Annotated in this window: 107 protein-coding genes, 4 tRNA genes and 1 pseudogene (2 of these 112 cut by a window edge); 58 read left to right on the forward strand and 54 right to left on the reverse strand. The window is 62.6% G+C overall.

Translation table 11 applies throughout. From position 1 onward, the window contains the following. Positions 1–610 carry the start of a phosphopyruvate hydratase gene (gene eno, locus DMO26_RS07205; RefSeq protein ID WP_117191343.1) on the reverse strand. Its footprint begins 665 nt before the window's first position, so the window shows 610 of its 1,275 coding nt (coding positions 1–610); it begins with the start codon at positions 608–610; its stop codon lies off the left edge, out of view. Positions 611–930: 320 nt separating this feature from the next. Here eno and DMO26_RS07210 point away from each other — a divergent pair, with 320 nt between their 5' ends. Beyond that, positions 931–2,769 carry a methyl-accepting chemotaxis protein gene (locus DMO26_RS07210; protein ID WP_117191504.1) on the forward strand — a complete coding sequence of 613 codons (1,839 nt, stop codon included), beginning with the start codon at positions 931–933 and terminating at the stop codon, positions 2,767–2,769. Between the two features lie 6 nt (positions 2,770–2,775). Here DMO26_RS07210 and kdsA read toward each other — a convergent pair whose 3' ends face one another. After that, positions 2,776–3,624 (reverse strand): 3-deoxy-8-phosphooctulonate synthase, encoded by an 849-nt coding sequence (kdsA, locus tag DMO26_RS07215; protein ID WP_117191344.1) that lies wholly within the window; start codon positions 3,622–3,624, stop codon positions 2,776–2,778. Between the two features lie 4 nt (positions 3,625–3,628). Then, positions 3,629–4,501, reverse strand: a complete 873-nt coding sequence (locus tag DMO26_RS07220; RefSeq protein WP_117191345.1) for a VOC family protein — start codon at positions 4,499–4,501, stop codon at positions 3,629–3,631. A 199-nt stretch (positions 4,502–4,700) separates the two neighbouring features. Between DMO26_RS07220 and lexA the strand changes: the two genes are divergently transcribed. Beyond that, positions 4,701–5,423, forward strand: coding sequence for a transcriptional repressor LexA (gene lexA, locus DMO26_RS07225; RefSeq protein ID WP_117191505.1), 723 nt, complete (start codon positions 4,701–4,703; stop codon positions 5,421–5,423). On the opposite strand, the gene DMO26_RS07230 is transcribed toward lexA, so the two are convergent. Beyond that, a complete protein-coding gene (locus DMO26_RS07230; protein ID WP_117191346.1) occupies positions 5,404–5,613 on the reverse strand; it encodes a hypothetical protein in 210 nt (69 codons plus the stop codon). The genes lexA and DMO26_RS07230 overlap by 20 nt on opposite strands. Continuing rightward, positions 5,613–7,898: a ComEC/Rec2 family competence protein gene (locus tag DMO26_RS07235; RefSeq protein ID WP_404947024.1), complete on the reverse strand. Its 2,286-nt coding sequence runs from the start codon at positions 7,896–7,898 to the stop codon at positions 5,613–5,615. Before DMO26_RS07235 ends, DMO26_RS07230 begins: the two co-directional genes overlap by 1 nt. Before the next feature lie 407 nt (positions 7,899–8,305). On the opposite strand from DMO26_RS07235, the gene gltA reads away from it, so the two are divergent. Next, on the forward strand, positions 8,306–9,595 hold the full coding sequence (gltA, locus tag DMO26_RS07240; protein ID WP_117191347.1) for a citrate synthase: 1,290 nt from the start codon (positions 8,306–8,308) through the stop codon (positions 9,593–9,595). Positions 9,596–9,703: 108 nt separating this feature from the next. After that, positions 9,704–10,279 (forward strand): class I SAM-dependent methyltransferase, encoded by a 576-nt coding sequence (locus tag DMO26_RS07245; protein WP_162894753.1) that lies wholly within the window; start codon positions 9,704–9,706, stop codon positions 10,277–10,279. Between the two features lie 15 nt (positions 10,280–10,294). Here DMO26_RS07245 and lpxB read toward each other — a convergent pair whose 3' ends face one another. The 18 genes from lpxB to DMO26_RS07335 form a co-directional block, all read right to left on the reverse strand. Beyond that, positions 10,295–11,467, reverse strand: a complete 1,173-nt coding sequence (lpxB, locus tag DMO26_RS07250) for a lipid-A-disaccharide synthase (RefSeq protein WP_117191349.1) — start codon at positions 11,465–11,467, stop codon at positions 10,295–10,297. Positions 11,468–11,475: 8 nt separating this feature from the next. Continuing rightward, positions 11,476–12,357, reverse strand: a complete 882-nt coding sequence (locus DMO26_RS07255; protein WP_117191350.1) for an LpxI family protein — start codon at positions 12,355–12,357, stop codon at positions 11,476–11,478. A 6-nt stretch (positions 12,358–12,363) separates the two neighbouring features. Beyond that, on the reverse strand, positions 12,364–13,179 hold the full coding sequence (gene lpxA / locus DMO26_RS07260) for an acyl-ACP--UDP-N-acetylglucosamine O-acyltransferase (protein WP_117191351.1): 816 nt from the start codon (positions 13,177–13,179) through the stop codon (positions 12,364–12,366). Continuing rightward, entirely contained in the window at positions 13,176–13,640 is a 465-nt protein-coding gene (gene fabZ, locus DMO26_RS07265; protein ID WP_117191352.1) for a 3-hydroxyacyl-ACP dehydratase FabZ, read from the reverse strand. The genes lpxA and fabZ overlap by 4 nt, the downstream gene beginning before the upstream one ends. After that, positions 13,633–14,697 carry a UDP-3-O-(3-hydroxymyristoyl)glucosamine N-acyltransferase gene (gene lpxD, locus DMO26_RS07270; RefSeq protein WP_117191353.1) on the reverse strand — a complete coding sequence of 355 codons (1,065 nt, stop codon included), beginning with the start codon at positions 14,695–14,697 and terminating at the stop codon, positions 13,633–13,635. The genes fabZ and lpxD overlap by 8 nt, the downstream gene beginning before the upstream one ends. 47 nt (positions 14,698–14,744) lie before the next feature. Then, positions 14,745–17,108, reverse strand: a complete 2,364-nt coding sequence (gene bamA, locus DMO26_RS07275; RefSeq protein ID WP_117191354.1) for an outer membrane protein assembly factor BamA — start codon at positions 17,106–17,108, stop codon at positions 14,745–14,747. Between the two features lie 197 nt (positions 17,109–17,305). Then, complete coding sequence (gene rseP / locus DMO26_RS07280) at positions 17,306–18,427, reverse strand: RIP metalloprotease RseP (protein WP_117191355.1); 1,122 nt, start codon at positions 18,425–18,427, stop codon at positions 17,306–17,308. 41 nt (positions 18,428–18,468) lie between these two features. Then, positions 18,469–19,302: a phosphatidate cytidylyltransferase gene (locus DMO26_RS07285; RefSeq protein WP_117191356.1), complete on the reverse strand. Its 834-nt coding sequence runs from the start codon at positions 19,300–19,302 to the stop codon at positions 18,469–18,471. After that, on the reverse strand, positions 19,302–20,045 hold the full coding sequence (locus DMO26_RS07290) for an isoprenyl transferase (RefSeq protein WP_117191357.1): 744 nt from the start codon (positions 20,043–20,045) through the stop codon (positions 19,302–19,304). The genes DMO26_RS07285 and DMO26_RS07290 overlap by 1 nt, the downstream gene beginning before the upstream one ends. A gap of 57 nt (positions 20,046–20,102) precedes the next feature. Then, a complete protein-coding gene (gene frr / locus DMO26_RS07295) occupies positions 20,103–20,660 on the reverse strand; it encodes a ribosome recycling factor (RefSeq protein ID WP_117191358.1) in 558 nt (185 codons plus the stop codon). Positions 20,661–20,706: 46 nt separating this feature from the next. Further along, a complete protein-coding gene (pyrH, locus tag DMO26_RS07300) occupies positions 20,707–21,429 on the reverse strand; it encodes a UMP kinase (RefSeq protein WP_117191359.1) in 723 nt (240 codons plus the stop codon). Between the two features lie 139 nt (positions 21,430–21,568). Next, on the reverse strand, positions 21,569–22,495 hold the full coding sequence (tsf, locus tag DMO26_RS07305) for a translation elongation factor Ts (protein ID WP_117191360.1): 927 nt from the start codon (positions 22,493–22,495) through the stop codon (positions 21,569–21,571). A 258-nt stretch (positions 22,496–22,753) separates the two neighbouring features. Then, positions 22,754–23,521 (reverse strand): 30S ribosomal protein S2, encoded by a 768-nt coding sequence (rpsB, locus tag DMO26_RS07310; protein WP_117191361.1) that lies wholly within the window; start codon positions 23,519–23,521, stop codon positions 22,754–22,756. Between the two features lie 195 nt (positions 23,522–23,716). After that, positions 23,717–24,823, reverse strand: coding sequence for a substrate-binding domain-containing protein (locus DMO26_RS07315; protein ID WP_117191362.1), 1,107 nt, complete (start codon positions 24,821–24,823; stop codon positions 23,717–23,719). After that, complete coding sequence (locus DMO26_RS07320; protein ID WP_117191363.1) at positions 24,823–25,440, reverse strand: 5-bromo-4-chloroindolyl phosphate hydrolysis family protein; 618 nt, start codon at positions 25,438–25,440, stop codon at positions 24,823–24,825. Before DMO26_RS07320 ends, DMO26_RS07315 begins: the two co-directional genes overlap by 1 nt. A gap of 17 nt (positions 25,441–25,457) precedes the next feature. Further along, positions 25,458–27,026: a vWA domain-containing protein gene (locus DMO26_RS07325; RefSeq protein WP_117191364.1), complete on the reverse strand. Its 1,569-nt coding sequence runs from the start codon at positions 27,024–27,026 to the stop codon at positions 25,458–25,460. Between the two features lie 7 nt (positions 27,027–27,033). Then, positions 27,034–28,113 carry a toxic anion resistance protein gene (locus DMO26_RS07330; RefSeq protein ID WP_117191365.1) on the reverse strand — a complete coding sequence of 360 codons (1,080 nt, stop codon included), beginning with the start codon at positions 28,111–28,113 and terminating at the stop codon, positions 27,034–27,036. Between the two features lie 417 nt (positions 28,114–28,530). Then, complete coding sequence (locus tag DMO26_RS07335; RefSeq protein WP_117191366.1) at positions 28,531–29,379, reverse strand: cell envelope integrity EipB family protein; 849 nt, start codon at positions 29,377–29,379, stop codon at positions 28,531–28,533. A 108-nt stretch (positions 29,380–29,487) separates the two neighbouring features. Between DMO26_RS07335 and DMO26_RS07340 the strand changes: the two genes are divergently transcribed. The 4 genes from DMO26_RS07340 to DMO26_RS07355 are packed head-to-tail and all read left to right on the forward strand — an operon-like array spanning position 29,488 to position 32,365. Beyond that, positions 29,488–29,958: a RidA family protein gene (locus DMO26_RS07340; RefSeq protein ID WP_117191367.1), complete on the forward strand. Its 471-nt coding sequence runs from the start codon at positions 29,488–29,490 to the stop codon at positions 29,956–29,958. Further along, positions 29,955–30,686 carry a glycerophosphodiester phosphodiesterase gene (locus DMO26_RS07345; protein WP_162894754.1) on the forward strand — a complete coding sequence of 244 codons (732 nt, stop codon included), beginning with the start codon at positions 29,955–29,957 and terminating at the stop codon, positions 30,684–30,686. Before DMO26_RS07340 ends, DMO26_RS07345 begins: the two co-directional genes overlap by 4 nt. A 10-nt stretch (positions 30,687–30,696) precedes the next feature. After that, positions 30,697–31,890 carry a GNAT family N-acetyltransferase gene (locus DMO26_RS07350; protein WP_117191368.1) on the forward strand — a complete coding sequence of 398 codons (1,194 nt, stop codon included), beginning with the start codon at positions 30,697–30,699 and terminating at the stop codon, positions 31,888–31,890. Between the two features lie 43 nt (positions 31,891–31,933). Next, entirely contained in the window at positions 31,934–32,365 is a 432-nt protein-coding gene (locus tag DMO26_RS07355) for an HIT family protein (RefSeq protein WP_117191369.1), read from the forward strand. Positions 32,366–32,391: 26 nt separating this feature from the next. Here the strand turns inward: DMO26_RS07355 and DMO26_RS07360 are convergent, their stop codons facing one another. The 8 genes from DMO26_RS07360 to DMO26_RS07395 form a co-directional block, all read right to left on the reverse strand. Then, on the reverse strand, positions 32,392–32,730 hold the full coding sequence (locus tag DMO26_RS07360; protein WP_117191370.1) for an AzlD domain-containing protein: 339 nt from the start codon (positions 32,728–32,730) through the stop codon (positions 32,392–32,394). Next, a complete protein-coding gene (locus DMO26_RS07365) occupies positions 32,727–33,488 on the reverse strand; it encodes an AzlC family ABC transporter permease (protein ID WP_117191371.1) in 762 nt (253 codons plus the stop codon). Before DMO26_RS07365 ends, DMO26_RS07360 begins: the two co-directional genes overlap by 4 nt. Before the next feature lie 87 nt (positions 33,489–33,575). Next, positions 33,576–36,110 carry an ATP-dependent Clp protease ATP-binding subunit ClpA gene (gene clpA, locus DMO26_RS07370; RefSeq protein ID WP_117191372.1) on the reverse strand — a complete coding sequence of 845 codons (2,535 nt, stop codon included), beginning with the start codon at positions 36,108–36,110 and terminating at the stop codon, positions 33,576–33,578. A 10-nt stretch (positions 36,111–36,120) separates the two neighbouring features. Beyond that, on the reverse strand, positions 36,121–36,474 hold the full coding sequence (gene clpS / locus DMO26_RS07375) for an ATP-dependent Clp protease adapter ClpS (protein ID WP_117191507.1): 354 nt from the start codon (positions 36,472–36,474) through the stop codon (positions 36,121–36,123). A gap of 305 nt (positions 36,475–36,779) precedes the next feature. Beyond that, positions 36,780–37,130, reverse strand: coding sequence for a phasin family protein (locus DMO26_RS07380; RefSeq protein WP_117191373.1), 351 nt, complete (start codon positions 37,128–37,130; stop codon positions 36,780–36,782). A 289-nt stretch (positions 37,131–37,419) separates the two neighbouring features. Further along, complete coding sequence (locus DMO26_RS07385; protein ID WP_117191374.1) at positions 37,420–37,623, reverse strand: DUF3126 family protein; 204 nt, start codon at positions 37,621–37,623, stop codon at positions 37,420–37,422. Positions 37,624–37,737: 114 nt separating this feature from the next. After that, positions 37,738–38,562 (reverse strand): serine O-acetyltransferase, encoded by an 825-nt coding sequence (gene cysE / locus DMO26_RS07390; RefSeq protein ID WP_117191375.1) that lies wholly within the window; start codon positions 38,560–38,562, stop codon positions 37,738–37,740. Between the two features lie 126 nt (positions 38,563–38,688). After that, the gene (locus DMO26_RS07395) at positions 38,689–39,474 is read right to left on the reverse strand and encodes an alpha/beta fold hydrolase (protein WP_117191376.1); all 786 of its coding nucleotides are present in this window, start codon (positions 39,472–39,474) and stop codon (positions 38,689–38,691) included. 264 nt (positions 39,475–39,738) lie between these two features. Between DMO26_RS07395 and DMO26_RS07400 the strand changes: the two genes are divergently transcribed. Together DMO26_RS07400 and DMO26_RS07405 are read left to right on the forward strand one after the other, a co-directional pair. Then, complete coding sequence (locus DMO26_RS07400; RefSeq protein ID WP_117191377.1) at positions 39,739–39,984, forward strand: zinc-finger domain-containing protein; 246 nt, start codon at positions 39,739–39,741, stop codon at positions 39,982–39,984. Between the two features lie 22 nt (positions 39,985–40,006). Then, positions 40,007–41,170 (forward strand): FAD-dependent monooxygenase, encoded by a 1,164-nt coding sequence (locus DMO26_RS07405; protein WP_117191378.1) that lies wholly within the window; start codon positions 40,007–40,009, stop codon positions 41,168–41,170. Here DMO26_RS07405 and DMO26_RS07410 read toward each other — a convergent pair whose 3' ends face one another. After that, on the reverse strand, positions 41,171–42,361 hold the full coding sequence (locus DMO26_RS07410; RefSeq protein WP_117191379.1) for a cystathionine beta-lyase: 1,191 nt from the start codon (positions 42,359–42,361) through the stop codon (positions 41,171–41,173). 365 nt (positions 42,362–42,726) lie between these two features. Between DMO26_RS07410 and DMO26_RS07415 the strand changes: the two genes are divergently transcribed. From DMO26_RS07415 to DMO26_RS07430, 4 genes are all read left to right on the forward strand, one after another. Further along, the gene (locus DMO26_RS07415) at positions 42,727–43,752 is read left to right on the forward strand and encodes an amino acid ABC transporter substrate-binding protein (protein ID WP_117191380.1); all 1,026 of its coding nucleotides are present in this window, start codon (positions 42,727–42,729) and stop codon (positions 43,750–43,752) included. Positions 43,753–43,861: 109 nt separating this feature from the next. Next, positions 43,862–45,058 (forward strand): amino acid ABC transporter permease, encoded by a 1,197-nt coding sequence (locus DMO26_RS07420; protein WP_117191381.1) that lies wholly within the window; start codon positions 43,862–43,864, stop codon positions 45,056–45,058. Between the two features lie 4 nt (positions 45,059–45,062). Next, positions 45,063–46,220: an amino acid ABC transporter permease gene (locus tag DMO26_RS07425; RefSeq protein ID WP_117191382.1), complete on the forward strand. Its 1,158-nt coding sequence runs from the start codon at positions 45,063–45,065 to the stop codon at positions 46,218–46,220. 30 nt (positions 46,221–46,250) lie between these two features. Next, a complete protein-coding gene (locus tag DMO26_RS07430; RefSeq protein ID WP_117191383.1) occupies positions 46,251–47,024 on the forward strand; it encodes an amino acid ABC transporter ATP-binding protein in 774 nt (257 codons plus the stop codon). Positions 47,025–47,087: 63 nt separating this feature from the next. On the opposite strand, the gene DMO26_RS07435 is transcribed toward DMO26_RS07430, so the two are convergent. Next, complete coding sequence (locus DMO26_RS07435; protein WP_117191384.1) at positions 47,088–47,741, reverse strand: hypothetical protein; 654 nt, start codon at positions 47,739–47,741, stop codon at positions 47,088–47,090. A 458-nt stretch (positions 47,742–48,199) separates the two neighbouring features. Here DMO26_RS07435 and DMO26_RS07440 point away from each other — a divergent pair, with 458 nt between their 5' ends. Together DMO26_RS07440 and DMO26_RS35040 are read left to right on the forward strand one after the other, a co-directional pair. Then, complete coding sequence (locus DMO26_RS07440) at positions 48,200–48,424, forward strand: hypothetical protein (RefSeq protein ID WP_117191385.1); 225 nt, start codon at positions 48,200–48,202, stop codon at positions 48,422–48,424. 282 nt (positions 48,425–48,706) lie between these two features. Further along, a complete protein-coding gene (locus tag DMO26_RS35040; protein ID WP_117191386.1) occupies positions 48,707–49,015 on the forward strand; it encodes a GCG_CRPN prefix-to-repeats domain-containing protein in 309 nt (102 codons plus the stop codon). 534 nt (positions 49,016–49,549) lie between these two features. On the opposite strand, the gene DMO26_RS07450 is transcribed toward DMO26_RS35040, so the two are convergent. The 5 genes from DMO26_RS07450 to DMO26_RS07470 form a co-directional block, all read right to left on the reverse strand. Continuing rightward, positions 49,550–49,626: transfer RNA gene (locus DMO26_RS07450), tRNA-Arg, on the reverse strand. Positions 49,627–49,683: 57 nt separating this feature from the next. Then, a complete protein-coding gene (locus tag DMO26_RS07455; RefSeq protein WP_117191387.1) occupies positions 49,684–49,989 on the reverse strand; it encodes an ETC complex I subunit in 306 nt (101 codons plus the stop codon). Positions 49,990–50,040: 51 nt separating this feature from the next. Beyond that, positions 50,041–50,117, reverse strand: a tRNA-Pro gene (locus tag DMO26_RS07460). A gap of 90 nt (positions 50,118–50,207) precedes the next feature. Continuing rightward, positions 50,208–50,687: a DUF192 domain-containing protein gene (locus DMO26_RS07465; protein WP_117191388.1), complete on the reverse strand. Its 480-nt coding sequence runs from the start codon at positions 50,685–50,687 to the stop codon at positions 50,208–50,210. Next, positions 50,687–51,265, reverse strand: coding sequence for a cold-shock protein (locus tag DMO26_RS07470; protein ID WP_117191389.1), 579 nt, complete (start codon positions 51,263–51,265; stop codon positions 50,687–50,689). Before DMO26_RS07470 ends, DMO26_RS07465 begins: the two co-directional genes overlap by 1 nt. Positions 51,266–51,485: 220 nt before the next feature. On the opposite strand from DMO26_RS07470, the gene DMO26_RS07475 reads away from it, so the two are divergent. From DMO26_RS07475 to DMO26_RS07490, 4 genes are all read left to right on the forward strand, one after another. Next, the gene (locus DMO26_RS07475) at positions 51,486–51,926 is read left to right on the forward strand and encodes a VOC family protein (RefSeq protein WP_117191390.1); all 441 of its coding nucleotides are present in this window, start codon (positions 51,486–51,488) and stop codon (positions 51,924–51,926) included. 267 nt (positions 51,927–52,193) lie between these two features. Continuing rightward, a complete protein-coding gene (locus DMO26_RS07480) occupies positions 52,194–52,742 on the forward strand; it encodes a hypothetical protein (RefSeq protein ID WP_162894755.1) in 549 nt (182 codons plus the stop codon). A gap of 124 nt (positions 52,743–52,866) precedes the next feature. Then, positions 52,867–52,941 (forward strand) — tRNA-Glu (locus DMO26_RS07485). 160 nt (positions 52,942–53,101) lie between these two features. Continuing rightward, positions 53,102–53,176, forward strand: a tRNA-Glu gene (locus tag DMO26_RS07490). A gap of 34 nt (positions 53,177–53,210) precedes the next feature. Here the strand turns inward: DMO26_RS07490 and recJ are convergent. From recJ to DMO26_RS07515, 5 genes are all read right to left on the reverse strand, one after another. After that, complete coding sequence (recJ, locus tag DMO26_RS07495; RefSeq protein WP_117191392.1) at positions 53,211–55,043, reverse strand: single-stranded-DNA-specific exonuclease RecJ; 1,833 nt, start codon at positions 55,041–55,043, stop codon at positions 53,211–53,213. 99 nt (positions 55,044–55,142) lie between these two features. Further along, positions 55,143–55,361 carry a hypothetical protein gene (locus tag DMO26_RS07500; RefSeq protein WP_117191393.1) on the reverse strand — a complete coding sequence of 73 codons (219 nt, stop codon included), beginning with the start codon at positions 55,359–55,361 and terminating at the stop codon, positions 55,143–55,145. A gap of 170 nt (positions 55,362–55,531) precedes the next feature. Further along, positions 55,532–56,851, reverse strand: a complete 1,320-nt coding sequence (locus tag DMO26_RS07505) for a homoserine dehydrogenase (protein ID WP_117191394.1) — start codon at positions 56,849–56,851, stop codon at positions 55,532–55,534. A gap of 66 nt (positions 56,852–56,917) precedes the next feature. Next, positions 56,918–58,135, reverse strand: coding sequence for an LL-diaminopimelate aminotransferase (locus DMO26_RS07510; protein ID WP_117191395.1), 1,218 nt, complete (start codon positions 58,133–58,135; stop codon positions 56,918–56,920). Positions 58,136–58,277: 142 nt separating this feature from the next. Next, positions 58,278–58,682, reverse strand: coding sequence for a hypothetical protein (locus DMO26_RS07515; RefSeq protein WP_162894756.1), 405 nt, complete (start codon positions 58,680–58,682; stop codon positions 58,278–58,280). A 122-nt stretch (positions 58,683–58,804) separates the two neighbouring features. Here DMO26_RS07515 and DMO26_RS07520 point away from each other — a divergent pair, with 122 nt between their 5' ends. From DMO26_RS07520 to DMO26_RS07555, 8 genes and pseudogenes are all read left to right on the forward strand, one after another. Continuing rightward, positions 58,805–60,652, forward strand: a complete 1,848-nt coding sequence (locus tag DMO26_RS07520; protein ID WP_226951215.1) for a PHA/PHB synthase family protein — start codon at positions 58,805–58,807, stop codon at positions 60,650–60,652. A 13-nt stretch (positions 60,653–60,665) separates the two neighbouring features. After that, entirely contained in the window at positions 60,666–61,370 is a 705-nt protein-coding gene (gene sfsA / locus DMO26_RS07525; protein WP_117191397.1) for a DNA/RNA nuclease SfsA, read from the forward strand. Positions 61,371–61,589: 219 nt separating this feature from the next. After that, a complete protein-coding gene (gene map / locus DMO26_RS07530; RefSeq protein ID WP_117191398.1) occupies positions 61,590–62,426 on the forward strand; it encodes a type I methionyl aminopeptidase in 837 nt (278 codons plus the stop codon). Between the two features lies 1 nt (position 62,427). Continuing rightward, a pseudogene (locus DMO26_RS07535) lies at positions 62,428–63,123 on the forward strand (JAB domain-containing protein); the annotation flags it as partial. 174 nt (positions 63,124–63,297) lie between these two features. Next, positions 63,298–64,539 (forward strand): tyrosine-type recombinase/integrase, encoded by a 1,242-nt coding sequence (locus tag DMO26_RS07540; RefSeq protein WP_117191400.1) that lies wholly within the window; start codon positions 63,298–63,300, stop codon positions 64,537–64,539. After that, on the forward strand, positions 64,536–65,873 hold the full coding sequence (locus DMO26_RS07545) for a PDDEXK nuclease domain-containing protein (protein ID WP_162894757.1): 1,338 nt from the start codon (positions 64,536–64,538) through the stop codon (positions 65,871–65,873). The genes DMO26_RS07540 and DMO26_RS07545 overlap by 4 nt, the downstream gene beginning before the upstream one ends. 328 nt (positions 65,874–66,201) lie before the next feature. Continuing rightward, positions 66,202–67,328, forward strand: a protein-coding gene (locus DMO26_RS07550) for an IS3 family transposase (protein ID WP_226951216.1) whose coding sequence is annotated in 2 segments (ribosomal slippage) — positions 66,202–66,460 and positions 66,460–67,328 — 1,128 coding nt in all. Because the reading frame shifts where the segments join, the coding sequence is not laid out codon by codon here. Continuing rightward, positions 67,261–68,343 carry a hypothetical protein gene (locus tag DMO26_RS07555; protein WP_226951217.1) on the forward strand — a complete coding sequence of 361 codons (1,083 nt, stop codon included), beginning with the start codon at positions 67,261–67,263 and terminating at the stop codon, positions 68,341–68,343. The genes DMO26_RS07550 and DMO26_RS07555 overlap by 68 nt, the downstream gene beginning before the upstream one ends. Before the next feature lie 112 nt (positions 68,344–68,455). On the opposite strand, the gene DMO26_RS07560 is transcribed toward DMO26_RS07555, so the two are convergent. The 3 genes from DMO26_RS07560 to DMO26_RS07570 form a co-directional block, all read right to left on the reverse strand. Then, positions 68,456–70,945 carry an AAA family ATPase gene (locus DMO26_RS07560; RefSeq protein WP_117191403.1) on the reverse strand — a complete coding sequence of 830 codons (2,490 nt, stop codon included), beginning with the start codon at positions 70,943–70,945 and terminating at the stop codon, positions 68,456–68,458. Next, the gene (locus DMO26_RS07565; RefSeq protein ID WP_117191404.1) at positions 70,942–71,166 is read right to left on the reverse strand and encodes a hypothetical protein; all 225 of its coding nucleotides are present in this window, start codon (positions 71,164–71,166) and stop codon (positions 70,942–70,944) included. Before DMO26_RS07565 ends, DMO26_RS07560 begins: the two co-directional genes overlap by 4 nt. Before the next feature lie 84 nt (positions 71,167–71,250). Beyond that, positions 71,251–72,030, reverse strand: a complete 780-nt coding sequence (locus tag DMO26_RS07570) for a helix-turn-helix domain-containing protein (RefSeq protein ID WP_117191405.1) — start codon at positions 72,028–72,030, stop codon at positions 71,251–71,253. A 184-nt stretch (positions 72,031–72,214) separates the two neighbouring features. Between DMO26_RS07570 and DMO26_RS33590 the strand changes: the two genes are divergently transcribed. From DMO26_RS33590 to DMO26_RS07600, 6 genes are all read left to right on the forward strand, one after another. Further along, entirely contained in the window at positions 72,215–72,769 is a 555-nt protein-coding gene (locus DMO26_RS33590) for a hypothetical protein (protein WP_162894758.1), read from the forward strand. An 18-nt stretch (positions 72,770–72,787) separates the two neighbouring features. Next, a complete protein-coding gene (locus DMO26_RS07580; protein ID WP_117191406.1) occupies positions 72,788–73,564 on the forward strand; it encodes a Hachiman antiphage defense system protein HamA in 777 nt (258 codons plus the stop codon). Next, entirely contained in the window at positions 73,548–77,087 is a 3,540-nt protein-coding gene (locus DMO26_RS07585) for a DEAD/DEAH box helicase (protein ID WP_117191407.1), read from the forward strand. Before DMO26_RS07580 ends, DMO26_RS07585 begins: the two co-directional genes overlap by 17 nt. Before the next feature lie 117 nt (positions 77,088–77,204). Beyond that, positions 77,205–77,957: an ImuA family protein gene (locus DMO26_RS07590; RefSeq protein ID WP_117191408.1), complete on the forward strand. Its 753-nt coding sequence runs from the start codon at positions 77,205–77,207 to the stop codon at positions 77,955–77,957. Beyond that, complete coding sequence (locus DMO26_RS07595) at positions 77,872–79,395, forward strand: DUF6504 family protein (protein ID WP_117191409.1); 1,524 nt, start codon at positions 77,872–77,874, stop codon at positions 79,393–79,395. Before DMO26_RS07590 ends, DMO26_RS07595 begins: the two co-directional genes overlap by 86 nt. Beyond that, positions 79,392–82,661 carry an error-prone DNA polymerase gene (locus DMO26_RS07600; protein ID WP_117191410.1) on the forward strand — a complete coding sequence of 1,090 codons (3,270 nt, stop codon included), beginning with the start codon at positions 79,392–79,394 and terminating at the stop codon, positions 82,659–82,661. Before DMO26_RS07595 ends, DMO26_RS07600 begins: the two co-directional genes overlap by 4 nt. A gap of 39 nt (positions 82,662–82,700) precedes the next feature. Here the strand turns inward: DMO26_RS07600 and DMO26_RS07605 are convergent, their stop codons facing one another. The 5 genes from DMO26_RS07605 to DMO26_RS07625 all read right to left on the reverse strand — a co-directional run bounded on the left by DMO26_RS07605 (position 82,701) and on the right by DMO26_RS07625 (position 86,371). Further along, entirely contained in the window at positions 82,701–83,678 is a 978-nt protein-coding gene (locus DMO26_RS07605) for a DUF2971 domain-containing protein (RefSeq protein ID WP_117191411.1), read from the reverse strand. Beyond that, positions 83,675–84,550, reverse strand: coding sequence for a competence protein CoiA (locus DMO26_RS07610; RefSeq protein WP_117191412.1), 876 nt, complete (start codon positions 84,548–84,550; stop codon positions 83,675–83,677). Before DMO26_RS07610 ends, DMO26_RS07605 begins: the two co-directional genes overlap by 4 nt. Before the next feature lie 140 nt (positions 84,551–84,690). Next, positions 84,691–85,050 carry a hypothetical protein gene (locus DMO26_RS07615; RefSeq protein ID WP_117191509.1) on the reverse strand — a complete coding sequence of 120 codons (360 nt, stop codon included), beginning with the start codon at positions 85,048–85,050 and terminating at the stop codon, positions 84,691–84,693. Between the two features lie 52 nt (positions 85,051–85,102). Beyond that, a complete protein-coding gene (locus DMO26_RS07620; protein ID WP_117191413.1) occupies positions 85,103–85,747 on the reverse strand; it encodes a hypothetical protein in 645 nt (214 codons plus the stop codon). Between the two features lie 33 nt (positions 85,748–85,780). After that, complete coding sequence (locus DMO26_RS07625) at positions 85,781–86,371, reverse strand: SOS response-associated peptidase (protein ID WP_117191414.1); 591 nt, start codon at positions 86,369–86,371, stop codon at positions 85,781–85,783. A gap of 56 nt (positions 86,372–86,427) precedes the next feature. Here DMO26_RS07625 and DMO26_RS07630 point away from each other — a divergent pair, with 56 nt between their 5' ends. Further along, the gene (locus tag DMO26_RS07630) at positions 86,428–86,931 is read left to right on the forward strand and encodes an SOS response-associated peptidase family protein (protein ID WP_205421186.1); all 504 of its coding nucleotides are present in this window, start codon (positions 86,428–86,430) and stop codon (positions 86,929–86,931) included. Between the two features lie 193 nt (positions 86,932–87,124). Here the strand turns inward: DMO26_RS07630 and DMO26_RS07635 are convergent, their stop codons facing one another. Beyond that, positions 87,125–88,024, reverse strand: a complete 900-nt coding sequence (locus DMO26_RS07635) for an AraC family transcriptional regulator (protein ID WP_117191416.1) — start codon at positions 88,022–88,024, stop codon at positions 87,125–87,127. 95 nt (positions 88,025–88,119) lie between these two features. Between DMO26_RS07635 and DMO26_RS07640 the strand changes: the two genes are divergently transcribed. From DMO26_RS07640 to DMO26_RS07650, 3 genes are all read left to right on the forward strand, one after another. Further along, positions 88,120–88,869 carry an SDR family oxidoreductase gene (locus DMO26_RS07640; RefSeq protein ID WP_117191417.1) on the forward strand — a complete coding sequence of 250 codons (750 nt, stop codon included), beginning with the start codon at positions 88,120–88,122 and terminating at the stop codon, positions 88,867–88,869. 255 nt (positions 88,870–89,124) lie between these two features. Further along, positions 89,125–90,318: a DUF932 domain-containing protein gene (locus DMO26_RS07645; RefSeq protein WP_117191418.1), complete on the forward strand. Its 1,194-nt coding sequence runs from the start codon at positions 89,125–89,127 to the stop codon at positions 90,316–90,318. Between the two features lie 176 nt (positions 90,319–90,494). Next, the gene (locus tag DMO26_RS07650; RefSeq protein ID WP_117191419.1) at positions 90,495–92,624 is read left to right on the forward strand and encodes a ParB/RepB/Spo0J family partition protein; all 2,130 of its coding nucleotides are present in this window, start codon (positions 90,495–90,497) and stop codon (positions 92,622–92,624) included. Positions 92,625–92,663: 39 nt separating this feature from the next. On the opposite strand, the gene DMO26_RS07655 is transcribed toward DMO26_RS07650, so the two are convergent. After that, positions 92,664–93,002, reverse strand: coding sequence for a hypothetical protein (locus tag DMO26_RS07655; protein WP_117191420.1), 339 nt, complete (start codon positions 93,000–93,002; stop codon positions 92,664–92,666). Between the two features lie 322 nt (positions 93,003–93,324). Here DMO26_RS07655 and DMO26_RS07660 point away from each other — a divergent pair, with 322 nt between their 5' ends. From DMO26_RS07660 to DMO26_RS07670, 3 genes are all read left to right on the forward strand, one after another. Then, entirely contained in the window at positions 93,325–97,638 is a 4,314-nt protein-coding gene (locus DMO26_RS07660; protein WP_117191421.1) for a strawberry notch family protein, read from the forward strand. Beyond that, positions 97,638–98,672, forward strand: a complete 1,035-nt coding sequence (locus DMO26_RS07665) for a DUF7146 domain-containing protein (RefSeq protein ID WP_117191422.1) — start codon at positions 97,638–97,640, stop codon at positions 98,670–98,672. The genes DMO26_RS07660 and DMO26_RS07665 overlap by 1 nt, the downstream gene beginning before the upstream one ends. 298 nt (positions 98,673–98,970) lie before the next feature. Further along, complete coding sequence (locus tag DMO26_RS07670) at positions 98,971–99,894, forward strand: DUF2493 domain-containing protein (RefSeq protein WP_117191510.1); 924 nt, start codon at positions 98,971–98,973, stop codon at positions 99,892–99,894. Between the two features lie 7 nt (positions 99,895–99,901). On the opposite strand, the gene DMO26_RS07675 is transcribed toward DMO26_RS07670, so the two are convergent. Further along, on the reverse strand, positions 99,902–100,744 hold the full coding sequence (locus DMO26_RS07675) for a hypothetical protein (protein ID WP_162894759.1): 843 nt from the start codon (positions 100,742–100,744) through the stop codon (positions 99,902–99,904). Positions 100,745–100,947: 203 nt separating this feature from the next. Between DMO26_RS07675 and DMO26_RS33595 the strand changes: the two genes are divergently transcribed. From DMO26_RS33595 to DMO26_RS07760, 17 genes are all read left to right on the forward strand, one after another. After that, positions 100,948–101,112 carry a hypothetical protein gene (locus DMO26_RS33595; protein ID WP_162894760.1) on the forward strand — a complete coding sequence of 55 codons (165 nt, stop codon included), beginning with the start codon at positions 100,948–100,950 and terminating at the stop codon, positions 101,110–101,112. A gap of 141 nt (positions 101,113–101,253) precedes the next feature. Further along, complete coding sequence (locus tag DMO26_RS07680; RefSeq protein WP_117191424.1) at positions 101,254–101,697, forward strand: hypothetical protein; 444 nt, start codon at positions 101,254–101,256, stop codon at positions 101,695–101,697. Between the two features lie 564 nt (positions 101,698–102,261). Beyond that, the gene (locus tag DMO26_RS07690) at positions 102,262–102,588 is read left to right on the forward strand and encodes a DUF736 domain-containing protein (protein WP_117191425.1); all 327 of its coding nucleotides are present in this window, start codon (positions 102,262–102,264) and stop codon (positions 102,586–102,588) included. Between the two features lie 185 nt (positions 102,589–102,773). Beyond that, complete coding sequence (locus DMO26_RS07695; protein WP_117191426.1) at positions 102,774–103,031, forward strand: helix-turn-helix domain-containing protein; 258 nt, start codon at positions 102,774–102,776, stop codon at positions 103,029–103,031. 92 nt (positions 103,032–103,123) lie between these two features. After that, positions 103,124–103,387, forward strand: coding sequence for a DNA -binding domain-containing protein (locus DMO26_RS07700; protein WP_085737040.1), 264 nt, complete (start codon positions 103,124–103,126; stop codon positions 103,385–103,387). Between the two features lie 130 nt (positions 103,388–103,517). After that, positions 103,518–103,829 carry a transcriptional regulator domain-containing protein gene (locus DMO26_RS34340; RefSeq protein WP_226951218.1) on the forward strand — a complete coding sequence of 104 codons (312 nt, stop codon included), beginning with the start codon at positions 103,518–103,520 and terminating at the stop codon, positions 103,827–103,829. A gap of 118 nt (positions 103,830–103,947) precedes the next feature. Continuing rightward, entirely contained in the window at positions 103,948–104,271 is a 324-nt protein-coding gene (locus DMO26_RS07710) for a DUF2285 domain-containing protein (RefSeq protein ID WP_226951227.1), read from the forward strand. A 133-nt stretch (positions 104,272–104,404) separates the two neighbouring features. After that, positions 104,405–104,686, forward strand: a complete 282-nt coding sequence (locus DMO26_RS07715) for a helix-turn-helix transcriptional regulator (protein ID WP_117191427.1) — start codon at positions 104,405–104,407, stop codon at positions 104,684–104,686. Positions 104,687–104,697: 11 nt separating this feature from the next. Next, positions 104,698–105,582 (forward strand): replication initiator protein A, encoded by an 885-nt coding sequence (locus DMO26_RS07720; protein WP_117191428.1) that lies wholly within the window; start codon positions 104,698–104,700, stop codon positions 105,580–105,582. 208 nt (positions 105,583–105,790) lie between these two features. Further along, entirely contained in the window at positions 105,791–106,429 is a 639-nt protein-coding gene (parA, locus tag DMO26_RS07725) for a ParA family partition ATPase (protein ID WP_117191429.1), read from the forward strand. Next, entirely contained in the window at positions 106,426–106,677 is a 252-nt protein-coding gene (locus DMO26_RS07730; RefSeq protein WP_117191430.1) for a ribbon-helix-helix protein, read from the forward strand. Before parA ends, DMO26_RS07730 begins: the two co-directional genes overlap by 4 nt. Then, entirely contained in the window at positions 106,677–107,198 is a 522-nt protein-coding gene (locus tag DMO26_RS07735) for a DUF2840 domain-containing protein (RefSeq protein ID WP_117191431.1), read from the forward strand. Before DMO26_RS07730 ends, DMO26_RS07735 begins: the two co-directional genes overlap by 1 nt. Continuing rightward, entirely contained in the window at positions 107,195–107,740 is a 546-nt protein-coding gene (locus tag DMO26_RS07740; protein WP_117191432.1) for a S26 family signal peptidase, read from the forward strand. The genes DMO26_RS07735 and DMO26_RS07740 overlap by 4 nt, the downstream gene beginning before the upstream one ends. A 46-nt stretch (positions 107,741–107,786) precedes the next feature. Continuing rightward, a complete protein-coding gene (locus DMO26_RS07745; protein ID WP_117191433.1) occupies positions 107,787–108,134 on the forward strand; it encodes a DUF736 domain-containing protein in 348 nt (115 codons plus the stop codon). A gap of 3 nt (positions 108,135–108,137) precedes the next feature. Next, complete coding sequence (locus DMO26_RS07750; protein ID WP_117191434.1) at positions 108,138–108,899, forward strand: lytic transglycosylase domain-containing protein; 762 nt, start codon at positions 108,138–108,140, stop codon at positions 108,897–108,899. 244 nt (positions 108,900–109,143) lie between these two features. Then, the gene (locus DMO26_RS07755) at positions 109,144–110,880 is read left to right on the forward strand and encodes a relaxase/mobilization nuclease domain-containing protein (RefSeq protein WP_117191435.1); all 1,737 of its coding nucleotides are present in this window, start codon (positions 109,144–109,146) and stop codon (positions 110,878–110,880) included. A gap of 28 nt (positions 110,881–110,908) precedes the next feature. After that, a protein-coding gene (locus DMO26_RS07760) for a conjugal transfer protein TraG (RefSeq protein ID WP_117191436.1) crosses the window boundary here: on the forward strand, positions 110,909–112,598 show its 5' portion. It continues 305 nt past the right edge of the window; 1,690 of the gene's 1,995 nt are visible here — the first part of the coding sequence; it begins with the start codon at positions 110,909–110,911; its stop codon lies off the right edge, out of view.

Raw genomic sequence — 112,598 nt, forward strand, 5'->3', positions numbered from 1 at the left:
CGTCGCCGACATTGGTGTTGTGACCGCCGGCATGCAGCTCCTTCTTCAGCGTATGGAAAATCTCGGAGCCCATGCGGACCGCATCCCGCAGCGTTTCGGCACCGACCGGCAGGATCATGAACTCCTGGAAGTCGATCGGGTTGTCGGCATGCGCCCCGCCGTTGATGATGTTCATCATCGGAACCGGCAGGAGATGGGCGCCGGCGCCGCCGACATAACGGTAGAGCGGCAGGCCGGCCGATTCGGCAGCGGCCTTGGCGACGGCGAGCGAAACGCCGAGGATGGCGTTGGCGCCGAGGCGCGACTTGTTCGGCGTGCCGTCGAGCGCGATCATGGTCTTGTCGATATGGATCTGGCTTTCGGCATCGAAACCGCCGATCGCGTCGAAGATTTCCGTGTTGACGGCCTCGACGGCCTTCTCGACTCCCTTGCCGAGGTAACGCTTGCCGCCGTCGCGCAATTCGACAGCTTCATGGGCGCCGGTCGAGGCACCCGACGGAACGGCCGCACGGCCCATCGAACCGTCTTCCAGATAGACATCCACCTCAACGGTCGGGTTGCCGCGGCTGTCGAGAATTTCACGGGCGATGATATCGGTGATGGCGGTCATGATGCTTCCTGACTCGATGGTGGGAAAGGTTCGAAACCTGTCATAATCGAAGGCGGGCAAATTACAATGCTGCGACCGCCGATGGGCACGCCCATGGCTAGCGGCGAATTATGTCACCGCTTTGAAGGCGCGCCGCTTTCCGCACCCGCTCTGACGCACCGATCCCCGTATCATGACAGACGATCCGGTTTTATCGCGTGGTTAACCATTCGTGTCTTACAATCGTTAAATCGACGGGAGGCGACAGGCGGTTCGCGGCCATGCATGATGCCGTCTCCGTCACACCCGGCTTTGCCGGGCATTCTTGGGACGGGGAAATCATGAAACTGAACATCGCGCGCAGCCTTGCCATCTTCGCGGCCGTCGTCACGGCCGGCATGATCGTCTCCATCGGCATCCAGAACCACGCCTTCAACCGGCTGCGGGTCAACGGCGAAATGTACCGGCAGATCATCTACGGCAAGGACCTAGTCGCCGACATCCTGCCGCCACCGCTCTATCTGGTCGAAAGCTACATGCTGGCGCTCGAAGCGGTGCAGCGTCCCTCCGTCGCCAAACCCAATCTGGAGCGCATCGCCACCGTGCTGAAGCCCGCCTACGAGGACCGGCGGAAATTCTGGCAGGAAAGCGAGCTCAGCGCCGACCTCCGGCAAAAGCTCTTGAACGACGTGCTCGTGAAGGGCGACACGTTCTGGAAGACGATGAACGACGAGCTTTCGCCCGCAATCCTCTCCGGCGACAGGACGGCAATGGCAACCGCCTTCGAAAAGCTCGCGACGCAGTTCCACGTCCACGAGGCGGCGGTCAACCAGCTGGTGGAAATGGCGAATGCCTTCCTCGCCCAGGCGGAGAAGGACGCGGCCGAGCAGACGGACGTGCTTTCCGCCCTGACGCTCGTCGCGGCCGCCGCATCGCTCGCCCTGCTTCTCGGCGGCCTTTATGTCTTCCGCCGCCGTGCCATCATGCCGCTTTCGACCATGCGCGACTACATGACGGTGCTCGCCGACGGCGACTATTCGAAAGAAGTGCCGTTCAGCCATCGCGGCGACGAAATCGGCGAAATGGCGCGTGCGGTCACCGTGTTCCGCGAGTCCGCCCGGGAACGCAATGCAATCCGGGACCGACAGGACGCCGAACGGTTGGCGCAGGCAGAGCGGGATCGGGCGCTCGCGGCCGCCCGGGCCAGCGAAGAGGCCGCCCGCGAACGGGTGATCGGCCATTTGCGGAACGGCCTTGCGAAACTATCGCAGGGCGACCTGACGATCGATATCCGCGAACCTTTCGACGCGGCCTATGAGGAACTGCGCGCGGAATTCAATTCCAGCGTCCAGACACTCTACGGTGCGATGCGGGAAATCTTCGGGGCGACCGAGATGGTCCGCGGCGGTTCCGATTCAATCGCTTCCAGCACCGACGATCTCGCCCAGCGCACCGAGCACCAGGCCGCCTCGCTGGAACAGGCCGCCTCGGCGCTCGACGAGATCACCGCGACGATGCGCAACTCCTCCCAGCGCGCCTCCGAGGCCAACAGCATGATGACGAGCGCCCGGGAAAGCGCCGCCCATTCGGCCGGCATCGTGCGGGAGGCGGTGATGGCGATGGAAAAGATCGAGGCGTCGTCCTCGCAGATCGGCAAGATCCTCAACGGGATCGACGACATCGCTTTCCAGACCAACCTTCTCGCATTGAACGCCGGTGTCGAGGCAGCCCGCGCCGGCGAGGCCGGCAAGGGTTTTGCGGTCGTCGCACACGAGGTGCGCGAGCTTGCCGGACGCTCCGCCAAGCTGGCGCAGGAAATCCGGGTTCTGATCGACACGTCCGCCGCGCAGGTGGCGACCGGCGTCTCCCTCGTCAACCGCACCGGCGATGCACTCGGCGACATCAACGATCAGGTCGCGCGGGTCACCGATCTGATCGGTTCGATCATGCGCGCGTCGTCCGAGCAGGCGACCGCGCTCAACGAAGTCAACACGGCGATCAACCGCATGGACACGGTGACCCAACAGAATGCCGCGATGGTGGAAGAAACGAGCGCCGCCTGCCATGAGCTCGGCGAGGAAGCCATCAAGCTCAACCGCCTTCTGTCCCGCTTCCGGCTGGCCGAGCGGGAAAATGCAACTCACCGACCGGAGATGCCTCCGCTGAAGCGCGCGAGCTGACGAGGCTCAGGGCGCCTTGGCGACCGCGTCGAGGGCGAGCAGCTTTTCGAGCAGCCGCGGCATGTCCTTCAGGTAGACCATGTTCGGACCATCACAGGGTGCGTTGTCGGGATCCTGGTGGGTCTCGATGAACACGCCCGCTACGCCGACCGCAACGGCTGCACGCGCCAGCGTTTCGACGAACTGGCGCTCTCCGCCCGATGTCGTGCCCTGGCCACCCGGCTGCTGCACCGAATGGGTCGCATCGAAAATGACCGGAGCGCCCATGGATGCCATGATCGGCAGAGAACGCATGTCGGAGATGAGCGTATTGTAACCGAAGGAGGCACCGCGCTCGCAGAGCAGAACGTTCGGATTGCCGCTCTCGGTCAGCTTGCCGAGAACGTTCTTCATATCCCACGGCGCCAGGAACTGGCCCTTCTTCACATTGATGACGCGGCCGGTCTTGGCGGCAGCAACGAGCAGGTCCGTCTGACGGGACAGAAAAGCCGGGATCTGCAGCACGTCGACGACCTTGGCGACTTCCGCGCACTGCTCTTCCGTGTGGATGTCGGTCAGCACCGGGATGCCGAGTTCCTTCTTCAGGTCTGCAAAGACTTCCAGTCCCTTTTCGAGACCCATGCCGCGCTTGCTCGACAGCGACGAGCGGTTCGCCTTGTCGAAGGAGGTCTTGTAGACGAGACCGATGCCGAGCCTGCTGCAAAGTTCCTTGAGGGTGCCGGCAACCATGAAGGCATGGTCGCGGCTCTCCATCTCGCATGCGCCGGCGATCAGCGACAGCCTTGCATCCTGTGCAAAAAGAACCTTGCCGTCTCCTTCACCGACCAAGACGCGCGGATTGGCGGAAACTTCCATGAAACTATTCCTCGAAGCCGAACATGACACCTTGGCCGGGCGCCGCCGAGACGAGAACGCGGCCCTCCCGGCGGATGAATGCGACGTCATTAGCAGCAAGGACAATCTCTGTCACGGCAAGATCGGTCGTCTTGAAGACGATCGCCCGGCCGCGCAGCCCCTCGCCGGCTGCCGCAGGTGCAAGCGCGAACTCGCTTTCCAGATCCCCGTCCTGCATCACCCGGATGCGGGCATTGGCCGCGGCAAGCTTCAGCATCGCCGGCTCGACTTCGGCCTTGGCGAGCAGGACATGTTCCACGAAGGGTGCGAATTCCGACGGCGTGGACGCCGACAGGACGATCTCGCTCAGGCCCGTCACCATGTTGGCATGACGTTCGAGTTCGCCGCGGTCGGCCGGCAGCGGATTGACGCGCTGGACGGAGAAAAGAAAGAAGTCCGGCGCGCGATCGTCGCCGGCAAACGCAAGCTTGAAACTCGCCTCGGTCTCGGACCCATCCGGCATCGTGACACCGCGGGAAAACTCCAGCACCTCGCCGGCAGACAAGCCTCGCAGCCTGAACCGCGCGTGATCGGCGGCGGCGTCCGACGTCGCGACCGCAAGCGCGGAAAAACCCTGCCGGTTGCGTGCCTTGCGAAAAGCGAGATCGCGGGCCGTGAAGACGTTGCCCCGCTTTGCCGCCGCCGTGGCGTGGCGCCGGTTGGCGACCGCAAGCGGCTCCAGATAGGTGCCGTCCGAGAAGAACACGCAAGCATTGGCCGTGCCAAAAGGATGAAAGGCGTCCGGCGCAACAGTAAAACCAAGCTCCGTGAGCCGCGAACGCGCAGCGGCAAGTTCCGCCACCGGCAGCACGAGATGATCGATCAGTCTTGCGTTCACGCGGTATGCCCCCAGGATGGAATCGCAAAGCTACATTGGCAGCAGGCTGGCGCCGCGCAAGTGGTATGACACGAGATATCTGGCACGCATCTATGAAGAAAAAATCATCATACTTCACGAAAATTTAGGGACTTGCGGAACACATATGGAACATATAGTGTCCGTTCTGGATTTGTTTCCGACTCTCAGGGTGCCAACGATGCTCACGCGCAAACAACAGGAATTGCTTCTGTTCATTCACGAACGCATGAAGGAATCCGGCGTCCCGCCTTCCTTCGACGAAATGAAGGACGCGCTGGACCTCGCGTCCAAATCCGGCATCCACCGCCTGATTACCGCGCTCGAGGAACGCGGCTTCATCCGCCGCCTGCCGAACCGGGCGCGCGCGCTCGAAGTCATCAAGCTGCCGGAAGCCTATTCGCCGAGCATTCAGCCGCGCCGCGGCTTTTCGCCCAGCGTCATCGAGGGCAGCCTCGGCAAGCCGCAGCCGGTCGCGGCACCCGCCCCCGCAAAACCTGCCAACGACGACACTTCGAATGCCACGACCGTTCCGGTGATGGGCCGCATCGCGGCCGGCGTGCCGATCTCGGCAATCCAGAACAATACCCACGACATCGCGGTGCCCGCCGACATGCTGGGCTCCGGCGAACATTATGCGCTGGAGGTCAAGGGTGATTCGATGATCGATGCCGGTATTCTCGACGGCGACACCGTGATCATCCGCAACGGCAACACGGCCAATCCGGGTGATATCATCGTGGCGCTGGTGGACGACGAAGAAGCCACGCTGAAGCGCTTCCGCCGCCGTGGCGCCTCAATCGCGCTCGAAGCCGCCAACCCGGCGTACGAGACCCGTATCTTTCCGCCCGATCGGGTCAAGGTCCAGGGCAAGCTCGTCGGCCTCATCCGCCGCTACCACTGACGATCTGCCGGAGCGGCTGAGGCAAGGTCGAATCGAAGGCCTGACTTCTCCAGTCGTAGTGGCGATGCCTGTTCCAGGGGCGCTCCCGCCCGATCAAGGCGGCTTCGATCCGCCAGCGTCGGGGATCAGTCGCGCCGCCGAGGGAAATTTCCAGCGCACCGGTCTTGCGGAGCGTGTCGCCGTTGATCATCAGCGCGCCGGAGCGGCAGCGGTCGAAACGGGCGCGTGGCGCGACCACGATATGAGCGGCGTCGCAAGCGGCGCCGGCGTAGCGGCTGTCCTCGATGGCGGCGACGACGAGGCCTTCCACGGTTTTTGCGGCACACCAGGCACGCGCAACGCAGATGAAGCGGCCTGCGGGCGCCTGCTTGATGCCGCTCGCGCCGTTTCCGTCTCCTGCTTGGTCAGGTCGCGGCGTTCTTCGGCTCTTCGGTCCGGAGGTTTTCCATCGGAGGCCTTTCGTTCGAGCGGTTTGGTGTCCGGAGGGATGGAGGTCTTCAGGTCGGCGACAATGGAACCGGCCGATCGCGTGACGGGCGCGACGTCTCCGGCCGGCGACAATTCGCGGGAAGGCGGCGGGCGTGGAGAAGACGACAATTCCGGCCTTGCGGGATCACCGATCAGAAGCGCGCGTTTCCACTGGTCGTAGATGAAGTCGGGCGGGCGGGTGCGGTTCGTGGCAATGCCCTCCCCTTCGGCCAGAGCCACCATCGTCCCGTCTTCGGAGATCAACAGGTCCGGCAACGGCATCAACCGCTCCTGCCAGGAGAGTGCGACGGCCAATGCAAGCAGCGGAATGCCGCACAACCGAAGCGGGGTCCTGAGCAGCGTCAGCAGCAAAAAACCCAGCGTGGCGACGGCCAGGAACCAGGAATGCTGGCGGCCGACGCCGACATCGCCGCCCCAGGCAGCCACGTGTTCGGCAATTACGATCACCGCCTCCAGCCCAAGCCCCATGAGCTTCAGGAACGGCCCGTCGAGGCCGAAGGGCATCAGCAGCATGCCGATCAGTCCGGCCGGCATGATGACGAAGGATATCACCGGCATGGCGGCAAGGTTGGCTGCTAGGCCATAAGTGGCGATGCGGTGGAAATGTTCGACCGAGAAGACCGCGGTGGATATCCCGCCGATCAGCGAGGTCACGAAGATGCCGGCGGCGAAATTCCAGGACGCCAGAACAGGTGCCACCAACGGGTGACGGAACGGCAGAGGCTCGGGATCGCGACCTTCGGCCCGGTGTTTCCAAAGCGCATAGCCGGCCACGAGAGCGGCCGTGGCGGCAAAGGACATCTGGAAGCTCGGGCCGAGGATCTGCGAGGGCGAAATGGCGATGATGATCAAAGCAGACAATGCCACATTGCGCAGGCTGATCGACGGCCGGTCGAAGAGAACGGCGACGAGCATCACCGCCATCATGATATAGGCGCGCTGAGCCGAAACGCCGAAACCGGAGATCAGATAATAGGCGGTCGCCATCGCCAGAGCGCCAAGAGCGGCAATCTTCTTGACCGGATAGGCCTGGGCAAAACCGGTGAAGAGCGAAAGCAGAGTGCGGACGCCGACGAAGAAGATGCCCGCGGCAAGCGCCATGTTGAGACCGGAGATCGCGACGATATGCGCAAGCCCCGAAAGCCGCAGAGCCTCGGTCGTCTCCATGGAGATCGCCCGGCGCTCGTCGGTCACGATCGCTGCGGCAAAGGCGCCCGCATCGCCCGGCACCGTCTCGCGGATTCGGGTGGCGATCGCGCTGCGCAGATCGAAGATCCACCGTTCGAAGCCGGCCGCCCACGACGATGCCGCGGCTTCGCCAGCCTCTTTTTTAGGCACCCCATAGAAGAAGCCGACTGCCCCGATGCCATCGAAATAGGAAGAGAAGGCGAAATCGTTAAGCCGGGGCAGCGCCGGTCCCGAAGGGGGCGACAGGCGCACGCGGCCGCGGATCGTCTCGCCGGTCTCCAGCGGCTGGTGCCGCGCTCGGGCCAGAAGCGACACGCGCCCGGGCTCACGCCGGACCTTCGGCTCCGCCGTGCCCGTAACCGTGACGACGTAACGCCAGCGCCCCGCCGCATCGATCTCCCGCCGTTCGACGATGCCGGTCAGCTCGGTCGTGACCGGAGAATCGATGAGGACCGTGCCGTGCCGCCAGGTCTCCAACTCCGCCAGCATCATTCCGGCCAGGAAAAGCGCCAGTGCGAAAAGGAGGGAACGGCCCGTTCCGGAGCGATTGCGGGCGACCGCCGCCAGCGCCCCCGAGACAGCAAATGCGACGAAGAGCGGCCAGAAGGCCGGGCTCCCGGCCAGGAGAAACCAGAAAGCCGCTCCCGCTCCGATGATGACCGGCACAAAAAGGAAGCCGTGGCCGTGGGCAACTTCCCGCTCCAGCATGCCCGGCACGGTGCGCCACAGGCGGCGGAGCGCGGCGTGCGCGGGACGGCGCTCGGTGTGGACCGGCGGGCGTTCGTGAAGAACCGACACATCCGGATGTTCCCTCCGCTGCAGCGAGTCGGTCCCGTCTTCGTCAGGCGGCCGGCGATGCGCCCCTGATATCAGGCTCCCTGCCTTGCGGAGCTTGAAAAACGCTGTTTCCTCCGCCATGAAATGCCCAACCCGCCCCGCCGCCAAACGCTCGACGCCACAACCTGCGCGCTTCCCGGGCGGCCGTCAACCGCCCGGCAAAACTCAGCAATCCTAAGGGCCTGAGGCGGGTTGCAACACCAAGTTGGAGACCCCGGCACAAGCCTCTGCCCAATAATTTTTCGCGCTGCACAAAATGCCGTCAGGACAGCTTGGCATCAGCTTTCGGATCATATAGCAAAGCTGTGGACGCTTAATTCTTGTGGCGCTTTTAGGGCGCCATGCCGCCAAAAGGTTGGAGGATCAGCATGACGGATAAAAGCGCAAATCTGGTAATCGGTGACAAAAAAGTCGATCTGCCGATCAAGTCGGGCTCCATCGGCCCCGACGTGGTCGACATCGGCGCCCTCTACAAACATACCGGCACCTTCACCTACGACCCGGGCTTCACCTCGACGGCGTCTTGCGAATCCAAGATCACCTATATCGACGGCGACGAAGGCATTCTTCTGCATCGCGGCTATCCGATCGAACAGCTTGCCGAGCAGGGCGACTTTCTGGAAACCTGCTACCTGCTTCTCTACGGAGAATTGCCGACCGCTGCCCAGAAGAAGGATTTCGACTATCGCGTGACCCACCACACGATGGTGCATGAGCAGATGAGCCGTTTCTTCACCGGCTTCCGCCGCGACGCCCATCCGATGGCCGTCATGTGCGGCTGCGTCGGCGCGCTTTCGGCCTTCTATCACGACTCGACCGACATCACCGATCCGCACCAGCGCATGGTCGCTTCGCTGCGCATGATCGCCAAGATGCCGACGCTTGCGGCGATGGCCTACAAATACCATATCGGCCAGCCCTTCGTTTACCCGCAGAACAACCTGGACTATGCGTCGAACTTCCTGCGCATGTGCTTTGCCGTTCCGTGCGAAGACTATGTGGTCAACCCGGTTCTGTCGCGCGCCATGGACCGCATCTTCATCCTGCATGCCGACCACGAGCAGAACGCCTCGACCTCGACTGTCCGCCTCGCCGGTTCCTCGGGCGCCAACCCGTTCGCCTGCATCGCGGCCGGCATTGCCTGCCTCTGGGGCCCGGCTCACGGCGGCGCCAACGAAGCGGCGCTCAACATGCTGATGGAAATCGGCACGGTCGACAAAATCCCGGAATACATCGCCCGCGCCAAGGACAAGAACGACCCGTTCCGTCTGATGGGCTTCGGTCACCGCGTCTACAAGAACTACGATCCGCGCGCCAAGATCATGCAGAAGACCACGCATGAAGTTCTCGGCGAACTCGGCCACAAGGACGATCCGCTGCTGCAGGTCGCCATGGAACTGGAGCGCATCGCGCTGACCGATGAATATTTCATCGAAAAGAAGCTCTATCCGAACATCGACTTCTATTCGGGCATCACGCTGAAGGCGATGGGCTTCCCCACCACCATGTTCACCGTGCTCTTCGCTCTCGCCCGCACCGTGGGCTGGATCGCCCAATGGGCCGAAATGATCGAAGATCCGCAGCAACGCATTGGCCGCCCGCGCCAGCTCTATACCGGCGAACCGCAGCGCGACTACGTGCCGATTTCCAAGCGCTGATTACAGCCAGCGGATTTCAGTCCGTTTAACTGCCGAATGAACACCCGCAACTCGATTGCGGGTGTTTTGCATTGTGCTCTATCCTGCCGCCAACGGGAGGAGCGTGGAATGACGGACTGGAAAGCCTACCAGCAACGCACGGCCGATGGCAGGCCTCGCGAGACGCTGGAGCGGGCGCTGAAGCTGTTTGAAAAACCGGGCTTGGCCATCGATCTCGGATGCGGGGCCGGCCGCGATACACGGGCACTTCTTCAAAGCGGTTTCCACGTCACGGCGCTTGACGGCGAGACTTCAGCCCTAGTCAAGCTGCGGCAGCAACTGCCCGAAGAAGCACGTGAACGATTGACCATCGTCCGCGACACGTTCGAGACCATGAATCTTGCAAAAGCGGACCTCATCAATGCCAGCTATTGCCTGCCCTTCGTCGATCCTGCGAGGGCCGAGGTGGTCTGGAAAAACATCGAGAACGCGCTGCCGCGGGGCGGCGTGTTTTCCGGGCAGTTCTTCGGTGTCAACGACGACTGGGCGACAAGCGGGCTCTGGATCCTGGCAAGGGCCAAGCTGGAGGAGATGCTGTCGACATGGGAGGTGGTCTGGTGCAGGGAGGAAGACACTCAGGGCATGACGGCGATGGGCGCCGAAAAGCACTGGCACGTATACCATGTCGTCTGCCGCCGTCCCTGAAGGCGAACGTTCCGGTCAGCGGGATTTCTTCTCATCCAGAAGCCGGAGAACGATCCCCGCGGCCGCTTCGCCGGGCGGCACCGGAACCTGCAGCCTCTGCCAGGTCAGATCGAAGCCTTCCATTATCGCGCGCCGTTGCGTGGTGTCGGACGACAATCTTTCCGCCCAGCGGCAGAGGCTGCCAGGCCGCACCACCTCATTGACGTATTCCGGCACCACGGCGTAATCGGCGATGAGGTTGGGAAGCGCGCCCGACCACGTCTTGATGCGTTTGGCCAGCATGGTGATCAGCCAGTCGGTCTTGTAGGCGGAAACGACCGGGATGCCCGCAAGGCCAAGTTCGAGGATCACCGTGCCGGATGCGGCGATCGCGGCATCCGCTTCCGCAAAGGCCGCCCATTTCTCTTGCGTGTCCGCGGTGATTTCGGGCTGGATCGGAAGTGCCGCTGCAAGTTCACGGACCATGGCCTCCCGGCGGGGCACCGTCGGCAGCAGGAAACGGGTGGGACCGTTGCGAGACGCGAATTCACGGGCCGCCTCGCCGAAGACCGGCAGAAGCGCCTTGATCTCGGCAGAGCGCGAGCCGGGCAGGAGCAGGATGGTTTTCTGCTCGTCCTTCGCCTTTACCGGCCGCTCGGCCCGAATGGCCCTGACCTTCAGCAAGGATGGGTCGTCGGTCAGGCGGTGGCCGACGAAGGTGGTCTCGGGGCCGCCCAGGCGCCTCATGGCCTCCGGCTCGAAGGGCAGCACCGCCAGCACATGGTCGATATAACCGAGCATGGCCTTGGCGCGATATTCCTTCCAGGCCCAGACGCTCGGGCAGACGTAATCGACAATCGATAGATCGGGCAGTGCGGCACGCACTTTCCTGGCGACGCGATGGGTGAAATCGGGGCTGTCGATGATGACCAGCACGTCCGGCTTCGCCGCGACGATCGCCGCGGCGGTCTGGTTGATCCGCCGGATCAAGTTCGGCAGGCGCGCGAGCACCTGGGTCAGCCCCATGATCGAAAGCTCCGAAAAGTCGAAGAGCGACTTCAGGCCCTGTGCTTCGAGAGATTCGCCGCCGACGCCGACGAGTTCGACCGGGCCATCGTGGGCCTCCTTCAGGGCCGCAATCAGATCGCCGCCCAGGAGGTCACCGGAAACTTCGCCGGCGATGACGCCGACCTTCAGGGTCTTGACCATCACAATCCTCACAATCCTCCCGGGGACAGGCCCGGATCGATGCCGCAGACGAACAGGCCGGCGGCGTCGGCCACGGCGATCATCCTTGCCTCTTCCAGCACCAGCGCACGTCCGGCTTCTATCGCAATACCGGCAAGTCCCGCCTTGATGGCGTTCTCCACCGTCGAGGGGCCGATGGTCGGCAGATCGGCGCGCATATCCTGCTGCGGTTTGCAGAGCTTGACCAGCACGCCCTTGCGGCGGGCCGAAATGCGGCCTTCGGCGCGCAGAGCAGCTACGCGCTCCAGCATCCGGTCAGTCCCCTCCACGCCTTCAAGGGCCACGACGCGACCGCCGACGCTGACGGCTCCCTGGCCGATATCCAACTCGCCGAGACGACGGGCAGCCTCGACCGCCTTCTCGATATCGCGGCGATCGTCCTGCGACGGCTGATGAGCGCCAAGCGGCCCGGTTCTCGCCAGAAGCCCCGCCACGATCTCGTGGGCGCCGAGCACCTTGCAACCCATTCCCTCGATGAGCTTGATCACCATCTGCAGGACGGAATCGTCGCCGCCGGAAAGAAGCGTGCGGACAACCGAGGGAATTTTCAGGATGGTGCGGAAGGTCGGATGGATGTCGCGCCAATCGGGGCGGCGGGCGACGCCGCCGGAGAGGATGACACGGGTCACGCCCTTTTCGCGAAACAGGCGCTCGATGGCGGCAAGATCGCCGACCCCGACGGAGACCATCTCGAAGTCTTCAAAGCTTTGATCGGCCTCGTTCGCGAGCGCGACGACGAGAGGCATTTCGCCGGTTTCCCGTGCAGCTCTCGCGACATGCAGCGGCAGAAAGCCCTTCCCGGCGATGATCGCCAGCCGGCCCTTCGGCGCAAGGCTCGGGAGGCCGGCCATGACGGCTCAGCCCTTGCCGCGGAACGGCGAGGAAATGGCGCGATCGCTGTCGGCGGCGATGAAGTCGAGGATCTCGATCACTTCCCTGCAATCCGTATACTCATCGCGAATGGCCGCCGCATTGGCGCGGATGTTACCCTCGCCCTCGAAAATCTGCTTGAAGGCGCGGCGCACCACATGGATCGTCGAACGTTCGATGCCGGCGCGCGTCATGCCGACGACGTTCAGTCCGCCGAGAATGCCGGGATTGCCGTTCAGCATGCCATAGGGAATGACGTCGTAATTGACGGCCGTCAGCCCCCCGATGAAGGCCTGCCGGCCGATGCGCGTGAACTGGTGCACGGCGCAACCGCCACCCAGAATGGCGCGATCGGCGACATACACGTGACCCGCCAGCATGACATTGTTGGACATGATGATGTCGTTGCCGAGCTGGCAGTCATGCGCGACATGTGAATTGGCGAGGAAAAGGCAATTGTTGCCCACCACCGTCCTGCCGCCGCCGCCGACCGTGCCGCAATTCATCGTGACGCCTTCGCGCATGACGCAATTATCGCCGACCGTCAGGCTGGAATTTTCACCCGCCTCGTGAAGGCTCTGGGAAACGCCACCGATCACCGCCATCGGAAAAATCCTGCCGTTGCGGCCGATCTCCGTATTGCCGGTAACAACAGCGTGCGAAATCAGCTCGACGCCATCCTTCAGCACAACGCGCGGCCCCACATGCGAGAACGGCCCAACGACAACATTCTCGCCGATCACGGCGCCGTCCTCCACCACCGCCAATGGGTGGATGCGCGCACTGGCCGCGATTTTGCTCATTCTTCGCCCTTACGCATCATCGCGCCGATATCGGCTTCGGCCACGAGAACGCCATCGACCTTGGCATCACAGTGAAACTTCCAGATATTGCCGCGCTGCTTTTGCTTGACGACGTGATATTCGACGCGATCACCCGGCACGACCGGCTTGCGGAAGCGGGCATTGTCGATCGTCATGAAATAGACGAGATAACCGCCCTCGCCTTCCTTGCGGGCACAGATGGCGCCGGCCGTCTGGGCCATACCTTCCACCAGCAGCACACCGGGCATGATCGGCCGTTCCGGAAAATGGCCGGTGAAATGCGGCTCGCTGGCAGTCACATTCTTGATGCCGATCGCGGAATTGTCGCCGTCAATCTCGATGATCTTGTCGACCAGCAAAAACGGATAGCGATGCGGCAGCAGCTTCATGATTTCCTGAATGTCGGCCGCACCGAGCACCGGCTTGGTCTCATCAGTCATTTTTCTTCTCTCCTCTGCGCTTTTCACGCTCGTCGGAATGCGCCATCTTTTCCGCCATTTCCCGCAGAAAATCCTTCATCGGACGAGCCGGTATGCCGCCATAAACCACGCCGGGGGGAACGCTCCCGACAACTCCGCTGAACGCGGCAAGCTGTGCACCATCGCCGATCGAGATATGCCCGTTGATCGCCGCGGCTCCACCAATCAATACGCCATTGCCCACTGTCGTGGAACCGGCAATGCCGACGCCTGCCGCAATGCCGCAATGCCGGCCTATGCGGACGTTATGGGCGATCTGCACCTGATTGTCGATCTTCGTTCCTTCGCCGATGACCGTATCGTCCATCGCACCCCGGTCGATCGTCGTGTTGGCGCCGATCTCGACATTGTCCTGGATGATGACGCGTCCGACTTGCACGATCTTCAGCATGCCTCTCGGGCCTGGCGCAAATCCGAAACCGTCCTGCCCGACGCGCGCGCCATTATGGATGATCACGCCATTGCCGATCAGCGCCGCAACGATGCTGGCACCGGCGGCGATGGCGCAGTCGCGGCCAATCTTGACGTCAGCGCCGATGACGCTGCCCGCGCCGATGCGGGTGCCGCTGCCGATCTCCGCCCGCGCGCCGATCACCGCCATGGGTTCGACCTCGACGCCGGGCTCGAGCCGCGCCGTCGGATCCACGAAAGCGGCTGGGGAAATTCCCGTCGCGGACGTTACCGGAGACGGACGCATGGCGAGCGGATGCAGAAGCGCACCAGCCAAAGCAAAGGCCGCATGCGGCGCCTTCGTCAGCAGAACGGGAATATGATCCGGGATCATGCTGCTGACCGCGGGCTCGCAGATGATCGCCGATGCGCGGCAGGTTGCCAGCTCATGCCGGCTCTTGCGGGACAGGATATAGCAGACCTGCCCTTCGACCGCCCGCGAAACGGGTGCCACCGACCGGATCATCCGTCCGCCGGCGCTCTCGTCCAACAGCTCTGCCCCAAGATGGGCGGCCAACTCACGCAGGCTCACGCCACCATGGGGCGGAAAGAATTCATTGTGGTTCATAGGCCAAGCTCCAGAACAGATTTCCGCCCGGCCAGCGGGCGGAATGATCAGAACTGGTTCGCCATGCTGAACCGGAATTCCTGGGTTTCGTCGAAGTCTTCCTTCACGACCGGATGAGCGTAGTCGAAGCGGATGTTGCCGAACGGCGAGGCCCACATGATGCCTGCGCCGACCGAGGCACGCCACGACATGCCCGTGCCCTGAACCGCACTGGTGCCGGTATTGACGTCGTTGCCGTAAAGCGTACCGGCATCGGCGAAGAAAGCCGCACGCAGGCCGAAGTCTTCCGGGAAGGCCGGCATCGGCATGGAGACTTCAGCCGAGGCGGTGAAATATGTCGTGCCGCCGAGCGAATCCCCGTGAGCAACTGTCCTCGGGCCGATACCATTGTTTTCGAAGCCGCGAATCTGGCGGCCGCCGATGGTGAACTGATCGAAGACATGCAGGTTGTCGCCCGTCGAGACGACATGGCCGGCACCGACAGCAACCGAACCGACCAAATCCGCTTCCGTCGAAAGGAGATGGAAATAACGGGCGCGGCCGGAGATCTTGTAATAGTCCGAGTCGCCGCCAAGGCCGGCATATTCATGCGTGATCGTCGCATAGATGCCTTCGCGCGGCAGCGTCTGGCTGTCGAGCGTATTGTAGGTAAGCGTCTGCGAGATCGACGACTGGACGAACTTGCCCTCGTTGACCATCGAGACATATGGATAGGAGAGGTTGTCGTCGGCCGTGAACGGCAAGCCGTCGGTACCGTAGGCACCATCGTTCTCGTATTTGATTTCCTTGTAGGTATAGCGGAACGTCGTCGCCAGATCCTCGGTGATCGGCGCGGTTACGCGCAGAGTGACGCCCTGCTCCTCGTAGTCATAATAGGAATTCGAAGAGGTCGTGCTCTTGAAGAGGTCGAAACCGGCCGCAAGGCGATAACCCAGGAAATACGGTTCGGTGAACGACAGGTTGTAGCTGCGCGCCTCTTCGAGACCGCCGCCGACCGCCACACGGATGAACTGGCCGCGGCCGAGGAAGTTCTTCTCTTCGATCGAGGCTTCGAGCAGGAAGCCATCGCCGCCTGCGGAGTAACCGGCGCCGATACCGAACGAGCCGGTCGACTGGTCCTCCACATCGACGATCACCACGACGCGGTCAGGAGCGCTGCCCTGTGCGGTCGAAATGTTGACGGTGGTGAAATAACCGAGAGCTTCCAGGCGGCGCTTGGCGCGCGAGATCATTTCCTGGTTGAAGGCATCGCCTTCGCTAAAGTCGAATTCGCGGCGGATGACGTAGTCGCGCGTGCGGGTGTTGCCGCGTACCTCGATGCGCTCGACATAAGCGCGCTCGCCCTGATCGACGAGATAGGAAACGCCGATCGTGTGATTGCCCATGTTGCGGTCGCCGCGCGGGGTCACGCGCGCAAACGGATAACCGGCTGCCGCGACACGCTTGGAAATCGCTTCCATCGACCTCTGGATTTCGCGGGCATTGTAGGTGTTGCCCTGGCGGGTCTCCACGAGGCCCTTCAAGTCGTCGCCGCTGATGCCCTCCACGGTGGATTCGACCGCGATCGGACCATATTCGTAGTGCTGACCTTCCTCGACGGTGAAGGTGATATTGTACTTGTTGGCCGCCTCATCAAGCACGGCATTCGAGGAAATCACCCGGAAGTCCGGATAGCCGTGGTTGTAGTAGAACTGACGCAGCGCATCCTCGTCGGCACGCAGCTTGTCCTCGCTGTAGACGTCCTTGCGGGTCAGGAAGGAGAGCGGGCCGGATTCCTTGGTGATGATGACCGACTTCAGGCGACCGTCGCCATAGGCCTGATTGCCGACGAAATCGATATCGGCAATCTTCGTGCGATCCCCTTCATTGACGACGAAGGCGAGATTGACGCGACCCTGGCCGACAGGCGCCGTCTGGGTGGTGATCTCGACATCGGCGCGGCCGATCGCGCGATAGGCTTCGCGCAGGCGCTCGATATCGGCATTGATCATCGTCTGGCTGTAGGGGCCGAGCGGCTGGGTCTGCACAACGGCAGCCAGCTTCTCGTCGGTGATCTTGCGGTTGCCGTTGAACACGACCTGGTTGACGAGCTGGTTCTCGCTCACCGTCACGACCAGAGTGCTGCCGGAAACAGCGATCTTCACATCGGAGAAATAGCCCGTCGCATAGAGCTTGCGGACGGATTCATCGATATCGGTGTTGGAAAAGCTGACACCCGGGCGGATGGTCAGATTGGAACGAACAGCTTCCTCGCCTGCCCGCTGAGCGCCGCGAACCTGAACATTCCGGATCACTGCCGCCTCGGCAGACGGTGCGGAAGCAAGCACCAGAACACCTGCGCCCGAAGCAACAACACTAGCAGACAGCGCAACCGCCGACACTGCGTTCAAAAACTTTGAACCAGCCTTCATTTCAATTCTTACCTTTTCCCGTTGTCCCTCGGCGGGCGGAACCCGACTCCGGCCACGTGTGTGGTTTTACCTTCTTTTGCCCTACAAGCAAGCTATTGCGTTAATTTCTATTTACTTCCTTCATAGCCGTGGCCCAACGGCCACGCAACTGTTGGAAACATGGTGAATAAACGGTTTCTTTTGCGATTTGAAGGGGATCAGCCGATCAGATTGCTGATATCGTTGAAGGTGGCGAAAACCATCAGGCTCAGAACCATCGCAAGCCCGATCCGAAAGGCGATTTCCTGCGCGCCGGCGCCGAGCGGACGGCCGCGCACCGCCTCGATGGCATAAAAGACAAGATGACCGCCGTCCAATACCGGCACAGGCATGAGGTTCAAAAGCCCGATCGAGACCGACAGAACGGCGGCGAGCTGGACGACCGCGGCAAAGCCGAGCGTCGCCATCTGGCCCGAAGCCTGGGCCACCCGCACCGGCCCGCCGAGCTGGTCGGCCTTCATGCGGCCGGTGACCAGATTTCCGATATAGCGGAACGTCCCGGTGACGATATGGCCGGTCTCAACGACACCTTCGCCGATCGCCTGCAGCGGCGTGAAGGTCTCGACGCGGAAATTGCCGCGCTGCTCGTTGGTGACGATGCCGATCAGGCCGAGTTCGACCTTGTTGCCGAACTGGTCGGTGATTTCGGACCGCTTCGGAACCATCGGCAGGTCGATATCCTTGCCGTCACGTTCGACCGTGACGATGATCTGCGTCTCGGGCCGGATGCTGACGTAACGGCGCACGTCATCGAACGTGCGGATGCGCGAGCCATCAAGCGCCACCAACCGGTCGCCGGGCTGGACGCCTGCTGCCAGGGCGGCGCTATTGGGCTGCACTTCGGCAACGACCGGATCGGCCACCACCTTGCCGTAGACGGTGAAAAGGACTGCGAAGATCGCGATCGCGAGAAGGAAGTTGGCGATCGGCCCGGCGGCAACGGTGGCCGCCCTTTTCCACAGCTTTGCACCCGCCAGCGTCTGCGCCTTCTCTTCCTCGCTCATGCCCTGGAGGCCGCTTGCATCCGGCAGGCTCGCCACGTCGTCGTCACCGTAAAACTTGACGTAGCCGCCGAGCGGGATGGCGGACAGCTTCCAGCGCGTGCCGTGGCTGTCGGTGACGCCGACAAGTTCGGGACCGAAGCCCACCGAAAAGGCGGTGACGCGGATGCCGCACCAGCGGCCGACGAGATAGTGGCCCATCTCGTGCACGAAGACGAGCAGCGACAGGACCAAGATGAAGGGGATGATATAGCCGGTAAGGAAGCTGAAGATGGCCATCAAGGTTTCCGTTTCAACATGACATCGGCCGCAAGCAAACCTCAGAACCCGAAAAGGAAGCCTGCTACCGTCGTATCGAGATGGCCAGTCGCGGCCGCATGCACAAGCGTCAGTAGAAACGCTGCGAAACAGGCGAAAACGAGGCCGTCGACCCGATCCATGACGCCGCCATGGCCGGGAATGAGGTGGCTCGAATCCTTCACGCCGAAGCGGCGCTTGATAAAGGATTCGAAAAGGTCACCGATCTGGCTCGCCACGGACAAAAGGAATGCGATCGCCACGGTCCAGAAAGACAGGCGCGAAAAGACCCCGAGCGTCAGCGCGGAACTCGCGACCACGCCCGCGACCGTGCCACCGATCGCGCCGGACCACGTCTTGCCGGGAGAGATCCTCGGAGCGAGTTTTGGCCCCTTGAGCGCCCGGCCGACGAAATAGGCGAGGATATCGGTCGCCCAGACTACTGCGAAGATGAAGAGAGTAGCCACCAGGCCGGCCTGATCCTCGCCGCGGATCGCCGGAAGCGAGATCGCGCTCAGGCCCGCATAGAAAATGCCTCCCGGCAGCCATCCGTTCGCCTTTCGAAGCAGCATCAGGAGAACGGCGGTGATCGTCGATCCCCCGAGGATCGGCACGGCAAAGCTGCCGTCACCAAGCACGATATCGGCTGCGATCAACGCGACGACCAGCCAGCCGAAGGCGTTCGTGCGAAAGTTCCGCTCGGCCAGGCGGGTGATCGTCGACCATTCGTAATAGATCAGCAGGCCCATCAGGGCGGCGACGAGACGGAACCAGAAACCGCCGTACCACGTCGCGGCCAGCACGACGATCGCCAGTACGATGGCGGAGAGGATGCGGCGCTTCAGCTCCCCGCTCATCAACCGCCCACCGCGGCCGTCTTGCTCGACAGGCCGCCGAAACGCCGGTCGCGTGAGGCAAAGACCCGCAGTGCGTCGTGGAAGAGTTTTCGGTCGAAGTCCGGCCAATATTCCGGAAGGAAGACCAGTTCCGAATAAGCCGCCTGCCAGAGCAGGAAGTTGGAAAGCCGCTCCTCGCCGCTGGTGCGGATGATCAGTTCCGGATCGGGAATGCCGGCGGTGTCCAGGCTGCGGCTGATCCGGTCGATATCGATATCCGAAGCCTTGAGCACGCCTGCCTCGACCTCGCGGGCGAGTTTCGCCACGGCGCGGGCGATCTCGTTCCTTGCACCGTAGTTGAAGGCGATCACCAGAGTGAGCGCGGTGTTGAACCGCGTCGTCTCCTCCGCCTCCACGAGCAGCGGCAGGATGTCGCCGCGCAGGTTCTCACGCTCGCCGATGACCCGGATACGCACGTTCTCCCGATGCAGTTCCGCCAGGTCGCGACGGATGAATCGACGAAGCAGGCCGAGAAGATCGCTGACCTCGCTTTCCGGCCGGCTCCAGTTTTCAGAAGAAAACGCGAAAAGCGTCAGGTATTTGACACCGGCTTCGCCGGCGGCCCGCACCGTTTCCCGAACCGCCTCGACCCCCTTGCTGTGACCGACCGTGCGCGGCAGCCCACGCTTGTTGGCCCAGCGGCCGTTGCCATCCATGATGATGGCAACGTGTTGAGGAATGATCGGAAGTTCCGGATTCGCCATATTTTATGCGGTTCCTTTGGCGGCTAAGATCTGGCCGAAGCAGGTGTTCTTTTTACTTTAGACCTGCATGATTTCCTTTTCTTTGTCCGCAAGCAAGCGGTCGACTTCGGAAATCGTATCGTCCGTCATCTTCTGCACCTTTTCCGATTGCGCGCGGCTGTCGTCCTGACCGATTACGCCGTCCTTTTCGGCCTTTTTCAGGCCGTCCATGCCGTCGCGGCGCACATGGCGGACCGCCACCTTGGCTTTTTCGGCATAATCATGGGCAACCTTGACCAGCGACTTGCGACGCTCCTCGTTGAGTTCGGGCAGCGGAATGCGAAGGTTCTGGCCATCGACAATCGGATTGAGGCCGAGATGTGATTCGCGGATGGCGGTATCGACGGCCCGTACCATCGACTTGTCCCAGACCGAAACCGACAACATGCGCGGCTCCGGCACAGAGATGTTGGCGACCTGATTGAGGGGCACGCGCGAGCCATAGGCTTCGACCATCACCGGATCGAGAACGTTGGCCGAGGCGCGGCCGGTGCGCAGCGAGGCGATGTCGCTCTTGAAGGCGCCGATGGCGCCGTCCATGCGGCGCTTGATGTCGTTGAGATCGATTCCACTCATCCGTCTACTCCCGTATTGTTGGTGCGGCCGGCCAACAGGCCGCGCCTCAGTTGTCGGCTACGATGGTCTTGAGACCGCCGCCGGTCAAGATTTGTGCGAAGCCACCCTTCTCATGGATGGAGAAAACGATGATCGGGATCGCATTCTCGCGGGCAAGCGCGACCGCCGCCACGTCCATGACGGCAAGTCCCTTATCGAGGACTTCGCTATGCGTCAGCGTGTCGAAACGGGTGGCCTTCGGATCCTTCTTGGGGTCGGCGGAATAGATACCGTCCACCTGGGTTCCCTTGAAGATCGCTTCCGCACCGATTTCGGCGGCGCGCAGGGCCGCGGCCGAATCGGTGGTGAAAAATGGATTGCCGGTGCCGCCCGCAAAGATCACCACCCTGCCCTGCGCCAGGTGATGCAGCGCCTGGCGCTGCGAAAAGCTCTCGCAGATTTCCGGCATGGAGATCGCCGAAAGGACGACCGTGTCGATGTTCAATTTGCGCAGCGAGGTCGCCAGCGCCAGCGCGTTGATGACGGTGCCGAGCATGCCCATGTGGTCGCCGGTCACGCGGTCACCACCCTTCGAAGCGACGGCGACGCCGCGGAAGATGTTGCCGCCGCCGACCACCACGCCGACATCGACGCCCATGGCGCGCGCCTCGGCAATGTCCGAGGCGATCCGGTCGGCGACCGCGACGTCAATGCCGAACCCCTGGCCCCCCATCAGTGCCTCGCCGGAGGCCTTGAGCAAGACGCGCTTGTAGATTGGCTTGGGCGACATGGGAACTCCTTGAGATCGAAACTGCATTCTGATGGGCAAACGGGTTGCCGATACACGAAGGGCACCGGCTTGTCACCCGGTGCCCCGCTGCTTTTTAATCGCTTTAGATAATGAATATCCGCACTGAACCCGCGAAGGATCAGCCCTTGGCAACCGCTGCGACTTCTGCCGCGAAATCGGTTTCTTCCTTCTCGACGCCGTCGCCGAGCAGAAGGCGCGCCATGCCGGTGACTTCGATCGAGGCGCCGGCGAGCTTTTCGGCATCCTTGACGGCCTGACCGACGGTCAGCTCCGGATTGACGACGAAAGCCTGCGACAGAAGGGCGACTTCTTCGAAGAACTTGCGCATGCGGCCGTCGACCATCTTCTCGATGATGTTGTCCGGCTTGCCGGAAGCGCGGGACTGCTCGATGAAGACATTGCGCTCACGCTCGGCGACGGCCGGATCGACTTCCTCGGCGCGGATGGCGAGCGGGTTGGTGGCAGCGATGTGCATGGCGACCTGACGGCCGATCGAGGAGAGGACTTCCTTGTCGCCGACCGACTTCAGGGCAACCAGGACGCCGAGCTTGCCGATGCCGTCGCCGGCGGCGTTGTGGACATAGGTCGCAACCACGCCGTGCTCGACCTGGAGCATGGCTGCACGACGCAGCGTCATGTTCTCGCCGATCGTGGCGATGGCATCCTTGATCGTGTCCGCGACCGGCTTGCCGGATGCGGGATAGGTCGCCGCAGCGATCGCCTCGACGGTGCCGTCGGTCGAAAGCGCGACGTTCGCGACACCGCGGACGAGGTCCTGGAAAGCATCGTTACGGGCGACGAAATCCGTTTCCGAATTGATTTCGACAACGACGGCCTTGTGGCCGGCGGCGGCGATGCCGATCAGGCCTTCGGCTGCGGTGCGGCCGGACTTCTTGTCGGCCTTGGCGATGCCCTTGGCGCGCAGCCAGTCGATCGCTGCTTCGATGTCGCCATTGGTTTCGGCGAGCGCCTTCTTGCAGTCCATCATGCCTGCGCCGGACTTTTCGCGCAGTTCCTTAACCAGTGCAGCGGTGATTTCAGCCATTTTCGTGCCTCTTATCGGTTCATTTGGCGTGTCGCCGGAAAAACATCGGCAGACTCAAGGTTTTGGGGACGAATGTACCCGGAAGTATGACAGCGTGATGAAGGACATCACGACGGCGACTGCCTCGACGACGGAGCAAAGCTTGCTTTTACGTCCGGCGGAGACGATCGCCTGAAACGACGAAGGCCAGGGATATTGGTATCTCTGGCCTCTGTCGCATTTCAAAGCGGAGCGGCCAAGCCGCCCTTACAGGCAGCCTCAGGCTTCTGCTTCGCCTTCGAGGGCCGGCTCGATCGGGGCTTCGGCGGAAGCGCCGAGGTCGCGGCCCGAAGCGCCCTGCTGGCGGGCGATGCCGTCGATGGCGGCGCGGGCGATCAGGTCGGTGTAGAGAGCGATGGCGCGCGAGGCGTCGTCGTTGCCCGGGATCGGGTAGTCGATCAGGTCCGGATCGCAGTTCGAGTCGATGATCGCGACGACCGGGATGCCCAGGCGCTTGGCTTCGTCGATGGCGATCTTTTCCTTGTTGGTGTCGATGATGAACATCAGGTCCGGGGTGCCGCCCATGTCGCGGATACCGCCGAGGGCCTTTTCAAGCTTCTCGCGTTCGCGCTCGAGGTTCAGGCGCTCCTTCTTGGAGTAGCCGGACTGTTCCGAACCGAGGATCTCGTCGAGCTTGCGCAGGCGCTGGATCGAGTTCGAAATGGTCTTCCAGTTGGTCATCATGCCGCCGAGCCAGCGGGAGTTGACGTAATACTGGGCCGAACGCTTCGCCGAATCGGCGATCAGTTCGGAAGCCTGGCGCTTGGTGCCGACGAAGAGTACGCGGCCGCCGCGGGCGACGGTGTCGGACACGACCTGCAGGGCGCGCGACAGCATCGGAACGGTCTGAGCCAGGTCGATGATGTGGATGTTGTTACGATCGCCGAAGATGTACGGCTTCATCTTCGGGTTCCAGCGATGAGTCTGGTGGCCGAAGTGAACACCAGCTTCCAGAAGCTGGCGCATGCTGAAATCAGGCAATGCCATGCCTTTTTCTCCTTTTCCGGTTGAACCTCCGCAAGGCGAACAGCGATCCCTTCGGGACCGCCACCGGGCGGAACGATCCGGATTTCTCCCGGACAATCCCATGCCTTACGTGTGGAATGCGGGTGCCCATACATGCGATTTGCCGCAAAAGCAAGACCGATGCGGACCCAAGACCGAAAAGGCATCAAAAATCCCTCATCTCGCCAGGAGGCCGAGCAGCGGCAGCATCACGCCGGCATCCGGCATCGGCAGGACGGCATCAATATCGGGCGGCAGCATGCCGGCAAGCGACCCGTCGAGATTGCCGGTCGGCGTGCCGAGCGGCCCGCGGAAGCCGTGCTTTTCCCAGGCAAGCTGCTGCAAGGCGGAGGTCGTGAGCGCATCCATCAGGCGCTGCGACTGCTCGTCGATGACGATCAGCGGGTGCGAGGAATAGACTGTCGGGCGCGGATAGAGCATCACAGGCTTTGCGCCCGAACCGGACATGATGCGCTCCCAGCGAGCGCGGTCGGCGAGGATCCATTCGACGAGCTGGTTCTCGTAACCGACGATCATCGGTTCGCCGCCGATGCCGCCGGCGAGATACTGTTCGAACAGTTTTCCCGAGGACGGCGATTTGAAGCCCATGTTGCGGAAGATCGATTGCGTCTTGGGACCGAATTCGGCAAGCGCTTCCGGCGTCGCCAGGTTGCCGCTCAGCAGGCTCAATGCGAGGCCGGCGAACATGAAGCCGGAATTCGAACGGTTCGGATCGGTCGAGACGATGCGCGAGCGGCCATAGAGCATGTTGACGCCGAGCTTTGACCAGTCGGTGCCGGCAAGGATCGCATCCAGCAGCGCCTTCAGGTCGAGCTGGTGGTGGCCGGCGGCCGTTTTCGTCACGAGCCCTGCCTGCATCAGGCCGTCCGCCACCGGCTGCCAGGAATAGACGACGATCGGCGTGTTCAGGACGACGCGGTCGTCGCGGATCTTGATACCGTTCTGGCGAGCGATGTCGACCATGATCGACGAGGATGGCCACAGGAATTGCGGCTTCTGGGAAAGCAGCGCCTGCTCGCGCACCATTTCCACCGAGCCGGCCACCCGGCTCTGGATCGTCAGGCCGCGGCTGCCGAGCGCCCGCACCACATCCGGATCGGCCAGGAAGGATTCCTTCTCGCCGCCGATGAAGCCGAAGAGGTTCAAGCGGTTGCCGAGCAGTCCCTGCAATTCCGGCCGGTCTTTCACCACCAGATAACCGCCGGTGCCGACGGCGCCGGTCGCCAGCAAGCCCACTCCAAAGGCGCGTCTGGAAATCGCCATCAGCGTTCAAGGTCCTCTTTGAGCGATGCCTGGATGAGGCGCAGGTCGGTATTGAGACTGTCGAGCTGTTCCTCGATCAGGCTGTCGGCGTAATGGACGAAGGCGTCCTCGAGCTTCGCCAGCACGTCGCCCACGTCCTGCAACTGCTTGCTATCGGGCGCGCGCTTGGCCTCGACCATCGCAAACCCTTCGGCGACCTCTGCGGCGCGCGGCAGATAATAGCTCAGGAAACGGCGCACCGCACCGGCATTTTCCGGGTTCGCCTCGACCTTGGCAAAAACGTCGGCGGCAATCTCGGCAAGATGCCGCACACGCCTGGCGGTGTCCTTGTCGGAAATGCGTTCGGAGGCGGCCTCCAGCCGCTCGGCGGCGGGCACGGCATTCGCCATGAGCTCGCGGACGAATTCGAGACGGCCGCGGCCGATCGCCTTTCCGTCGATCCCCTCGAACATGCGGCGCGGCGCGAGCAGGAAGACGAGGCCGGCGAACACGAAGACGCCGATGCCGAAGGCGATCAGGATCGGCATCATCATCACGAAAGTCAGGACGGGAATCACCACCGCGGCGGCCAACCCCGCCACGATCCAGTTCCAGTCATTGCCGAACCATTTGCGCATTCAGTTACAACCGCGCCTCAATTGTAGCCACGGACGGTGCGAAAGGCCGCTGCAAGATCGGCCCCTCCGTCGAAAACGCGGGCGGACGTGGCCTTGGCGAGCCCATCCAGCTGCGTCTTGTCGGCATCGCCGAAAGTGATTCCGAAGATCGGCACGCGCGGCTTGGCCGCGTTCCAGCGATTGAGGAAAAACAGGCTGTTATCATCCGACCGGCCGTCGGTCATGATGACGATCGCCGGCAGATAGTTCGCAACATCGGGCATACGCGCAATCTGCTGCATGGCGAGATCGGCGCATGCATACATGTTGGTTCCGCCACCGGGCTGCTCGTTGAGAACGGCATTCAGCAGGCCTTCCTGCTCCAGCGGATCGCCGCTCGCCTCCATCGGCCGGCGGGGCGCGCTGTTGAACGGGATGACGACGATACGGTCGGCCGGCGACCATTGGACGAGCACGCGGCTCGCCTCGGCCGGCGTCAGCAGAAAGCGCATGGCATTCTTCAGCTGCGTCACACCATCACCCGACATCGAGCCAGAAAAATCGAGGCAAAGCGCGGTCAGCGACGGTTTGCGCAGCGCCGCCTGGTAAAGCGTCAGCGCCTCGCGAATGACCTGCGGCTCCGGCATGCGGATCGCCGTGACCAGTTTCCCGGGATCGAAGTTCCAGAGCGGTTCGGGCGGCGCCGAAACATCGGCGAGCGGAATGCGGCGGCCGGTCGCGGCGATGCGCTTCTGGATATCCGGCGTGCGCAGATAAACGAGCAGATCGTTGAAGAAGGTCTGGACCTCCGCTCCCCGGCCATGATCGACGAAGCCGAGCGGTGAATCGGCAACGGCGACGCCATCGGCCGGATAGATCGCATAAAGCGGCTCCTGCTGAATGCCGGCGAGCTTGTCGTTGGTCTCCTTCAGCACCGCCTCGTAATTCCACATCGCGTCGTAGAGCGTGCCGCGCCTGGCCGAATCCACGTAGAGATCGGCGAGCCATCCGGAGGAGCCGGAGGATCGCTCGACGCCCGACAGCAGCGCCTTCACCGTCTTCTGGACATTCGCGTCCCCGAGGTCGCCGGGTTCGATGACCGGCTTGTTGCCGAGCGCGCTCGACAGCATGGCAAGATAGGCACTGGCGCCGGAATTCGACTGCGTCGCCGAAGTCATCAGGAATTTCAGCGAGCCGGACTGCACCGCCGCCAGGATATCCTTCATGAACACCTGCTTGCCGATCCAGCCGAGTGCTTCCGCCTTCGACTTGCGGACACCGAGAACGACCGGCGTCTGGGCGATCGAGGTGAGCCCCTTCACGCGACGGCGGGTGTCGAACATGTCGACCCACACGCTGGAGGCCGGCCAGACGGCGTCCTCACCGACGCCGGCCTCGCTTTGCAGCGCCAGGCCGATATCCAGCGTTCCCTCATATTTGAAGATGCAGGTGGCGTTCTTCTGCTTGCAGAATTCCTCGACGATCGGCTGAATGACGGTGTTCTCAGAGCCGGAAACGATCGAAAAATCCGGCCCCTTGCCGAAATTGCAGCCGGCAAGGGAAACGAGCGCCAGGAGGCCGAACGCGAAGGCGGCGGTTCTTTTCATCGGCGCATCAGGCCTCTGTCATCGCCTTCTTGAGGTCGGTCGTCAGCTGCTCCATGCGCTTTTCGGCGTCGGCGCGCTTCTGGCGTCCCTCCTCCTGAACCCGGAGCACGCCGCTGATCGTATCGATCAGATCGCGGTTTGCCTGTTCCAGGGTATCGATGTCAACGATGCCGCGCTGCGACTGCTCCTCGATGGCGATCGCCTGGTCCTTCATCATCGCGGATGCCTGGCGGATCATCTCGTTGGTCGCGTCGGTGACGGTCTTCTGGAGTTCGAGCGCCGATTTCTGGCGATTGAGGCCGAGCAGGATGACCATCTTCTGCTTCCAGGCCGGCACGGTCAGCGCCGAGGTGGCCTGCAGGTTCTCGATCAGCGTCTCGTCGCCCGACTGGACGATGCGGATCTGCGGCAATTGCTGAATGCCGAGCTGGCGGGCCTGCTGCAGATAGAAGATGCGTTTTTCCAGCCGATCGAGCGCCTGCAAATTATCCTGATAGGTCTGCGCCTCGATGAGCCCCCCGCCGGCATTTGTCGCGGCCGCCTCGGCGGCTGTCTTCAGCTTCGGCAGTTCAGTGGCGCGGAAGTTTTCGGCGAATGCCTTGCCGGCCTGCACATAGGCGTCGAGCTTGACGATCGACTGCTTGGTCTCGTCATGGAGGTCGTCGAGCAGCGCGATGTCGCGGCGGAGCGTGTCCTTGTGACGGTCGAGCTCGAGGCCGATGCGGTCGATCTGGCCCGCGACGTCCTCGAACTCTTCCTTGAAGCGGGTCAGCCGCGCCTCGGCCGACTGGAACATACGGGTGAAGAAGCCGCCTTCCTTGATCGAGGCCGGATCGAGGTTCTTGGATTTCAGGATGATGTCGTTGAGCAGCCGGCCGACCTCGCCCATGTCCTTGTTGCGGACTTCGCGGAGGATGCGGTCGGCATAATCGGTGACCGACTGCTGCGCGCGGTCCCCGAAGACGGCGACGGAGGAGCGGTCGCTCAGGTCGATATTGTCGGAGATGCGGGCGATTTCCGCCGGATCGGCGGAAACAACGGGAAGATTGGCATTGGAAGTGGTGGCAACTACGTCGGTGTCCGCCATGGTGTCATCCCTGCAGCGCTCTGTTTCACCGTCGGCCCTGTTAAACAAGACCGATGCGGCGGGAATGATCAGGGAGCCGTGTGGGTGACGGCCAGCCTGGCGGCTATTCTTCGCGGCCCCCGCAATGCCCGACGCGGCCACACACTAAGGAATTGGGCATGACAGTTTCATGACAAGAAGGCGCAGATTCGGACCGTGCGATCTTTGGCGGGACGTCGTCCCTCAAGCCGGATCATCTGCCGCCATAAGGATCAGCAGAAGACGACGGAAATTCGCAGCACCGCGAAGCTGAAAAGCTGCGAGCTGAAGACCAGCACGAAGGTCTCTTACCGCTTTACCTTCCATTGATACGCCCCGACGCAAAATCGGCAGCGGCAATCTCCCACCCTTCTTTGCCGGCTCTTATTTTGCCGGCACTTACTTTGCCGGAACTGGGCACGGATCCTGCTGCTGTTTCAGCATTTCCAGTTTCACCAAGTTGCCGGAGAGCACGAAGTCGCCGTAATCCATGGTGAGATCCCGGGTGATGCCGTTCTCGTAGAGTTTAAACGACATGTTGTAGACCGGCGTCGGATCGCCGACCGCGCTCTCGTTGAAATAGGCGATGGTCACCGGCCAGAACGGCGTCTTCGAGAATTCTCCAGCCTTTTCGGCATCCGCGTCGTCCTTGCCCGGATCCTGCTGCTTGCCGATCACGGTGGTGGTCAAGAGCGCCTGATCGCCGTTCTCCGAACCGTCGAAGACGCGCGCCTCGAAAAAATGCTTGCCCTGCTTGGCGTTCTCGATGACGTCGAGCATATGGCCGGTCGGGAAATCGCTCGCCGGCAGGTCGAGTTCGCGGCCGTCCGGCTGGGCGATCTCGACCTTGATGCCGTTCTCCGCCATCGCCGCATCGCCGCTCAGCTGCTTGTCGAGCTGCTCGTCGGTGAAGGATTTGGTCTCGAAATGGAACTGGCGGGCGGAGAGATCCTCGTAGGTGATGGTCTGCTGGTCGCTGAGACGTGTCTCCTCGCCCGTGTCGATCTTGGTCACCAGTCGGAAACTGGTGGAAAAGCCGGTGCAGGCCGAGCCGGTGAATTCATAGACCATGCGGCCGACCATGCCCTCGATGCCGGACCGCTCCGATGCGTCCTTGAGCTTCAGGTCGTAAATGGCGCGGTGCGGCAGGAGCGCTCTCGCTCCGCTTTCGGTGTTCGCGTCGGCAGAGGTGGCGGCCGTGAGGCCCAGACCGCCGGCGAGGATCGCCCCGAGGCTCTTGCGCAACATTCACATTCTCCTGTTGGACTCAGTCCGGGTGTTATAAGAACGCCATCTGACCAAGCTAAGGCCTTGATGCCGGATTTTTGAAGAATTTACAACAAACGGGAGTCGAAAATGACCGAAGCCATCGATGGCCGCCTGAAGGAACTGGGAATCACGCTCCCCGTCGCCGCCGCGCCTGCAGCCAATTACCTGCCCTATGTGATCACCGGAAACCTGCTCTTCATCTCCGGCCAGTTGCCGAACGAGAACGGCAAGGTGGCGGTGACCGGTCTTGTCGGCGCCGACGTGGACGTCGCCACGGCAAGCCGTGCTGCCGAGCTCTGCGCCGTCAACATCCTCGCCCAGGCGAAAGCCGCTTTGGGCGGTGACCTCGGCAGGATCAAGCGGATGGTCAAGCTTTCGAGCTTCGTCGCTTCCGCTCCGGGCTTCGCCGAGCAGCATATCGTCACCAACGGCGCGTCGAACCTGATCGCTAACATTCTGGGCGAAGCCGGCAAGCACGCCCGCGCCGCCGTGGGCGTAGCGGCGCTGCCGCTCAACGCCGCCGTGGAAATCGAAGCCGTCATCGAGATCGAAGCATGACCGGCGCATCCTGGATCAAGGACTTTCCGGTTGCCCATCGCGGCTATCACGACATGAACCATCAGGTCTGGGAAAACACGCTCTCGGCCTTCTCCCGCGCGGCCGAAGCGGGATTTGCGATCGAATGCGACGTGCAGCTTGCCGCCGACAGCGTGCCGGTCGTCTTCCACGACCATGACCTTGAACGGCTCTGCGGCATCAAGGGCGACATCCGCGAGAAGACCTCCGCCGAACTCGGCCTGCTCGCAATCGGTGGCACGAAGGACAAGGTGCCGACCTTGAAGCAGATGCTCGACCTCGTCGCCGGCAAGGTGCCGCTCGTCATCGAGATCAAAGGCCGCAAGGGCGAAGGCGAGGACGACGGTTTTGCGGAAGCGGTGCTCGAAGTGCTCGAAGGTTATCAGGGCAAGGTGGCGCTGATGAGCTTCGACCACCACATCCTTCGCGACCTGAAAAGGGCCGGTGCGCCCTATCCGCTTGGCCTCACCGCGATGGGCGACAAGCCGGAGGAATTCTTCCGGCACGACGAAGCCATGCAGCTTGGCCTCGACTTCATCTCCTATCATTGGCCGCACCTGCCGAACACGTTCATCACCGCCCAGAGACAGGCCGGAATTCCGGTTATCACCTGGACCGTGAGGGATGCAAACGGGCGCGAACATACCTATAAATATGCCGAACAGATGACCTTCGAAGGTTTTGACCCGCGGGAGTCTCCCGCCGCATAAGTCCGAGAGTATGGCCGGCAATCTCACCATCCGTATCGAAAATTCGTTCTGCGCGATCAGCCGCGAAAGCTGGTCGCGCCTTTCCGGCGCCTCGAAATCCTCCTCCGGGACGCCCTACAATCCCTTCCTGTCGCACGCCTTTCTTTCGGCGCTGGAAGAATCCGGCTCCGCCACCGCCAAGAGCGGCTGGCACGGGCACCATCTCCTGCTGGAAAACGACGAAGGCGCGCTGATCGGCGCGGTACCCGGCTATCTGAAGAGCCACAGCCAGGGCGAATATGTCTTCGACCATGGCTGGGCCGACGCCTTCGAGCGTGCCGGAGGACGCTATTATCCGAAGCTGCAGTGCTCGGTGCCGTTCACGCCGGCGACCGGACCCCGGCTGCTCGTTTCCTCCGGTTACGACAAGGATTCGACGGAGCTGACACTTGCCGCCGGTCTCCAGGAAGTGACACGCCAGCTCGGCATCTCCTCCGCGCATGTGACCTTCGTGGCGGAAGACCAGCTCTCAGCCTTCGAGGAGGCGGATTACCTGCACCGCACCGACAAGCAGTTCCATTTCTTCAACGAGGGATACGAGAACCACGACGCGTTTCTGGAAACCCTCGCCTCCCGCAAGCGCAAGGCGCTGAAGAAGGAGCGGCGCGCGGCGGTCGAACACGGCATCACCATTGACTGGCTGACCGGCAAGGACCTGACGGAAGACATGTGGGACCAGTTCTTCGCGTTCTACATGGATACCGGCGGCCGCAAGTGGGGCCGGCCATATCTGACGCGGACATTCTATTCGCTGATCGGCGAGCGCATGCCGGACGACATCCTGCTGGTCATGGCCAAACGCAACGGCAAATACATCGCCGGCGCGATCAACTTCATCGGCGGCGACGCGCTCTATGGCCGGCATTGGGGCTGCATCGAAGACCATCCCTTCCTTCATTTCGAGGTCTGCTATCACCAGGCGATCGATTTCGCCTTGGCCAGGGGGCTGAAACGGGTCGAGGCGGGTGCGCAGGGCGAACACAAGCTGGCGCGCGGTTATCTGCCTGTCACCACCCATTCGATGCACTATATCGCCCATCCGGGACTTCGCCGCGCCGTCGCCGGCTATCTTGAGCGGGAGCGGCAGGAGGTCGAATACATGAACGAATACCTGTCCGAGCACAGCCCGTTCCGCAAGGGCGAGCGGCAGCAGGAACAGGATTAGAGCGCCCCGTTTTCTATACGATCAGAACAAGGAGAGGACATCCATGAGCGGCCAGGCCTACGACAGCAACAATATCTTCGGCAAAATCCTGCGCGGCGAGATCCCCTGCCACCGGGTTTACGAGGATGCCGATACGCTCGCCTTCATGGATGTCATGCCGCAGTCGCCCGGCCATCTTCTGGTCATTCCGAAAGCGCCGTCGCGCAATATCCTCGACGCCGATCCGACAGTGCTTTCAAAGCTGATGCCGGTCGTGCAGAAGCTCGCCAAGGCCGCCAGGGAGGCCTTCGAGGCGGACGGCATCACGGTCATCCAGTTCAACGAGCCGGCCTCCGGCCAGACAGTCTATCACCTGCATTTCCATGTGATTCCGCGTTACGAGGGCCTGGCCCTGAAGCCGCATTCCGGCCAGATGGAAGACCACGGCGTGCTTGCCGCCAATGCGGAAAAAATCATCGGCGAACTGGGAGCATAATCTCCCTATCCCTGCGCAATCACCGGCTAGAACCCGACCCACCACAAGCCGGCGACGAGGATCGCCATCGGAACGGCGACGCCGACCGCAACCTTGCGGCCAGCGGCCAGGAAGACCGCGAAACCGATACCGGCCGCAGCCAGACGCAGCCACAGCGGTGAGCCGGAAAGCGTCCCGGTCGGGAAGACGATCAGCTTTGCGGTGACGGCCATGACAAGCGCGGTCGCCACCGCCCTCACCCAATAGAGCGCCTCGGAATCCTCGTTCAGCCGGTTGCCGGCGACGACGCCGAGCCAGCGCCAGACATCGGTCGCGAGGAAACCGGCGACGGCGATGAAAATGAATGTCCGCCATTCCTCCATCATCGCGCAGCTCCAGCACCCGCGGGCTTTCTCTTCCGGCGGATACGATCGATCAGGTAGGCGATCGAACCGCCGCCGATGCCCGCGTAAAGCACGTCGAATTCCGGGGTAAGCAGCGTCAGTGAGGGGCCGAGCACCACGCCGGCCACGAAGGCGAACTTGACGACCGGCTGATGGGCGCTCGCCCAGATCGAGGCAATGAAATAGACCGGCGTCATGAAGAAGAGCACGCCGGCCACGAAGGGCGGAAAGGTCGCAGCAAGCCCATAGAAGAGCGCCACGACCAGGGTTCCGGTAAGCGTCAGCGTCACGCCGAACCCGGCGAAATAGATCGCCCGGTATTCGCGCGGTACGTTGCGCAGCGTGGTGATCGCAAACACCCAGGACGTGATGGCGATGAAATGCGACAGGATGAGCAGGAGCCAGATCGGTGTCCGCTTGGTGCGCATTTCGGGGATGACCGAAGCGACCATCGGCGTCATTCGGATCGAGGACAGCGTCACGGCAAGAAAGCAGGCGGCGATATTGGCCCCACCTGCCATGGTGCCGATGAGGATCACCTGCGCCGGCAGCGCCCAGACCGCCAGCGACATGAAGACGGCTTCCGCCCGCGTCAGCCCGGACTCCAGTGCGAAGGCGCTGAATCCGACGATCGACGTAAGCAGGATGAGCGCCGGCAGCGACAGGAGATTGCGCATGCCCGTAAAGAGCCAGAACAAGGCCCCATGGCCACCATGGCGGTCGTCACTGTCTGGAGACATTTCTATTCCGGCGGGTGAACAATAGAGGGTCATAAAAACGACGATGCCGGGACAGGCCCGGCATCGCAGGTATGGGTTAGCAAAATTCTATTTGGTCTTCGGCACGCGCGGCACCGTCCCGCCTTTGCGCGGGGCCGCTTTCGCAGGCGCTTCCTCGGCGACGACATCCGCGTCGACCATGGCGCGCGCCTTGGCAGGGCCGCTGCCGTCCTTGTCCTTCAGCGCCGGCTTCTTCGGCGTCTTCGCCTTGGAAACCTTGGCTTCGGCCTCTTCCGCCGCCTCTTCCACCTCGGCCTCCGGCTTCGGTTTCACGGGCGTCGCTTCCGGGATCGATTCGAGGATCAGCTTGTCCTTGCCGTCCTCGCCCTTGCCGACGGTGACGCTGACCACGCCGCCCTTGCGCAGCTTGCCGAACAGGATCTCGTTCGCCAGCGGCTTCTTGATATGCTCCTGGATGACGCGTGAGAGCGGGCGGGCGCCCATCTTCTCGTCGTAACCCTTTTCCGCCAGCCAGGCGATCGCATCCTGGTGCAGGTCGAAGGTGACGTTGCGTTCCGAAAGCTGCGTCTCGAGCTGCATGACGAATTTCTGCACGACCTGATGGATGACTTCCGTCGGCAGTGCGGCGAACGGAATGATCGCATCCAGACGATTGCGGAATTCCGGCGTGAACAGGCGGTTGATCGCCTCTTCATCCTCGCCGGTGCGCTTCGACGAACCGAAGCCGATGGCGGCCTTGGCCATTTCCGATGCGCCCGCATTGGTCGTCATGATCAGGATGACGTTGCGGAAGTCGATCTTCTTGCCGTTGTGGTCGGTCAGCGAACCATGGTCCATGACCTGCAGCAGGATATTGTAGATATCCGGATGCGCCTTCTCGATCTCGTCGAGCAGGACCACGCTGTGCGGATGCTGGTCGACGCTGTCGGTCAGGAGACCGCCCTGGTCGAAACCGACATAGCCGGGAGGGGCGCCGAGCAGCCGCGAGACCGTATGACGTTCCATGTATTCCGACATGTCGAAGCGCAACATCTCGACGCCGAGCGAGGCGGCAAGCTGCTTGGCGACCTCTGTCTTGCCGACGCCGGTCGGACCGGAGAAGACATAGGAGCCGATCGGCTTGTTCGGTTCGCGAAGGCCGGCGCGGGCCAGCTTGATCGCGGTCGACAGGGCCTCGATCGCCGCATCCTGGCCGTAGACGACCGAACGCAGTTCCTTTTCCAGGTTGGCGAGAACCATCTCGTCGTCCTTGGAAACGGTCTTGGCCGGGATCCGCGCCATGGTGGCGATCGTCGCCTCGATCTCCTTCTCGGTAATCAGCTTGCGGCGCTTGGAGGCCGGCAGCAGCATCTGGGCCGCACCGGTCTCGTCGATCACGTCGATCGCCTTGTCCGGCAGCTTGCGGTCGGAGATGTAGCGGGCCGAAAGTTCGACGGCCGACTTGATCGCCTCGTTGGTGTAGCGAAGCTTGTGATAGTCCTCGAAATAGGGTTTCAGGCCCTTCATGATCTCGATCGCATCCTCGATCGACGGTTCGTTGACGTCGATCTTCTGGAAGCGGCGGACGAGCGCCCGGTCCTTTTCGAAGAACTGGCGATATTCCTTGTAGGTGGTCGAGCCGATGCAGCGGATCGCGCCCGAGGAAAGGGCCGGCTTCAGCAGGTTCGAGGCATCCATCGCGCCGCCGGACGTGGCGCCGGCGCCGATCACGGTATGGATCTCGTCGATGAAGAGAACCGCACCCGGATATTCTTCCAGTTCCTTGACGACCTGCTTCAGGCGCTCCTCGAAGTCACCACGATAGCGCGTGCCGGCCAGCAGCGTGCCCATGTCGAGCGAGAAGATGGTGGCGTCGGCGAGAGCCTCCGGCACCTTGCCTTCGATGATCCGCTTGGCCAGCCCCTCGGCGATTGCCGTCTTGCCGACGCCCGGATCACCCACATAGAGCGGGTTGTTCTTGGACCGGCGGCACAGGACCTGGATCGTGCGGTTGACCTCGGCGTTGCGGCCGATCAGCGGGTCGATGCGGCCGTCGCGGGCCTTTTCGTTCAGGTTGACGCAATAGGCCTTCAGCGCATCCTGCGGCTTCTTGGCGGATGCTTCGTCCTGATCGCGCGAGGACGGCTTGGCGTCGGCGTCGCTTTCCTCGACACCGCGCGGGGTGCGGGTCTGGGTGGAACCGGGACGCTTGCCGATGCCGTGCGAGATGTAGTTGACCGCGTCGTAGCGGGTCATTTCCTGCTCCTGCAGGAAGAAGGCCGCGTGGCTTTCCCGTTCCGCAAAGATTGCGACGAGAACGTTGGCGCCGGTCACCTCCTCGCGGCCCGAGGACTGAACGTGGATGACGGCGCGCTGAATGACGCGCTGGAAGCCGGAGGTCGGCTTCGAATCCTCGTCGTAACCGGTGACGAGGTTGGCAAGCTCGTTGTCGACATAGTCGGTGACGGTCTTGCGAAGGGTTTCCAAATTGACGTTACAAGCGCCCATGACCGCCGCTGCATCCGCGTCGTCGATCAACGCCAATAGCAGGTGTTCGAGCGTGGCATATTCGTGATGCCGCTCGTTCGCGAAAGTCAGTGCCTGATGCAGCGCCTTTTCTAAGCTAGGCGAAAATGTTGGCACGTCGGGTTCCTCACTTCTTTTCCATGACACATTGCAGCGGATGCTGGTGCTGACGGGCGAAGTCCATGACCTGGGACACCTTGGTTTCCGCTACTTCATAGGTATATATTCCGCATTCCCCCACGCCGTGATTGTGGACGTGGAGCATGATACGCGTGGCCGCTTCCCTGTCCTTCTGAAAGAAACGCTCCAGAATATGGATGACGAACTCCATCGGCGTATAATCGTCATTCAGCAGGAGTACGCGATAAAGATTGGGCTTCTTGGTCTTAGGTTTCGTGCGGGTGATGACCGAGGTGCCGCGATTTGCGTTTTCTCCATCACCGCCCTTTTCATTTTGCATCAAGATCGGCCGTGCGATCATCTTCATTCATTCCCCAGTCATCCGGCGGCCGCCCAGTCATTTGACGCCTTGGGTTATCCATGACCCGATGGCCGATCGGCCGGACTTCAGTCTTCCTAACTTAGTTCATTGGACACGGATTTTAAGCCCCCTTTGCGGCCACGCAATCACTATTCCGCTAGAGACATCGCCGAACTCTAAGAAAATCACGGTTTTCCGCCTTGGCCTGAATCAAAAACGCCGAGTCCGAATCAAAAAGGCCGGCAGCGCTCCGCACCGCCGGCCTTCGCGATTGAAGGCGCCGTTGAAATCGGTCGTCGCCGCGCTTACGCGGCGTTCGGCACCACGACGGCCGTCGACTTTGCGACAGGCGCTTCGTAAGGCTTGTAGGCGGTCTTGGCGAGATCCGCATACATGTCGCTCATCTTCGTCGCTTCCGCGACGAAAGCCTCGTAGGAGGACTTGATATAGTTGGTCTGTAGCTCGTAGGCCGCCTCGATGCTGCGGACGCCCGACAGCGCCTCCATGAAGGAACTCATGTCCTGGAAGGACTTCTTGGAATAGTCGCTCGCCTCGGTGGCGATCGCCTGAAAACCCTTGGCCATCTCGGAATAGCTCTTCAGCATCCCGTCCATGGCTTCCTTGCTCTTCTTGCTGGCTTCATCGAAATTGAACATCGCATGGTCCCTTTGTTCTATTCGGATGCGCTCATAAAAAGGGGCCGTGCAGCAAAAGTCAAGGATGATTTGTGCGGCGCAAAATCACCTTTGGTTGCATCCGAACCTATGCAGATGCATAGACGGATTCAGGCTTTTGATTTTGCGGGAATATGCGTTCCCGCCTTCACAACCAAAGCGAAAAATCAGGCCTGCCGCAAAATCTGCGCTCTTTGTCGCACGGGCCGGAATCGAAAAGCGGGCGCGCGGCCCGCTTCCGGATCGATCAGAGATAGGTCGAGGAGATCGATCAGAGATCGACGTCCAGGATCGCCATCGAGAAATTGTAGGAGCGGTCGCCGTCCTCGTCATCGACATAGATGACGCCCAGAAACTCGTCGCCGAGATAAACTTCGGCCGAGTCGTTCTTGCGGGGACGCGCCTTGACGACCGCCTGCGGGTTCAGCACACGTTTGAAGTAGGCGTCCAGCTTCTTGATTTCGTCCGGTTTCACGATTCTCTCCGTCAGCGGTTCAAGTGCCGGCGCTTTTGACACGGGACAAAGGCGAAAGTAAAGCCGCCAAAACGCGCCCTCCCCGACCTTTCCCGGGACAAAGGAGGGGGAAGCTCAGATATCGGCTCCGAGAATCTGGTCCATCAGGCGCGAGGGTTCCGAACACCCTGCTTCTCCCACCACTCTGGCCGGCACGCCCGCCACGGTGGATTTCGGCGGGACCGGCTTCAGCACCACGGACCCTGCTGCGACGCGGGAGCACGAGCCCACCTCGATATTGCCGAGGATCTTGGCGCCGGCGCCGATCAGCACGCCATTGGCGATCTTGGGATGGCGGTCGGCACCTTCCTTGCCGGTGCCGCCGAGCGTGACACCGTGCAGGATCGAAACGTTGTCGCCGATCACGGCCGTCTCGCCGACCACCAGGCCGGTCGCATGGTCGAGGAAGATGCCCTTGCCGATGCGAGCGGCGGGGTTGATATCCGTCTGAAAGACGCTCGATGCGCGGCTCTGGAGGTAGAGCGCGAAATCGCGGCGGCCGCGGTTGAATAGCCAATGGGCCAGACGATGGGTCTGGATGGCATGGAATCCTTTGAAATAAAGCACCGGCTCAAGGAAACGCAGGCAGGCGGGGTCGCGATCGTAGACGGCCTGGATGTCGACACGCAGGATGGTTCCCCATTCCGGCCAGTCGGCGAGCATTTCCACGAAGGTCTGGCGCAGCAGCACCGCCTGGAGGTCGGGATGGTCGAGCCGTTCGCAGATTCGATGGATGACGCATGCTTCGAGCGACTGGTGGTTCAGCACCGTGGAATAGAGAAACGCAGCGAGCAGCGGGTCCTGCTCGGCAGCCGCGCGCGCCTCCTGGCGCAGCGTATCCCAGATGGGATCGACCGTCGCGACCTGCTCCTTGGGGCGGATTTCAGTTCTTGCGGCCATCGCCGTCTCCTCGTTTGCCGTCAGGCAGACTATATAGAATAAGTTTACATCAACACCAATGGCGACAAAATCGCATTCCGTTGATGATAAGGATCAGAGAACCTCCGCCCTTGCGTCCGAGTTGCATCAGGACGCCGACAGTTCTGCGTAGAAGTCGAGCACGGCTTTCTTGAAAACGCGGTCACCGACGGCAAGCATATGATCGCGGCCGGGAATGTCGAGCGCTCGGGCATTCGGCATCAGCGACGCGAGTTCCCGGGCGGAGCCGGCAATATCGTCCGTCGTGCCGACGCCGATCAGCGTCGGTGCGTCGATGCGCCCCATGTCGGCGCGCGAGACCAGATCGCGCGAACCGCGGATGCAGGCGGCAAGCGCCTGCCTGTTGCTTTTCGTCTGCTCGGCGAAGGCTCTGAACATTTTTCCGCGCGTGTGGCTTACGGCGTCCAGCGAGGGCGCGAGCAGTGCGTCCGCGATCGGGTCCCAGTCGCCGACACCGTCCGTCATACCGATGCCGAGCCCGCCGAGCACCAGCGAGCGCACCCGATGCGGATGGGCGAGCGCCGCAAACACCGAAATCCGTGCCCCCATCGAATAACCGAAGAGATGTGCTTCGGGAATCCTCAGATGATCGAGAAGCGCCACCGAATCCTCGGCCATCACCCAGGGGCGGTAGGCTTCCGGATCGAGCGGCTTGTCGCTGCTGCCATGGCCGCGATTGTCCATGGCGATGACCCGGTAACCAGCGTCGCCGAGAGTCTTCAGCCAGCCCGGATGCACCCAGTTGACGAGCGCGCTCGAGGCAAAACCGTGGATCAGCAGCACCGGATCTCCCGAAGGATCGCCTTCGTCGAAATAGGCAAGATCAAGGCTCTCATGATGGAATGTGGAAAAAGCGGGCGCATTGAGGTTCATTGCAGGATATCCGGTCGGCAGTCGATTTCAGCCGGACAATAGTGGAACGCCGGAGCGGATTGAACCCCGCCGGCCAGGGAAAAGCAACTCGACGGATACCACCGGGAATATTGGCGGCGTCACGGCCGTGGCCGTCGGCGCCCGGTCGGGCGAAGGTTGCCCGATTTCATCCCGACAAAGCGGTTTTTGCACTACACAATCACCATCCGGAACGGTAATGTCCGCCGCAAATCAGACGTGCGTATTGCAATATCGGAGATCACCATGGCCGGGCATAGCATTCCCCACTTCCAGAACGACGGCGGGCATCGCTTGATCCAGGTCGGCGTGAAGGAATTCATGTGCACCGGGGCTTCCGTGCCGTTCGATCATCCGCATATCTTCATCGACATGGGCGACGACAACGAGAAGGTCTGCTCCTATTGTTCGACCCTTTATCGCTACAATCCGTCGCTAAAAGCCGAACAGACCGATCCGCCCGGCTGCGTCTTCCACATCAAGGCAGCATAGTCACCGCTGATCGGCCGCCGCCATGTCCATCGAGAGAGCAGCAATTATCGGCGCCGGCATGGCCGGGCTGACGGCTGCCCTTGCCTTCGCCCGGTATGGCATCGCCTCGGACATTTTCGAGGAAGCCGCCGAACTCGTCGAGGTCGGCGCCGGGCTGCAGATCTCGCCTAATGCTTCGCGCATTCTCGGCACGCTCGGCGTGCTGCCGGCGCTGGAAGCGGTCTGGACCGAGCCGGAACAGATCGCGCTCGTCTCCGGTACGTCGCTCCGGCCGATCGCCCATGTGCCGGCCGGGCGTTTCGCACGGGAGCGCTGGGAAGCGCCCTATGGCGTGCTGCACCGCTCCGCCCTTCAGAAGGCATTGCTGGCGGCCGTTTTGCAAAATCCGCTCTGCCGCCTTCATCTCGACACGCCGATCCGCGGCAAAGCCCATGACGTTCTTTCCGGATCGATGGGGCAGACATACCCGCTGATCGTCGGAGCGGACGGCGTCTGGTCCAATCTGCGGTCCAGCGTGCCGCATGCGCCGGAACCCGACTTTTCCCGCAACGTCGCGTGGCGTTTCATCATTCCAAGCGCCGAAGCACCGTCCTGGTTGTCGAACCATCAGGTCACCGCCTTTCTCGGGCCATCGACCCATCTTGTAGCTTATCCTTTGAAAAAGCTGGATGCGGTCAATATCGTCGCCATCGCGTCCGGCATCAGTCCCGGCGAAACCTGGGATGCCAAGGCCACCGAAGCGCAGCGGCGGATGCTGGCAGAGCAGTTCCATCGCTGGGACCGGCGCATCGTCGACCTGCTGCAGAAGGCGGAACGGCCGAATTTCTGGCCGTTGCACGAGGTGACCGCCGGGCGGTGGCAAAACGGCCGGGACACGGTGCTGATCGGCGATGCCGCGCATGCCATGATGCCGTTTGCGGCGCAGGGAGCGGCGATGGCCATCGAGGACGCCTTCGTGCTGGCAAACCGTGTCGCAGGTCCCCTGCCCCTTGCCGAGTCGCTCGCCGCCTTCGAAAGCGAGCGGACAGCAAGGATCGCCCGGGTGCGCGCCCGCGGCCTCTTCAACCGCTTTGTCTACCATGCCCGCGGGCCGATCAAACTCGGCCGCAACATCGTTTTGTCGCTCAGGCCGCCGCAATCGCTCGCGGCGGACCTCGACTGGCTCTACGGCTTTAAGGCCGAGTGATCAGATCGCGGCTGCGGCCGCAAAACCGATCTCCAGATCCTTCTTGAGATCGGCAACGTCCTCGAGGCCGATCTGCAGGCGGATGACCGGACCTTCGGGCGGCGCCGTGCGGATGGTGCGGTCCGACAGGTTGACCGGCACCGCGAGGCTTTCGTAACCGCCCCAGGAATAACCGAGGCCGAAGAACGACAGCGCATCCAGGAAGGCATGGGCCTTGGCCCTCGCCTTCTCGGCATCAGCCTTCAGCACGAAGGAAAAGACGCCGCTCGAACCCTTGAAATCCCGCTTCCAGATCGCGTGGCCCGGGAAACTCGGCAGGGCCGGATGCAGGACGCGGACGACGTCGTCGCGACTTTCCAGCCATTGGGCGATGTCGAGCGCGCTCTTCCGGTGATGTTCGAGGCGCACGCCCATGGTCCGGAGCCCGCGCAGGATCTGGTAGGAATCGTCCGGCGCGCCGCAAATGCCGAGCGTGATACGGGCCTCCTCCAGCTTCGGCCAGTGCCTGGCATTGGCATGTACCGACCCCATGATGATGTCCGAATGACCGGATGGATATTTGGTCGTCGCATGGATCGACACATCGACGCCAAAATCGAGAGGCCGGAAGAAGAGCGGCGTCGCCCAGGTATTGTCCATGGTGACGACGATATCGTGCTTGTGGGCCGCGTCCGAGATGGCGCGGATATCCTGCATTTCCATCGTGTTGGAGCCTGGCGCCTCCGTGTGGATCAGCCGCGTGTTGGGCTTGATCAGCGCTTCGATGCCGGCACCGATTTCCGGATCGTAATATTCCACCTCGACGCCCAGCCGCTTCAGCATCGTATTGCAGAAATTGCGGCACGGCGAATAGACAGAATCAACGATCAGCGCGTGGTCCCCAGCCGACAGATAGGCAAGGAAAGGAACGGAGATCGCCGCCAGTCCGGAAGGCACGAGGATGGTGCCTGCCGAGCCTTCCAGTTCGTCGAAGGCGGCGCAGAGTGCGTCGGTCGTCGGCGTTGCACGGGTCCCGTAGGTATATTTCTGCGCCCGCTTCTCCATCGTGGCGGAGTCGGGAAAAAGCACAGTGGACGCATGCACGACCGGCGGATTGACAAAACCGTGATAGCCCGAGGGGTCGTGGCCCATATGGGCAAGGCGCGTGTTCGGGCCGGCGCCGGTGAACAGGGCATCATTCGTCTTTTTCATATCGGGAAAAGCTTTCTCTGTCGGTGGAGAGCGAAGTTTTGCCGCTGGAACATGTTCCGGTCAACCCCGCAGCACGGCTGCTGCGCGAACACATCAGGAAGCCTGCTATATAGCGGAAAACGCTGCCCTTTTGATCAAGCGGCGCCCAAACTTTGAGTATTTGCCCCTTTCTTGGGCCAAGTTAACGAATTTACCTCATTTCCGACGCAATTCGAAAACGCGACACTTGACCCTGCGTTGTTTTGCGAATGAGATAGCAGCCACCCGCACCGGGAGGGTTGGCGGGGGACCGGCCGTATTCGAAGAAAACAGGGGGCGGCGCGGTGTCACCAGATCACACAAAACCAAGAGATAAGGTTGGGAAAATGAAAAAGACGCTTCTGTCAGCCGCGATTGGCGCAGCGGTCCTGGGCTTTGCCTCGGCAGCTTCTGCCGCGACGCTCGATGATGTGAAGGCGAAGGGTTTCGTCCAGTGCGGCGTCAACACCGGTCTCGCAGGCTTTGCGCAGCCGGACTCCGCCGGCAACTGGAAGGGCTTCGACGTCGACTACTGCAAGGCCGTCGCCGCTGCCGTCTTCGGCGACGCAACCAAGGTAAAATACACGCCGACCACCGCCCAGAGCCGTTTCACGGCACTGCAGTCCGGCGAAATCGACCTGCTCGCCCGTAACACGACCTGGACGGTCAACCGCGACACCGCGCTCGGCTTCAACTTCCGTTACGTCAACTACTATGACGGCCAGGGCTTCATGGTGCCGAAGAGCCTCAACGTGAAGTCGGCTCTCGAACTCTCCGGCGCCGCCGTCTGCGTCCAGTCGGGCACCACCACCGAACTCAACCTCGCCGACTACTTCAAGGCCAACAAGCTGGAATACAAGCCGGTCGTCTTCGAAAAGCTCGAAGAAGTGAACGCCGCCTACCAGGCCGGCCGTTGCGACGTCTACACGACCGACCAGTCCGGCCTCTATTCGCTGCGCCTGTCGCTCTCCAACCCGAACGACCACGTGATCCTGCCGGAAATCATCTCCAAGGAGCCGCTCGCTCCGGCGGTGCGCCAGGGCGACGACAAGTGGTTCGACATCGTCACCTGGGCCGGTTATGCACTGGTTCAGGCCGAAGAGTTCGGCATCACCCAGGCCAATGTCGACGACATCAAGAAGAGCTCCACCAACCCGGACGTCCGCCGCTTCCTCGGCGTCGAGAAGGATACCAAGATCGGTACCGATCTCGGCCTCACCAACGACTGGGCCTACAACATCATCAAGGGCGTCGGTAACTACGGCGAAGTCTTCGAACGCAACATCGGCGCCAACACGCCCCTCAAGATCCAGCGCGGCCTGAACGCTCTCTGGACCAAGGGCGGCCTGCAGTACGCTCCGCCGGTCCGCTAAGCTCCGGGCCTGACGACACCCGGCAAGGCGGTATAGACCGCCTTGCCGGCCTTAAAAAATAAGAAGATCAAAAACAAAAAAGGCCTAAAGGCCAACGGGGAAAGGCAGCATGACAGATCACGCCATACGTGTGTCATCTCACCGGGGGGAGCCTAGGGTTTCTCCGATATACGACCCGAAGGTGCGCAGCATCTTCTTCCAGATCCTGACAGCCGTGGTCGTGGTCCTGGTCACCTGGTCGATCAGCCACAATGTCTCGGTCAACCTCGCGCGGGCCAACATCGCCTCCGGCTACAGTTTCCTGGCCGGCCGTTCGGGCTTCGACATCGGCTTTGCGATGATCTCGTATTCGAGTGATTCGACCTACGGCGACGCCCTGCTCGTCGGTCTGATCAACACGATCCTGATCGCCGTCACCGGCATCATCACCGCGACGATCATCGGCTTCATCATCGGCATCGGCCGCCTTTCCAAGAACTGGCTGATCGCCAAGCTGTGCACGGTGTATGTCGAGGTGTTCCGCAACATCCCGCCGCTGCTCGTCATCTTCTTCTGGTATTCTGGCGTCCTTTCCTCCCTGCCGCAGGTGCGCGACTCGCTGAAGCTGCCTTTCAGCATGTTCCTCAACAACCGCGGCCTGGCATTCCCGAAGCCGGTGTGGGGAGACGGCGCATCTCTGATCTCGGTCGCTTTCCTCGTCGGCATCATAGCGACCCTTGCGATTGCCATGTGGGCGAAGCAGCGTCAGATGCGGACCGGCAAGCAGTTCCACACGATCTGGGTCGGCATCGGCCTGATCCTCGGCCTGCCGCTCCTGACCTTCCTGGCGCTCGGCGCGCCGCTTTCCTTCGACTATCCGATTGCCGGGCGCTTCAATCTTTCCGGCGGCTCGGTGATCGCTCCGGAATTCGTAGCGCTTTATCTGGCGCTTTCCTTCTATACCGCCGCCTTCATCGCGGAAATCATCCGCGCCGGCATCCGCGGCGTTCCCAAGGGGCAATCGGAGGCCTCCTTCGCGCTCGGCCTACAGCCTTCGACGACCACGCGCCTGGTCGTCATCCCGCAGGCAATGCGCATCATCATCCCGCCGCTGACGAGCCAGTATCTGAACCTGACCAAGAACTCCTCGCTCGGCGTCGCGATCGGCTTTCCTGAACTGGTCTCGACCGGCGGCACGACGATGAACCAGACGGGCCAGGCGGTCGAAGTCATCTCGATCTGGCTCGTCGTCTACCTGACGATCAGCATCGCGACATCACTGTTCATGAACTGGTTCAACGCCAAGATGGCACTGGTGGAGAGGTAAGATCATGGTCGATGCAAACGCCTCCTACGTGCGTCGCGAAATGCTGCCGGCTCAGCCGGCGCCGATTGCCACCGGCAACATCGCGGGCTGGATCAGGGTCAACCTGCTCGCCACGCCAAAAGACGTCGTCCTGACCATCCTCGCGCTGGCCGTGTTGGCCGCCGTCGTTCCGTCCGCCCTGAACTGGCTGTTCATCCAGGCCAGTTGGCTCGGCAGCGACCGTTCCGTCTGCGCCACCGTCGTACAAGGCGGCATTCAGCCGGATGGCTGGAAAGGCGCCTGCTGGGCGTTCGTCAAGGATCGTTTCGTACAGTTCCTGTTCGGACGTTATCCGATCGACGAACGCTGGCGGCCGATCCTCGTGACGATCATGTTCATTGTCTTGCTGACCCCGCTCCTCATCCCGAAGATGCCACGCAAGGGCCTGAACGCGGTTCTGCTGTTCATCGTCTTCCCGATCGTCGCCTTCTTCCTGCTGCACGGCAACGCATTCGGCCTCGATCGGGTGGAAACGCCGCTTTGGGGCGGCCTGATGGTCACCCTCATCCTGTCCTTCGTCGGGATTGCAGTGTCGTTTCCGCTCGGAACACTGCTGGCCCTCGGCCGGCGATCGAAAATGCCGGTGATCAAGACGCTCTGCGTCACCTTTATCGAAGTGATCCGCGGCGTGCCGCTCATCACCGTGCTCTTCATGGCGAACGTCATGCTGCCGCTCTTCCTGCCGACCGGCTGGACGATCGACAATTTTCTGCGAGCGCTTGTCGCCGTGGCGCTCTTTGCCTCGGCCTATATGGCGGAAGTCATCCGCGGCGGCCTGCAGGCGATCCCCAAGGGCCAGTCAGAAGGGGCCGATTCGCTCGGCCTCGGCTACTGGCAGAAGATGCGGCTGATCATCCTGCCTCAGGCGATCAAGCTGGTCATCCCCGGCATCGTCAACACGTTCATCGGGCTCTTCAAGGACACCTCGCTCGTGTCGATCATCGGCATGTTCGATCTCCTGAACATCATCCGCCTGAACTTCACGGACACAGCCTGGATCACCCCGGTAACGCCGATCACAGGCCTGATCTTCGCAGGTTTCATCTACTGGCTGTTCTGCTTCAGCATGTCGCGCTATTCCGCTTTCATGGAACGGCATCTCGACACTGCCCACAAGCGCTGACCGCTAAAACAGAATTACAAGGGGAAAAACATGGCTGAAGCCCAACCCAAGAAAATGACGGTCTCCGCAACGGACGTCGCCGTCGAGATCATCGGCATGAACAAGTGGTACGGCGATTTCCACGTGCTGCGCGACATCAACCTCAAGGTCATGCGCGGCGAGCGCATCGTCATCGCCGGCCCGTCCGGTTCCGGCAAGTCGACGATGATCCGCTGCATCAACCGCCTGGAAGAGCACCAGGCCGGTCATATCATCGTCGACGGCATCGAACTCACCAACGATCTGAAGAAGATCGACGAAGTGCGCCGAGAAGTCGGCATGGTGTTCCAACACTTCAACCTCTTCCCGCATCTGACGATCCTGGAGAACTGCACGCTGGCGCCGATCTGGGTGCGCAAGATGCCGAAGAAGGAAGCGGAAGAGATCGCGATGCACTACCTGAAGCGCGTCAAGATCCCGGAACAGGCCCATAAATATCCCGGGCAGCTCTCCGGCGGCCAGCAGCAGCGCGTGGCGATCGCCCGTTCGCTCTGCATGAAGCCGAAAATCATGCTGTTCGACGAACCGACATCGGCGCTCGACCCGGAAATGGTCAAGGAAGTGCTCGACACGATGGTGAGCCTTGCCGAGGAAGGCATGACCATGCTCTGCGTCACCCACGAAATGGGCTTTGCCCGCCAGGTCGCCAACCGCGTCATCTTCATGGACCAGGGCCAGATCGTCGAGCAGAACTCGCCGGCCGAATTCTTCGACAACCCGCAGCACGAGCGCACCAGGTTGTTCCTCAGCCAGATCCTCCACTGAGGGCATCCGGACCCGCATGATAGTCCAAGGGCGCTTCGGCGCCCTTTTTCGTTACCGTTCGGTTTACCAGGTAAAGGAATAGCGGGCCTTGACACTGGTGACCGGGTCGTCGGCATCCGAATAGCGGTCGAGTGAGCCGGTGACCGTCATATGATCGCCGACCCTCTGTTCGACGCCCATGCCTGCGCCGACCGTCTTGAAGCCGTCGCTACCCGAAACGCGGCCGATCAGCGTCGTGCCGCTCCCGGGATGGGAAAGGCGCACCGACTGGCTGGCGTCCATTCCGGCCCATCCGCCCGTCGCGCCGTCGTAATGCATCGCGTAGCTGCTGCGCTTCTCGATGTCGATCGTCGGCGTGGCGATCTCTTTTTCGTAATAGTTCATGGTGATGGAGGCACCCCGGCCTTCATCGAGACCGACGCCGATACCGCGCTTGATTTCGGATGCCGGCGTCTTGATCTTCTGCGCTATAAAATTGCTCCAGAAGCTGACCGGCATGTCCACCGGCGCACCGCTCTGCGTCGTGTTGACACCCATGGAGATGCCGGCTTCCGTCTCGATCCGGTTCGGCAGTTTCAAGCCGAGCTTGACGGAATAGCTGGTATCGGAATTTTTGGAGGGCTTCCAGATCAGCGGCCCGTCGTCCGCATGGCATGGCACGGCAATCAATACTGCTGCGCAGCCAAGCGCCGCGCGAGCGAAAAATATCCTGCTCATATGTATCCCCGTTTCGAAGGCGCAGAGCAATGCACTGCGCCGGGCAGTCAATCGTGGACCGTCCGAACAACAAGCGATTTCAATGTGTGGAGACGCTCAGCTCAGACCAGAGTTCGTGCGCCAACGTTGCCTTCCCTTGCATGCTGCACCGGAACCGACGCTTTCAATCATACGAAACAATGCGGCCATTCGGAATCCGCAATGCGGCGGGAATGGGATTTTGCGCAGCGTTCCAAAAAATCATCGGCACGCGGTTGCCAGCCGGCAACAGTTACTATCGATTCAGGGGCAACCGAACCTCCTCTCACCCTCAAGGTAGCGCCTCGACTGCTGCATTCACCTGGGGCCTGAGCCACATAGCCTGATAAAAAATAACTGGATGCAATTTTTGATAGAGATCAAGGCATACCGATGCAATTGGCGTACTGATTGCGTAAGAAAACAGGAGATGCGGCAAGATGCACAAACAAGTTTTTGAAAAGACGCACGGGGAAGGCGCTTTCAGGGTCGCCGTTCGGCGCCCGGGCAGAGGCCGCGAGATCATCACCTATCAGGTTCGCCGCGATATTGCCGGCAGGCAGGTCTGGTCGACGGTACCTTCCAACTGGAGCGCGATGCGCGAACTGATCGAAGAACTTTTCCAAGCGGAACTGTCGCTGCCGCGCAGCGGATTTGTAGCCTGACGCTTGAAAAGGCACACGCGCCGCAAAACGATGGCAAGACATCAGGCGCGAGACAGCGGACGCCTCCATTCGGGTACCGATATCGGAAGGCTCCCTTCGGGACACGGATCAGACTGCTGATCTGCCATTCGGCCAGATGTGTTGATCCTTGAACTGCCGGGGCTCTGGCTGCGGAGCGTTGAACGGCACGATCTATCCTTGCTGTCGCCCAGATGAACATCGGCTTCACGATCGGTTCACACTCAAGGGCGCGAAATACCTCCAAACATCAGGAGGCAAATCATGCGGAAACTGATCATCGCTGTGACGCTCATCGCGAGCTCGTTCACCGGAGCAGCCAATGCACTTCCCCTTCGAAATATTAATCCACCAACCTCGTCACCGGTTGTGACCGTCGATTGGGCATGCGGTCGCGGGTACCATCTGAGCCCGCGCGGTTATTGCCGACCGAATCGATGGGCACCACCCCCGCGCCGCCACTATGGCTGGGACCGGCCGCATCGCCGTTGGCATGACGACCGCCCCAGATACTGGCGCGACTATGATCGGCGGGAACGCTGGGAACGCAACCGCGGTGGAAACTGGCGGTAAAAATCAGCCTTTGGCTACGTCTTTGTGCCTGAGGCGCGGGTTTGGAACTGCGACCGGTCTACCGATCAGCCCCATCATCGATCTTAGACAGTCGCGTGGGATAGCTTGTCTGATGCCATGATGAGGTTGAGGCGGATGGTTGCGGACGCTCATTGTGGCTGGCAGCGATCTCCGGGCAGAGTGACCATAAAGCAAACGGTCACCGCTAGCTCCTTTGATCTAAGCCGAATTGATACTCGCTTATCAGGCGAGCTGATGTATATTGCAATCGTAAGTCAACAGCTTGCCTGAGAGCTCGGAGCGGGAAAAACGATCCGGGCTCTCCTCTTTCAAGCCGGGATGTCTCTTGTACGGCGGGGCTTGCGCCTTGGCGGACCGGCGCGAGCCTGCAAATAAGTTTCGGCGTAGCGATGTATCGAAAGGCCGCTTAAAGTCGGCTATTTTTCAAGTTGGTCTGCTGGGCGCGGAAACAAATTCCGAAAACCTCGTTTTCGACCGCATTCGCCAGATTCGATGTCGACTTTTCAAAAAAACTGGCGACCCCTGCAGGACTCGAACCTGCGACCTGCTGCTTAGAAGGCAGCTGCTCTATCCAGTTGAGCTAAGGGGCCGGTCTCGGCCGCAGCGCCCGGAAGGATCCGGGCCAGCAAAAAATCCATGAGTCTTGATCAGTGAGTCCAGGGCTGTGTCCGGTTGAAGCGGAAATTGTCCGTGTAGGACACGATCTGGCGGGCAGCTTCCTTGGGCTCCACCACTCGATATTCGAGACCTTCCCGCTTGGCGTACGCTTCCGCCTGCTCCCGCGTCTCGAACGTCAACCGAAGCTGCTGCTTCATGTCGCCTGAGGACGTGTAGCCAAGAATCGGATCGATGCGGCGCGGCTGTTCCTGGTCGAATTCCAGCACCCAGAGATGGGTCTTGGCCTTGCCGGACTGCATGGCGGTCTTTGCGGGACGATAAATCTTGGCAGGCATTCCTGAAACGCTCCATAGGCCTGGCCCGAAACCTAGCCTCACCTGAAAGCGTGGTCGGAGTGGAGAGATTCGAACTCCCGACCCTCTGGTCCCAAACCAGATGCGCTACCAGACTGCGCTACACTCCGTTCCTACGTTGGTTGCGAGATACACGGTTCCCTTGGGGGCCGCAACTCCAAAATAAAACAATGTTTACCCGGCGTAAAAGATGCTGGGGATCACCACTGATTGCCGATGCGCTTGGAGATGACCTTGTCGCCTACCCTGATGCCGAGCGCCCTCGCCCGGCCGGCATTGATCTCCAGCACGAATTTCACCAACCCCTGCGAATCGATAATGTCGCGCGAATAAGGCACGGCATTCTCTCGGATGTGAGAAATCGTGCCATCGCCCTGGATGAACAGCATGTCGAGCGGCAGGATGGTGTTTTCCATCCACATGGATACCCGGCGCGGTTGGCCGAAATCGAAGAGCATGCCGTGATCCGGCGCCATTTCCTTGCGGTACATCAGTCCATGCTCGCGCTGCGCGTCGGTCATCGCGAGTTCGATGGAGAATTTGTAGGTCTGCCCGGCAGCCGTCTTGATGGAAAGCTCGTCGCGCGGAAAGGTCATCTCCTGCGCAATCGCGCCAACCGCGAAAAGCAGAAAAAGCGCCGCGAGGGCGCTTTTGACAAATGCAGACGGGGAGATAGACATCAGTGCGACCGGCTCACGGGATTGGGATTGTCGGGATGGATTTCCGCCGCCATCAGCCCCTTGTCACCCGGCCCGAACCGAACCAGCACAACCTGGCCGGGTCTAAGCTCGGTGAGACCGAAGCGCCGCAGCGTCTCCATATGCACGAAAATGTCTTCGGTGCCCTCGCCGCGCGTCAGGAAGCCGAAGCCCTTGGTGCGGTTGAACCACTTCACCAGCGCCCGTTCCAGGCCGCTGGTGGCGGTCACTTGTACGTGAGTGCGCACCGGCGGCAGCTGCGAGGGATGCACCGCGGTCGACTGATCCATGGAGAGAATGCGGAACGCCTGGTAGCCGCGATCCCGCTTCTGGATCATCGCCACGATGCGCGTACCTTCCAAAATGGTCTGATATCCATCGCGTCTGAGGCAGGTCACATGCAGGAGCACATCCTGCATTCCATTGTCCGGAACGATGAAACCGAACCCTTTCGCCACATCGAACCATTTGACGACGCCGGTGATTTCGATCAGCTCAACCGGCTCTCCCGAGAGCTCCTCGAAGCTGGCAACGCCTTTCGATGACATCCTGTCTGCCATATCCTATCGGCCCCTCGATTACGCGTTACGACGTGACGGATTTTAACTGATTCTTAGAGGATAGATTAACATCCCGGTAAGCGTCCAGCGCAAGCCCCTGTCTTGGCTTTATCCACCTTCATCTCTATCTAGGGTGGCTTGCTCCAGGCTGGCGTCTGCGCCATATCCGTTCAGGCCGGCCCTGGATGATCGGCTGGGCTTATCGGAGGAAGACACCATAATGCGTTATCTTCATACCATGGTCCGGGTGAAAGACCTGGATGCTTCGCTTCATTTCTATACAACCGTTTTCGGCCTCAAGGAAATCCGCCGCATCGAAAACGAGAAGGGCCGCTTCACGCTGGTCTTTCTCGCGGCCCGTGACGACCTCGACATGGCGAGCGATGTTCTCGCCCCCTGCCTCGAGCTCACCTACAACTGGGACACGGAAGACTACACAGGCGGCCGCAATTTTGGCCACCTCGCCTATGAAGTCGACAATATCTACGACTTCTGCCAGCACCTATCGGACAACGGCATCATCATCAACCGCCCGCCGCGCGAAGGCCGCATGGCCTTCGTACGCTCGCCGGACGGCATTTCGATCGAGTTGCTGCAGAAGGGCGAGAACCTGCCCGTCGCCGAACCCTGGGCTTCCGCACCGAATATCGGCGCCTGGTAAGACGGATTGCCGCGGCGGTTTCCTTCAAGCCGCCGCGGCTGCCGCCTGTCAGCGGATCGGCCGTTTAGAGCGCCTCCTTGAAGCCTCTCCGGGCTCCGGACGGGTCTGCAGCGTTTTCAGCCGACCGGAGCCCGGCGCGAGACTTGCGCCAGGCTTTCTCCGCCCCCTTGCCGCCACATTCGACGGCTTGTCCCTGACCTGCTTCCGCCGGATGCTCAAGCCGATGATTCGACGCATGACGCGCGAAACGAGCTGACGGGGCACACCTTGCCGAAAACACCTTCCCTTTCCTCAAACGTCTGCATGACGCTGGCGCTCGTCCTGTTTTCCGCCATGACGCTCGGCGGCTGCACCACGACGAAAAAGACGGCCGACGCGACGACACCCGCGCCGCGAACCATGGTCCCGGAAAGCATCAAGGGAAGTACCCTTGCCAAAGGCGGGGCTACCGCCTCCAACCGCCGCATCGATCCCGCCGCGGCAAAGGGGGCGCAGCAGCAGGTGGCCGCACCCGCGATGGCGGTCGCCGGGCCGAGTGCCGAAAACGCCTTCCCGCCCGCCCCCGAAACGCCGCCGCAGACCTCCATCGCCGGGCTTGCAACGCAGCCGACCGGCGTGCGCGCCGGGACGGGCACGATCTTCTCTTCCGCGCCGCCTGCCCCTCCGGTCGCCGATCCTTCCGCGAGGGGTCCCGTTCCGGCCAACCTGCCGCGGCGGAATTTCAACGCGATGACCGCCAGCGTCTACAGCGCGGCGCAGCCGGCTCCTCCCGCCGCCTGCGGCACCGACGCCCAAGGCAACGCGGTAAGCTGCTGATTCGGCGAGATTTTTCCAGGCGGACCAGCAGGCGGACCGGCTGTCATTTTTTTGCAAAAAAGATGACTTTGACGCTTGCGGGAAAGAAATCACCTCTCTATAAGGGCGCCACCACGAAGCGCACGCGCCCTTCGTCTATCGGTTAGGACACCAGATTTTCATTCTGGGAAGAGGGGTTCGACTCCCCTAGGGCGTGCCACTTCTCTCTTTTCCCAAGCACATGTTTTCATTCGATTATCAACAGCCAGCCGGTGCTTTGGCATGAGCGATTTTTTTCCGTTGTTTATCTGCGAAAAACTGAATTTTGCGCTTGCGAGGCAAAAGCCTCCTGACTATAAGGGCGCCACCACGAAGCGCAGGCGCCCTTCGTCTATCGGTTAGGACACCAGATTTTCATTCTGGGAAGAGGGGTTCGACTCCCCTAGGGCGTGCCACTTCTCTATCCTCCCCGACTTCGAAGAGACGGTTTCACCCTGCGCGGACGGCATCCAGCAGGCGAAACTGAATGCGGCGATTGCCCTGCCAGTGGTCGGCACTCAGGCAGCCGGCCGCATGGATCTGGGCCCCGCGGGAATTAAGCAGCATGCTTCCGAGCGGTGTCTCCGCGGCACGAAAGGCGATTCCCTCCAGCTTCGAGCCGTCGGTCGCTTCCAGCGTCACCTTGATATGCGCCGTACCGACCAGCCGGGCATCCCTGAGGCGATGGGCCGGGATCGCGAAGACCGGCTGGGCGTGGCCGGAACCATAAGGGCCGGCCTGCTCCAACATGTCGAAAAGTTCCAGCGTGGCACCGGACGCCGACAGCGCGCCGTCGATCTTCAGCACGTGATTGGCGACCAGCGCGGGCACGCCCTCGCGCGCCTTTTCCTCGAAAAAGGCCCGCAGGCGGCCGAGATTGGCGCGCTCGACGGTAAGGCCTGCAGCCATGGCGTGACCGCCGCCCTTGACCAGCAGGCCGGCGTCGACGGCCTCCCGCACCATGCGCCCCATGTCGAAACCATTGATCGAGCGGCCGGAGCCCGTGCCTTTGCCGGAGGGATCGAAGGAGATCGCGAAGGCCGGGCGCTTGAATTTTTCCTTCAGCCGCGCGGCGATCAGCCCGACAATGCCGGGATGCCAGCTGTCGCGGGCGGTGATGAGCACGTTGGCGCCCTCGCCCGTTCCGTATTCGGCCAGCACCTCCGCCTCGGCCTCGGCGAGCATGGCCGCTTCCATGGCTTGACGCTCGCGGTTGAGGTCATCGAGCCGCCCGGCGATCTCTTCCGCCTCGATCGCATCGTCGATCGTCAGCAGCCGGCTGCCGAGCGCCGCATCGCCGATGCGCCCGCCGGCATTGATACGCGGGCCGATCAGGAAGCCGAAATGATAAGGCGTCACCGGTCCGCCGAGGCCCGCCTTGCGGAAGAGCGCGGCAAGCCCGGCATTGCCCATATGCCGCGCCGCAATCAGCCCCTTGACCACATAGGCGCGGTTGAGGCCCTTGAGGGGTACCACGTCGCATACCGTCGCCAGGGCCACGATATCGAGCCATGCCAGCAGGTCGAGTGACCTTGCACGTCTATCGCCACGTTCGCGCAGGAGCCTGGCAGCGGCGACGAGAACCATGAAGACGACGCCGGCGGCGCAGAGATGACCCTGGCCGGAAAGATCGTCCTCGCGATTCGGGTTGACCAGCGCCAGGCAGGGCGGCAATTCGCGGCCGAGCTGGTGATGGTCGATGACGACGACGTCACAGCCCTCCTCGCGGGCGGCAGCGAGCGCATCGTGGCTGGTGGAACCGCAGTCGACGGTAACGATGAGGCGCGCTCCATTGGCGATGAGCTGCCGGATGGCGGCGGGATTGGGTCCGTAACCCTCGAAAATGCGATCCGGAATATAAATCTCGGCCTCGACGCCGAAATGCCGGAGGAAGCGGTAAAGAAGCGCCGAAGACGAGGCGCCGTCGACGTCGTAGTCGCCGAAGATCGCGACCTTCTCGCGCCGTTCGATCGAAAGCGCCAGCCGGTTCACGGCCTTCTCGCAATCGGTCAGCGTATAGGGATCCGGCATCAGCGAGCGGATCGTCGGGTCGAGGAACGCCGTCGCATCCTCGAGCGATATGCCCCGTCCGGCCAGAACCCGGGCGACGAGATCGGGTATGCCGTGAACCTGGGCAATCGCCAGAGCGCGGTTCTGCGCCGCCTGGTCGAGCCGCGACACCCAACGCTGATCGCCGGCCGAGCGTTCAACATTCAGGAATGCGCGCGGGACGGGATCAACCGCTTCCGCCGCCGAGGAAATCGCGGAGATAAATCTGGTCATCGCCCGCTTTTAGCGCATTCGAATCGAAAGCGGAATCGGTTTGACGGGACGGCATTCGTTTTGAGGGTTTGGCGCAACGCCCCGATATGGCCGGTGATCTCAGAAGAGAGACCAGACGGCCGCCGAACTGCTGACGCCCGCGAAGGCTGCAAAGAGAACGAGCATGAAGGACCAGTTTCGCCGCCCTTCGAAATCGTCGCCGCTGTCCTGGTCGTTAGCGTGGACCAAATGCAAACGCGACGAATCAGACGACGACTTGCGAACCGCTCCGCCGATCTCAAGCCGGTAAGGCTTTTTCCCTGTATTCATGGTGATCACGCAAGCGCCTCCCCGCGATGGTGACATGAAGGCAATGTAGGGCGGAGCGGACGCGCGGGCTAGTCACTAATTCTTCATCATGTCTTTTTTTATAACGGTTCTCGCTAGGCATGCCTCAAAATGGAAAGCCGGCGAAACGCCGGCTTTCCATTTTCAAAATAGGCTATTTTTTAGAATGCTTTAGGACGTTCTATACGGATCACTTGCGGCTCACCGACCAGATAGCTCTCCGTCTTGATGGAATCGACGGCCCTGCGGACAGAATCCTCGGTGGTCGCGTGGGTGACGAGGATGATGGTCTTCGGCGTGTCACGGCCGTCAGGCTTGGCGCGCTGCACAATCGATTCGAGCGAGATGGCGTTCTCAGCCATGTGCGCCGCGATGCTCGCGAACACGCCGGCGCGGTCGGCAACCGCCAGGCGGATAAAATAACCGCCCTCATGGCTCCGCATCTGGGCGCGCTTGTAAGGCGCGAGCGCCGCGGCCGGCGTGCCGAGCACCGGCACGCGCTGGGCGCCCGGCTGGCTCTTGGCGATATCGGCGATATCGCCAAGCACGGCGGAGGCGGTCGCATTGCCGCCGGCGCCGGGGCCGACCATCAGCAATTCGCCGAGAATGTCGGATTCGATCGCCACCGCATTGGTGACGCCGTCGACCTGGGCGATGACCGTATCATAGGGCACCATGGTGGGATGGACGCGCTGCTCTATGCCGCTGTCGGTCTGCTGCGCGACGCCGAGCAGCTTGATGCGGTAGCCGAGGTCGGCGGCCGCATGAATATCCTCGATCGAGATATTGGTGATGCCCTCGAGATAGATCTCGTCCGCCGCGATCTCGGTGCCGAAGGCGAGCGTCGTCAGGATGGCGAGCTTGTGGGCGGTATCGTTGCCCTCAATGTCGAAGGCGGGGTCGGCTTCGGCATAACCCAGGCGTTGCGCTTCCTTGAGGCAATCGGCAAAGGAGAGGCCCTCCTTCTCCATCCGGGTCAGGATGTAGTTGCAGGTGCCGTTCATGATGCCGTAGACGCGCGAAACCGTGTTACCGGTCAGGGACTCGCGGAGCGCCTTGATGACCGGGATGCCGCCGGCGACCGCCGCCTCGAAATTGAGGAGCGCGCCCTTTTCCTCTGCGATCCTCGCGAGCTCGACGCCGGAGGCGGCCAGCAGCGCCTTGTTGGCAGTCACCACATGGAGACCCCGCTCAAGCGCAGCGCGCACGGAATTGGCGGCAGCGCCTTCGGCTCCGCCCATCAGCTCGACGAAGACGTCGATATCGGCTTCTGCGGCAAGCTTTTCCGGTGTATCAAACCACGTCATGCCGGAAATATCGATGCCCCGGTCGCGGGTCCTGTCGCGGGCGGTGACCGCCGTGATCTCGATCGCACGGCCGCACGTCGTGGCCAGTTCATTCGCGCGGTTCTGGATGATCCGGACGAGCGAGGCACCCACGGTGCCAAGCCCCGCAATGCCGACCTTGAGGGCATCTGCCATGGCTATTCTTCCTGATTGCTTGGGAGGTGGTGGCCCGGGACAGGCCACCGGAATGCTTGGTCTGCGTCAGCGACGCGTGTTCAGCGAGATCACGTTGTGCATCGTCTCGTCCGCCGTCGATAAGAACTTCTTGATGTTACGGGCTGCCTGGCGGATGCGATGCTCGTTTTCGACCAGTGCGAGGCGGACGTAATCGTCGCCCATTTCGCCGAAGCCGATGCCCGGTGCGACCGCCACGTCGGCCTTTTCGACGAGAAGCTTGGAGAATTCCAGCGAACCGAGATGACGGAACTTTTCCGGGATCTTCGCCCAGGCGAACATGGTGGCTGCCGGCGGCGGCACGTCAAAGCCCGCCTTGCCGAAGCTGTCGACCATGACGTCGCGGCGGCGCTTGTAGACGTTGCGGACTTCGGCGATGTCGGAACCGTCGCCGTTCAGCGCATGGGTGGCCGCAACCTGGATCGGCGTGAAGGCGCCGTAATCCAGATAGGACTTCACGCGCGTCAACGCCGAGATCAGCCGTTCGTTGCCGACCGCAAAGCCCATGCGCCAGCCGGGCATGGAGAAGGTCTTCGACATGGACGTGAACTCGACGGTCACGTCGATCGCGCCCGGCACCTGCAGCACGGACGGCGGCGGTTCGCCATCGAAGTAGATTTCCGAATAGGCAAGGTCGGAAAGCACGATGATGTCATGCTTCTTCGCAAACGCGATGACGTCTTTGTAGAAGTCGAGCGATGCGACGAAGGCCGTCGGGTTGGACGGGTAATTGAGGATCAGCGCCAGCGGCTTCGGGATCGAGTGCTTTACGGCGCGCTCCAGCGGCGGAAAGAAGGTCTCGTCCGGCTCGACCGATAGCGAACGGATCACGCCGCCGGCCATCAGGAAGCCGAAGGCATGGATCGGATAGGTTGGATTGGGGCAAAGGATCACGTCGCCCGGCGCGGTGATCGCCTGGGCCATGTTGGCGAAGCCTTCCTTCGAACCCAGCGTCGCGACGACCTGGGTGTCGGGATTGAGCTTCACGCCGAAACGGCGCGCGTAATAGGCGGCCTGAGCGCGGCGCAGGCCCGGAATGCCCTTGGAGGACGAATAACGATGCGTGCGCGGGTCCTGAACCACTTCGCAAAGCTTGTCGACGATCGCCTTCGGGGTTGGTAGGTCCGGGTTGCCCATGCCGAGATCGATAATGTCCGCGCCACCCGCTCGCGCGCTCGCTTTCAAACGGTTGACCTGTTCGAAAACGTAGGGCGGCAGTCGCCGGACTTTATGAAACTCTTCCATAGCTCCCTCGGGCTCTCCTCAATGATAGATGCAAAACAGGCTCATCGCCCTGCTTCGTGGCGCATCTTAGGCGATTTGTGCTTTGCGGCCAAACGGGCCGAAACGCAAGCGCTATTTGGCCTGTTCCATGCGGCCGAAGCGGCTATCGCGCGATGTCGGCCAAAGCGTCCTTGCCATGCTCTGCGGCAAGCTTGCGGTATTCGGCAACACGACGCTTGTACTCGGCTTCCGAGATCGAACCGGAGCGGCGCGCGCGGGCGAGCGCGGCCAACCGCGGCTCGGCCTTGTGGTAGTCTTCGTCCTCGATCTGCTCGGCGGCAGCCTTCAGCGTCGGATCGAAGGTCGGATAGGTGCCGGTCTTCCTGATCGCCAGCGGACCGGGCGGCGGAGCCGACGCGGTCTGGGAGATCACGGCCGGCGGCGCGGTGTTCGGAATGCCGTCGTCGAGCGCAAAGCTCTGGCTGTTGCAGCTGGCGAGCAAAACGGGCAATGCCGCGAGACCGATGAATAGCGGTAACCTGCCGATCCGATGCCTGATATTTTCCATGTCCGTCGCCCAATTCTCGCCATCGGACACATTCATCCGAAAGCTTCGATCGCTGGCACTTGTATTCGCTTTCGGGCACAATGTACAAACGAAAACAAACGACAATTAACGGGAGACCGCGCGTGTCGGAAAAGACCGGAGACAAGGGTGAAACGGGCCACGAATTTCCGGGCTTCGATCCCAAGTCCGTCGAGGCCTATATGGTCAAGGATCCGCAGGCGCTGACCATGAATTTCGCCCGCGCGCTCGAAAATCTCGGCAAGGCGGCATCGGAATGGCTCGGTCCCCGCGAGCGCGGCGAGATCGACGATACCGCCGTCAATCCGCTGACCGATCTCGTGAAGACGCTTTCCCAGGTGACGGAATACTGGATCGCCGATCCGAAGCGAACGCTCGATGCGCAGATGCTGCTCTTCTCCAGCTATATGGGCATCTGGACGCGAACGCTGCACCAGTTCTCCGGACAGCCCGTCGGGCCCGAGCCGGAAACGCTGCCGAAGGACAAGCGATTCTCCGACGAGGACTGGGTCAAGAACCCGTTCTTCGCCTTTCTGAGACAAGTCTATCTGGTCACGGCGTCGTGGGCGGAGAAGCTGGTCAACGAGGCCGAGGGGCTGGACGACCATACGCGGCACAAGGCCGCTTTTTACGTGAAGCAGATCACGGCCGCCCTTTCGCCGGCCAATTTCGCGATCACCAATCCGGAAGTCTATCGCGAGACGGTGGCGACTAATGGCGCGAATTTCGTCGCCGGCATGAAGATGCTGGCGGAGGACATCGCCGCCGGCCGTGGCGAGCTCAGGATGCGGCAGACGGACGCCGCCAAGTTCGCGATCGGCCTCAACATGGCACTGACGCCCGGCAAGGTGATCGCGCAAAGCGAGGTCTGCGAGGTCATCCAGTACGAACCCGCAACGGAAACGGTGCTGAAGCGCCCTCTCCTCATCTGCCCGCCCTGGATCAACAAGTTCTACATCCTTGATTTGAACCCGCAGAAAAGCTTCATCAAATGGTGCGTCGACCAGGGCCACACGGTCTTCGTCATTTCCTGGGTCAACCCGGACGAGCGGCACGCCAAGAAGGACTGGGAAGCCTATATGCGCGAGGGGATCGACTTTGCGCTGGACACGGTCGAAAAGGCGACCGGTGAGAAAAAGGTCAACGCCATCGGCTACTGCGTGGGCGGCACGCTGCTTGCGGCAACGCTTGCCTACCACGCCCAGCAGAGGAACAGCCGGATCGCATCGGCCACCTTCCTGACGACGCAGGTGGATTTCACCCATGCGGGCGATCTCAAGGTCTTCGTCGACGAAGAGCAGCTCGCGGCGATCGAGAAGCAGATGAACTCCGTCGGTTATCTCGACGGATCCAAGATGGCGACCGCCTTCAACATGCTGCGGGCCTCGGAGCTCATCTGGCCCTATGTCGTCAGCAACTATCTCAAGGGCAAGGAACCGATGCCCTTCGATCTGCTCTACTGGAATTCCGATTCGACGCGCATGGCGGCGGCGAACCACGCCTATTATCTGCGCAACTGCTATCTCAACAACACGCTGAGCAAGGGCGAGATGAAGCTCGGCGACAGGGTCGTCTCGCTGAAGGACATCAAGATCCCGATCTACAATCTTGCGACCCGCGAGGACCATATCGCACCGCCGAAATCCGTCTTCCTCGGCTCATCGATGTTCGGAGGACCGGTGGATTTCGTCGTCACCGGCTCGGGACATATCGCCGGCGTCGTCAACCCTCCCGACAAGCAGAAATATCAGTACTGGACCGGCGGCAAGGCCAAGGGGACCTACGAGGGCTGGATGGAGAAGGCCGAAGAGACCAAAGGCTCCTGGTGGCCGCACTGGCATGCTTGGATCGAGGCAAAGGACGATACCCGCGTGCCGGCCCGCAAGCCCGGCGGCTCGGCATTGAACGCGATTGCCGACGCGCCCGGTACCTACGTGCTCGAACGCGTCTAGCTTTCCCGACCCGATGCGTTTCGATCCGCCGCTCGTCTCCGCGACCCTGGTGCAGCGCTACAAACGCTTCCTGTTCGATGCCGTGCTCGAAGACGGCAGCCCGTTCACCGGGTCTTGCCCGAATACCGGCTCGATGCGTGGGCTGACCGCGCCGGGCTCGAAGATCTGGGTATCGGAGCACGACAGCCAGACCCGCAAATACCGCCACATGTTCGAGATGATCGAGGTCGGCGACGAGACGGTCGGCATCAATACGGGTCTTCCGAACCGGCTTGCCGAAGAAGCCATTCACGCCGGGCTGATCCCGAGCCTTTCCGCCTACAAGACGATCCTGCGCGAACAGCGCTACGGCCGCAATTCCCGCATCGATTTCCTGCTTTCGGGCGAAGATCTGCCGAACGCCTATGTGGAAGTGAAGAACGTCCATTTCAGCCGGACGCCCGGCCTGGCGGAGTTTCCGGATACGGCGACGAAGCGCGGCGCCAAGCACCTGGAGGAGTTGGGCGACATGGCCGAGGCCGGTCACCGGGCGGTGATGCTCTACCTGATCCAGCGGCACGACTGCGACCGCTTCTCGATCTGCGCCGATCTCGATCCGCTTTATGCCATCGCCTTCGAGCGCGCCCGAAAACGCGGCGTCGAAGCCTATGCCATCCGCTGCCGCGTTTCCCCGCAGGAGATCGTGCCGTCGGGACTCGTCCCGGTGACCGACCTTTGACCGAACACGCTAGGGCGGCGTCGCCTTCCTGATCTTCGCCTTGATGGTCGGCTGCTCGACGGCGGCGGCGCTCGTCATGGCGCTCGTCCGCCTGCCGAGATCTGTTGTTCAATAGGAAGGACCGGCGGGATTGCCGCAAAATCCCCGCTCGCGCCGCAAAGCCGATGGACGAACAGGCCCTGCCTGTTTTATGAACGGATAAAGTGTGAGAAGAAAACCATGGTCAACTATATCGAGGCGGTCTCCGCCCCCTTGAAGAATACGGGCGCGATCCGGCTCTATACGGCGGAGGATTTCGCAGGCATGCGCAAGGCCTGCCTGCTGACCGCGCGCTGCCTCGACGAGCTGGCGGCGATCATCCAGCCCGGTATTACGACCAGCGCCATCGATCGCTTCGTTTTCGAGTTCGGCATGGATCACGGCGCGCTCCCCGCGACGCTGAACTATCGCGGCTACAAATATTCCGTCTGCACCTCGATCAACCACGTCGTCTGTCACGGCATGCCGGACGACAAGCCGCTGCGCGACGGCGACATCGTCAATATCGACGTCACCTATATCCTCGACGGCTGGCACGGGGATTCGAGCCGCATGTATCCGGTCGGGCAGATCAAGCGCGCCGCCGAGCGGCTCCTGGAAGTCACGTACGAGTGCCTGCTGCGCGGCATCGCCGCCGTGAAACCCGGCGCCCGCACCGGCGCGATCGGCGAAGCGATCCAGACCTATGCGGAAGCAGAGCGATGCTCGGTGGTACGCGACTTCTGCGGCCACGGCGTCGGCCGGCTGTTCCACGATTCCCCGAACATTCTGCATTACGGCCGCTCGGACGAAGGCCCGGAGATGAAGGAAGGCATGATCTTCACCATCGAGCCGATGATCAATCTCGGCAAGCCGCATGTGAAGGTGCTGTCCGACGGCTGGACGGCGGTCACCCGCGACCGCTCGCTCTCGGCGCAATACGAACATGCCGTCGGCGTCACCGCAACGGGCTGCGAGGTCTTCACGCTCTCGCCCGGCGGCCTCGACCGGCCCGGCCTGCCGCCGCTCTCGAGGTAACATGGCGAAGCGTCCTGCCCCGCCGACGCCCAATACCCAAAACGACCAAGCCTCCCTGCTGGAGGACGAACGCGGCTTTTTTGCCGAGCAGCTCGCCAAGCCGAAGGCCATGAAAAAGACCGCCGCTCCCGCGAAGGAAGACGATGCCGCCCACTATCGCGGCCATCGCGACCGAGTCCGCGCCAAATACCGCGAACATGGTGATACGGCCTTCGCGGATTACGAAATTCTCGAAATGCTGCTCTTCCGCTCCATTCCCCAGCGGGACACCAAGCCGCTCGCCAAAGTCTTGCTTGAACGTTTCGGGACGCTGGCCGGTGTCTTCGGCGCGCCGATCGCCCTCCTGCAGGAGGTCAAGGGCGTCGGCGAATCCGTCGCGCTCGATCTGAAGCTGGTGGCAACGGTCGGCCAGCGGATCCTCAAAAGCGAACTGCGCAACAAACAGGTGCTTGGCTCATGGTCGTCGGTCATCGACTACCGCCATGCGGCCATGGCCTACGAATCGCGCGAACAGTTCCGCATCCTCTTCCTCGACAAGCGCAACGTGCTGATCGCCGACGAGGTGCAGGGACGCGGCACGGTCGATCACACGCCGGTCTATCCCCGCGAAGTGGTGCGGCGGGCACTCGAACTTTCGGCGACCGCCATCATCCTCGTGCACAACCACCCCACTACCCCCTCCACAATCACGCTGGATCACGCTGGATACCGCTGAATCATCAATGGAATAGGCGGTTTTTGCCCATTGCGTACAGGGGGCGGCTATGGCAAATTGGGGGCGGTTAGAGGGGTTGAAAGCGGCTTTCCGATCCCAGCAAACGATCCCCGTTTCTCCTCGACCGATCCCAGTTGCGGAACAGGAGGAAACGCTATGCCAAGCCTGACCGACACCGCGATCCGACATGCGTTGAAGCGGGTTGAGCTAAGTCAGAAACAGGAGAATCTTGCCGACGGCGAAGGGCGCGGCACCGGCCGCCTCGTACTTGTCCTCAAGCCTATGCCGAAACGCGTCACCGCTGACTGGATGGCGCAGCAATGGCGCGACGGGAAGCGGACCAAGAAAAAGCTCGGCGCTTACCCCTCCATGTCGCTTGCCCAGGCGCGAGAAATCTTCAAGCGCGACTTTGCGGACGTGATCCAAAAGGGCCGAAGCATCAAGATCGCCACCGACACCCGCCCAGGCACAGTGGCTGATCTTTTCGAGGGTTATGTCGCGTCGCTCAAGGATGCCGGAAAGCCATCCTGGAAGGAAACGGAAAAAGGCCTCAACAAGATAGCCGACACGCTCGGGCGCAACCGCCTCGCCCGCGAAATCGAGGCCGAGGAGATCGTAGAGTTGATCCGTCCGATTTACGAGCGCGGCGCCAAATCAATGGCCGACCATGTGCGGTCCTATCTTCATGCCGCTTTTAGCTGGGGCATGAAGTCCGACAACGACTATCGGCAGCAGTCTTCCCGGCGCTTCCGCCTCCCCTTCAATCCGGCGACCGGCATCCCTACCGAGCCGAAGGTTCAGGGCACGCGCTGGCTCGACGAAGACGAGTTTGTGCAACTCTATCGCTGGCTGGACCACCCTGACACGCCGGTTCACCCCTCCTATCCCCGCGCGGTGCAACTCATCATGCTGACCGGCCAGCGCGTCGAGGAAATAGCGCGGTTTCATGTCGATCAATGGGACGCCAAGGAGCGGATCATCGACTGGTCAAAGACCAAGAACCTCCAGCCGCACGCCGTCCCTGTGCCATTGCTCGCCGCCGAACTGATCGAATCGATCAAACCGAACGAGTACGGCTGGTTCTTCCCCTCCGCCAAAGACCCATCCAGACCTGTCAGCCATGGCACTCTGTATAGTTTCGTCTGGCGGCAGCGAGATCGCGGCGTGATCCCATATGCGACAAACCGCGACCTCCGACGTACGTTCAAGACGCTCGCCGGCAAGGCAGGCGTGCCGAAGGAAATCCGCGATCGCCTTCAGAACCACGCGCTACAGGATGTCAGCTCCAAGCACTACGACCGCTGGCACTACATGATCGAGAAGCGCGCCGGCATGGCGAAATGGGACAAATTCGTCCGTGCCATCCTCGCCAAGAAGCGTTTGAAGCAGGCTGCATGACAGCTCGTCCGCCCAAACGCACACCTCGCAGTGCCAAGCCCGCCGCAGGCATCGATTCACAGAGCTACGCGGCCTTCGTCAGCGATCTAAAACGGAAGATCGTTGAGGCGCGGCATCGCGCCAGCCTGTCCGTCAACCGCGAACTGATCCTGCTCTACTGGACCATCGGCCGCGACATTCTCGCCCGGCAGGAGCGTGAAGGCTGGGGCACGAAGGTCATCGACCGTCTCGCCGATGATCTCCGCCAGGCCTTTCCGGAAATGACCGGCCTTTCCTCCCGAAACCTGAAATATATGCGCTCTTTCGCTGAGGCCTGGCCCGACGGCGATTTTGTGCAACAGGTTGTTGCACTATTGCCTTGGGGTCATAATGTGCGCCTTCTCGACGCTATCAAGGCGTCCGAGGAACGGGCTTGGTACGCCCGGCAGGCGATCGAGAACGGCTGGAGCCGGAACGTTCTTGCTCATCAAATCGACAGCAATCTGTTCGCTCGTCAAGGCAGCGCATTGACCAACTTCTCGCGCACCCTTCCGGCTGAACAATCCGAGCTCGCCCAACAGATTCTCAAGGACCCGTATACATTTGATTTCCTCGCGCTTGGTCCGGAAATGCTGGAGCGCGATCTTGAGCGTGGCCTCATCGAGCATCTGCGACTGCTGATCCTGGAGCTTGGCAAGGGTTTCGCCTTCGTCGGCAGCCAATATCACCTCGAGGTCGGCGGCCAAGATTATTACCTCGACCTGCTATTCTATCATCTCCGCTTACGTTGCTACGTGGTGATCGAGCTGAAGATCGAGGATTTCAAACCCGAATTCGCCGGCAAGATGAACTTTTATCTGTCGGCCGTGGATGAGCAATTGCGCCATCCTGACGACAAGCCGACCATCGGCATCATCTTGTGCAAGGGGCGCAACGAGGTGATCGTCGAATACGCCCTGCGAGATTCCAGCAAGCCGATGGGCGTGGCCCAGTATCAGCTCTCCGCCGCGCTCCCGCCCCAGCTCGAGGAAGATCTCCCGACGGTGGCGGAGTTTGCCAGAGAGTTCCCGTTGATGTCTGTGGTCAAGCTACGCATCGAAATCGAGCGCGCGGTGCGTGACCTCGCCGAGAAGAGAGGCGTCGTCTTCGATCGGCCCGTCGGCATCATGAACATGCTGCGGGACCTACGCCGACATGGGGCTATGCCGGCCAGCACCGAGCAGATGGTCGGCGCGCTGCAAACCATGAACGCAGCCTCGCACGGCGTGGACGTCGACTCTGAAGCGGCGAAACGGGCCGTGGAAATCGGCACGGTATTCCTTACCGAACTCAAGGCACTGAACGCTGATGGATGAAACGCCAACGCGCAACTCTCTGCCGCGATTCTCATAGAAGCATAGGACCTACCTCGTGGAAGACAGTTGGCCGACGTGGCTCAAGGTTATGGAAAACGGCACCGTCGGAGAGGCGCGCACGCGCTCCTTCCTAATCGATCGATTCTGGGTGCTTGAGCGAAGCGTCGACACCGACGGCGCCGACTTCCTCATACAACGCCGCACTACGACATAACGATTCACGGACAAGGTTCCGCCTCGCGTCGGCGTGATCCAAGCCAAATACTTTGACGTGCTCCCCTGAAACTCCGCCAGTTTGAGCTAGAGTCCTTCATTGAGGAGGACGACGATGAAGCGGAGCAGGTTTAGCGAGGAGCAGATCATAGCGATCCTGCGTGAGCAGGAAGCCGGGTCATCGACGGCGGACGTGTGCCGCAAGCACGGCGTGAGCAGCGCGACGTTCTACAAATGGAAGGCGACCTATGGCGGCATGGATGTGTCGCAGGCGCGCAAGTTGAAGGTGCTGGAGGACGAGAACGCGCGGCTGAAGCGACTGCTGGCCGATGCGATGCTCGACAATGCCGTGCTGAAGGAGGTTGCCTCAAAAAACTGGTGAAGCCTGCCGCTCGCCGAAGGGCTGTCGAGGATGTGCGGCAGGCCTTCGGCATCAGCGAGCGTCGGGCGTGCGCCATTCTCAACGTGGATCGATCGTCGATGCGCTATGCGCATCGGCGTAGTGATGATGGCGACCTGCGGTCGCGTCTTCGCGAGATCGCGCTCGAGCGTCGCCGGTTCGGCTACCGTCGGCTGGGGATCATGCTGGCGCGCGAGGGGCTGGTCATGAACCACAAGAAGTTGCTGCGACTGTATCGCGAGGAAAACCTGCGGGTGCGTCGTCGGCGCGGTCGCAAGCGCGCGATGGGCACACGCGCGCCGATGACCATACCGCAAGGACCGAACCAGCGCTGGAGCCTGGACTTCGTCAGCGACACGCTGGTCTGCAGCCGACGTATCCGGATCCTTGCCGTCGTCGATGATTTCACGCGCGAGAACCTCGCGCTGGTGGTCGACACGTCGTTATCGGGCGCTCGTGTTGCCCGCGAGCTCGATGCGATCATCGCGGCTCGCGGCAGGCCGCTGATGATCGTGAGCGACAACGGGACCGAGTTGACCAGCCTGGCGATCCTGCGCTGGGCGCAGGACCGGCAGATCGAGTGGCATTACATCGCTCCCGGCAAGCCGCAGCAGAACGGCTACGTCGAGAGCTTTAATGGTCGCTTGCGCGACGAATGCCTGAACGAGACGCTGTTCGCGTCGCTCAGCCATGCACGCTCGGTGCTGGGCAGCTGGCGCTACGACTACAACCATGTGCGGCCGCATAGCGGAATAGGCGGGCTGACGCCCGCCGATGCTGCCAGGCGGATTGTGCAGCCCCGCCCGCAAGGGCATGATTATAACCCCGGACTCCAGTTATGACTGGAGGAGTTTTGGGGAGCACGTCAACTTCCAAGATCGACGCACGACCCACCACATCCCAAAGAGCTATGTCGTTGACGCCGGCGGAGTTCCGCTTGAAGGATTTTTCGCCCTTCTCCACGTCGGAAAAGAGGACGAAGGCGAAATGTACCTCCTGTCGGCGCGGCAGATAGTCGAAACACTATCGATCAGCACCAGCCATTCGCCCGAAAGCTACATCGCCGGCAGTACCGCGCTCCAGGAAGCCTTCCGCGTCAAATCGCGCAAACTCGCGCTCAACCAAATCGAACACAGTTTGAAAAGCCAAACGTACTATCAATCGGCCGCTTTCTTAGATCAGCTCAACATCCCATATCGACGTTTCAGCGAAGACGACATCGAATTTCCCTGGACACTTCCGCTCCCAAACCCCGTCGGCGAAATCCCGAAGATGTTTGTGGAGCAAAAGGAAGAGCTAAGAAAAATTGTCTTCGATATGGAGGAAGTGCTGGGAGCCATCGACGCGGTCCTAACCGAGAAAGATCCGCGCCGTGCCCTCGAGTTGATGGATGCCCTGCGCGATCATGTCGATGGCTACGGGAAAATTACCTTCGGGGGACGAGCGGATTTCCATTGGGGCGACTTTCCGAGCGCACTCGACACACACGATCGTTGGCGCCAGGGCCTGCAGGCAGACGGCCTCCTAGAACCTTACATCGCCATGGGAGACAAACTGCAGAAGGCCCTTATTTCGCATACGACCGCTCATCCGCTGACGGAAAAAGGCGATTTCCTGCAGGCAACTCTCGAATACGATCCGTCCACGCTCAACGTCTCCGACCTATCCATCAAATCGGGCAAGTCTGCTCAGAGAGACCCCGAGATCAAGGCTTCCGGGCACGTTCGCATGGCAAGAATTTTTGACGAGTGGGCACCGCGCAAAGTGAACCAGACGGACTACACGATCGAGAACGTTTGGTGGAACATCATGCGCTTCGTGATCGAAGAGCGCTATCCAGACCCAGACTTCGACTAACTCTGCCCGCCGATCACCAAGAGCGAAACCGAGGCCCGCGGCCCCGCGGTCGATCTGACGGTCGCGGAGGGCGTGCTCGAACTCGTCGATCCCTCCCTCCGCGAAAGGCAGACTAGCGCCGGTCCAACCGCCGGTAATAGCGCTTCTGGTTGTTAGCTGGATCGACACATGTGAAGCAGTCTGCCAAGGCATCGATGCTCTGCAGCACACCCAGCAACGCATAGGCGTTGAAGGGAGTGCCGGCGCCGGTCTCGTAGTGGCTGACGAAATTGCCAATAATCGATGGCACATGATGGTTTTGGAGATCAGTGATCTGCTGAGGCGTCAGCACACACCGATTGGCCGCATGATAAAGCTTCACTGCCTCGCCGATCGCATCGATGTAGGTCGAGAGCGTCCGCTTGTCACCACGGGTGGCATAGTCCGGTGGAACAGGGATCTCCAACTTGGCGATGATCTGTCCCAGCTTGTATTCGAGATACTGCCGCAGAAACGGCGCACCAATATCGATCTGGCCAGCATTCAGGTGCTGTAACGCCTGCGCCTTGAGACGATCCGCCTCCTGAGCCGATACCATGAGCCTCCCCTTCGGAGGCATGCCCTGGAGCTTCTGGTGATGCCAATCCACCGTGCCGTTCAGCTTGTCAAAATATTTCTCCAGGCTGGTGTCATGGCTCAAGAGAATGAACTGCAGCCCGTCCGGCACAGCACCATAGCGGAGCAACGTCCGTACAGCGTCCATCAACGCGAACTGGTGACCAGCGTCAAAACTGGACGTCACGTCGTCGAGCACCATGAAGCGCGGAACGCCGCTGTGCTTGGTCGCAGCCGCCAGGAAAATCGCGGCTGCCACAGCGTTCCGATAACTTTCCGAGAGGAGCGCCCGGGCGCTGAGGTCCTGTAGGCCGAAGAAGTCCGCGAGCTTCAGATCAACGTTCTCGCTGTTCTGCGCCCGGCTCAGGGTCGGCTTCACATCGGGACCGCCGCGCACGAACCGACCGAACAGATCCTGGCAAGCGGTCTGAATCTCGGCAATCCGCTCGTTGGCCAACGCGGCCTCGGCATCAGCAAAGCTCTGGCCGGCGCGCGTGATGAATGTCTTCCAACGATTCAGAACCTTGAGCTTGTCCTGTTTCGCCTTGAGCGCCGGCGCACCGCTCTCGTATTCCAGCACCGCATCGCGAAACTGCTTTGCGAAGCTGAGGATGCGGGTCACCTGCACCAATGACGGTGGCAACCGCGCCTGCAATGCGTCGGCCTCCCCCTGCACCCGAGCAAGAGTCTCGCCCCGCTGCGTTTCAAGACCCCCGAGGCGCGCCTTAATGCTCTCCAGGTCGGAGGTCGCCACATCCCCCTTCTTGGCGGCCAAATCGAACGCGACGTGCAATCGATCGCCCGTCGCGATCGCCATGGCCGCCGCCTCTTCAAGCTGGCGGAGCTTCGCGATCCCAGGCGCCGTGGCGACATCCTTGACTAGTTCGGCCCCTAGCTGGGCGGCGGCATCGTATTTAGCGATCTTGCCTTCCAGCCGCGGCTTTAGAGGATCACTGCCTTTCGCCTCGCAAACTGGACATTGATTCGGGTCGTGCCAATCGGCGCCGGACACCACAGCCAGCGCATCGCGCAAAAGGGCGTGCAATGCTTCCGCGCCGACGCTGCGTACCGCCTCGTCTCTCCTTCCGGCCAGTTCGAGCAGCCGATCAACGTCGGCCAATTCCTCCACCGTGACCTCAAGCCCCGATAGCGACGTGGCCGAGGTGGTCAGCGTATCCAACGTCTTTCGCGCTTCCCCGCCTTCCTCCTTCTCGATCGCCAGCTCCGCGGCTTCAAAATCGAGATCCATGACCGAGGCCTCGCCGATCAATGGCTTGAGCAAGGCGATGGCAGACAGGGCGGCTGTCACCGCCGCCTTTAGATCGGAGAGCTTATCGACGGCGGCGCCTCCCGCCCCGGCGACCTCGTCGTGGGCCGCGATGACACGCCGCTCGATCGCACTCAACGCGCGCGCGCCTGTCGTCACCTCAGCATCGAGCGCGGAGAGCCCCAGGTCACTATTGACGTTTTGCGTTCGTTTGGCGCCGTCGAGGGCTTGGCGCAGGCGCGAATATCGGCTCAGTCCCACGAGCGATGCGAAAGAACGCCCCCGCTCCAAGGCGGAGATGTCGATCAGCTTCGCGAACCGGTTATAGTCGACGAGGACAAAATCCTCCTGCAAACTTGCCAGGAATTGCTGCGGATCGGCGTGACCGCTGGGGGAAGTCACAAGGCGCGCGCCATTGGCAGACCGCACCACCTTGATCGCCACATCCGGCGACCCGTCGTCGCTGACGAATGTCAGGTCGACCGTCGCCTGCTGCCCGGGATGGAAGCGATTGACGATGTAGCTGTCGCCTTGCTCGGCTTCCTGGAGCGCCTTCAGGCGCGGAACGATGCCGTGGATCGCGAAATAGACGGCTTCGAATATAGAACTCTTGCCGACCCCGTTCGGCGCATGGACCGAGTTGACGGCGTCGGATTTGAATTTGAGGACGAGCGGGTCGCCGTCATTGTTGATCCCGCGAAAGCCCTCGATCGACAAGCTGCCCAGGAAATACCGCGTCATGCCTTGCCCTCGCCCGCAGGGTTGGACAGACCATCAAGTGCAGCCAGTACCGCCTTGTGAAACTCGCCGATCGCTGCCCGGCTTGGCGCGGTGTCACTTCCCGAATCCAGGATGTGCAAATTGTCAAAGAGGATCTTCGCGCATTCGGGATCGATCTGCTCAGCCTCAGCCTGAAACAAGGCGAGATTGTCCTCGAAAGTATTTTCCAGTTTAAACTTCATACGCCCCCCACTTCCGCCCAATGCGATTCTAGTCGATTTCAGCACGTGCGCCCAACACAGCGACAATCAAACGATTGCGTCTCATCATGAAGCTGCTGCCTCCTCATTGTCGCTCTTGCGAAGCTTGCGCCACGCCGGAAGGATGAACGGCTGACCATGATCGATCGGCACGCGCATGGTAGTCTCGCCATATTCACCCGGGGGGCCAAGCGCCACGACCTGACGGCTTTGATACGTGCAAGGCTCGTCCGGCGGCGCGACCGTGTAGCGCTCCGGCAATCGCCTCAGGATCGAGGTGTGATAGATCCAGATGTCGTTGCCCTTGAGGAGAACGATGAGCTGCCGCAGGCGCCGACGAACCGCGATCTCCGTCGCAGGGGGAATGTCTACGAGAATATCTCGCTGCGACCAGGACAATCCAACGAGGATATCGAACAGCTCCTGCGCGTAGGCACCCGTTTCCTCATCAAGCGTCGTCTCGATAATGCAGGCCACGTCGTGTGAGCGGGCCGCCTCCGTATATAGCGCGCCTTCATCCGTCGTCGCACTGGCGACGTCATAATCGTTGCGGGGTATGAGCCGGTCTTCATCCTCCATCAGCGTGGAAAAGACATCCGGCGCGCTTCCCGTCGGCGCCATCTCCAAAGTTTCCGAAACGAGGATGATGCGCTCGCGATGAACTTGCAGCGCTTTTGCCAACCGATCGGCCGTTGATACTGCAATTGGCGCATTCTCATTCTCGATCATGCGAAGCATCCGAATGCTGACGCCGATTTCATTCGCCATTTCCTTTTGGGTCGACAGTCTCTCGAGCTGCTCCCTCAAAGCTTTCACGACCTTTCCGTTCGGCACGACCTTCTTCATCTCAACCTCATTCGGCGTTTTCGATGATCCAAGCCTACATCGAGAAGCGACCCAGCGTGAGGCAGCCGACCGGAATCGGAGCGGCACACGAGCGGCAAACCGGCAGACTAAGTGATTCAACGTGCGGTGCCCTTGACTAGGCATTTATGACCGGCCATTTATGACCGGTCAAGGAGGCCTTATCATGCTTCGCTACAATCCGGAAAAATTCGCTTCGCTGTCGGAGTCCGACGTCGGCAAGCGCATTTGGTCGTTTCTTACGCGGCCTGCCACTATCGCTCGCCTGGAGACGGCCTCAGAGCTTGGAAAGCCCGCCGTCGAAGGCATCGAAGAACAGCTTCTCGAGGAGTTCCGCGAAGACGTCCTAATTGACCGCGTCAAGCAGATGGTCGGCCACATGGTCAGGCAGATACTCGAACAGCGCGATTGGGTTCTCGACCAAAGCGACGTGAAGGTTCAGTCGGTGCCCTTCACCAAGGCGGCACGCTACAGGCGGCCCGACTGGATCACCTTCCATGCCTTTCGCAATACGAAAGACCCCCGCGACGTCGTAATCACCGACCGTCGGCAGAACGCGCCTCTGCCGAAGGACGCTCGCTGGACCTTCTACGCGACCTTTGCCAGTCCCCTGAAGGCGGCCGTCGCGTTCGGCGTCAACGATACACCCAAGCTTCGCCGACAAGTGCAGACGCACGGTTTTCACCGTGTCCACATCCCGCGAATGCTGCGCCGCGCTTAATCGAGAGGGTATGAGCGCATGGTGCAATTCAACGACTGGTGTGACGGAGCCGACACCCCACTCGGCAACCACCGCCTCCACATCAAGACCGTTCGCGCCGCCGACCGCCCGACGGGCGTCCAGCTGTCCGCCGCGGCCGTGCCTGGACACTATGCGGCGGAAGAGCGAGTCGCACGCGCATTGCGTCGCCTCGGCAAGCCAGGAGCTGCCGATCTGGTCACAGGGTTGTTGCCCCAGACAAAACAAATCCGGTCCGGGGATCTCGGGGAAATCTACGCGACCGAATGGATCGATGCGCACAGCGGCTATCGCGCTCCCATCAAGCGTCTGCGATGGAAAGATCATCGCAACATGGCAATGCGCGGTGACGACGTGATCGGCATGGTCCTTGACCAAGCCACACAACGACTTCGCTTCCTCAAGACCGAGGCAAAGAGTCGGGCCTCTCTTCGCGCGCAGACTCTCACGGAGGCACGTGCTGGCCTTGACAAGGACAATGGACGACCTTCATCGCACGCGCTGTCGTTCATATCCGCGCGCCTTCTCGAACTTGCGAACGAACCGCTGGCGGACGCAATCGACGATGCGCTGGTGCGTCATGGCATTCCGTTGGCCAGTGTGCAGCATCTGTTGTTCACCTTCTCGGGCAACGCGCCGCAAGCATTGTTGACGCAGTCACTTCAAGCTTACCCGGGGCAAATCAATCAGTGGGGCGTTGCCCTCCACGTCGATGGCCATGCAGCCTTTGTCGGCGCCATCTATGATCGTGTGATCGCCAATGCCAACCAACCCTGACACCATCTCGGCCGCCATCACCGAAGCAGCGGCAGCCGGCTTTCGGGGTAGACTCATCGCGCAAGGCCAAGCCCGTGCCATGATATGGCGAGGCGGCGTTCTACCACCCGACGCGCCACAGTTCTCGCCGCAGCTCAGCTTCGATCTTCATAGCTACGCCTACGGTCTCCTGGGTCTTGGCCTTCGCATGCTTGAGATGGGTGGTGATTCCGATCAGGCTCGGGTCGCCTTCGTGCAGGCTGCGACCGCCCTTGAATCGGTGATGGCCAAGGGTGATCGCGGCGAAGCGGATCGGGATTTCCATTTCGTCATGGCGGCCGCCAGCTATCATCTCGCGCAGCTTTCCGCCCGGGCCTACTCGCTTCTCTCGATCGTCATAAGCGAAGAAAACTTCTCGCCACTTGAGCGCGCTTTAGCGCAGCTGATGCGCCGGGATATCAATGGTCTCCGCGCACGGGTCCATAATTATCGCCTCGATGGCGAAGGCTCTGACGCGCGAATCTCAGGTTTATTTCAAGAGCGGCTCGCGCTCGAACCCATTCAACCAGCTGACGAAGCAGCTCCTGACCGCGACGGCCATGACTTCCTCTGGGAAGGGCTGGATATTGCGCTGACCGACAACTTTTTCGGCGCCATCTCCATTTTCCTCTTAGCAATCGACCGCGGTGAGCGTGCCTTAGTCGAGCAAGCAATCGCACGACTGCGGAACAGCCTTTCCATCTGTGCCGAGCTCAACCTCCTCCCGCAATGGTGGGCGCACAGAGTCGCTATTCATCTTCTGTCCGACCTCTGGTCCAACACTTTTCATGAGAGGGTCCCTCTCGCTCCCACGGGCGGTGCGGCAGCTGACTGGCTACGTTTGCGATCGATCTTGATTGCATCGCTCGCCTGCCGCTCAAGGGCGGAAATAGATCTGTGGCCATCGCAGATCGAGGCGGCGGCTCGCGCCGTCGATCAGTCCGATAATCTCGTCGTCTCACTGCCGACCAGCGCCGGCAAAACCCGTGTTGCGGAGCTATGCATTCTCCGGTGTCTTGCGGGCGGCCGGAGGGTCATGTTCGTGACCCCGCTAAGGGCTCTCTCAGCCCAGACGGAAGCGAACCTCCAACGTACCTTTGGGCCACTTGGAAAGACGATTTCGGCTCTTTATGGGAGCATCGGCGTCTCCGGGTTCGATGAAGACGCAATTCGAGAACGCGACATCGTCGTCGCTACACCGGAGAAGATCGATTTTGCGCTTCGCAATGATCCTTCACTGCTCGACGACGTAGGTCTGCTGATTTTCGACGAAGGCCATATGATCGGCCCAGGCGAACGTGAAGTTCGTTACGAAGTCCAAATTCAGCGCTTGCTTCGCCGACCTGACGCCGATCAGCGCCGGATCGTGTGCCTCTCCGCAATCCTCCCCGATGGAGATCAGCTGGAGGATTTCTCCGCATGGCTACGCCGCGATCAGGCTGGTGGACCTGTCAAAAACGATTGGCGCCCAACCCGTCTTCGGTTCGGAGAAGTCGGCTGGAATACCCCGAATGCGCGCCTGAACCTCCGTGTCGATGACGAACGCCCCTTCGTGCCCCGGTTCTTTACCGGTTTCGTTCCACAGCTTTTCATCAAGCCCAAGAGAAAACGGACGAAGATCTTTCCCTGCGACCAACGAGAGCTTTGTCTCGCCACGGCTTGGCGCCTGGTCGAAGATGGTCAAACGGTCCTCATCTATTGCCCGCAACGACGGAGCGTAAAGCCATACGCCGAGGTCATCGTCGATTTACACGAACGCGGCGCGCTGCCTTCACTCCTAGCAGTGGACCCTGCGGCGCTCCAGACGGCTATCGCTTTGGGAGAGGAATGGCTAGGCCCAAATAGCGATATTTTGAAATGCCTCCGGCTCGGCGTTGCGCTCCATCACGGTGCTCTGCCTACGGCCTACCGGAAGGAAGTCGAACGTCTCCTTCGCGACGGCGTCCTCAAAGTCACGATCTCGTCCCCGACCCTTGCCCAGGGCCTGAACCTGTCGGCCACCGCTGTCGTCATGCACTCGCTTTATCGCAACGGCGAGATGATCAAGGTCTCCGAGTTCAAAAACGTCATAGGTCGCGCTGGCCGCGCCTACATCGATGTCGAAGGCCTTGTCCTCTTCCCGATCTTCGAGGATCGACGGAGCAAAAAGCACAACGAGTGGGTCCAGCTGATTGGAGACCCGGGCGCCCGCGAGATGGAAAGCGGCCTGATCCAATTGCTCACGGCCCTTCTGCTGCGCATGCACAAAATCGTCGGCGGCGATCTCAATCATCTGACGGAGTATGTCGTCAACAGCGCCGCTGCCTGGAACTTTCCAGAGGTGCCGGGCGAAAAGCCGAAAGATCGGGATGACGCACGGAAGCAATGGGAAACGCACCTCGCGACGCTCGACACCGCGATCCTCAGCCTCATTGGCGAAGAAGATGTCCCAGATGCGGACATCGAGGCAACGCTCGACGCGATCCTGCAATCATCTTTGTGGCAGCGCCGGCTTCTGCGAACATCGAACGAAGCTCGCATCGTTTTCAAGTCAACGTTGCTGACCCGGAGTCGGCACATCTGGGCCAATTCCACCTCAGCAAAGCGCAAGGGCTACTTCCTCGCCGGCCTTGGTTTGGCAGCGGGCCAAGCTCTGGATGCCATCGCACCGGAGGCAAATCAGTTGCTTGTCCAAGCGAACGGCGCTCTGCTTATTGGCGACAGCGATGCGGCGATCGCTGCGATCACCGGCATTGCCGAGCGTGTATTCCCTTTCCATCCTTTCTCACCGGATCCACTGCCCGTCAACTGGCGCGACGTTCTGCGCTTTTGGCTTCGCGGAGAGCCGCTGGCCGCCTTGGTCGCCAACGGCGACGGTGACGGCTTGCGGTTCATCGAAGATGGCCTTGTCTATCGCCTGCCCTGGGCCATGGAGGCGCTACGCGTTCGGGCTGCCGCAAATGGTGATGTCGTTGGCGGTCCCGGCGCGGTTGCCGCGTTAGAAGATCATGAGCTTGGTCTAGCACTGTCTGCGGTCGAAACCGGCACCATGAACCGGTCAGCCTCGATCCTGATGCAAGCTGGATTCAACTCGCGCCTCGCCGCTATCAAAGCCGTAAATGACACGGGGGCGACATTCGCCACCGGACAGGAGTTGAGAAACTGGCTCGGGTCGCCCGAAGTCGCTGCGTTTGCCGCCCAGCCGGACTGGCCCACACTGGAGACACGAAGTCTCTGGCTCGATTTTGTGCAGGAGTTCGCGCCACGTGCCGACCGCACATGGTCGGAGCGCACCTACTTGGCAAATGTGAACTGGACCACGGCACCCCCGCCCCCAGGGTCACCGGTTTCTTTGCACCACTGGAACGGCCAACCCCTCGTCATCTCGCCCGAGGGATTGTCGCATGGCGCTTTGCCATATGCACTGAACGCGAACCGGCGTGGCCTTCTGCGAGCCACGGTTTCCGCACAGGGTGGCCAGCTCAATCTTGTCTATATCGGTCCAGACGACCTCTGGAACGCGTAAGCAGCCTTGATCAGTGAGCCGGGGGTCAGTCGCAAATGCTCCTTGACTCTCGCCGGCGAAAGATAGAACAAATAGAGAACATGATGCTGCACCTATTCCAGGAGGTCAACAACGAAGTTGCGGCCCGAGCCCGCCATAGAGTCATTGCGCGCGCAGATCGAGAAGATCGAAGGCAAAGGCCGGCGCGTGAAATCGGTGCTTCCATTCGGGATCACCGAGATCGACTCGCGCCTTCCCGCCGGTGGCCTGACGCTGGGGGCACTCCACGAGATCGCGGGCGGTGGTAACGGTGCGGTCGATGGCGCGGCGGCGGCACTCTTTGCTGCCGGGGTGGCCGCGCGAACCAAGGGCAAGGTCCTTTGGGTCATCACGCGGCCCGATCTCTTCGCACCAGCGCTAGCCCAAGCAGGCCTCGCGCCTGACCGCGTGATCTACGTCGAGGCCGGCAACGACAAGACCGTGCTCGCCTGTATCGAGGAAGGTCTCCGTCACGGCGGGCTCGGCGCTGTCGTCGGCGAAGTGGCGCGGCTCGATATGACCGCATCGCGCAGGCTCCAGCTCTGCGCGGAGGGAAGCGGCACGATCGGCATCGCATTGCGCCGCTGGCGTCGCCAGACCGAGGCCTCCGATTTCGGCCAGCCTACGGCGGCCGCGACCCGATGGCGCGTCTCCGTCATACCCTCGGCAGCCTTGCCGGTTCCCGGCGTCGGCCGCCACCGTTGGCTCCTTGAGTTGATCCGCGCCCGGGCGGGCGAAAGTGCAGATTTTGAAGTGGAGGCATGTGATGACTCGGGTCGTCTCGCTCTTCCTGCCGAGCTGGTCCACCGACCGGCTTCGGCGGAAGGCCGGCGACGCGGCGCCTCCGGCTGAGGCGCCGCTCGCTCTGATAGGCCGTGACGGGAGAAAGCAGGTGGTGTTGGCAGTGGACGCCGCCGCCCAGGCCGCCGGCGTGCGCGTCGGGATGCCGGCGACGAAAGCGCGTGTTCTCGTCCAAGGCCTCATCGTTCACGATCATGACGCTGTCGCTGACGCCCAGGCGCTCGACCGCCTCGCGCTGTGGATGCTCCAACGCTACGCGCCGATCGTCACCGCCGACGCTCCGGACGGCCTGGTGATCGATTCCACCGGCGCCGATCATCTCCATGGTGGCGAGGACGCTATGCTCGCCGGCCTGATCGATCGGCTTGCCGCATCCGGCGTGCAGGCGCGCGCGGCGATCGCTGACACCTGGGGCGTGGCGCATGCCTTGGCTCGCTATGCCGCCAAGCCTGCGCTGGTCGCACCGGCAGGCCATGGCAGTGCGGTCCTGGCCAGCCTGCCGCTCGCGGCCCTTCGTTTGCCCGTCGACATGATCACGGCGCTCCATGTCCTTGGCTTCGAGCGCATCGGCGATATCCTCGCGCAGCCGCGCGCACCGCTCACCCTGCGCTTCGGGCCGCAGCTCGGCCGCCGCATCGATCAGGCGCTTGGGGCGCTCAGCGAGCCGATCAACCCGATCCGACCCGACGAGCTGATCCAGGTGAAGCGCAATTTCGCCGAACCCATCGGCGCGGCCCAGACCATCGCCCGCTACATCGGCAAGCTGGTCGTGCAGCTCTGCGCGGAGCTGGGGGCCAAGGGCCTCGGCGCCAAGCGCCTCGATCTGATCTGCCACCGCGTCGACAATCGGCTGCAGGCCATCCGCGTCGGCACAGCCATGCCGGTGCGCGACGTCAAGCGCCTCACCCGGCTTCTAACCGACAAGATCGAGACGATCGAGCCCGGCTTCGGCATCGAGATCCTCAGCCTGACCGCGACGCTGGCTGAACCGCTCTGCGAAAAGCAGAGCCTGACGGCGATGGTCGACGACGGCGTGCCTGATGTCTCCGACCTGGTCGACACGCTCATCAACCGGGTCGGCGAGCGCAGCCTCTACCGGGCCGCGCCGATCGCGACAGAGGTGCCGGAGCGGTCTGTCAGAAGGATCGCGCCCATGGCGCCGGATACAGGCGCGACCTGGCCGGGCCATTGGCCGCGGCCGTCGCGGCTGCTCACTACGCCGGAACCCATTGAGACGATGGCGCTGTTGCCGGACCATCCACCTGTTGCCTTTACCTGGCGCGGCATCCGGCGACGCGTCCGGCACGCGGACGGGCCCGAACGCATCCGGGGTGAATGGTGGCTGCGCGATGCCGAGCTGACGGCCGTGCGCGATTATTTCCGCGTCGAGGACGATGCCGGCGAGCGCTACTGGATCTTCCGCTCGGGCGATGGCGAGGACCCCAATAGCGGCTCCCAGCGCTGGTTCCTGCACGGGGTGTTCGGATGACCGGTCCATCTCGCTACGCTGAGCTTCAGGTCACCTCGCATTTCTCGTTTCTGCGCGGCGCGTCGTCGTGCGAGGAGCTGTTCGCCCAAGCCGCGATCCAGGGCATCGAGGCGGTCGCCGTGGTCGATCGCAACTCGCTCGCCGGTATCGTGCGCGCCTTCGAAGCGGCGAAGACGACCGGCGTGCGGCTCATTGTCGGCTGTTGCCTCGATCTGACCGATGGAGCTTCGATCCTGGTCTATCCGACCGATCGTGCCGCCTACGGCCGGCTCTGCCGGTTGCTCTCACTCGGCAAGAAGCGCGGCGGCAGGGCGAAATGCATCCTCGAATGGGCCGATCTCGTCGCCTACAGCGATGGCCTGATCGGCATTCTCGTTCCCGACGAGGCCGATGAGGCCTGCGGCCTTCGACTGCGCCGGCTACGCGACGCGTTCGGCGACCGGGCCTATGTCGCGCTGACGCTGCGCCGTCGGCCGAACGACCAGCTTCGCATCCACGAGCTTTCGAACATGGCCGCGCAGATGCGCGTGCCGACGGTCGTCACCAACGACGTGCTCTATCACGCGGCCGACCGCCGTATCCTGCAGGACGTGGTGACCTGCATCCGGCACGGCATCACTATCGACGAGCTGGGCGATCGGCGCGAATACGGCGATCGATACCTGAAGCCGCCGGAGGAAATGTACCGGCTATTTCCCCGCAACCCCGAGGCTGTCGCCCGCACGATCGAGATAGCAGCGCGCTGTCGGTTCGACCTCAAAGAGCTGGCCTACCAGTATCCGGAAGAGCGCGACGACCCGACGCTCACCCCTCAGGAAACGCTGGAGAAGCTCACTTGGGAGGGCGCCGAGGAGCGCTATCCCGAAGGTGTGCCGGACACCGTCCGGGCGTCCCTCCAGCATGAACTTCGGCTGATCGAGAAGCTTCAATATGCGCCGTACTTCCTGACGGTGAACAGCATTGTCCGTTTCGCCCGCTCGAAGGATATTCTCTGCCAGGGACGCGGATCGGCCGCCAACTCCGCCGTTTGCTACGTGCTCGGCATCACCTCGATCGATCCTGGCCGAAATGACCTCCTGTTCGAACGCTTCGTGAGCGAAGAGCGCCGCGAGCCCCCTGACATCGACGTCGATTTCGAACACGAAAGGCGCGAAATCGTCATGCAGTGGGTGTTCGACACCTATGGCCGGGACCGCGCCGCGCTGTGCTCGACAGTCATCCGCTATCGCACCAAGGGTGCGATGCGCGACGTCGGCAAGGCACTTGGCCTGACCGAGGATCTGATCAAGACTCTCTCGGGTCAGGTCTGGGGATGGTCGGAAGGTGTCGAGGAAAAGCACGTCGAAGCGCTAAACCTCAATCTCGGCGATCGGCGCCTGCGGCTCGCCCTCGACCTCGCCCGCCAGCTCATGGGCGCTCCGCGCCACCTGTCGCAGCACCCCGGCGGCTTCGTCCTGACGCACGACCGGCTCGACGAGCTGGTGCCGATCGAGCCTGCGGCGATGGCGGACCGCCAGGTGATCGAATGGGACAAGGACGACATCGACGCCTTGCGCTTCATGAAGGTCGATGTCCTGGCCTTGGGAATGCTGAGCTGCATGAAGCGCGGCCTCGATATGCTCTCCGACCACAAGGGCATCAATCTCGACCTCGCCACCATCCCGGCCGAGGACCCGCGCACCTACGCGATGATCCGGCGGGCCGACACGCTCGGAACATTCCAGATCGAATCCCGCGCGCAGATGTCGATGCTGCCGAGGCTCAAACCCCGGACCTTCTATGACCTGGTCGTGCAGGTAGCGATCGTCAGGCCGGGCCCTATCCAGGGCGACATGGTCCATCCATATCTGCGCCGCCGTGAGGGTCTGGAGCCTGTCGTGTTCCCGAAACCCGAGCTGGAGAAGGTGCTCGGCAAAACCCTGGGCGTGCCGCTCTTTCAGGAGCAGGCCATGCGCGTCGCGATCGAGTGCGCCGGCTTCACGCCCGGCGAAGCAGACATGCTGCGCAAGTCGATGGCAACCTTTAAGTTCACCGGCGGCGTCTCCAGATTCAAGGAGAAGCTCATCCAGGGAATGGTCGACAATGGGTATCAGCGCGATTTTGCAGAGGCGACGTTCAAGCAGCTCGAAGGCTTCGGGTCTTACGGATTTCCGGAATCACACGCAGCCTCTTTTGCGCTGATCGCCTATGCCAGCGCGTGGCTGAAATGCTGGCACCCCGATATATTCTGCGCGGCGTTGCTCAACGCCCAACCGATGGGGTTCTACGCGCCCGCCCAGATCGTGAGGGATGCGATCGAGCATCGCATTGATGTCCGGCCCGTCTGCGCCAACGCCTCGCGCTGGGACTGCACCCTTGAACCCACGGAGGACGAGAGCCGCTTCGCCGTCCGGCTCGGCCTGCGCATGGTGAAGGGTCTCGCCAACGCCCACGGCGCCGCGATCGTCACCGCGAGGGCCGACCAGCCTTTCGCCTCGATCGACGATCTCTGGCGGCGCGCCGGTGTGCCATCGGCCACTCTGGTTCAGCTCGCCGAGGCCGACGCCTTCCGCCCGGCGCTCGGGCTCGCCCGCCGCGAGGCGCTATGGGCGATCAAGGCCCTACGGGACGAGCCGCTTCCGCTCTTCGCGGCGGCGTCCGCGCGCGAGGCCGAGATCGTGCCCGAGATCAACGAGCCGGCTGTAGCACTACGGCCGATGACGGCCGGCAGCGAGGTCGTCGAAGATTATGGTCATGTCGGGCTGACGTTGCGAGCCCATCCGCTCAGCTTTCTCCGTCAGGATCTACAGCGTCGCCGCATCGTCACCTGTGCGGAGGCCATGGCGACGCGCGACGGCCAATGGCTCGAAGCGGCCGGCATCGTCCTCGTTCGCCAGCGCCCGGGCAGCGCCAAAGGCGTCATGTTCATCACGCTGGAGGATGAAACCGGGATCGCGAACCTCGTGGTCTGGGCCAAAGTGTTCGAGGCGAACCGTCGTGCCGTGCTGTCGGCCAGCATGATGGCCGTGCGCGGCCGCATCCAGCGCGAGGGCGACGTCGTGCATCTGGTCGCCCAGCGCATCACCGACCTCTCGGCCGATCTTGCCAGCGTCGGCAGCCGCGATGCGAAGTTCCCGCTCCCGCACGGCCGCGGCGACCAAGTCCGCAACGGTGGAGCCGGGCCCGATCCTCGCGAGCTGCCGCCCAAGGGCCTACGCACCCGCGACATCTACATCCCCGACCTGCACATCGACACGATCAAAGTGAAGAGCCGGGACTTCCACTAGGAGACGATGTCTGTCGTGGCGATCGGCCAGCCAGCACGATCAACTTGCCTCGTGCACGCACTCTGTCGTCGGCGTATCCAGATCGTCGAGATCCTCGAACATTCCGTCAAGCGAACGACAGCGCCGCGGCAAGAAGGCGCAAAGTTCGTCGACATCGACGCTGCGCTTGGCAAGTAGAAAGCTATCTCTCCGCTCGTGGATCTCGAAGAACTTGATCGGTCGATCGCGCTTTGAGAGCGCCTGAACCACCCCGAACATCACCGCCGGGGCACAACGCATCCCGAAGACGACCTCCTCGAGTTCAAGTGGAGAATCCTGTTCCCCACGTGGACCGATCGCACGCCACTCCCGCTCATAGCTCCACGGCTTTGCCTTCCTGAGAAGCACAGCCTCATCGACCCGACGCTTCGCGGCCTCGTCCCCGCGAAGCATGGCCGCGACGGCGCTCGCCTGGACCAACCGGCTGCCTCCATATCGGACCTTGTAGACGTCTTGCGATGCAGCCGTGGGAATCGAATAGCCCAGGCACACGCCGCGGTGCTGGTCGCCGTAATGGCTCCACATCAATGGACAGTTCACCCGCTCGGCCAGGGAGAACACTCCCTTGTCATAGCGGCGCAACAGCTCCTCCTGAACATATTGCCCTAGCAAGAATTGCTCTGGATCATCGATCTCATATTCGGGGTTCGTCGCATTGTATCGAATATCGGCCAGCAGACGTTCAGCCGCCTTGCGTGCATGACGCGCAATATGATCGAGCGTCTTTGGCCCTCGATAACGAATGGTCTTGGCTGCAGCCGACATTTCGGCACTAGTTCGCTCTTCGATGAAGCGGGCGAGAATGGCCTCGAGCTCGACACTGCCGAGATCCGTCTCGAGTGTCGGCTTCGTATCCAGGGGATCGTTGAAGGTAGTGGGATCGGCGAAATAGACGACATCGTTGACAAGCATCGAGAGCGTCAGATTGCTGAAGCTCCGATATTTGTACAGTCGTCGCGGCGGTCCTCGATCGTTCATGGGGCGCTCACTGCGACGGAATCCGAGCCATCATTACCTACGCCGAACGGATAAAACCGGGTGGCAATATCGCCAGCCTGTTTTTCCACCATCACGTCGTGGAGGAACTTTCGCTTCGACACCAACCGGACGCACGGGAGATTGGACTCATCGTAGAGTTCAAGCTTCACCAGGTGGTCATCGCCGAAATCGATATAGACGGGACACGCCGCATCGAGCCAGGTGCGTCGCGGCCGGACCCAATCATACTGGTGATGCCCGCGATAGGCTTGCTCGACCTCCGTCCTGATCTCATGAAGGCTGTGGATCAATCCAAAGCGCAGTGTCGCCTTGTTGATATCCTTCTCAGGATAGTCTCTCTGCCCCTCCGATACTCGGAAAAACAAGCCGGCAGCAGCGCCCCTCATCGGGCGGCTTGCCTTTTCCCAAACTATGTCGCGGGCAATGTTCGATCCGGGATCGGGCAGCAGGTGGAAGATGTCGAAGTTATGCCGAAAGCCGCGGCCGTCGATGATCCAGACGAGATTCCCGTAGAATGCCTCGCGCGAGTACCGCTCATCGTCGCTCATCGCGGAATGCTGAACCTCGATGATGATCCCAGTCGGTGTCTTGATGTCGGAGCGATGGACCTCGCCGTCGATCGCGACATGCGAAACTTCCCTGCAATCCTCCGGGAAGAGATTCTTCCATGCCCGATGCCATTCGGTTTCGTTCTCCCACCATGGATCACAGTTTCGGCGACCGGCGTGTGCCCAATGATGCAGAACCCGAGGTCCGCACTTTGCGACCATTGCCGCGCCGCAGGTCGGGCATGCCCCACGCCCCCCGGAGAAGGGCTGCATCCGCTCACCGTCCACTAAGGCATACTGCAACCGTGTATCTCGTCTTCTCAGATCAACATCTCAGCACAGTATATTCGCACGTGTCGACTACAAGTACCGCTCGGATTCTATGCAGAGATTTCTCTATGTGGCGATGCGAATTTCAACCTACTGCGGTTGTCGCAAGATCGTCACCTGGTGAACGGCGCCTTTCGCCAGAAGGGCTCATCCGCATAAATGCTGACACCCATCTGCCCGCGCGGGTTCTCGGCTGCCCAAGCCAGGACCTCGTCGGTCGGGACAACCAGCCTGGTCTGGCCTGTAGGCTCCCAGCAATTCTTGCCGGACTTCATGTAGAAGTCGCCGGCACCGTCCACGTTGATCCGCCCGGTCCGCGTCCGCCGCAGTCCGAAGGTCGTGATCTGGTACGTCAGGATGCCGCCGTGGGTGCGGCGAACGACGGCCGGCGATCCCTCGGGTTGATTACGGTAGTAGTTTTCGATCTCGGCCTCGGTCTGACGGGCGCATGGTGAAAGCTTACGGTCTGGCACGGCAATCCTCTCGTTCGGGGACACTCGGCCCTCGGCCACACACAGGCGGCGACTAATCCCTGGTCGCGAACACCTTGCGCGTTCCCTTGAAATCACCGTCCTTATCCAAGTATCCGTCCGTCGAGGATCGAACCTCATCGTCGAGAAAAGCATCGAAGATCGATGCGATCTCGGGCCGCGTGAAATGAAAAAGCTGGGTCTTGCTTTGCGTGTCCGACGCGATGAGAAGCCCGTCGGGCATAAATGCATTTCCGGAAAGCACACCGATCACCCGCGCGTGCAGCATCTTGTCGGAAATGACCTTTGGTATCCGCCTCTCCGCGTGCCGCGCCGTCAGATCATAGTTGTTGAAGATTTCGCTGGCAGTGCGGCTTACGAACGGCTCGCGCCAATCCGCGTCGGCCTTTGCGAGTACCTCGTGAACCTCAAGCGCCTTGTCGCGAAAACGATCTGTCACCAGCCGACATTCGATCAGCCGCCGCATGCAGACCGCCGCAACCCCGATCGCTCGTTCGAGCATATGATAGGGATTGTGCTCAGTTTCCGCGTCGGTCAGGGCTTCATCAAGGTGTAGACCGATGCGCCGTTTTTGTTCGGCCAGCTCGTTCTTCCACGTATAGGCCTGCCACTCGGAAGAGCTGACGCTGCCCAATTTGCGCATCTGCTCAAGCTCTCTTTCGATTTCCTCTTGCTGCATCAGAATCCTCAGCCCCGTTATCGATGCAGATATTTATCCAACCTGAGCAACCTGCAAGGCTCCCGCAGACAGTGGCCGGATCAGCGACTGCGCTGGCACCGACGGATCGAGCCAGTCGGCCCAGGCATCGCGTTCGAGGATGACGATCTGGCGGTCGTGATACGGCGCGATGTCCGGTCCGGGCTCCATCGTCAGCATGGTGAAGGCCTCGCCGACATCCTTTGTCTCGCGCCAGATGCCGGCAATGCAGAAGATCGGCTCGTCGCGCTTGGTGAAGAGCCATTTGTCCTTCCGCTTCTTTCCCTTCTCGGTGGGATCGGTGAACTCGTAGAAGCCGTCCGCAACGATCAGGCAGCGGTTCGAGGTGAACTCGCGGCCCTCTGAGCGGAAGTTGTAGACCGGCCTCTTGTTCGGCGCTGGCCAGCTCCATCTACGCTGCACCAAGTCGCCCTCGCCGCGCACGCCATCGACGGTGCGGATGATCGGGCCGACATCCGTGATCTTGATGTCGTCGCGTGCCTCGATGTTCGGGGCGCCCTCACCGAAGCGGATCTTGATCTTCAGGTCAGCGAAGTCCTCGACGATCGAAGCGACGTCCACCTTCAGTCGATAGTCATTGCACATTGGTCCTCCGTCTCGATCGTCGTTGTGTCGCGACCGCGTTCTTGTTATGTTCTCGGATCATGAGCGCGAAGGTTTTTGATTCCGACGCATCGCTCGATGAACGCCGGGTCATCATACGGCGCGACGGCGGCGATGTTGAGATGGTGGAACTGCCGTGGGGCCTTCAGCCTCGCGAACCCGACGGCAGGCCATTCACCGTCGTGCGCGCCGAAGGCAGGACATTCCCGTCCCATCGCTGCCTGATACCGGCGTCCGAATTCCAACACCGGAGCAAGGGCAAGCACTACAGCTTCGCACTCGCCAACGGCGACTGGTTCTATTTCGCGGGCATCTGGAGGCCCGCAACACGCGATTGGCCCGAGGCCTATGCGATCCTGACAACGGCCGCCAATGCGGATGTCGAACCATATCACGATCGTCAAATGGCGGTGTTGCGCCGGGATCAGCGCCTCGACTGGCTCGACCGGTCTTGTCAGGAAGAGGAACTCCTCCGCCCCCTACCTGCAGGGAGCTTCCGCGTCTCTCTGCTGCGCGAGACGCAGGCCGCCCTCGCCTTCTGAAATCCTGAAACCCGCCTTTGAGGAAATCCGAGTTTGCGCGCACGCGGTGCTCCTTCGCGCCAAGACCTGATCAGCGCGCCGATATCGACGCGCTCACCCACCTCGCTCAGCAGGCACTCAATGCCGGTTTGTCAGTCCATCTCGCCGGCAAGTGGGCCCCTAACTCCGGTAGAGGCGTTCGCGCTGAATGGGCTTAGGCCGCGACGCGCGCGAACTTTCCGGGAGGACATCCGAGGCGCTTACGAAACGCAGTGCTGAAGGCGCTGGCCGACTCATAGCCTATCTCTTCCGCGATCCGATCAAGCGTCTTGTCGCCGCGGGCGAGAGCGTCTTTGGCGATCGCCATGCGCCAGCGCATCAGATACTCGATTGGCGCGCATCCCAACACTTCACCAAACCGAGCCGAGAAGGCTGAGCGCGACATGCCCGCGATGTTCGCGAGTTCCGCTACTGTCCAGCTAGCGCGCACATTGGCATGGATTGCCTGTAGCGTGCGGGCGATCGCCGGGTCCTGCATCCCGCTCAACAGGCCTGCCGGGACAGCCTCACTGCCAAGGCTGCGCCAGCGAAGCGCCTCGACCAGCAATGCCTCCAGCATGCGCCGGATGATCAGCTCCTTGCCGGGATAGTCGGTGGCGCATTCCTCAGCGAGGAGATCGATCAACCGTCCGAACCGCGTCGACCGGCCTTCGGATGCCGGGATATGGATATGCTCGGGTAGAAGCGAGAGCAGGAGCGGACTGTTGACGCGCTCGAAGGTGAAGCTCCCGCCCAAGGCCATGAAGTCAGGCGCGCCATCAGGGTCGCCATGCCGGACGGCTTCAGTATGCGGCGTGACAGGCGTGCCGGCGATATGGGGTTCGCTCCCGAGCGTGAAGGCGGGCGTGGTCGGCAGCAATAGAAAATCGCCGTCGGCGAGACGCAACGGCTCCTCGCCATCCAACGTCAGCCACGCCTTGCCCGACAGGATGATCGTGAAGCCAGGCGCGTCATGCGCGTCATAATGAACAGCCCAGCGCCCTCGCCCGGAGATCGGCTTCGATACCGCGGCACTCGGGCGCAACAAGGCAACCATATCGCTAAGCGGATCCATGTTTGGACGATCCATAATTAAATCTGGCTTTCTGATTATAGACCGTATGCACCGCCCCGTCTATCTCTGCGGCAACGAAACCAGCGGAGACTGACATGACCAAGACCATCCTCATCACCGGAACCTCGTCCGGCTACGGCAAGGCAATCGCGGAGCATTTCCTGGCCCTCGATTGGAATGTGATCGCCACGATGCGGCGGCCGGAGGCGGCCGATTTCGCGGGTGATGCGAGCCGCTTGCGTGTTCTGCCGCTCGATGTCACCGACGAAGCGAGCATCACGGCGCTGATCGAAGCCGCTGGTCCGATTGATGTGCTGGTCAACAACGCCGGCGTCGGCGCAGTCGGGGCGTTCGAGGCGACGCCGATGTCGCTGGTGCGCCAGCTGTTCGAGACCAACACGATCGGCGTGATGGCGATGTGTCAGGCGGTCATCCCGCAGATGCGGGCCCGTCGCTCGGGCATCATTGTCAATGTGACCTCGAGCGTCACCCTTGGCGCCTTCCCGCTGGCTGCCGCCTACACCGCGAGCAAGCAGGCGATCCAGGGCTTCAGCGGCTCTCTTGCCCATGAGCTCGCCTATTTCGATATCTCGGTGAAGCTGGTCGAGCCGGGCTACGCACCGACCACCAATTTCGGCGCGAACGCCATCATCCCGTTCGACCAGCTACTCCCGGGCGAATACGCTGATTTCGCCAAGCCCATCATGGAAGGCTTTGCTGCGCCGGCGCTGACCACCCGGGAAAGCGATGTGGCCGAAAGCGTTTGGAACGCCGTACATGATGTAAACGGCCGGCTTCGATTTCCCGCGGGTCCGGATGCTGTAGCTCTCGCTGAAGCGCACTGACGGCCGCAGGTCCATGCATGATGCTCCGCGTCTATGCCTTTCAGAAGGTGGATCAACCGCTACGCAATCGTCGTCGGTGCCTCGTGCGCCGCTTCCTGGGGGAAAGCCTTCCCCTGCGACCGAGCCTTAAGTCTCGGTCGACCCCTTCTGCGGGGACACCCCGCAACGCCCCTTAGAGTAAGAGTGCGGACCGTTTTCCGTGACGGGTGAATAGCTGGGAGAGAGGCTCCCACGCCCGTCGTGGAGATTGGTCCCATGAACATGCAGGTTCTCGATGCGACCCGTGACCCCAGCGGCGGCTACAAGGTAGATGTCGGCCGCGGCGACCGGAACGGCCGCGTCTCATCCGAATGGTTCTCCCGTCCGGCCGACGAACGTTATCTATCGCTGTCGGAGCTGGCCAGGTCGGTGCGCGACCGCGCCGATCGCAGCAGGACTCGCGTGGTGGAGAGCGCGCTGATCCATGTCGAGGCGAACCGTAACGATCCGGAGCGGTTGGCCCTGATTCTGCCCGGCACCGATGCGGCTGTTGCACCGACACACTGGTCCTTCGGCCAACTCGCAGGGCTCGTCGGCGCCCCTGCCGCCTATTTACGCCAACTTCCGGCCCCGCTCGCTGCCATCAACCTGCAATATGGCCTGACTTCCAATCGCGCAGAGCAGATCAAGACCCTGGAGACCGACGACGGCCGCACAGAACTTCGCGCCGTCACCGGCCCAGATTACGGGCGGATATTCGACGCGGAGCTGGTGGAAGCCGTGCAGCGCATCGCCGGCAACGGCACGGGCGACACCCGATGGAAGGTGCCCGGCGTGCTAGACTGGTCGACCGGCATCTACAATCCGCGCGTCGACATCACCAAGGACACGACGACGCTTTACGCCTCCGATCGTGACGTCTTCCTGTTTCTGGTCGATGACCTGAATCCGATCGAGGCCGGTCGCCTGCCGGACGGCTCGCCCGACCTCTACTTCCGGGGCTTTTACTGCTGGAACTCGGAAGTCGGCGCCAAGACACTCGGGATGGCGAGCTTCTATCTTCGCGCGGTCTGCCAGAACCGCAATCTGTGGGGTGTGGAGGATTTCGAGGAAATCACCATCCGCCACTCCAAATATGCCGCCAACCGGTTTGCGCATGAGGCCGCCCCGGCGCTTCTGAACTTCGCGAACTCTTCGCCACTTCCCTTCGTCAACGGCATCAAGGCTGCTCGCGAACGGATCGTCGCAAAGACCGACGAAGACCGCACCGACTTCCTGCGCCGCCGTGGCTTCTCCAAGGCGGAGACCGGGAAAATCATCGACACGGTGCTGGCCGAGGAAGGCCGCCCGCCCGAAAGCATCTTCGACTTCGTGCAGGGCATCACCGCCGTAGCGCGCGACAAACCCCATCAGGACGCCCGCCTCGACATGGAGGCCAAGGCCAAGAAGTTGCTCGATCGAGCAGCGTGATCCCCGTGAAGCCGGAGATGCGGTTTTCCATGTCTCCGGCTTTGCGCTTCCGTGTCTCTCCGATTCACCGGTTCGTGGCGCTGCCCCCTTTTAGAGGAAGAGGGCGGCGCTTCGCTCCGTGACGGGTTGGAGGTTGAGAGAGAGTCTCTCGGCCGCCCGTCGCGGAGTAAATCCCGATGGCTACTGCTGCTCAGAAGATCGTCCTGTCGTCCTCGCGCGACATCCCCTTTAACAAGCTGGTGCTCAGCCAGTCGAACGTCCGGCGCGTGAAGGCCGGCGTCTCGATCGAGGACCTGGCGGCCTCGATCGCCCGGCGCGGCCTGATCCAGAGCCTCAGCGTCGTGCCCGTCGCCGATGCCGACGGCAACGAGACCGGCATGTTCGAGGTGCCCGCCGGCGGCCGCCGCTTCCGGGCGCTGGAGATGCTGGTTAAGCAGAAGCGCCTCGCCAAAATCGCGCCGGTGCCCTGCATCGTGCGCGAGCGAGACAGCGCCATCCTCGCTGAGGAGGTCTCGCTCGCCGAGAATATCGAGCGCGCGCCGCTCCATCCCCTTGACCAGTATCGCGCCTTCCAGGACATGCGCGACAAGGGCATGAGCGAGGAAGACATCGCCGCAGCCTTCTTCGTGCCGGCCCAAGTCGTGAAGCAGCGTCTACGGCTTGCGTCCGCGTCGCCCGCGCTGCTCGACGTCTATGCCGAGGACGGCATGACGCTGGAGCAGCTCATGGCCTTCACCGTGTCGCGCGACCATGCCCGCCAGGAACAGGTCTGGGACGCGATCAAGGACGCCTGGTCGAAGGAGCCGTACCAGATCCGGCGCATGCTCACCGAGACCACGGTGCGCGCCTCGGACAAGCGAGCGGTGTTCGTCGGCGTCAAGGCCTATGAGGCCGCCGGCGGCGTCACCATGCGCGATCTCTTCCAGTCCGACGACGGCGGCTGGTTGCAGGACGCGGGTCTGCTCGACCGCCTGGTCGCCGAGAAGCTGAAGGCCACGGCCGAGCAAGTCGCCGCTGAGGGCTGGAAGTGGATCGAGGTCGCAGTCAGCTTCCCCTTCGACGTGACGCGCGGTCTGCGCGAGCTACGGGGCGAAGCACTCGACCTCTCGGCTGACGAGCAAGCCGCAATCGAGGCACTGAACGCCGAGATGGCCAAGCTGGAAGCCGAGTATCAGGACGCCGACGAGCTGCCGGATGAAGTCGATCAGCGGCTCGGCGAGATCGAGACGGCGCTCGCAGCCTTCGAAGCGCGACCGGTGCGCTACGAGCCCGACGAAATCGGCCGCGCGGGTGTATTCATCAGCATCACGCATGACGGCAGCCTCGACATTGATCGCGGCTATGTCCGGGCCCAGGACGAAGCACCGCTGACTCCCGACGGCGAGGCCAGCGTGGAACCCAGCACCGATGCGGCCGATCCGGTCGTACAGCGCGCCGTCATCACGATTGGCGGGCAGCCCGCCGAGGCGGAGGAGGACGAGGACGACGTCATCAAGCCGTTGCCCGATCGCCTCGTCACGGAGCTGACGGCCCATCGCACCCTGGCGCTGCGCAATGCGCTGGCCGACAATCCGCACGTCGCCATGACCGCGCTGCTGCACAAGCTGGTGTCCGACACCTTCCAGCACCGTATGTACAAAGGCGCATTGGAGGCCTCGGTCAACCACGTCTTCTTCCCGACGCAAGACGACGCGATGAAGGACAGCCCGTCGGCTCGCGCCGTGCATGAGCGCCACGAAGGCTGGGCGAGCGACGTTCCCGCTGACGACGATGCGCTCTGGGACTGGCTGGCGGCGCTCGATGAAATGAGTCGCATGGCGCTACTGGCCCATTGCGTGAGCTACGGCGTCAACGCGCTCTACGAGAAGCCGAACCCCTATGGCGGCAACGGCGTCTCGCAGCACGGGCTGGACATGCGGCTCGGCCAGGCAGACCGGCTTGCCCGGGCCACCGGCCTCGACATGGTACGGGTCGGCTGGCGTCCAACGGTCGGCAACTATCTCGGCCGCGTCACCAAGTCCCGCATCCTCCAAGCGGTCCGCGAGGGCGCCGGGGAACAGGCCGCGCAGCTGATCGACCACCTGAAGAAGGGCGACATGGCCAAGGAGGCAGAGCGCCTGCTGGCCGACAGCGGCTGGCTGCCGGAGCCGCTGCGGCTGATCGACGATGCCGAGGCGTCCACGTCGGAGGTCGCGAGTGAAGACGGCGACGGCGCAACGCTGCCAGCCTTCCTCGTCGGTGACGACGAGACCGCGGCCGATGCTGATGCCGATGACGAAGAATGCCGCCTCGTCGCGGCCGAATAAACACGGGACCGGAGCGTCTCTGCGCTCCGGTCCCTTTTTTCAAGCCAGCTTTCTGATCTGAGGCTGGACCCGCACATTGTCGATCCACAGGGCAATCCGACCATCGGCGACCAGGTCCGAGGTTTCGGCGACAAACCGCCGGACAGCTCGTGTAGTGCTGACAAAGAACCGGTGCCTGTAGCCTGCCGCAACCGCTGCATCGGTAAATCCGTCGAGCGCCGCAAAACCCGACGCCTCTTGGATTTCAAATTGCACGGCCCATCGCGTGCGCCGCGGTCTTACGTCATCCAGCACCTCCACGCTGATCCGATGTTTTGACCCATTTCGCACCCTGATCGGCGCTATCAATTGCTTTGGGAATGTCAGAATCTTTCCCATTCGTTTCTCCATCTTCAGCGGCTTTGAGAGGAGACGGGAACCGGTGAACCGCACAGCCGAGACCCGCCCGCGAAACTCGCGTTGGCAGGTCAGCGGCGGCCCGTTGGTTCGGGCAGTTCAGCTATTGCGGCTATTGCCGCAAGCGGTTCTTGCCGTGCTTCGCGCACAGCGACCCTGACATCATCGATATAGATCCCGGGCGAATACTTTCAAGCGCCTTCATCGAGAGAGTTCGAGGTGGACCGGGACGGTTTGAGCCCGTCCGGTCGAGAGAGAGCGCCGGGCCGGCTCTCCCTTGTCCAGCTCTCCGAGGTCTCCCTCCATGCTTCATGCTCCGATCCCCGCCGCTCAGGCGGCTTCGCTTCCGCGCGTGCCGGCCGCCGCCATTCTCGCCGCCGCCGAGCGCATCCTCTCCCACCTCGAACACGGCCGCACCGTCGATGCCGCCATGCTGCGCAGCGTCATGGAGGCCGCCTTCGGCGCGTCCGACACGTCGGGCGCCTGGGACTGGAAAACCGCCTACGACGCCTGCGAGGCGGCGACCGTCCTGTTCCTGCGCAAGTACGGAAAGCCGCTTTTTCGTAGAGCCGCATCGCCAGCCTCACGGCTCTCCGCGCTGACCAAGATCGTCGGACTGCTGCCGACGCATACGCGCCGATCCGAGGAGGCGCAGGCCTTCCAGCAATTCTCGACACCGGTCCCGCTCGGTCTCGCCGCATTGACGGCGGCAACATTGAACACGGCCGACCGCGTGCTGGAGCCTTCCGCAGGGACCGGTCTGCTCGGCGTCCTTGCCGAGACCGCGAGCGCAGCGCTCATCCTCAACGAGCTGGCCGATACCCGCGCCGATCTTCTCGCCTCTCTCTTTCCGGCCGTGCCCGTCACGCGCTTCGACGCCGCCCAGATCGACGACCATCTCGATCCGGCCGCCGTGCCGAGCGTCATCATCATGAACCCGCCATTCTCGGTGATGGCGAACGTCACGGGGCGGGTCGCCGACGCCGCGTATCGCCATATCGCCTCGGCACTCGCACGGCTTGCCGATGGCGGACGCCTCGTCGCGATCACCGGGGCCAACTTCTCGCCGGAGTTTCCGGCATGGCGGGACGCCTTCGTCCGCCTGCAGGAGCGCGGGCGCGTCGTCTTCACCGCGGCGATCGCCGGCTCGGTCTATGCCAAGCACGGCACGACCATTGAGACCCGCCTGACCGTCATCGACAAGGCGCCGGCCGACGATCCCGAGCGCTTCCCAGGCTCCGCCGGGATCGCGCCTGACGTCGCGACGCTGCTCGACTGGATCGATGCGCAGCTTCCCGCGCGCCTGCCGGTCTCGATCACGCGTCCCACCGCGACGTCGGCCGCAACGCTGCGCACGGTGCGAGGCTATCTCGCCCGCGCGACGACAGCCCAGCCCGCCCGCCGGATCGCCCAGCTCGAAGGCGAGCCGCTCGCCTATGAGACGATAGACTGGATGCCGCCGGAGAGCGGCCGCCTGTCGGACTCGATCTATGAGGCGTATGCGCTCCAGTCGATCCGCATCGCCGGCGCGCGGCCGCACCCGACCAAGCTGGTGCAGTCCGCCGCCATGGCCTCGGTCGCGCCGCCGAAGCCGAGCTACCGGCCGACGCTGACGGCGGCGATCATCGCCGACGGCATCCTCTCCGACGCCCAGCTCGAGACGGTGATCTATGCCGGCGAGGCTCATGGCGAATATCTCGCCGGAGCCTGGACCGTCGATGAGACTGGCGATCTGGTCACCGCCGCGCGGGACGATGCCCCGAACGCGGTTCGCTTCCGCCGTGGCTTCATGCTCGGCGACGGCACCGGCACCGGCAAGGGTCGTCAGTCGGCAGGCATCATCCTCGACAATTGGCTCCAGGGACGCTGCAAGGCGGTGTGGATCTCCAAGTCTGATAAGCTGCTGGAGGACGCACAGCGCGACTGGTCGGCGCTCGGCATGGAGCGGCTTCTGGTCACGCCGCTCTCGCGCTTCCCGCAAGGGACCGCGATCCGACTGACCGAAGGCGTCCTATTCACCACCTACGCTACGCTACGGTCCGACGACCGCGGCGAGAAGCTTTCGCGCGTCAAGCAGATCGTCGAATGGTTGGGCTCCGATTTCGACGGAGTGATCATTTTCGACGAGAGCCACGCGATGCAGAACGCCGGCGGCGGCAAGGGAGAACGGGGCGACGTGACCCCGTCGCAACAGGGCCGTGCGGGGCTCCGGCTCCAGCACGCGCTCCCGAGCGCCCGCGTAGTCTACGTCTCGGCGACCGGCGCGACCACCGTCCACAATCTCGCCTATGCCCAGCGCCTCGGCCTGTGGGGCGGTGAGGATTTCCCCTTTGCCAACCGCGCCGAATTCGTTGAGGCCGTCGACAATGGCGGCGTCGCGGCCATGGAGGTGCTGGCCCGCGACCTGCGCGCACTCGGCCTCTACACGGCGCGCTCACTCTCCTATGGCGGCGTCGAATATGAGCTGGTCGAACATCAGCTCACAGCCGAGCAGACCCGCATCTACGATGCCTATGCCGGCGCCTTCGCCATCATCCACAACCATCTCGATGCGGCCATGCAGGCTGCGAACATCACTGGCGATACCGGCACGTTGAACCGTCAGGCGAAGTCAGCCGCACGATCAGCCTTCGAGAGCGCCAAGCAGCGATTCTTCGGCCATCTCCTGACCAGCATGAAGACGCCGACGCTTGTCCGCTCGATTGAGCGGGACCTGGCGGACGGCTATTCCGCCGTCATCCAGATCGTCTCCACCGGCGAAGCCCTGATGGAGCGCCGCCTGGCCGAAATCCCGACCGAGGAATGGAACGACGTGCGCGTGGACATCACGCCGCGTGAATATGTGTTGGACTATCTTGCCCATTCCTTCCCGGTGCAGCTCTACGAGCCGTTCTCCGACAACGAGGGCAATCTCTCATCCCGCCCCGTTTTCCGCGACGGTCAGCCCGTCGAAAGCCGAGAAGCCGTCGCTCGCCGCGATGATCTCATCGAGCGGCTGGCATCACTACCGCCCGTGCCTGGCGCGCTCGACCAAATCGTTCAGCGCTTTGGCACGGACGTCGTCGCCGAGGTGACGGGTCGCTCGCGCCGCGTGGTGCGCAAGGGCGAGCGGCTCGCCGTGGAGAACCGGGCGGCGTCGGCCAATCTGGCCGAGGCGGCCTCGTTCATGGACGACGACAAGCGCGTCCTTATCTTCTCCGAGGCGGGCGGCACCGGACGCAGCTATCACGCTGACCTCGGTGTCAGGAACCAGCGCTTGCGCATTCACTATCTGCTGGAGCCTGGATGGAAGGCCGACGCCGCGATCCAAGGACTCGGCCGTACCAACCGCACAAATCAGGCGCAGCCGCCGCTCTTCAGGCCGGTCGCCACTGACGTGAAGGCTGAGAAGCGCTTCCTCTCTACTATCGCGCGCCGGCTCGACACGCTCGGCGCCATAACGCGCGGCCAGCGCCAGACCGGCGGCCAAGGCCTCTTCCGGCCCGAAGACAACCTTGAATCCCACTATGCGCGCGATGCGCTGCGACAGCTCTACCTGTTGCTCGTGCGCGGGAAGGTCGAGGAATGCTCACTCGATCGCTTCGAGACCGCTACCGGCCTCAAGCTGACGGACGACAACGGCATAAAGGACGAATTGCCGCCGATCACCACTTTCCTCAATCGCTTACTAGCGCTGACCATCGAGCTGCAGGGCATCCTATTCACCGCTTTCGAGCAGCTTTTAACGGCGAAGATCGAGGGCGCGATCCGCAGCGGCCACTATGACGTCGGGCTGGAGACGCTGCAGGCCGAGAGCTTCGTGGTAGCCGACAGCCAGATCATCCACGTCCATCCCGGCACCGGCGCGGAGACGCGGCTCCTGACCATCACGCGCCGGGAACGCAATCGCCCCGGCAGCCTGGTCGAAGCCCTCAGCCACCTTGCCGATCCTCGTGCGCGGTTGCTCGTTAACGGTCGCTCCGGCCGCGCCGCCGTGCAAACGCCAGCACCGTCCATGATGCTCGACGATGGCGAAATCGAACGCCGCGTCTGCCTGATCCGCCCCATGGAGCAACACTATGCGCCGCTGCGCATGATGGATGAGAGCCATTGGGAGGAAGCCAATCGCGATCGTTTCGCGGACGCATGGGAGGCGGAGCTTTCCGACATCCCGGAGTTCTCCGACAGCACGATCCACATCGTCGCCGGCCTGCTGCTGCCGATCTGGAAGCGCCTGCCGGCCGAGTCGACCAGGGTATATCGGCTCCAAACCGACGCGGGCGAGCGCATCATCGGTCGCCGGGTATCGCCGGCCTTGGCCGCCAACGCCGCTTCGCAGGGGGCGAGCACGCTGACGCCGGAACACGCATTCACCGCACTGATGGAAGGCAGCACGATCCTCGATCTCGCCGAGGGCCTCCAGCTTCGCCGCGCCCGCGTGATGAGCGCCCATCGCCTGGAACTGACTGGCTTCACAGAGGCGATGCGCGAGCGGCTGCGGGCCTATGGCCTGTTCAGCGAGATTATCTCCTGGAAGCTACGCTTCTTCGTGCCGGTCGATACCAGCGGGGCAGCGGTGCTCGCCAAGCTGCTCGATACCTACCCGGTGGCGCGCATCTCCGAACGGGAGGCCGCGTGATGCCCCGACACGATGCATCCGATCTCGCGCAGCGTCTCGGTCGACAGGCCGAGGCGGCATGCCGCCATTACCTGTCCAGCGGGCGGCGCGAGGGCAGCTACTGGCTCGTCGGCGACGTGCGTAACACCCCGGGCCGCTCGATGTACGTACGGCTCAAGGACTCTCCGAAAGGGCCGGCAGGAAAATGGACCGATGCCGCGACTGGCGAGCATGGCGACCTTCTCGATGTGATCCGCGAGAGCTGCGGGCTCATCGACTTCAAGGACGTCGCCGACGAGGCGCGAACCTTCCTCAGCATGCCACTACCCGACCTAGGGCCGGCAAATCCACGTCAGGCACCGGCGCCACACGGTTCACCCGAGGCGGCCCGCCGCCTGTTCGGTATGTCGCAGCCTATCATAGGCTCGCTCGTACAATCGTATTTACGCGAACGCGGCATTACGGATTTACGTGAAACCGGAAATCTCCACTTCCACCCGCGCTGCTACTATCGGTCCGACGAGCATTCGCCAACCGAGACCTGGCCCGCCATGATCGCCGCCGTCACCGATCTCCGCAACAGGATCACCGGGGCGCATCGTACCTGGCTCGACCCGCAACGCCGCGACAAGGCACCACTCGATACACCGCGGCGAGCCATGGGAGACCTACTCGGCAACGCGGTACGATTCGGGTCCGGTAGCGAGGTGATGGCGGCCGGCGAAGGGATCGAGACCGTGCTGTCCGTCCGACAGGTCTTGCCCACCATGCCGATGATGGCCGCTCTCTCCGCAGCCCATCTCGCCGCCATCCTGTTCCCTGATACGCTGCGGCGGCTCTATATCCTGCGCGACGACGATCCGGCCGGCGACGGCGCACGCGACAGCCTCATCGAACGGGCGAACGCGGTTGGGATCGAGGCGATCGTCATCTCGCCCCAGCTCGGCGACTTCAACGAGGATCTCCGCACCCTCGGCATTGACGCGCTCAGAAGTCAGACCCGGATGCAGATCGGACCGCAGGACGTCGATCGATTCATGGCGCTCACGGCATAGCCAGCAGGGAGGAAGGTGGCGGCGGAGCCGCCATGCCCGTCTGGATGCCCCAGAGGGCCGCGCCTCGGCCTTCGAGAGGGCGATCGGCCCACAGTCGGGCCGGCCCGGCAATGTCGGCGGCCGACTATTTTCCGGCGGCGCGTACCGCGCCTTTCCATCGCGAGGCAAAATAGCCGTCCTTCGCCATCCTCCGCTGCGCTTCGGCCCTGCGCTGCGCTCCGGGTGCAAGGCCGTCCCGACGGTGGGCTTCGTCGCCATGAAGGCCGCGACGGTCGCGGTCCTACCGACGGAGCATCCCATGAACGCGCATGACGACTTCGAACCGCACCATGAATCCTCACCCACCGACCACGTCCTCAACGAACTTCAGCTCCACGGCTACCGGCCCTTCGCCGATGAACCGGATCAGCGGCTCCTCCCGGACGGCAATGCAGTCGCGGGCGCCGTCGCCGACATCTTCGACGCCCTGATCGTCACGCTGGAGGACACCCGCCTTGAACCCGACCTCGACGATCTCCTCTGGTCGACCGTCAACCTCTTCCACCGTGCCGTAGAGCGGATCGGACGCGAGCTTGACGACAACGAGCAAGGGCAACGTCGCGGACAACGCGCACAAGATGGGAGCGAGGTGAAATCGGTCGAACTTGAGCGCATGATCGCCGAGGGCCAAACGCTTATCGAACGCCAGAACGCCTTCGAACTGATACGCGATCAAGCCGCCGAACAATACGAACGCCATGTCGGCAAGCCTTGGCTTCCGCGCAGCGGATCGAAGGTCAACCATCGCAATCTCACCTCAGCGATGATCGACAGTCGCGACTTCCTGATGGCGAAGAAGCGGGCTGAGCAGGAAATCCTTCTGCCACCAGGCCCGAAAATCGTCGTCACCGGCGGACTCGACTTCAACGATCACCGACTGATTTGGGCCAAGCTCGACCAAGTGCAGGAAAAGCATCCCGACATGGTCCTCCTTCACGGCAAGTCGCCGAAGGGCGCGGAGAAGATCGCCTCGCTCTGGGCTAAAAGCCGCAACGTGCCGCAGATCGGCTTTGCGCCCGACTGGACGAAGCACGGCCGCGCCGCGCCCTTCAAGCGCAACGACGTCATGCTGGAGATCGTGCCGAAGGGCGTGATGCACTTCCCCGGCACGGGCATCAACGACAACCTCGCCGACAAGGCCAAGAAGCTCGGCATCCCCGTCTGGAAGTTCGGCGGCGCGTAAGCGCCGTCTAGCTCAGCCCGACGTTCCAGAACGTCAGCACTTCCTCCACCTGAGCTTTTGGATAGTGGAGATAGTCCGTATTGGCCAAATCGGACCGCATCTTCGATTTTCGTTTCGTGATTTCTCGCTCGATCCGCGACGTGAAGGGCGCAGTGCCCGGCGGCAAGATGCCCTTCCGTTCCGGGCTCGGCCAGCTCGCGGGATAATCGTTCGGCACCCAGCCCGATCGCACTTGCTCCGCCTGGGCTCGCACGGATTCATGTTCGCATGCCCATCCGTAGAGATGAAACGAGCAGACGCGCAGCATCGCCTTGATCTCGGGAAGCGTGTCGGTGAAGCCCTTTAGCGAAGTCGGCAGCCACACCATGTTCGCGACGCAAGAAAAGTAGCGCGGGTCCTGCACGACGTTGCTGTGCTGCGCAAAGGACGGATCGTCGTAGCCCCAGATGTGGCAAACGGTCCAATTCTTGGGCTTCGGTGACGCGACGTCGAGCGCGGCGACCAGAGCGTTGAGCGCGGCGACATTGCCCTCGAACTTCTCTGCGGTCACACCAGTCAGCTTGCGGGTGTTCGTGTAGCGGCGGGTCCAGCCCGCGTCATAGAGCGGTCTGCCTCTGGCCGTATGCGGTGCCCACACCGGCAGCGCCCTGAAAGTGTCCGGATGAACCCACCGGGCGGTTCGTTCGATCAGTTCGACGATCGCAGGAATATCCGCCCGAAGCGCTTCGTTGCCGTCAGGTACATGAAATCCACTCGCCACAGGTCCCCCGCCAGTAAATATCGCCTCGGCTACGCGAGACATCCGGGTGAAGTCAGGGTGGCTGAGCTGTTGAAAAACATCGACTACCATTCTCGGACGGCCGACGCACCCCCGCTTATTTGCGCTGATCCTTGGTCAGACTGATCGCCTGTCGCCATCAACCCGTAAAGGGTCGGCTATGCGAGCATGCCGCCGCTGCGGCTGCGCCTGCGCGGTGATTGCAGCGACCAGTCCGACACTTCGCGCGCCTGTCAGCGGGGGATGGTCCTCCGCTCGAAACAGGAGCCGGGTCGATGTCCCTCAAGCAAGCACATGCGTTCGCCTTCAGCCTCGCCACCTCGCTGATGGCCGCCATCGTCATCTTCCAGGCCGGCGACGGCACCCATTCCGTGATGCCCGCCAGCGAGTACGACGGCGACACCGCAGCGATCGTCCATGAGATCGATCCTTTCGCCTGACCGGGGCAACCCGGTCCGCCGACGCGGAAATCGGCCGCGATTTCCGCTCCCGGCACAGTCGAACTTCCGCTATACTGCTGTCGCGCCGTGGTGGTGGTGGCAGGCGCAACCGTCAGACCTTTTGGCACGGAGGCCACCACTATGATTATCCTCGCTATATTCGCATCTCTCGCAGCAATAGGCCTGCTTTGCTGGCTGTTGTTCACGCTGGCCGTGTTCGCGCTGCCTGCCTTCGTCGGCTTCGCCGCAGGAGCCTGGGCCTATGACACCGGCGCCGGCATTCCCGGCGCGATCCTGGTCGGCGTCGTCGCCGCGGCAGTCACCTTCGCGATCGGCCAGCTCCTCATCACCTTCGCGCGGCCTATGTGGCTGAAGCTCTGCGTCGCCATTATCTTCGTCGCGCCCGCAGCCATCGCGGGCTTCCACGCCACCCATGGCATCGTGAAGCACCTGATGCCGTCGGACGCTTGGCAGATCACATTCTCCGTCGTCGGGGCCATCGCTGTCGGAATCACGGCCTTCGTCCGGGTCGCGGGAATGGCCACAGCCAGCGGCCCCACAGACCGGGACCTCGCTCGGGCTTGACGTCACGCATTTCGTCATGGTGCGAACCAGAGCGATGATCAAAGCAGCGAGTCCCGTCAGGAGAACGGGCGGTTGCAGGGCTTGGAAAGCGGATCGTCGCTCGGCCCGGAGAGCGGCGCACGGCGGGTGCAGGCGAAGCGTCAGCCGTCGTAGCGAGAGCCGAGATCCGTTGATACGGGGATGTCCGCCGGAGGCAGCCCGGGTCAGGATGCCGTGATCGGCCCGGACAAAGGACGGCAGCTCGCCGGTAAGGTTCGTAGCGATGTCATCTTGGCGGCAGCGGCGGGCCGCCAGCTCTCCGCTTCTCCCCGTCACACGACCGCTCCAAACGGCCTCTCCAATGGCCTGATCTGGCCTAAGGCCGGCTTCGCCTCGATTGCCTATGACGCAACAGCCGCGTCAAACTTTCTTCCCCTGGCGGCTGCGCCGCCATTTCTCGCGAGACAAGAAAGTCCTCCTTAGCTGTCAGGCCCCTTCGGGGTGCGCCGTCAATCGCCTCCGGCCAACCGATCGCCATCGAGGCCGCAATGGTGCGGGCTCAGGAACGGAAAACGGAGACTTACAATGGCGACCATCGGCACCTTCAAGAAGACCGGCTCGAACGAGTTCACCGGCGAAATTGTCACCCTCAGCGTCCAGGCCAAGAACGTGCGCATCGTCCCGGACCAGCGCGCCACGGGCGAAAATGCCCCCAGCCACCGGGTTCTGGTCGGCCGCGCGGAAATCGGTGCCGCCTGGTCAAAGCGCTCCAACGAAGGCCGCGACTACCTTGGCCTCAAGCTCGACGATCCGAGCTTCAATGCCCCAATCTACGCCAACCTCTTCGATGACGAGGACGGAGAAAGCCACTCGCTGATCTGGTCTCGCTCGAACGGTCGCCGCAGCGATTGAGCCAAAGCACCAGGCCCCGGCCGAAAGGCCGGGGCCTTCGGCGTTTCGGCGACCGAATCGGTTTGCTGCAACGCTCTTCGGCAACCAGCGCGAAGGCGCGGTTTAGGCTCGCCATTCGATCCAAAGGCGACTATTATAGTCGTTTTCGTGGCGTGCGCAGTCCCGGATGTAGGAGGTGGTCATGCATGATCACCGCCCGACAGTCTCGGGCCGCACGCGCGTTACTGGGATGGAATCAGGAGACGCTCGCTGACAAGGCCCTGGTATCGCTGACCGCTCTGAAGCGCGTTGAGTCCGAAAGCGGGCTCGCCGTTCACGAGTCGACGCGCGATCAGGTCCGGCGGGCGCTAGAGGAAAACGGCATCGTTTTCCTCAACTCCGACCAGGGCGAAGGAGTGATGATTGTCCGGCAAAACAGTGAGCGAGCACGACGAAGGGCCTAAGTGGCGCAAACCGTCGAACACCGCCGTCGTTACGCTATCACCGCCGTGCAAACTCCATCCGTTTCGGTTATGAACCGGGAGGGGCGTTAACGATGACTGGAATCGAATATCTCGACCAACCTCCGACGGAGGCTCGGCTGACCGATTACGATCGGGCGCATCTGAAGACATATCTGCGCCTGCTCGACGCAGAAACCGACGGCGCGCCTTGGGAAGAAGTGGCGGAAGTCATCTTCGGCATCGACGCAAAATGCGAAAAGTCTCGCGCTGAAGAGGTCTATAGAAACCATCTGGCCCGTGCGCATTGGATGACCCAGAATGGATTTCGCGACCTGATCCGCACCTGCTTTCATTAACGATTTGAGCCGGAGGTGATGCAATAACTGCATCACCCGCTCTGGTCTTCGGGCTTCCCAAATTGCGACTCTACCGAGCATCGTTAGAGCTTGCAGTCCTCGTGCTTAGCGAGGGGTGGGAGGCCATACGATGCCGGAGCAAGGCAGATGGCGGATCTCAACCGCCTATGATTACATCGATGAGCTTGACGCTCCAGATTTGGCCTGGGAATTCCTGAGGCGAAATCCGGAGTATCAGCGGGACTACGCGTTGCTTCGCAGTGAAGGACACGACTCCGCGTCCGCACTCAAGGCGTTATCCAACAAATGGGGGTTGTCTTTTCGCAGCCAACCCAGACATCCCTGCGCCGTCAGCAAACACGAGTTGGACGCCCGAAGCCGACCCGTGGACACTAATCCTTCAGGCTGCTCCCACATGGGCAGCACCTGCTTCGGACGATGACGTCCCACGCATACCCTCCGCAAATCCTACAACCGAGCGGATTGAGGCCGTTGGCGGGGACATTTGGGCGCGGCTGATCGACCCTGAGACCGGAGGGCGCCCAACCGCCGCAATCGTCATTCTCGATGATGCGACTCCCGATCGTCTTGAGGCGATCGCGCGATACTGGCGCGGCCTGCGCTCACCGCCGACGTCGCCAGACCCGCGATTGACCACTCAGCGTAGACAGCGCCTTAGACAAATGCTCCGAGCAGTCGATGCGCGCCTTGAGCGTCAGACCTATCGCGCGATCGCCATCGCTCTCTTCCCAAATCACAAGATCGACGCAGCCTCTTGGGCGGGCGATGCGCTGCGCGAGACGACCATACGCCTCGCTCGCGACGGAATGAAGCTGGTGCGCGGTGGCTATCGCGACCTGCTCCGGCGCCCACGGAAATCATAGCAAGGACGCCCCTCTGGGGTGTCGACTATTTCCCGAAATCTTCGACATCGCGGATCGCCTTCGATCGATCGACCGTGCGCTGGAACCGCCGCCGTCATCCGGCAGCACCCCAGCACCACACGGAGCTTCGATCATGGCCGAGAGCGCGACAGTCCACGTTCCCCCTCGCTTCCTGCGTACACCTGAGGCGGCACGCTTCCTCGGCCTGTCGGGCCGCACGTTGGAAAAGCATCGGACCTACGGCACGGGACCCGCTTTCAAAAAGCTCGGCGGTCGCGTCGTCTATGCGATCGCGGATCTGCAGGCCTGGGCCAATCGTGGCACCAAGAATTCGACCGCGGATACCGACACGATCCTGCCCGCAAAGCGTCACGAACCGGCAGGCGCGGCAGGCAGCCACGCCCCCCAGCGCTGAGCGATCCGCGAATGTCGGCGCGTCATCATAGCAGCGAACGCGAGCAGCTCGATCTCTTCCGGGCGTTGCCCGGCGATCTCGCCCCGCGCGATGCCCAAGACCTGATGGCGTATCCATTCTTCGCGCTCGGCAAGTCCAAGCGGGTGGCGCCGATCGACTTCAAGACCGGCTCCATCGTCATCCGCGTCGAAGCTGTCCCCGAGCACGGCATGGCCACCATCTGGGATGCCGACGTGCTGATCTGGGCTGCGTCCCAGATCGTCGAGGCACGTGACCACGGATTGCGGCCGTCACGGCTGATGGCGACCACGCCCTACGAGATTCTACAGTTCATCGGCCGCGGCGTTTCCCTCCGTGACTACGACCGTTTGAAGGCCGCGCTCGACCGACTTCAGTCGACCACCATCGCGACGTCGATCCGCCAGCCGACGGAGCGGCGGCTGCACCGCTTCTCCTGGATCAATGAATGGAAGGAGCGCGCCGACGGCAAAGGCCGACCGCTCGGCCTCGAGCTGATCGTGCCGGACTGGTTCTACGCCGCCGTTCTCGACGACGCGCTCGTCCTGACGATCGACCGCAATTATTTCGGCCTGACCGGCGGCTTGGAGCGCTGGCTTTATCGCCTCGTGCGCAAGCACGGCGGCAAACAGGAGTTCGGCTGGAGCTTCGACTTCCCGCACCTCCACGCCAAGTCGGGCAGCCTCTCGCCGCTCAAGCATTTCGCCTACGACCTGCGCGATATCGTCCGCCGCCAGCCGCTGCCGGGCTATCGCCTGACCATCGAGCAATGCCTCGGCGGTCCCGAAATCCTCTCCTTCGTGCCGACCGACCCGGGTGCTCTTGGCATCCCGCGCCGTCGTCGCCTGACCAACTATCGCCCTGGGGATAAGCTGTGAATCGTCTCGTGCTATCAGGGACCGGCACTATCGTGCCATCGGGGACCGGACTCTCGTGCTATCGGGGACCGGAATCGTCGATTCCTCGCGCTGAATCAGCAACTTGCGCGCCCTCTAACTTATCTAACTTAGATTCCTACGGAATCTTTCTAACGCGACCGCGTTTTTCGGCCGCTGTGGACGAGTCCCCGATCGCCGGGAGACCGTCATGATCGTCGCGCTGCTCAACCAGAAAGGCGGCGTCGGGAAGACGACGCTCGCCCTTCACCTTGCTGGCGAATGGGCTCGCCGCGGACGGCGCGTCACGCTGATCGACGCCGACCCGCAGGGCTCGGCGCTCGACTGGTCGCAGCAGCGTAGCCGGGAGGGGCTGGAGCGCCTGTTCGGTGTAGTCGGCCTGGCCCGCGACACGCTCCACCGTGAAGCGCCGGAGCTAGCCCGCGATGCCGACCATGTCGTCATCGACGGCCCGCCGCGCGTTGCCGGATTGATGCGTTCGGCGCTGCTCGCCGCCGATCTCGTGCTGATCCCGGTGCAGCCATCGCCGCTCGACGGCTGGGCCTCTGCGGAAATGCTGGCGCTGCTCGGCGAGGCGCGCATCTATCGCCCGCAGCTCGCCGCGCGTTTCGTGTTGAACCGCTGCGCGGCCCGCACGGTTCTGGCGCGCGAGACCGCCGAGACGCTGGCGGATCACGACCCGCCCTTGCTCTCGACGACGATCGGCCAGCGCATCGTCTTCGCCGATGTCGTGCAGACCGGCCGGCTCGCCGCCGAGCAGGATGAGGATTGCCCCGGCGCGCGCGAGATCGCCGCGCTCGCGGCAGAAGTCGCGAGGATCGGCGCATGAGCGAGCGGTCCCCGAAGCGCAGCTTTGCGGCGCGTCCTGCCGATCCCGAAGACTGGATCAAGGCGCCCGAACGCCAGGCCTCGCGTGGCCGGCCCGCCGAGGACTTCTCGGCCCGGCTGACCATCGACGTCACCGCCGACATGCGCGGCCGCATCAAGATCGCCGCCTTTCAGCGCGGCCAGACCGTCGCCGACATGCTGCGCGCGCTGTTCGAGCGCGAATTCCCACCCCCGTCAGGAGAAGGATAATGACCGGCCTTGTCCCCGCGCCAATGCGCGTCGGCCGTGCTGCCGCCGAGCTGCCGCCCGAAGCGTTCACCCAGATCGAACTCGTCTGGATCGAGAAACAGACCGAGCACTGGGTCCGCTTCGGCCGCGAGCGGCGCGAGCAGATCCTCGGCCGCCGCCGTCGCATCCTCTTCTTCCCTCCCGGCAGCGTCCTCGCGCTCGTGCGCTGGGCGGCGAACGAGCACGGCACCGTTCTCTCGCGGCTCGACATCCTGCGCACGGTTGAGCGCGGCGCAGCCTGCCAGACCGTTCCGACGGTCACACCCGGCGCAGAGATTCTGCTGCATGTCGATGGCTGGTCGAAGGTTGAGCGCGTGCTCCAGCTCATCGACGCCATCGAGGCGCGCGGGATCGATCCGATCGAGGTATCGCCCGACCATTGGCGCCACGTCCACAACCGGGTGACCGTCGGCGAAATGCCGCGCGCCTATGGACTGCGCCAGCACCGCGCCTTCCTCCTGCGCCGGGAGATCGCCGCATGACCCGGCTCTCCTACGCCATCGTCACGACGGCGGCCGTGTCGCTTCTCGGCATTGCCTCGGTGGCATCGTTCGCGCCGAAGCTGATCTGGAACGCCTCCGCCAGCACGCCGATCGGCCTCTACGCGATCAGCCCAAGCGACACGTTCGAAGCGACCGACCTGGTCGCCGTCGACGCGCCCGAGCCGCTCGCAACCTTCCTGTCCGATGGCGGCTACCTGCCGCGCGGCGTCCCGCTTTTGAAGCGCGTCGCCGCGCTCCCGGGACAGCGCGTTTGCCGGACCGGGCTCGCCATCACTGTCGACGGCGTGCCGTTGGGCGACGCCCTCGACCGCGATCGTCGTGGTCGCCCGCTCCCCGTGTGGCAGGGCTGCCGATTGGTCGCGGGCGGCGAGCTGTTCCTGATGAACTGGCAGGTCCGCGACAGCCTCGACGGTCGCTACTTCGGGCCACTCCCGGCCGCTGCCGTGATCGGCCGGGCCACTCCTCTCTATACCGACGAGGATGGCGATGGCCGCTTCGTCTGGCCCGCGCCGACGCGGTGACGGCGCGCCCATGACCCTGTCCACCGCAACTTGAAGGAGATTACTAATGCCCGTGATCGGTCAATTCACGCGCGAGAATGATGGCTTCATCGGCCACCTGACGACGCTGTCATTGCATCAGGACATCATCATCGTCGCGGCCGAACCGTCCGATGCAGAGAACGCACCGGACTTCCGCGTCCATGTGCTCGACACCATGAGCAACGAAACCGGCGCGGAGATCGGCGCGGGCTGGAAGCGCACCGGCGAGAAGGCCGGCGAATACGTCTCGCTGCAACTCGACGATCCGACCTTCGATCATCCGATCCGCGCCAACCTGTTCCAGTCGACCGACGACAAGTCCGCCTGGGGCCTGCACTGGAATCGCCCGCCTAAGCGCGGCGAGCGGGACTGAACGATGCCCGCCGCGCGCATCCCGCCTGTCGTCGGAGGGAGGATCGCCCTCCGACGTGCAGCCCTCTTTCTCCTTTCCGGCCTTCTGCTTGCCGAGCCCCTGAGCGCCACCGCAAAGGCGCAGACCCCGCCGACAGAACGACCGGTGCGCGTCGATCCCTATGCCACCTTCATCACCGAGGCCGCGCAACGGTTCGGTGTCCCGGAGCATTGGATTCGCGCGGTCATGCGCGTCGAAAGTGCTGGCGACGTCCGCGCGGTCTCCTCGGCCGGCGCAATGGGACTGATGCAGATCATGCCCGCCACCTGGACCGATCTGCGTGCCCGTCATCGGCTCGGCTCGAACCCCTACGATCCGCGCGACAACATTCTGGCGGGCACAGCGTATCTGCGTGAAATGCACGATCGTTACGGTTCGCCGGGCTTTCTTGCGGCCTACAATGCCGGTCCCGGTCGCTATGAAGAATATCTCTCCGGCCGCCCACTACCGGCCGAAACCCGCGCCTACGTTGCCACGCTCGCACCTGTCATCGGCAGCTCGGACGCCCTTGCTCCCGTTACGGTCGCAGCCGCCGATCCCAATGCTTGGACGCGCTCACCGCTCTTCGTCGCGCAATCCGAGCGCGTCGCCAATGCCGATCCTACGGCAAATGATGGCGCATCGAGCGAGGCTCCGGCTGCAACTCCGGTGCGCGACATTACGACTACCGCTCCGCAATATGCTGGCCTGTTCGTGGCCCGCAATGGTGATGGGGAACCGCGATGACCATGTTCGCACCCTGTCGTGGAATAGCAAGCTCTGGCGGGCGATGGGCGGTCAGGACGGGAGGAGCATGCAACACAACCGAACGATGGCAGGATAAAGGGGCGCGATGTGCGCTTCGGTCCGGTTGTGCTTTTTCAACGGGTTATGCCGCGATTTCGCGAGGTGCGCCTGATCGGCGCAGCCTGCGCATCGGCGCATTCCCAAGCAAAATCATCGCGTTGGCGCGATGTGTGGAGCGCCGGGCATGACCGACGACCACGACTTCCGCATCCGGCCAGGCCGCATCCGCTCGACCAGCGCGCAGCGGGCGCGGCCCTTCATCGCCCAGGCGCTCGCGGCCGCCCAACGCGCCGGCGGCAGCGTCTCCCGGCAAGGGAAGATCGGGTCGGGAGCGCGGTCCCGCTTCGGGCGCGGCCAGCGCGCCTCGATCCAGGCGAACCGCCTCATCACCGCCCGCTCGCGCGGTGCGGTCATCAAGGCGCGGGTCGTCCGTCACGGGGGACGGTCCGCGCCGCTCTCCACGCATCTCGATTATCTGCGCCGCGACGGCGTCACCCGCGACGGGGAGAAGGCCCGGCTGTTTGGTCCGGGCGGCGATGACGTCGACGCCAAGAGCTTCGCGGAGCGGTCCGATGACGACCGCCACCATTTCCGCTTCATCGTCTCGCCGGACGACGCGCTGGAAATGTCCGACCTCAAGAGCTTCACCCGTGAGCTGGTCGGCCAGATGGAGAAGGATCTCGGCACGCGGCTCGAATGGGTCGCGGTCGATCACTGGAACACCGAGCATCCGCATGTCCACCTGATCGTGCGCGGCGTGCGCGATGACGGCGAGAACCTGGTCATCTCGCGCGACTACATAAAGGAGGGCATGCGCGATCGGGCCCGCGACCTGATCACCCAGGAGCTGGGGCCGCGCACCGATCAGGAGATCCGGCAGACGCTGGAGCGCCAGATCGACGCCGACCGCTGGACCAACCTCGATCGCCAGCTCGCCCGAGACGCCTATCGCACCGGCGTCATCGATCTCGCGCCGCATTCCGATCGGCAGCCCGACGAATTCCATGCCCTGAAGATCGGGCGGCTGCGCAAGCTCGAAGGCCTTGGGCTCGCCGGCGAGATTGGCCCGGGACAATGGACGATCTCGGACAAGGCCGAGGCGACGCTCCGCGAGCTCGGGGAGCGCGGCGACATCATCAAGCGCATCCATCACGGCCTCACCGAGCGCGGCATCGAGCACGGCGCAGCGAGCTATGTGCTGGCGTCCGAAAGCCTCAACGATCCGGTCATCGGTCGCCTGGTCGCCCGCGGCCTCGACGACGAGCTGAAGGGCACCGCCTTCGCCGTCGTCGACGGCATCGACGGCCGGACCCACCACATCAAGCTTCCCGATCTCGACGCGGCCGGTGACAGCGCGCCGGGTTCGATCGTCGAGCTTCGGAAATTCGACGACGCGCGCGGCCAGCGCCGCGTCGCGATCGCGGTCCGCTCCGATCTCGACATCGAGCGGCAGGTCTCCGCGGCCGGCGCCACCTGGCTCGACTGGCAGAATATCGCCCGCGAGCCGGCAGCGCTCGGCGGCGGGTTCGGCGCCGAGGTGCGCGACGCCATGGACCGGCGGGCCGAGCATCTTGTCGGCCAGGGCCTTGCCGAACGCCAGAAGCGCGGCGTCAGCTTCCAGCCCGGCCTGGTCGACACGCTGCGGCGCCGCGAGCTGGAGGCGGTTGCCGAACGCATCGCCGCCGAGATCGGGCGGCCGCAGGTCAAACCTGAATCCGGCGAATATGTCACCGGCACCTATCAGCGGCGGCTGAACCTCGCGAGCGGCCGCTTCGCGATGATCGACGACGGGCTCGGCTTCAGCCTCGTGCCCTGGACGCCATCACTCGAAAAGCAGCTCGGCCGTCACGTCTCCGGCGTCGCCCGCAGCGATGGCGGCGTCGACTGGAGCTTCGGCCGCCAGCGGGGGCTCGGCCTGTGACCACCATCCCTAGCGAAAGGACCCCGTCATGTCCGCCACAAAGATCCTCTGGGGCCAGATCCTCACGGTCTTCGCCATCGTCCTGTTGACCACCTGGGCCGCCACGCAATGGACGGCCTTCCGGCTCGGCTTCCAGCCTCAGCTCGGAGCTCCGTGGTTCATGCTCGGCGACTGGCCGATCTACTATCCGTGGTCCTTCTTTCCCTGGTGGTATTTCTACGACGCCTATGCGCCGCCGATTTTCGTCGAGGGCGCCTATATCGCGGCGTCCGGCGGCTTCATCTCGATCGCCGTCGCGATCGGCATGTCGGTCTGGCGGGCGGGCGAGGCGAAGAATGCCGAGACCTTCGGCTCGGCGCGTTGGGCACATGAAGACGAGGTGCGCGGCGCCGGCCTGCTCGGCGAGGACGGCGTGGTGCTCGGCAAGTACGACCGCGCTTATCTCCGGCATGACGGCCCCGAGCATGTGCTGTGCTTCGCGCCGACCCGTTCCGGCAAAGGCGTTGGTCTGGTCGTGCCGTCGCTCCTGACCTGGCCGGGTTCGGCCATCGTCCACGACATCAAGGGCGAGAACTGGGCGCTGACCGCAGGCTTCCGCGCCCGCCATGGCCGCGTGCTGCTGTTCGATCCCACCAATGCGAAGTCGGCCGCCTACAATCCGTTGCTCGAGGTGCGCCGCGGCGAATGGGAGGTCCGCGACGTGCAGAACATCGCCGACATCCTGGTCGATCCGGAGGGCAGCCTCGAAAAGCGGAACCACTGGGAGAAGACCAGCCACGCGCTCCTCGTCGGCGCGATCCTGCATGTCCTCTACGCCGAGGAGGACAAGACGCTCGCCGGTGTCGCCGCCTTTCTCTCCGATCCGAAGCGGCCCATCGAATCCACCTTGGCGGCGATGATGAAGACCGCCCATCTCGGCGAGAGCGGACCGCACGCGGTGATCGCGTCGGCCGCGCGCGAGCTGCTGAACAAGTCCGACAACGAACGCTCCGGCGTGCTCTCGACCGCCATGTCCTTCCTCGGCCTCTATCGCGATCCCGTCGTCGCAGAGGTGACGCGCCGCTGCGACTGGCGCATCGCCGACATTGTCGGCGCCCGCCAGCCGACCAGCCTCTACCTAGTCGTGCCGCCGTCGGACATCGCCCGGACCAAGCCGCTCATCCGGCTCATCCTCAATCAGATCGGCCGGCGGCTGACGGAGGACCTCAAGGCAAAGGGCAACCGGCATCGGCTGCTCTTGATGCTCGACGAGTTTCCCGCGCTCGGCCGGCTCGACTTCTTCGAATCCGCGCTCGCCTTCATGGCCGGCTATGGGCTGAAGGCGTTCCTGATCGCGCAATCGCTGAACCAGATCGAGAAAGCCTACGGGCCGAACAACTCGATCCTCGACAACTGCCACGTCCGCGTCAGCTTCGCGACCAACGACGAGCGCACCGCCAAGCGCGTCTCCGACGCGCTCGGCACCGCGACCGAGATGCGCGCCATGCGCAACTACGCCGGCCATCGTCTCTCGCCCTGGCTCGGCCACCTGATGGTGTCCCGCTCGGAGACCGCCAGACCGCTGCTCACCCCCGGCGAGATCATGCAGCTCCCGCCCGCCGACGAAATCGTCATGGTCGCGGGCACGCCGCCGATCCGCGCGAAGAAGGCGCGCTATTACGAGGATCGCCGCTTCAAGGATCGGATCATGGCGCCGCCAGCGCTCGCCAGACCGACGC

Origin of the sequence: Rhizobium terrae (assembly GCF_003425685.1) — a bacterium.
Lineage (GTDB): Bacteria > Pseudomonadota > Alphaproteobacteria > Rhizobiales > Rhizobiaceae > Neorhizobium > Neorhizobium terrae.

What these genes read in the sequence shown, in the direction of transcription:
- DMO26_RS07210 (WP_117191504.1), top strand. Translation starts at nt 931, where the DNA reads ATGAAACTGAACATCGCGCGCAGCCTTGCCATCTTCGCGGCCGTCGTC.
- kdsA (WP_117191344.1), bottom strand. Translation starts at nt 3,624, where the DNA reads ATGGAAGTTTCCGCCAATCCGCGCGTCTTGGTCGGTGAAGGAGACGGC.
- lexA (WP_117191505.1), top strand. Translation starts at nt 4,701, where the DNA reads ATGCTCACGCGCAAACAACAGGAATTGCTTCTGTTCATTCACGAACGC.
- DMO26_RS07230 (WP_117191346.1), bottom strand. Translation starts at nt 5,613, where the DNA reads ATGATCAACGGCGACACGCTCCGCAAGACCGGTGCGCTGGAAATTTCC.
- gltA (WP_117191347.1), top strand. Translation starts at nt 8,306, where the DNA reads ATGACGGATAAAAGCGCAAATCTGGTAATCGGTGACAAAAAAGTCGAT.
- DMO26_RS07245 (WP_162894753.1), top strand. Translation starts at nt 9,704, where the DNA reads ATGACGGACTGGAAAGCCTACCAGCAACGCACGGCCGATGGCAGGCCT.
- lpxB (WP_117191349.1), bottom strand. Translation starts at nt 11,467, where the DNA reads ATGGTCAAGACCCTGAAGGTCGGCGTCATCGCCGGCGAAGTTTCCGGT.
- DMO26_RS07255 (WP_117191350.1), bottom strand. Translation starts at nt 12,357, where the DNA reads ATGGCCGGCCTCCCGAGCCTTGCGCCGAAGGGCCGGCTGGCGATCATC.
- lpxA (WP_117191351.1), bottom strand. Translation starts at nt 13,179, where the DNA reads ATGAGCAAAATCGCGGCCAGTGCGCGCATCCACCCATTGGCGGTGGTG.
- fabZ (WP_117191352.1), bottom strand. Translation starts at nt 13,640, where the DNA reads ATGACTGATGAGACCAAGCCGGTGCTCGGTGCGGCCGACATTCAGGAA.
- lpxD (WP_117191353.1), bottom strand. Translation starts at nt 14,697, where the DNA reads ATGAACCACAATGAATTCTTTCCGCCCCATGGTGGCGTGAGCCTGCGT.
- bamA (WP_117191354.1), bottom strand. Translation starts at nt 17,108, where the DNA reads ATGAAGGCTGGTTCAAAGTTTTTGAACGCAGTGTCGGCGGTTGCGCTG.
- rseP (WP_117191355.1), bottom strand. Translation starts at nt 18,427, where the DNA reads ATGGCCATCTTCAGCTTCCTTACCGGCTATATCATCCCCTTCATCTTG.
- DMO26_RS07285 (WP_117191356.1), bottom strand. Translation starts at nt 19,302, where the DNA reads ATGAGCGGGGAGCTGAAGCGCCGCATCCTCTCCGCCATCGTACTGGCG.
- DMO26_RS07290 (WP_117191357.1), bottom strand. Translation starts at nt 20,045, where the DNA reads ATGGCGAATCCGGAACTTCCGATCATTCCTCAACACGTTGCCATCATC.
- frr (WP_117191358.1), bottom strand. Translation starts at nt 20,660, where the DNA reads ATGAGTGGAATCGATCTCAACGACATCAAGCGCCGCATGGACGGCGCC.
- pyrH (WP_117191359.1), bottom strand. Translation starts at nt 21,429, where the DNA reads ATGTCGCCCAAGCCAATCTACAAGCGCGTCTTGCTCAAGGCCTCCGGC.
- tsf (WP_117191360.1), bottom strand. Translation starts at nt 22,495, where the DNA reads ATGGCTGAAATCACCGCTGCACTGGTTAAGGAACTGCGCGAAAAGTCC.
- rpsB (WP_117191361.1), bottom strand. Translation starts at nt 23,521, where the DNA reads ATGGCATTGCCTGATTTCAGCATGCGCCAGCTTCTGGAAGCTGGTGTT.
- DMO26_RS07315 (WP_117191362.1), bottom strand. Translation starts at nt 24,823, where the DNA reads ATGGCGATTTCCAGACGCGCCTTTGGAGTGGGCTTGCTGGCGACCGGC.
- DMO26_RS07320 (WP_117191363.1), bottom strand. Translation starts at nt 25,440, where the DNA reads ATGCGCAAATGGTTCGGCAATGACTGGAACTGGATCGTGGCGGGGTTG.
- DMO26_RS07325 (WP_117191364.1), bottom strand. Translation starts at nt 27,026, where the DNA reads ATGAAAAGAACCGCCGCCTTCGCGTTCGGCCTCCTGGCGCTCGTTTCC.
- DMO26_RS07330 (WP_117191365.1), bottom strand. Translation starts at nt 28,113, where the DNA reads ATGGCGGACACCGACGTAGTTGCCACCACTTCCAATGCCAATCTTCCC.
- DMO26_RS07335 (WP_117191366.1), bottom strand. Translation starts at nt 29,379, where the DNA reads ATGTTGCGCAAGAGCCTCGGGGCGATCCTCGCCGGCGGTCTGGGCCTC.
- DMO26_RS07340 (WP_117191367.1), top strand. Translation starts at nt 29,488, where the DNA reads ATGACCGAAGCCATCGATGGCCGCCTGAAGGAACTGGGAATCACGCTC.
- DMO26_RS07345 (WP_162894754.1), top strand. Translation starts at nt 29,955, where the DNA reads ATGACCGGCGCATCCTGGATCAAGGACTTTCCGGTTGCCCATCGCGGC.
- DMO26_RS07350 (WP_117191368.1), top strand. Translation starts at nt 30,697, where the DNA reads ATGGCCGGCAATCTCACCATCCGTATCGAAAATTCGTTCTGCGCGATC.
- DMO26_RS07355 (WP_117191369.1), top strand. Translation starts at nt 31,934, where the DNA reads ATGAGCGGCCAGGCCTACGACAGCAACAATATCTTCGGCAAAATCCTG.
- DMO26_RS07360 (WP_117191370.1), bottom strand. Translation starts at nt 32,730, where the DNA reads ATGATGGAGGAATGGCGGACATTCATTTTCATCGCCGTCGCCGGTTTC.
- DMO26_RS07365 (WP_117191371.1), bottom strand. Translation starts at nt 33,488, where the DNA reads ATGTCTCCAGACAGTGACGACCGCCATGGTGGCCATGGGGCCTTGTTC.
- clpS (WP_117191507.1), bottom strand. Translation starts at nt 36,474, where the DNA reads ATGATCGCACGGCCGATCTTGATGCAAAATGAAAAGGGCGGTGATGGA.
- DMO26_RS07380 (WP_117191373.1), bottom strand. Translation starts at nt 37,130, where the DNA reads ATGTTCAATTTCGATGAAGCCAGCAAGAAGAGCAAGGAAGCCATGGAC.
- cysE (WP_117191375.1), bottom strand. Translation starts at nt 38,562, where the DNA reads ATGGCCGCAAGAACTGAAATCCGCCCCAAGGAGCAGGTCGCGACGGTC.
- DMO26_RS07395 (WP_117191376.1), bottom strand. Translation starts at nt 39,474, where the DNA reads ATGAACCTCAATGCGCCCGCTTTTTCCACATTCCATCATGAGAGCCTT.
- DMO26_RS07400 (WP_117191377.1), top strand. Translation starts at nt 39,739, where the DNA reads ATGGCCGGGCATAGCATTCCCCACTTCCAGAACGACGGCGGGCATCGC.
- DMO26_RS07405 (WP_117191378.1), top strand. Translation starts at nt 40,007, where the DNA reads ATGTCCATCGAGAGAGCAGCAATTATCGGCGCCGGCATGGCCGGGCTG.
- DMO26_RS07410 (WP_117191379.1), bottom strand. Translation starts at nt 42,361, where the DNA reads ATGAAAAAGACGAATGATGCCCTGTTCACCGGCGCCGGCCCGAACACG.
- DMO26_RS07415 (WP_117191380.1), top strand. Translation starts at nt 42,727, where the DNA reads ATGAAAAAGACGCTTCTGTCAGCCGCGATTGGCGCAGCGGTCCTGGGC.
- DMO26_RS07420 (WP_117191381.1), top strand. Translation starts at nt 43,862, where the DNA reads ATGACAGATCACGCCATACGTGTGTCATCTCACCGGGGGGAGCCTAGG.
- DMO26_RS07425 (WP_117191382.1), top strand. Translation starts at nt 45,063, where the DNA reads ATGGTCGATGCAAACGCCTCCTACGTGCGTCGCGAAATGCTGCCGGCT.
- DMO26_RS07430 (WP_117191383.1), top strand. Translation starts at nt 46,251, where the DNA reads ATGGCTGAAGCCCAACCCAAGAAAATGACGGTCTCCGCAACGGACGTC.
- DMO26_RS07435 (WP_117191384.1), bottom strand. Translation starts at nt 47,741, where the DNA reads ATGAGCAGGATATTTTTCGCTCGCGCGGCGCTTGGCTGCGCAGCAGTA.
- DMO26_RS07440 (WP_117191385.1), top strand. Translation starts at nt 48,200, where the DNA reads ATGCACAAACAAGTTTTTGAAAAGACGCACGGGGAAGGCGCTTTCAGG.
- DMO26_RS35040 (WP_117191386.1), top strand. Translation starts at nt 48,707, where the DNA reads ATGCGGAAACTGATCATCGCTGTGACGCTCATCGCGAGCTCGTTCACC.
- DMO26_RS07455 (WP_117191387.1), bottom strand. Translation starts at nt 49,989, where the DNA reads ATGCCTGCCAAGATTTATCGTCCCGCAAAGACCGCCATGCAGTCCGGC.
- DMO26_RS07465 (WP_117191388.1), bottom strand. Translation starts at nt 50,687, where the DNA reads ATGTCTATCTCCCCGTCTGCATTTGTCAAAAGCGCCCTCGCGGCGCTT.
- DMO26_RS07470 (WP_117191389.1), bottom strand. Translation starts at nt 51,265, where the DNA reads ATGGCAGACAGGATGTCATCGAAAGGCGTTGCCAGCTTCGAGGAGCTC.
- DMO26_RS07475 (WP_117191390.1), top strand. Translation starts at nt 51,486, where the DNA reads ATGCGTTATCTTCATACCATGGTCCGGGTGAAAGACCTGGATGCTTCG.
- recJ (WP_117191392.1), bottom strand. Translation starts at nt 55,043, where the DNA reads ATGACCAGATTTATCTCCGCGATTTCCTCGGCGGCGGAAGCGGTTGAT.
- DMO26_RS07505 (WP_117191394.1), bottom strand. Translation starts at nt 56,851, where the DNA reads ATGGCAGATGCCCTCAAGGTCGGCATTGCGGGGCTTGGCACCGTGGGT.
- DMO26_RS07510 (WP_117191395.1), bottom strand. Translation starts at nt 58,135, where the DNA reads ATGGAAGAGTTTCATAAAGTCCGGCGACTGCCGCCCTACGTTTTCGAA.
- DMO26_RS07515 (WP_162894756.1), bottom strand. Translation starts at nt 58,682, where the DNA reads ATGGAAAATATCAGGCATCGGATCGGCAGGTTACCGCTATTCATCGGT.
- sfsA (WP_117191397.1), top strand. Translation starts at nt 60,666, where the DNA reads ATGCGTTTCGATCCGCCGCTCGTCTCCGCGACCCTGGTGCAGCGCTAC.
- map (WP_117191398.1), top strand. Translation starts at nt 61,590, where the DNA reads ATGGTCAACTATATCGAGGCGGTCTCCGCCCCCTTGAAGAATACGGGC.
- DMO26_RS07540 (WP_117191400.1), top strand. Translation starts at nt 63,298, where the DNA reads ATGCCAAGCCTGACCGACACCGCGATCCGACATGCGTTGAAGCGGGTT.
- DMO26_RS07545 (WP_162894757.1), top strand. Translation starts at nt 64,536, where the DNA reads ATGACAGCTCGTCCGCCCAAACGCACACCTCGCAGTGCCAAGCCCGCC.
- DMO26_RS07555 (WP_226951217.1), top strand. Translation starts at nt 67,261, where the DNA reads ATGCTGCCAGGCGGATTGTGCAGCCCCGCCCGCAAGGGCATGATTATA.
- DMO26_RS07560 (WP_117191403.1), bottom strand. Translation starts at nt 70,945, where the DNA reads ATGACGCGGTATTTCCTGGGCAGCTTGTCGATCGAGGGCTTTCGCGGG.
- DMO26_RS07565 (WP_117191404.1), bottom strand. Translation starts at nt 71,166, where the DNA reads ATGAAGTTTAAACTGGAAAATACTTTCGAGGACAATCTCGCCTTGTTT.
- DMO26_RS07570 (WP_117191405.1), bottom strand. Translation starts at nt 72,030, where the DNA reads ATGAAGAAGGTCGTGCCGAACGGAAAGGTCGTGAAAGCTTTGAGGGAG.
- DMO26_RS33590 (WP_162894758.1), top strand. Translation starts at nt 72,215, where the DNA reads ATGCTTCGCTACAATCCGGAAAAATTCGCTTCGCTGTCGGAGTCCGAC.
- DMO26_RS07580 (WP_117191406.1), top strand. Translation starts at nt 72,788, where the DNA reads ATGGTGCAATTCAACGACTGGTGTGACGGAGCCGACACCCCACTCGGC.
- DMO26_RS07585 (WP_117191407.1), top strand. Translation starts at nt 73,548, where the DNA reads ATGCCAACCAACCCTGACACCATCTCGGCCGCCATCACCGAAGCAGCG.
- DMO26_RS07595 (WP_117191409.1), top strand. Translation starts at nt 77,872, where the DNA reads ATGACTCGGGTCGTCTCGCTCTTCCTGCCGAGCTGGTCCACCGACCGG.
- DMO26_RS07600 (WP_117191410.1), top strand. Translation starts at nt 79,392, where the DNA reads ATGACCGGTCCATCTCGCTACGCTGAGCTTCAGGTCACCTCGCATTTC.
- DMO26_RS07605 (WP_117191411.1), bottom strand. Translation starts at nt 83,678, where the DNA reads ATGAACGATCGAGGACCGCCGCGACGACTGTACAAATATCGGAGCTTC.
- DMO26_RS07620 (WP_117191413.1), bottom strand. Translation starts at nt 85,747, where the DNA reads ATGCAGCAAGAGGAAATCGAAAGAGAGCTTGAGCAGATGCGCAAATTG.
- DMO26_RS07625 (WP_117191414.1), bottom strand. Translation starts at nt 86,371, where the DNA reads ATGTGCAATGACTATCGACTGAAGGTGGACGTCGCTTCGATCGTCGAG.
- DMO26_RS07635 (WP_117191416.1), bottom strand. Translation starts at nt 88,024, where the DNA reads ATGGATCCGCTTAGCGATATGGTTGCCTTGTTGCGCCCGAGTGCCGCG.
- DMO26_RS07640 (WP_117191417.1), top strand. Translation starts at nt 88,120, where the DNA reads ATGACCAAGACCATCCTCATCACCGGAACCTCGTCCGGCTACGGCAAG.
- DMO26_RS07645 (WP_117191418.1), top strand. Translation starts at nt 89,125, where the DNA reads ATGAACATGCAGGTTCTCGATGCGACCCGTGACCCCAGCGGCGGCTAC.
- DMO26_RS07650 (WP_117191419.1), top strand. Translation starts at nt 90,495, where the DNA reads ATGGCTACTGCTGCTCAGAAGATCGTCCTGTCGTCCTCGCGCGACATC.
- DMO26_RS07655 (WP_117191420.1), bottom strand. Translation starts at nt 93,002, where the DNA reads ATGGGAAAGATTCTGACATTCCCAAAGCAATTGATAGCGCCGATCAGG.
- DMO26_RS07660 (WP_117191421.1), top strand. Translation starts at nt 93,325, where the DNA reads ATGCTTCATGCTCCGATCCCCGCCGCTCAGGCGGCTTCGCTTCCGCGC.
- DMO26_RS07665 (WP_117191422.1), top strand. Translation starts at nt 97,638, where the DNA reads ATGCCCCGACACGATGCATCCGATCTCGCGCAGCGTCTCGGTCGACAG.
- DMO26_RS07670 (WP_117191510.1), top strand. Translation starts at nt 98,971, where the DNA reads ATGAACGCGCATGACGACTTCGAACCGCACCATGAATCCTCACCCACC.
- DMO26_RS07675 (WP_162894759.1), bottom strand. Translation starts at nt 100,744, where the DNA reads ATGGTAGTCGATGTTTTTCAACAGCTCAGCCACCCTGACTTCACCCGG.
- DMO26_RS33595 (WP_162894760.1), top strand. Translation starts at nt 100,948, where the DNA reads ATGTCCCTCAAGCAAGCACATGCGTTCGCCTTCAGCCTCGCCACCTCG.
- DMO26_RS07680 (WP_117191424.1), top strand. Translation starts at nt 101,254, where the DNA reads ATGATTATCCTCGCTATATTCGCATCTCTCGCAGCAATAGGCCTGCTT.
- DMO26_RS07690 (WP_117191425.1), top strand. Translation starts at nt 102,262, where the DNA reads ATGGCGACCATCGGCACCTTCAAGAAGACCGGCTCGAACGAGTTCACC.
- DMO26_RS07695 (WP_117191426.1), top strand. Translation starts at nt 102,774, where the DNA reads ATGATCACCGCCCGACAGTCTCGGGCCGCACGCGCGTTACTGGGATGG.
- DMO26_RS07700 (WP_085737040.1), top strand. Translation starts at nt 103,124, where the DNA reads ATGACTGGAATCGAATATCTCGACCAACCTCCGACGGAGGCTCGGCTG.
- DMO26_RS34340 (WP_226951218.1), top strand. Translation starts at nt 103,518, where the DNA reads ATGCCGGAGCAAGGCAGATGGCGGATCTCAACCGCCTATGATTACATC.
- DMO26_RS07715 (WP_117191427.1), top strand. Translation starts at nt 104,405, where the DNA reads ATGGCCGAGAGCGCGACAGTCCACGTTCCCCCTCGCTTCCTGCGTACA.
- DMO26_RS07720 (WP_117191428.1), top strand. Translation starts at nt 104,698, where the DNA reads ATGTCGGCGCGTCATCATAGCAGCGAACGCGAGCAGCTCGATCTCTTC.
- parA (WP_117191429.1), top strand. Translation starts at nt 105,791, where the DNA reads ATGATCGTCGCGCTGCTCAACCAGAAAGGCGGCGTCGGGAAGACGACG.
- DMO26_RS07730 (WP_117191430.1), top strand. Translation starts at nt 106,426, where the DNA reads ATGAGCGAGCGGTCCCCGAAGCGCAGCTTTGCGGCGCGTCCTGCCGAT.
- DMO26_RS07735 (WP_117191431.1), top strand. Translation starts at nt 106,677, where the DNA reads ATGACCGGCCTTGTCCCCGCGCCAATGCGCGTCGGCCGTGCTGCCGCC.
- DMO26_RS07740 (WP_117191432.1), top strand. Translation starts at nt 107,195, where the DNA reads ATGACCCGGCTCTCCTACGCCATCGTCACGACGGCGGCCGTGTCGCTT.
- DMO26_RS07745 (WP_117191433.1), top strand. Translation starts at nt 107,787, where the DNA reads ATGCCCGTGATCGGTCAATTCACGCGCGAGAATGATGGCTTCATCGGC.
- DMO26_RS07750 (WP_117191434.1), top strand. Translation starts at nt 108,138, where the DNA reads ATGCCCGCCGCGCGCATCCCGCCTGTCGTCGGAGGGAGGATCGCCCTC.
- DMO26_RS07755 (WP_117191435.1), top strand. Translation starts at nt 109,144, where the DNA reads ATGACCGACGACCACGACTTCCGCATCCGGCCAGGCCGCATCCGCTCG.